The organism is Thermosulfurimonas sp. F29 (genome assembly GCF_019688735.1).
GTDB lineage: Bacteria > Desulfobacterota > Thermodesulfobacteria > Thermodesulfobacteriales > Thermodesulfobacteriaceae > Thermosulfurimonas_A.
The window spans coordinates 225,753-341,095 of record NZ_JAIFYA010000002.1 but is presented as its reverse complement, the minus strand read 5'-3'; the positions used below and the strand labels follow the sequence as shown (position 1 = coordinate 341,095).

Genomic DNA, 115,343 nt, shown 5'->3' with positions numbered 1-115,343 from the left:
ATACCGACACCAAGGCCGAGATCGAGGCCGTGCGGCGCATCTGTGAGGAAAACGGGGTGCGGGTGGCCTTCTCCGAACACTGGCTCAAGGGCGGAGAGGGGGCCCTCGAGCTTGCCGACGCCGTGGCGGAGGCCTGCGAGGAAAAGAGCGACTTTCGCTTCCTCTACGAGCTTGACGAGCCGGTCAAGGACCGGATCGAGAAGATCGCCCGGGAGGTCTACGGGGCCGACGGCGTGGTGTACCTCCCGGCGGCGGAGGACAAGATCCGTATGATCGAGGCCGATCCGGAGCTGCGCCGGATGCCCATCTGCATGGTGAAGACGCACCTTTCCCTTTCCGACGATCCCAACAAGAAAGGGGTGCCCAGGGGCTGGAACCTCCGGGTGCGGGATGTGCTCATCTATCGCGGATCGGGCTTCATCGTCCCGGTGGCCGGAGACATAAGCCTCATGCCCGGAACGGGATCCGATCCGGCCTACCGCCGCATCGATGTGGATGTGGAGACCGGCAAGGTCAAGGGGCTTTTCTAACCGAGGCGAGGGGAGATTTCCCCCGGGGGCGGGGCGTTTTGCCTCGTCCCCGGGAATCGATCCGAAAAAAGGGATGTTTAATTTTTGCCAGGATGATAACGGGTTATGCCAAACATGCCGAGCTTGCTTTTATGGCCTCTTTTTTGCATAGGGGGCCATCCCAATAAAAACGCGGGAGGTATGTGATGTCAGCCAGGATTATCAGCGGCAAGGAGATTTCCCAGCAGATTCGCGAGGAACTGAGAAAGGAGGTCCAGGAGCTCAAGGAAAAACACGGCGTCACTCCGGGGCTGGTGACCATCCTGGTGGGGGAGAATCCGGCCTCGGTTTCCTATGTGACGGCCAAGCAGCGCACGGCCAAGGATCTGGGGTTTTATTCCGTGCAGGAGAACCTTCCCGAGAATGTGAGCGAGGAAGAACTCCTCGGGATGATCGAAAAGTATAATAAAGATGAAAAGATCCATGGAATTCTGGTGCAGTTGCCTCTTCCCAAACACATAAACGAGCGAAAGATCATTTACGCCATTGATCCCCGGAAGGATGTGGACGGATTTCATCCGGTAAATGTGGGCAAGATGGTGATCGGGGAGCCCTGTTTTCTGCCCTGTACGCCGCACGGGATCCTGGTGATGCTTGAGCGGGCCGGGGTTCAGGTGGACGGGGCGGATGTGGTGGTGGTGGGGCGCAGCAACATCGTGGGCAAACCCGTGGCCAATCTCCTTATGCAGAAACGGAAACCCGTGGGGAACGCCACGGTTACCGTGTGTCACACCGGCACCCGGGACATGGCCGCCCATACCCGCCGGGCGGATATTCTCATCGTAGCCGCGGGGCGTCCCAAGGTCATCACCGCGGACATGGTCAAGGAGGGGGCGGTGGTGATAGATGTGGGGGTCAACCGCATCGGGACCACCCCGGAGGGCAAGGCCATCCTCTGTGGTGATGTGGACTTTGAGGCGGTTAAGGAAAAGGCCTCGGCCATCACTCCCGTGCCCGGGGGCGTGGGGCCCATGACCATCACCATGCTCATGAAAAACACCGTGGAGGCGGCCAAGCTCTGGGCCGGTCTTCCCTGTGAGGTGGGCTAGACACTTCTTAAAATCCGTTTAAACTTAGAACGAATCTATCCTCAAGGAGGCTTTGGATGGACACCAGGGCGAGGTTCAAGGACAAGGCCGCCCCTAAGGTGGCCAGCAAGACCGCGCAGGTCATTTACGAGAGACTGGGCGAGGAGGTGTTTACCACCCCGGCCCGGGTGGAGCGTCGGGGCACCACTCCCTGTCTCTTCGGAAAGGGCGGTACCTGCTGCCGGGTGTGCAACATGGGTCCCTGCCAGGTGGTGGAGGGAGTGGAGGAGCTGCGAGGGGTCTGCGGGGCCAGTGCGGCCACGGTGGTGGCGCGGAACTTCGGGCGCATGGTGGCCGGGGGAGGTTCCGCCCACTCCGACCACGGTCGTCAGGTGGCCATTGACTTTTACGAAACCGTGCACGGAGAGACCCCCTTTGAGGTGAAGGACAAGCGCAAGCTCCGCGTGGTGGCCCAGGCCTTTGGTCTTGATCCGAACAAGGAAGAAGAGGAATTGCTCAAGGATATGGCCGAAGCGGCCCTTCGCGTCTTTAATCAGCAGGAGGGGGAGATTCCCCTTCTGAGACGGGCCCCGGAAAAGCGCCAGCAGCTCTGGCGGGAGCTCGGGGTGTGGCCCAGGGGAGTGGATCGGGAGGTGGTGGAGCTTCTTCACCGCACCACCATCGGGGTGGATCAGGACCACCGCAGCATCTTCATGGCCTGCGCCCGGACGGCGCTTGCCGACGGGTGGGGTGGGTCCATGGTGGCCACCGAGCTTCAGGACCTTCTCTTCGGAAACCCCGGCCCCATAAAGGCCCGGGTTAACATCGGGTTGAGCGTTATCCGGGAGGACATGGTTAATGTGGCTGTGCACGGCCACGAGCCGGTGCTGGCCGAGGCCCTGGCCATGGCCGCGAGCGACCCCGAGATCGTGGAGGAGGCGAAGAAGGTCGGAGCCAAGGGGGTGAATCTGGCCGGGATCTGCTGCACCGGAAACGAGATCCTGATGCGCCGGGGGATCCCGGTGGCCGGAAGCTTCCTGCAGCAGGAGGCGGCCATCGCCACCGGGGCGCTGGAGGCCGTGGTGGTGGATGTACAGTGCATCATGCAGAATGTGGTGGAGATCGCCAGGCACTTTCACACCGCGGTGATCACCACCAACCCCCGGGCCCGGATGGAGGGAGACATCCACATAGAATTCGACGCCCGCAAGGCCCTGGACTGTGCCAAAGAGATTTTGCGTACGGCTATTGCCCGGTTCCCAAAACGGGACAAATCCAAGGTGAACATCCCGGACCATTCCGTGGATGTAATCGTAGGGTTCAGCCACGAGACCATCCTCTACATGCTGGGCGGGCGTTTCCGGGCTTCGTACAAGCCCCTTAACGAGAACATCATCAACGGAAAGATTCTGGGGGTGGCGGCGATAGTGGGGTGTGACAACTTCAGGGTGGACGAGGAGACGCACATCGAGCTGGCCAAGGAACTCATCGCCAACAATGTCCTGGTGGTGACCACCGGTTGCGCGGCCACCAACATGGGGCGGGCCGGTCTTCTGCGCCCGGAGGCCGCGGAGCTGGCCGGGGACAGCCTGCGGGAGGTGCTCGAGGCCGTGGGGTGTCCGCCGGTGCTTCACATGGGTTCCTGCGTGGACAACAGTCGAATTCTGCTGGCCCTCACGGAGATGGCCAACACCGGAGGGCTCGGGGAGGACATCTCCGACCTTCCGGCCGTGGGTTGTGCCCCGCAGTGGATGAGCGAGAAGGCCATCACCATCGGGCAGTACTTCGTGGCCAGCGGGGCCACCGTGGTCTTCGGGCCCACCTTCCCCACGCTGAAGAGCCAGGTGGCCACGGACTTCCTCTTCCACGAGATGGAGAGGATCTTCGGGGCCGGATGGCGGGTGGCCAAGACGGCTTCGGAGTTTGCGGCGGTGATGATCGACCACATCAAGGCCAAGCGCAAGGCCCTCGGGATCGACAAGCCCAAGCCGCGGGTCCTCTTCGACATGGCCATGCGCCGGGCGCTGGAGAGCCCGAAGGTCACCAGTCCCTTCCACGGGCTGGGTTGTTTCGGTCCCGCGCACCTAAGGGTCTTGCCGGAGGAGGAAGGGCAAAAAGCTTAAAGGAGGGCTTAAAGGATGGCCGGAAAATCGGGAAAGGTGCTCGTGGTGGGAGGAGGTATCGCCGGGATCCAGACGGCCCTGGATCTCGCGGAGCTTGGCTATTATGTCTACCTGGTGGAGAAGAAGGCCACCATCGGGGGCGTAATGGCCAAGCTCGACAAGACCTTTCCCACCAACGATTGCAGCATCTGAATACTGGCGCCGAAGATGGTGGAGGCCGGTCGGTCTCCCAACATTGAGATCCTGACGCTGGCGGAGGTGGAGGCCCTCTCCGGGAAACCTGGGCACTTCAAGGCCCGGGTGCGGGTGCGTCCCCGGTACATCGATCCGGACCGGTGTACGGCCTGTGGACAGTGCATGCAGTACTGTCCCCGGGAGGCGGTGGACGAATACAACGAGAGGCTGGACTTCACCCGGGCGGCCCGGATCGACTTTCCTCAGGCCGTGCCCACGGCCTACTACATCGACGAGGAGCGGTGTCTCCGCCTCAACCACGAGACCTGTCAGATCTGCACCAATGTGTGCGGGCCCAAGGCCATCGACTTCGATCAGAGACCTGAGGTGCGGGAGCTCGAGGTGGGGGCGGTGGTATTGTGCCCGGGATTCGGGGAGGTGCCGGAGGAGGCCCTCACCAAGTACGGCTACGGGAAGTATCCCGATGTAATGACCAGTCTCGAGGTGGAACGCCTCATGTGCGTTTCCGGACCCACGGAGGGGGAGATCCTGCGCCCCTCGGACCTCTCTCATCCCCGTAAGATCGCCTTTCTTCAGTGCGTGGGCTCCAGGGATGTTTCCTGCGGGAGGCCCTTCTGCTCCTCGGTTTGCTGCATGTACGCTATGAAAGAGGCCTCCATGCTCAAGGAACACGCCCCGGAGGCGGAGATCACCCTCTTTTTCATGGATGTGCGCACCCAGGGCAAGGGTTTTGACGCGGCCTTTGAGCGAGCGGTGGAGAAGTACGGCCTGCGCACCGTTTACGCCCGGGTGCCCAAGGTGGAGAGCGTGGACGGCCGTCTGGGGATCACCTATGTGACCGAAGACGGCGAGGTCCATAGGGAGCTCTTCGACATGGTGGTGCTTTCCGTGGGACTTTCGGCCCCGCCCGGGGCAGAGGAATTGGCCCGGAAGTTCGGGATCGAGCTCAATCCTTTCGGCTTCGCCAGAACCTCGGTGGCTGATCCCCTAACGGTCAAGCCCGGCATATATGTGGCCGGGGCCTTTCAGGGGCCGAAGGACATCCCCGAGAGCGTGATGCAGGCGAGCGGGGCCGCGGCCCGGGTGTCCGAGTTGCTCTCCGAGGTGCGCGGAAGGGACGCGGTGGAGAAGAGCTTTCCGCCGGAGGACGAAGAGCTTCTTTCGATGCCGGTGAGAATTGGCGTTTTCGTCTGTCACTGCGGGGTGAACATCGCCGGGGTGGTGGATGTGGAGGCGGTGAAGGAGTACGCGGCGAAGCTCCCGGGGGTGGTGTACGCCGACACCACGGTCTACTCCTGCGCCCAGGATTCCCTGGAAAGACTCAAGGAGATCATTCGGGAGCACAAACTCAACCGGCTGGTGATTGCGGCCTGCAGCCCCCGTACCCACGAACCCCTCTTCCAGGAGACCCTGCGGGAGGCGGGGCTCAACCTGGCCCTGGTGGAGATGGCCAACATTCGGGACCAGTGTTCCTGGGTGCACGCCGACGATCCCGAGGCGGCCACGGCCAAGGCCAAGGATCAGGTGCGGATGGCGGTGGCCAAGGCGAGGAGGCTCAAGCCCCTGGAGCTCCAGAAGGTAAAGGTGACCCCCTCGGCCCTGGTGATCGGAGGAGGGGCGGCGGGAATGACCGCGGCGCTTTCCATCGCGGAGCAGGGCTTTGAGGTCTATCTGGTGGAAAAGGAGGCCGAGCTGGGAGGCAACCTTCGGCGGGTGCGTTTCCTGGCCGAGGGAGAGGATCCGCGGAAGATCCTGAAAGACCTGATCAAAAAGGTGGAAAGGCACCCCCGGATCCGGGTCTTCACCCGGGCCACGGTGGAGAACATCTCGGGTTATGTAGGCAATTTCACCTCCACCATCCGGGCCGAGGAGGGATCCGAGGTGGTGAACCACGGCGTGGTGGTGGTGGCCACCGGAGCCCGGGAGCATCGTCCGTCGGGATATCTTTACGGGGAAAGCTCGAAGGTGCTCACCCAGCTCGAGTTTGAGGAAAAACTGGCCCGGGGGAAACGCTCCCTTGGAAAGGTCAAGCGGGTGGTGATGATCCAGTGTGCCGGCTCCCGGGGGGAGGAGCTCTCTCACTGCAGCAAGATCTGCTGTCAGCAGGCGGTGAAAAACGCCCTGCGCCTGAAGGAGCTTCAGCCTGAGGCGGAGGTCTTTATTCTTTACCGGGACATGCGGACTTACGGGTTTTACGAGGAGCTCTACCGGGAGGCCCGCAATCGCGGGGTAATCTTCCTGCGCTACAGTCCGGATCGGCGACCCGAGGTGGTGAAGAAGGGGAGAGGAGTGGTGGTTCGGGCCTACGACAGGCTTCTGGGTGAAGAGGTGGAGATTCCCGCGGACCTGGTGGTGCTTTCGGTGGGGATTGAGGCCGAGAAGGACAATCCCGTGGCCCAGATCCTCAAGACCCCGCTTAACCCGGAGGGGTTCATCCTGGAGGCCCATGTGAAGCTCAAGCCCGTGGAGGTGGCGGTGGACGGGGTATATGTGTGCGGTCTGGCTCACGGCCCGAAACCCCTTTCCGAGACCCTGGCTCAGGCCAGGGCCGCGGCGGCCAAGGCGGCGGTGCCTCTGGCCAAGGGGTTCGTGGAGGTTCCGCCCATCGTTTCGCGGGTGGAGGAGAAGAAGTGCATCGGTTGCGGGATCTGCGCCTCCCTGTGTCCCTACAGCGCCATAGAGATGGTCAAAGTGGAAAAACGCCGGAAGGCCCGGGTGATCGCGGCGGCCTGCAAGGGCTGCGGGATCTGCGGATCGCACTGTCCGGTCTTCGCCATCACCCTGGGCGGATTCACCGACGAGGCCATTCTGGAGCAGATCCGGGCCTTCGGGCAGGAGGAGGCGGAGGAAAAGTCCGCGGCTGAGGCCGAAAAAGAAGCCGCTTAAGGAGGGCGGTTATGGGATTTGAGCCGAGGATACTCAGTTTTCTCTGCAACTGGTGTTGTTATGCGGCGGCGGATTCCGCCGGAGTGGCCCGGTTCAGTTATCCGCCCAACAACCGGGTCATCCGCATCATGTGCACCGGCCGTATGGATCCCCGTTTCGTGGTAGAGGCCTTCTATGTAGGGTCCGACGGGGTCTTCGTGGGCGGGTGACACCTCGGGGAATGCCATTACCAGTCTGGTAATTACGAAGCCCTGATTATGGCCGAAACGGTAAGGAGGATCCTCGAGGCGGTGGGGATCCTTCCCGATAGGTTTTATATCGACTGGGCCTCGGCGGCGGAGGGGCCCAGGTTCGTGAGGTTGCTTACGGACTTTACGGAGAAAGTTCGGGGGCTCGGCCCTCTAGGGGAGCGGGAGGGGCTTTCCAGGGACAGGCTGCGTTTCCGTCTTGAAGCGGCGCGCAAACTCTGTCAGAATATGCAATTCCGGGCCCAGTACGGCAATCTGGCCAAGGAGATCAAGAAATTAGGGGACTACAGTGCCGAGAACATAGCGGCCCTAGTGGAGAAGAAGCTCGTGCCCCAGATCAGGAAGAGGATATTTGAGGCCGAGGTAAAGGAACTTCTGGCCCAGGGACCGAAGAGTCTCGATGCTCTTGCGGAGGCCACCGGGGCCTCTGAGGAGGAGTTGACCGGAATACTCAAGGCCTTGGAGAAGGGGAAAAAATGATGAGAATGGAGCTTGCGAGAGACTGGCTTCCGGAGGTGGAGGGGCTGCCGGAGACCTATGCCCAGTGTTTCCGGTGCGGGGCCTGTTCGGGAATCTGTCCGGTAAAGAAGATACGGAGAGACTTTGATCCCCGAGTGATCGTGCATGCCACCGTTCTGGGGTTGCGGGAAAAGCTCTTCGGCACGCCGATCCTCTGGCACTGTTCGCAGTGCGAAAGCTGCGTGCCGGTGTGTCCCATGGAGGTGAAACCCGCGGAGGTCATCAGGGCCCTGCGGGGATACGCCTTACGGACGGGGCTTGCCGACGAGGAGACGCTCTTTGAGGCCGGGCGGCTGGCCCGGGTACAGCCCGGAAAGTGCGTGGCGTGTCTCACCTGCGTGCGGGTCTGTCCCTTCGGGGCGCCGAGCATCCGGGAGGAGGGGTACGCGGTGATTGATCCGGCCAAGTGCCACGCCTGCGGGATCTGCGTGCGGGAGTGCCCGGCCCGGGCCATCGAGCTTAAGCCCGCGGCAGAATTCGAGACCATGAAGGTGGGGGTGGGGATCTCATGACCGTAACCATAGGGGTGCTTTGCTGCCACTACACCAACCAGGCCGGTGAGGAGGACTTTCAGGGCCTTCCGGGCACGGTGATCGTGCGGCGTTATCCCTGCTCCGGTCACATCGAGGTGGCGGACATCCTCCGCACCTTCGAGGAGGGGGCGGAGGCGGTGCTGGTGGCCGGCTGCGAAAAGGACAGGTGCCATAATCTCTCGGGAAGTCTCCGGGCCGAGAAGAAGGCGCTTTCGGCCCGGAAGATCATCGAGGAGATCGGTCTTGAACCGGAGCGGGTGCGCTTTGCCTTTCTCCCGCGCCTGGATACTGGGCCCTTCATGGAGGAGGTTAAGAGAACCTTCGAAACAGCTTTAAATATGAAGTCTAAGTCTTGAGGAGAAAGACAAAATGATAATTGCAGAGAGAAGACCGATTCCTAAAGTCCTCAAGGCCATAGAGCCTTACGAAAAGGTCCTGGTTCTGGGATGTCGGGGGTGTGTGGCGGTGTGTTCGGCGGGGGGCGACCGTGAGGTGGAGACCATGGCCGCGGCCCTGCGCCTGGCGCGCAAACTTGCGGGAAGGCCCCTTGAGACCGGGGAGGCCACCCTTATTCGCCAGTGCGATCCGGAGTACCTGGCTCCTCTTAAGGAGATGGCCGGGGACTACGAGGCGGTGGTGTCCATGGCCTGCGGGGTGGGGGTGAACCTCATTGCGGACCTCTTTCCCGAGATCCGGGTTTACCCTGGGGTGGACACCAGCTTTTACGGGGCCAATCCGGCCCTGGGGGAATGGCAGGAAAAGTGCCGGGGTTGCGGGGACTGCATCCTGGATGTGACCGGCGGGCTCTGTCCCATCGCGCGGTGTGCGAAGAATCTCCTTAACGGACCCTGCGGGGGGTCCCAGGGAGGGCGTTGCGAGATTCGTCCGGAGGTGCCCTGCGTGTGGCACCAGATTTACGAGCGACTTTCCGCCCGGGGGGAGCTGGATCGGCTCATGGAGTTTTTCCCGGCCAAGGACTGGCGTCCGGCCGGACACGGTGGCCCCCGGGAAAGAATAAGGGAAGACCTTAAGGTGGGATAAATCAAAGAGGAGGGAGACGGTGGAGCCTAGAAGTCATCTCGCTAGGGTCCTTTCCGAGGGACACTTTGCGGTGACCGCGGAGATCGGGCCTCCCAAGAGCGCCGACGCCGAGGTGGTGCGGCGCAAGGCCCGGTTGCTCAAGGGGTATGTGGATGCGGCCAACATTACCGACTGTCAGACCGCCATCGTCCGCATGTCCTCCATAGCCTCGGCGGTGCTGGTTATGGCCGAGGGGGTGGAGCCGGTGGTTCAGATGACCTGTCGGGATCGAAACCGGATCGGCATCCAGGCCGACCTCCTGGGAGCGGCGGCTCTGGGGGTGAGGAACCTCCTGTGCATCACCGGCGACCACCAGAAGTTCGGCAACCATCCCGAGGCCAAGGGGGTGTTCGACCTGGATTCCATCCAGCTGGTGGCCATGGTCCGGAGGATGCGGGACGAGGGGAAGTTTCTGTGCGGGGAGGAGCTGACCGGAGCCAGGCCGGAGTTCTTCCTGGGAGCGGTGGAAAATCCCTTCGCCGATCCCTTTGAGTTCCGGGTCCGGCGTCTGGAAAAGAAGGTCCGGGCCGGGGCGGAGTTCATTCAGACCCAGATCATCTACAATGTGGAGCGGTTTCGTAAGTTCATGGAGATGGCCCGGGATCTCGGGCTCACGGAAAAGGTGTACATCCTGGCCGGAATAACCCCGCCCAAGTCCTTCGGAATGGCCCGCTACATGAAGTACTTCGTGCCCGGTCTTGATGTTCCGGACGAAATTCTCCGCCGCATGAAGGAGGCCAGGGACAAGCGCGAGGAGGGTATCAACATCGCGGTGGAGATCATTCAGCAGGTGCGGGAGATCCCGGGGGTGGCCGGGGTGCACATCATGGCCATCGAGTGGGAGGAGGCCGTGCCCGAGATCGTGAAGCGGGCCGGGCTTCATCCCCGTCCGCTCGAGGCCGAGGTGCGTCCGCCCTTCGTGGTGGAGGTGGAGCGGCCAGTGGAGAGGGTGGAGGTGGCGGCTCCGCCGGCCGAGGAGGTGCCGGAGGAGGCCCCGCCCAGGGTGGAGATTCCCGTGGAGGCCCTCAAGGAGGTCTTTTCCACGGTGCGCTCGAGCATGGAGGCCCTGCGCGAGGGCTTCAATATGCTCCACGACAGTCTGGCGCGTCTCGAGCGGGCCCTTCTCGGGGGTGAGGTGGTGCCCCCGGCGGAGATCCCGGAGGCGCCGCGGGTTGAGGTCCGGGTGGAAGAGAAGCCTCCGGTGGAGGAAAAGAAGCCGGTAGCGGAAGAGAAGCCTCCGGTGGCGGAAAAACCCCCGGTGGAGGAGAAGCCTCCGGTTGAGGAAGCCAAACCTCCGGTGGAAGAGGCCAGGCCCGAAGTCAAAGAAGAGAAACCCGAACCCGAAGAAAAGGTCGAAGCTCGGGTGGAAGAGAAGCCCGAGGAAAAACCGGAGGAGGTCCAACCGGAAGAGAAGCCTGCGCCGGCGGTCCCGGCCGAGGGGGTGGAGATCGGGGCCTTTTCCGGAGAGTATCGTCCCCTTTCCGAGCGGGCGGCGGGGCTCCCGGAGGACCTTTACAAGGAGCCCGGTACGGCTTTTATCCGCGAGGTGGAGGTCGGAAAGGGGGAGAAGGCCTTCAAAGTGGGCGGTACGAATGTTCTGCCCTTCCATCTTTTTGAGGGCGAGATGCGGCACGAGCCGCGGATTGCCATGGAGGTTCTGGATGTAAAGCCCGAGAACTGGCCGGAAAGCCTCACCAGGTACTTTGCGGATGTCCTGGACGATCCCGCGGCCTGGGCCCGAAAGTGCGTGGAGACCTACGGAGCCGAGGCCGTGTGCGTATACCTCATGGGGACGGATCCCAACTATCTCAATCTGGACGCCGGGCACGCCCGGGAGGTGGTGGAGAAGGTCGCCGGGGCGGTGGATGTGCCCATCATCGTCTGGGGATCCGGACACGCGGAAAAGGATGTGGAGGTGCTGCGGGAGGTGGCCGAAGTCCTGGGGGATAGGGGGGCGGTGATCGGGCCGGTGGAGGAGGCCAATCACCGGACCATCGGGGCTACGGCCATGGGATACGGGTTGCCGGTGATCGCCTCCAGTCCCATCGATGTGAATCTCGCCAAGCAGCTGAACATCCTGCTCGAGAATGTGGGGGTGGCCCTGGACAAGATTCTCATGGATCCCTCCATCGGGGCCCTGGGATACGGTCTGGAGTACACCTACTCGGTGATGGAGAGGATAAGGCTCGCCGCCCTTTACGCGCAGGACGAAAAGCTCCAGGTCCCCTTCGTCTGCAATGTGGGTCGCGAGGTGTGGAAGACCAAGGAGGTGGGCCTTCCCTCGGACGACCTGCTCGGGGACCAGGAGGTGCGCGGAGTCCTAATGGAGGCCATCACCTCGGTGGCCCTGGCCCTGGCCGGAGGAGATCTTTTCATCATGCGGCATCCCAAAGCCATTGAGCTAACAAAAACGATAATAAAGGGACTTATGCAACAAAATTAAAGGAGGGGTTTAGGCCATGTCCAAGATCATCGCCACCAAGGCCATTCGCGGGGCCCACAAGATCGTGGAGCGGGCCCAGGAGAAATACGAGGAGGCGGTGAAGAAGTTCGGAAAGGACCAGGAGGTGTCCTTTCCGAACACCGCCTATTACCTTCCCATAATCTACGCCATGCTGGGGTATCCGGTGAAGAAGCTGGGGGATTGCGGGGAGGTGCTGGAGGAGGCGCGTCGGCTTCTTCCGCCCGTCCCGGACGAGAAGCTCTGGACCCCTTATCTGGGGCCGGCCCTGGACGCCGGCATGGCCACCTTTTTCGCCGAGGAGGTCATCGAGGCCATCCGGTACCTCGAGGAGCCGAACTTTTACACCAAGACCGAGGAGCCGGTGAACGGGAACATCTGGCTGGGGGCGGCGGACGATGTGATCTTCCGGAAGCGCGGGGTGGAGTTCGTGGACGGCACGGCCCCGGGGTTTGCGGCCATCCTGGGAGCCCCGCCGGACAGGGAAACGGCGGTGAGGATTGCCCAGGAGCTTCAGGAAAAGAACCTCTATGTGTTCATGCACCATCACACCGACGGGCGCTACATGCCCGAAATGCTGAAGGAGGCCGGAGTGCAGCTTGGCTGGCCCACCCGTCTCATCCCCTTCGGTCCGGATTACACCTCGGTGGTCTTCGCCATCGGGTTCGCCTGCCGGGTGGCCATGGCCTTCGGGGGAATCAAGCCCGGTGACTACATGGGTAACCTCCTTTACAACAAGGATCGGACCTTCGCCTTCGCCATCACCTTCGGCCCCATTTCGGATGAGTGGTACGCCAACGGTGCCGGGGCCATCAACTGGGGCTTCCCGGTGATCTCCGACTGGGACGAGCCGGAGATAAAGCCCTACGGCATCTGCACTTACGAACATGTGGTCTCCAGGGTGCCGCACGAGGAGATCGTGGATCGGGCCATCGAGGTGCGGGGGCTCAAGGTCACCACGGTAAAGCTGGACATTCCGGTGGCCTACGCCCCGGCCTTCGAGGGAGAGCGGGTGCGCAAGGACGATCTCTATCTGGAGTGCGGTGGTGGACGGACCCCGGCGGTGGAGCTGCTGCTCTCGAAGCCCCTCGAGGAGGTGGAGGACGGGAGAATCGAGGTCATCGGTCCGGAGATAAACGAGGTGGAAAAGCTCGGTCTCCAGGGTCCGCCCTATCGGTTGCCCTTCGCGGTGGTGGTGGAGGTGGCCGGTGCCAACATGCAGGAGGACTTCGAGGCCATTCTGGAGCGCCAGTTCCACCACCTCATCAACTACGCCCAGGGCATCATGCATGTGGGGCAGCGGAACATCATGTGGCTCCGGATCAGCAAGGCCGCGGTGGAGAAGGGCTTCCTCTTCAGGCACATCGGTGAGATCCTCTACGCCAAGATGCGTCAGGAGTTCGGGGCCATCGTGGACAAGTGTCAGGTGACCATCTACACCGAGGAGGACAAGGTCAAAAAGATCCTCGAGCTGGCCAAGGAGGTGTACGCCAAGCGGGATGCCCGGATCGCCGGAATGACCGACGAGAGCGTGGATGTCTACTATTCCTGCACCCTGTGTCAGAGTTTCGCCCCGAGCCATGTGTGCGTGATCACCCCGGAGCGGATCGGGATGTGCGGAGCTTACAACTGGCTGGACGGTAAGGCCTGCTACGAGCTCAATCCCGCGGGCCCCAATCAGCCCATCGAGAAGGGGGAGCTTCTCGACGAACGCCTGGGACAGTTCTCCGGCATCAACGAGTTCGTCAAGAAGGCCAGCCGGGGCAAGGTGGAGCGGGTGAGTCTCTACAGCATCCTGGTGGACCCCATGACGGCCTGCGGATGTTTCGAGTGTATCGCCGCGGTGTTGCCTTCGGTTAGCGGGATCATGATCGTTAACCGCGATTATCTGGGGATGACTCCCACGGGCATGAAGTTTTCCACCATGGCCGGCATGGTGGGAGGAGGGCAGGTTACTCCCGGTTTCATGGGGGTGTCTAAGCATTACATTACCTCCCGGAAGTTCCTCCTGGCCGAAGGCGGTCTCAAGCGGGTGGTGTGGATGCCCAAGATGCTCAAGGAGGAGCTCAGGGACAAGCTCAAGGCCCGGGCCGAGGAACTGGGCATCCCGGATCTCATCGACAAGATCGCCGACGAGACGGTGGCCACCACCGAGCAGGAAGTCAAGGAGTGGATTGAAAAGGTCAAGCATCCGGTGCTTGAGATGGAACCTCTGATGTAAGGGAGGAGGGGAGATGGGACTCACCGGCATCCAAATAATGCAGAAGTTACCCAAGACCAACTGCGGGGACTGCGGTTTTCCCACCTGTCTGGCCTTTGCCATGAAGGTGGCGGCGGGTCAGGCGGAGATCGACAAGTGTCCGCATGTGGACCCGGCGGTGAAGGAGGAGATCGCCGAGGCCTCCGCTCCGCCCATTCGCACGGTGGTTCTGGGAAGCGGGGAGCATCAGGTTAAGCTCGGCGGGGAGACCGTTCTCTTCCGGCACGAGAAGCGTTTTGAGAACCCCACGGCCATCGGGGTGCGTATCGCCACGGACATGAGCGCCGAGGAGGTCGAGCGGCGTCTTGAGGCCTTTCGCAGGTTCAGGTGGGAACGGGTAGGGGTGGAGCTCAAGGCCGACATGGTGGCGGTGGAGGACACTGGGGCTGGTAAAGAGGCCTTCTGTGGTCTGGTCAGGAAGGTGCGGGAGGAGGTACCCGAGGCGGTCCTGGTTCTCATGAGCGGGGATCGGGAGGCGCTTTCGGCGGCCTGTGATATCTGCGGGGAACACAGGCCGCTTCTTTACGCCGCCACCCTCGACAACTTCAAGGAGATGGGAGAACTGGCCAAGGAGAAGAAGGCGGCGCTGGCGGTAAAGGGTGACAGTCTCGGGGAGACGGCCCGCATCTCCGAGGAACTCGTCAAGATGGGGCTTAAGGACCTGGTGCTGGATACCGGGGCCCGGAGCGTGCGGGAGCTTTACGAGGACCAGGTCATTGTCCGCCGGGCGGCCATCAAGAAGCGCTTCAAGCCCTTCGGGTTTCCCACCATAACCTTCCCCTACCGGTATGCGGAGAACTTCATGGCCGAGGCCATTCTGGCTGCGGTGCTCATCCCCAAGTACGCCGGGGCCATGATCCTTTCCGACTTCCGGGGCGATGTACTCTTTCCGCTCTTCGTGGAGAGGATGAACATCTTTACCGATCCGCAGAAGCCCCTGGTGGTGGAGGAGGGGATCTATCCCATCAACGGACCGGACGAGAACTCTCCGGTGCTGGTGACCTGCAACTTCGCCCTCACCTACTTCATCGTTTCCGGAGAGGTGGAGGGCAGCCGGGTCCCCTCCTGGCTTCTAATCAAGGACACCGAGGGGCTTTCGGTGCTCACGGCCTGGGCCGCGGGTAAGTTCGGGGCGGACACCATTGCCGAGTTCGTCAAGAAGTGCGGTATAGCGGACAAGGTCAAGCACCGGAAGCTGGTGATACCCGGCTATCTCGCTTCTATCAAGGGTGAGCTTGAGGACGAGCTTCCTGACTGGGAGATCATCATCGGGCCGCGGGAGGCCAGCGGACTTCCGGCCTTCCTGAAAGAGTGGAAGGCGGCCTAGGGGCAAATAAAATATTTTGAGGAGGGAGGTTATGAGTCAGCAGGTGGTCTGTATTGCCGAAAGCATCAATATTATGTCCAAGCGGATCGGACCGGCGATGAAGGAGAGGAATCCCGAGCCCATTCAGCAGATGGCCCGGGAGGAGGCCGAAAGGGGGGCGGATTACCTCGATCTTAACATCGGGCCGGCCAAGAAGGATGGTCCGGAGCTTGCCACCTGGATCGTCAGGGTGGTGGAGGAGGTCACCGATGTGCCCGTATCTCTGGATACCACCAATCCCGAGGCCATGGCCGCGGGGCTCAAGGCCTCGAAGAATCCCTCCCGCTGTCTCATGAACTCCATTTCGGCGCAGCCCGAGCGGATGGAGAAACTCATCCCGGTGGCGGCGGAACTGGGTTGCGATGTGGTGGCGCTCCTGTGGGGGCCGGAGGGGATGCCGCGGGACGCCAACGAACGGGCGGCGCTCGCGGTGGATCTCATCATGAAGCTGAACGAGGCCGGAATTCCCAACGAGAAGATCTGGGTGGATCCCATCGCCACTCCCATCACCCTGGGGGCGGATCAGATTCTGGCCGGGCTTGAGTTTCTCTCCATGCTTCAGGACATCGCCCCCGGCGCCAAGAGCACCGTGGGGCTTTCCAATGTCTCCAACGGCGTGGCTCCTCATCTTCGGCCCTACCTGGATCGGGTCTATCTCATGATGCTCATGAAGTACAACATCCATTCCGCAATTCTCAATGTCTACGATCAAGAGCTGGTGGAGATCGCCAAGGGAAAGCACCCCGACTGGGTCAAGCTGGTGCACGACATGATGGACGGTGACGAGCCGGATCCTAAGAGTCTCTCCCCGAAGGAGCTGGAGATCTACAAGACCGCCAGGGTGCTTCTCGGAAAGACCATCTTCTCGGAGTCCTGGCTGGAGCTCTAGGTCTTCATCCCTTTCGGGATCGGAAGCGGGGTTTTTTTGGAATTCGGGGGCAACGGGGGACCATTATGAAGATCTGGCTGGACGAAAAGGAGATAGAGGTTCGGGCCGGGGAGACCCTTCTTGAGGTGGCCAGAAGGGCCAACATCGAAATTCCCACCCTGTGTTACCTTCCCGGGGCCTCGGAGCCGCCTTCCCCTTGCGGGCTGTGTCTCGTGGAGGTGGAGGGCCGGGGTCTGGTGCGGGCCTGCGTCACCAAGGTGGAAGATGGTCTCAGGGTAAACACCGTTTCAGAGGCCGTAAAAGAGGCCCGTCGCAAAAAACTCGAGGCCCTGGTAGCCAACCATTACGGGGACTGCAAGGCCCCCTGCAGTCAGCCCTGTCCGGGAGGGCTCAACATCCAGGGCTACATCGCCTTTATCGCCCGGGGAGAATACGCCTCGGCCTTAAGCCTCATCAAGGAAAAGCTTCCCCTTCCGGCCACGGTGGGAAGGGTTTGTCCCCGCTTCTGTGAACCCCGTTGCCGCCGGGCTCTGGTGGACGCCCCGGTGGCCATAAACGACCTCAAGCGTTTCGTGGCGGACTGGGGCCTTGAGCACGGTGAGATCAGACCGGAGACGGCTCCTCCCACGGGCAAACGCGTGGCGGTGGTGGGAGCCGGGCCGGCCGGCCTCTCCGCGGCCTACTACCTGAGGCTCCGTGGACATGAAGTGACCATTTTCGAAGCTCGGGAAGAGCCGGGAGGAATGCCCCGCTGGGCCATTCCTGAATTCAAGCTTCCCAAGGAGGTGGTAAGACGCGAAATTGAAGGCTTGCTTTCCCTGGGGATTGAGCTTCGTACCGGGACGGCCTGGGGACGGGATTTCACCCTCAAGGATCTCTTTGACCGGGGGTACGACGCGATCTTTCTGGCCGTAGGGGCCTTCCGGGATCGGGGACACGGGGTGCCCGGGGAGGAGGAGGCCCTTTCGGGGCTGGAATTGCTGGAGGAGCTTGCCGCGGGAAGGGATCTTCCCGTAAGAGAGGGGCAGAGGGTTCTGGTTATGGGGGGCGGGTACACCGCGGTGGATACGGCGCGGGCGCTGGTGCGTCTCGGGGCCCGGGTGACCCTGGTCTATCCCCGCTCGCGGGTGGAGATGCCCGCCCCGCAGAGGGAGGTGAGGGCCGCCGAGGCCGAGGGGGTGGAGCTCTTCCTGATGGCCCTTCCGCTGGGGATCGAAAAGACGGAAAGCGGTTATCGGGTGCGGATAGCCCGCACGGTCCTTTCCGAACCGGATCCCAAAACCAAGGCCCGCAAGGTGGTACCTCTTGAGGGAAGCGAAAGGGATTACGAGTTTGACCTGGTGGTGCGGGCCTGGGGGGAGGAACCGGACACCTCCTTCAGGAACTTCGGGGAGCTGGAGGCTCAACTGGCCACCACCCCCACGGGTCAACTGAAGGTCCAGAGCGGAAGCCAGGCCACCAGTCTTTCCGGGGTGTTTGCCGGAGGGGATTTCGTCACCGGTCCCAAGACGGTGATTCAGGCGGTGGCCTCGGGGCGCCGCGCGGCCGAGGCCATTCACGCCTACCTGACGGGCCTGAAGAAACCCCGGGCCCTTCCCACGGTGAAGTTCGACTTCAATCGCGGGCGTCGGCCCGAGGAGATGGATCTCGAGTTCTACGGACAGTTTCCCCCGGCCGAAAGGGTCAGTCCTCCGGAAAGGGATCCCGGGGAAAGGGTAGGGGACTTTTCCGAGGTGGTGGGGACCCTAGCGGAGGAGGAGGCCCGGAGGGAGGCCGAGAGGTGTCTCAAGTGCGGCTGTCTGGGGTTTCACAAGTGCACCTTCCGGGAGATTCTTATAGCCGAGGATGTGCCAGCCCGGGGGCGCAAACGGGCCAAGTACCGGCTGGAGACGGATCATCCCTTCATAGAGGTGGACTCCAACAAGTGCGTGGGGTGTTTCCGCTGCGTGAGAAGCTGCAATCACGAGGGCCTGGAGCTCAAGATTTACGCTCAGGGCACGGAGGAAGAGGAGATCCACTTCAGTTTTACGGAAAACTGCGTTTCCTGCGGGGCCTGCGTGGACGCCTGTCCCACCGGGGCCCTTACCAGAAAGGATTCCACGGTGCCTTTCGGACGGGGAGAGGCCCGGGAAATTCGCACGGTTTGCGTTTATTGCGGGACGGGTTGCAACCTGCTGGCCCGGGTCAAGAACGGAAGCATCCTTGAGGTCACCGGGGCTCCGGTGCCTCCCAATTACGGGGAATTATGCGTGAAGGGACGCTTCGGATACACCTTCTATCGTCATCCGGACCGCCTTCGCAAACCCCTCATGCGCACCGACCGGGGGCAACCCTTTCGGGAGGTCTCCTGGGAGGAGGCCCTCGATTTCGTGGCCGAACGCCTCAGGGAGATCCGGGACAAGGACGGACCGGAAGCCATAGGGGTCCTGTGTTCGGCGCGGACCACCAACGAGGAGACCTATGTGGCTCAGAAGTTCGCCCGGGCGGTGCTGGGGACCCACAATGTAGACAATCCGGCCCGCGTCTGACACGCTCCCTCGGTCGCGGGTCTCGCGGCCACCTTCGGATCCGGAGCGGCCACGGGAAGCTTCGACGAGATCCTGAGGGCCGAGGTTCTCGTGCTCTGGGGAGCCAACCCCACCGAGGCCCATCCCATCGTGGGCTACAAAATCAGGCGGGCCCTGGAGAGGGGGCTCAAACTGGTGGTGGTGGATCCCCGGAAGACGGAGCTCGCCGCGCTGGCCGATCTGTGGCTTCCGCTTCGGCCCGGCACCAATGTGGCGCTGGCCAACGGCATCGCGCATGTCATCCTGAGAGAAGGCCTTTACGACGAGGAATTCATACGGAAGCGCACCGAGAACTTCGAGGCCTACGCCCGCTACATCCTTACGGAGTGGCCCCTGGAGAAGGTGGAAAGACTGACGGGTATCCGGCGGGAATACATAGAACAGGTGGCCCGCCTTTACGCCCGGGCCGAAAGGGCTTTAATTCTGTGGGGACTGGGGGTGGCGGAGCACCGCAGCGGAAGTTACGGGGTGATGTCGCTGGCCAATCTGGCCCTTCTGTGCGGGCATGTGGGGCGTCCGGGCACCGGGGCCATGCCCCTGCGGGGACAGAACAATGTGCAGGGGGCCTGCGACATGGGGGCCCTTCCCTATGTGCTTCCGGGGTATCAGAAGCCGGAGGACCCCCTGGTGCGCAAAAAGTTCGAGGAGATCTGGGGGCGTCCTCTTCCGGAAAAACCCGGTCTTACGGAGCCCCGGATGTATCAGGAGGCCCTGGCCGGGCGTTTCAAGGCCCTCTATGTAGTGGGTTACGACATTGCGATGACGCACGGCAACCTCACCATGGTGCACCGGGCCCTGAGGAACCTGGAGCTTCTGGTGGTGCACGACATCTTCTTCCCCAGGACCGGGGAATTCGCCCATGTGGTGTTTCCGGTGGCCTGTCTTTTTGAAAAGGACGGCACCACGGACAACGGAGAACGCCGGGTTCAGCGGATAAGGAAGCTGGTGGATCCGCCGGCGGGGGTGCCTCCGGATTGGTGGATCATCGCCGAGATTTCCCGGCGTCTGGGGTACGAGATGCCCTATCGTTCGTCCCGGGACATCTTCGAGGAGATGCGCCGGGTGATACCTGCCTTTGCGGGCATAACCTACGAAAGACTCGAGGAAAAGGGCCTGTGCTGGCCCGTTCCCGACGAAGACCATCCCGGCACCGAGCTCATGTTCACGGAAAGGTTTGCCACGGCCTCCGGGAAGGCCAGTTTTGCCCTTCCCAGGTACTGGCCCTCGGAGGAGGAACCCGGAGGGGATTACCCCTTTCTTCTCATCACCGGAAGACGCCTTTACCATTACAATTGCGGTTCCATGACCAGGAGGATAGAGGGTCTCATGGAGCTGGTTCCCGAGGAGCTGGTGGAGATGCATCCCAAGGACGCCCGCCGTCTGAAGCTACGGGAGAGGGATCTCGTTCGCATCGTGAGCCGCCGGGCGGCCATCTCCGCAAGGGTGCACATCTCCTCCCGGGTCAATCCGGGAATCCTCTTCATGGATTTCCACTTCGAGGAACCCCTTACCAATCTGGTTACCAGCCCCGGGCTCGATGTTAAGGTGCACACCCCGGAATACAAGGTAGCGGCGGTGAGGGTGGAAAAGGTCTAGAGTCCTTCGGCCACCAGGGAGGCCTTTCGCAGGGAGGAGAGGAGTTCCCCGGTGGCCAGTTTTTCGGCCGGTCCTCTGATTTCGAGGATCCGGTAGATCCATCCCGGAATTCGGTAGGCGTACCTGCTTTCGAGGCCCCCGTAAAGGTGGGACAGGTAATCGGCCACCGCCACCCAAGCGGCCAGTTTTCTTTCCTCCGGCGGAAGATCCCAGAATTGCTCTCGGGATACAGGATGGTGATAGGCGGTAGCCGCGTAGATCTCCGAGGGCAGATCCCAGAATTTGACCAGAAGCCCACCGAGGAGGTGATGGCCGAATCCGTACCTGATTTCCTCCTCCTTTAAAGGCGGCAAATCCTCCGTGCAGGCACTGGAGGAGCAAAAACCTTCTTCTCCGAAGAGGGGAAGGAAGAATTTTCCCACATCGTGAAGGATGCCGGCGGTGATGTAAAGTCCTGGGTCGTATCCTTTACGGAGGGCTATATAGCCTAGTATTCCGGAGACTTCCACGGAATGTTTCCAGATGTCTCTTATCTCCCGGGCACTCAGCGGAGAATACTTGTCCAAGGTTTTACGAAAGAAATAATGCAGGAGGATCATGCGGAGCTGATTGTATCCCAGAAGAACGATGGCCCGATGGACCGAAGTGATCTTCTGGGAGGCGGTGGTTCGATAGTAGGCCGAGTTGGCTATCCGGAGAACTTCCGCGGTGAGAAGGGGGTCCAGAGAGATGATCCTGGCGATTTCCTTGAAGTTGGCGTCGGGACTGGCCAGGAGCCGATGAAGTTTGGAGGAGAGTATTTCCGGCGGGGGTATGTTTTTGAGAAAAGCGGTGACCTCTTTTTCTACTTTTTCAGAGGAGAACCCCGGGATCCACTCATACCGGGTCAGGTCATAAACGACGAAATTTTCAACTTCCTGATCCTGCTGATGCCGGTGATCCCGGAGATCCTTACCGAGATCCCGGGGAAACTCCGCAGGGGGGCTCTTTTCGAGGGTTCCCGAAGTGGATATTCCCGGGCCGGAGTGAAATTCTGAGGCCGATCTTTTCCGGAAAAGATAGTAGACATAGATTCCCACAGTCAGGATAAACAGAAGGATGAGTTTTAGCATATTCCAACTTTAAACTTAAGAAACCCAAAATTCAATCTTTTTTAAGAAGAGGATTAAGCTCACCCCCCGTTATGTCCGATAATGGATATTATGTAAAATACGGGATCGGGCCGCAAAAGGGACTTCGGGCCTGCTAGCCCTTTACCTTCTTTATCAGGTTTTCCAGTTCCTCTACCAGGTTGCGAAGCTCTACCGAGAGATTTTTCAGTCTCTCCATGGTTTGCTCGTTCTTTAACGCTCCCTGATAAATTTCTCCGATCTCCCGGGTGATCACCTTCGTCATTTCCTCCATCACGGTCCGGGTATGTTCAAAAGTCTGCGATACGGTCTGCATTTCTTGAAAGATCTGTTGGAAAAATTGGTATACCTCGGCCGCCTTTTCTTTACCGGATCGGGCTTCTTCTAGGGTCTCCTTCATGATGTTTACGCTCTCTTCCACCCCTCCGGAGATCTCGGAGATCAGCTTCTCGATCTCGCCGGTGGCCTCCTCGGTCTGACGGGAGAGCTCTTTGACCTCATTGGCCACCACGGCAAAACCCTTCCCGGCCTCTCCGGCCCGGGCGGCCTCAATAGTGGCGTTTAACGCCAGAAGATGGGTATGATTGGCAATATCCCGAATAGTCTGGCTTATCCTTCCTATTTCTCCGGAAAGTTCGTGCAGACGGGAAATACTACGCCATACATGCTCAACCCTTTCCGAGGTGCGTTCCGCAAGCCCCTGAACCTGATTGAGAAGGGCCTCCCCGGAAGAGACCAGTTCATGCACCTGTTTAACGGCTTCTTCCGCCCGGACCGTCTCCTCCTTAACGCTCGCCAATTTAGCCGAGCTACCCTTGGCTCTTTCCACGAGGACCTTTTGATGTTCGGCCTCCGCCCCAATGCTCTCCGTCTCCGAAACCACCGTGCCCGTTATTTCTCCCATCCGGGCCGCCTTCTCCGCAAGATTTACTAAATCTCCCGAAAGTCTCTCCACCATACGGTTGAGGTCCCTGGTCATCTCCCCGATCTCATCCCGTCCTCTGACCTTAAAACGATAGCTGAGATCGCCCTCGGAAATTCGGGCAATCCCCCGAACCAGGTTCTCTAAAGGACGGCCTATACTGAAGTGATAAAATAGCCAGGCCAGAATCAGTACCAGGATAGCCGTAAATAATATTACATAGAAACGCCGGTGTGTAAGTTCCGAAAGATTACTCAGTGCCTCATTGGAATAAAAAAGCACAAAGTAACTTTCCGCCCGTCCCTCCCGCCATCCCGGATGACATCTCAGACAGTACCGGGTGGTCTTTACCGGAACCACCGAAATGATACCGTTTTCTTTTATGTGAATGGTTTGCCGAAGAAGAGTCCGGTAATTTTTCCCTCTGGAATCTTCCCTGGAAGAATAAAGCACCCGCCCCTGACCGTCGGTGAGAGAGAATTCCAGGACCCCTTTTTCCCGGGCAATGACCTTTAGAAGCCGGGAAAAGTTGGCCATGTTCCCTTTTCGCAGGGAATCCACGGCTCCCTGAACCGCTATCCGGGAGAGATTCTGGATATTGGTAAGGAGGGTGCCCTCGAGGAGCCTTCGTACTCTTTTCTCGGTATAATAGGTAATACCGGTAAAGATAAAACATATGAGAAAAACCAGCAGTAAAATCTTATGGCTCAACTTGAAAGCCATCTTAACCTCCGATAAAGGCCTCGGGTTTTATCTTCCGGGGATCGGTATAAATTCCTTCCTCCCTGGACCAGGGCCAGGCCGGATGAGCACATCCCACACAGGGCGTATTGGCATCCACGCACCAGGAGGTGTTACGATTCCAGCGCCTTAAGGGACAATCGGCATGGGTTACCGGTCCCCGGCATCCCATTCTGAAGAGACACTTTCTCTTGTCCCGGGCATAATCCATGACATATTGGTCCTGGTTGAACCACTGAAAACGCTGACAGTTCTGATGAATGACCTCCTCGTAGTACATCACCGGCCTTCCATCCTTGTCCAGTTTCGGCAACCGTCCGTAAGCCACGAAATAGGCCACCGTGCCGGTAAAACGCACCCCGTTCATGGGACAGCCCGGGATTCTTACCACCGGCTTTTCAATACCCGTTCTTCCGAGATACTCCGGAACGCTTACAGCCCCGGTCTCGGGATTTTTAGCGGGAATTCCTCCGTAAGAGGCACAGGTCCCGCAGGCTACAACCGCCAGGGCCGGTTCAACCACCTCTTTCAGGAAATCCGCCAGATAATCCTCCCCCAGGGTGCACGCGCCCTTCATTTTCATCGGAATGGTTCCCTCAAAGCAGAGGATGTAGCCCCCGGCCCTTCTCATGTCCCGAATAATTCTCAGCACCTCTTCACCCTGAGCCACGGAAAGAACCGGATGAAACTTGAGATCCACCAGAGCCGTAAGCAACGGCACCAGCCCCGGAGAATCGCAGTAAACCAGAGATACAGAATCCCCGGAACAGGCCTGCCCCGTAAGCCATATCACGGGTGGTTCCTTCCGGGCGATTTTCATAAAGGCCCGGGCAAGGTCCTCCGTGAGAGACTCCGTGCCACAGAGGGCTACGGATAGTTTCCCGCAAAACTTGAGGAACTCTCGGCGATTAAGGTAAAGATCCATCAGCCCCCCTCCTCAGTGGATGCTGCAGGCCAGACAGGGATCGTAACTTCTGACCACCCTTCCCACCTCTATCAGCCCCTCCCCGAATCGCACCGGACACCCCTCCAGGGCCTTTTCCACCGGCCCGGGTTTCCCCTCCGCGTCCCTGGGAGAAAAATTCCAGGTGCTCGGCACCACGCACTGATAACGGGTTATGCGGCCCCTTTCGGCCTCAACATAATGGAGGAGCTCCCCCCGGGCGGCGTTGGATAAGCCCAGGCCCGAACCGCTTACCGCGGCCTCGGGATTTACGGTCACTATGGTTGGCTGAGTAAAGTCAAGGGCCGAAAGAGCTTCCTGACAGAATTCCAGAAGTATCACCGATTCCACCGCCCGGGAAAGATGACGCCCCATGGTGGAAAAGATGGCCTCCCTGGCTTGCTTCAGAGTTTTGAGACGCTTGAGGAGTAAGGCCCTTCCTTTTTGGGAAAACCAGACCCGGGAAAGTGGCCCGGTTTCCATGGGATGGCCATCGTAGCGCGGAGCCTTGATCCAGGAATAGGCCCCGGCCTTCCCGTAGGCCGGCCTGGTCTCCCCCTCCCGGAAACTACGGAGACCGCCCTCGTAATAGGAATGCGCTACATGCTCCACGATCTTTTCCACCTCAAACGGCCTTTCCTCGAAGTTTATGAGTACCCCGGGCCGGGATAGGGGCTCTCCAAGGGAGGCAAATCCTCCATAGGAAATGAGGTTGAAGTACCCCCGACCGATCCTGAAATATTCACGGTAGATCCCGGCCAGTCTTTCCACATCCGGAAGATAGGTCGTCACCGCAAACCGATAAAGCTCGTCAACGATCTCCGAAACCTTGGCCGCCTTTTCCGGGGTGAGTTCCACCGTGACTCCCCCGGGAAAGATGGCATGAGTAAAGGGCACCTTCCCCCCGAAGACCGCCAGAGCCTGCGCGCCCCGCCCCACTACCTCCAGGGCCTCAAAATAATGGGCTACAAAAGGCAGGGCCTGAGAGGGCTCGGAGAGATAATCCCCCGGAACCTTCTTCACGAAAAGCCAGGGCTTGCGGATCCTGACCCACTCCCTTAAGTGCTTTAGAGCCGGATCTCTTCCCCGATAGGAAAGCACGACGGCAAAGTCCACATAATCCGGGAGCGCGAGGTGATAAAAGTGGAGGATGTGGTCGGTGGCCATGTGGAGGGCCAGGATTATGTCCTGCAGTAGGCGTCCGTTGGGCGGTGGTTCAATCCCGTAGAGTTGGGCCAGGGCCCGGGCCGAGGCTACCCCGTGAACCTCGTGACAAACTCCGCAGATACGCTGGGTAATACGCTGAGCGTCAAGCGGTCTTCGCCCCACTAACAGATTCTCAAAACCTCGATACATCTCCCCGCGGCAGCGCGCCGAGACCACTACCCCATCCCGCACCTCGGTTTCCACACTGAGGTGCCCTTCTATCCGTGTAAGCGGTGAAAGGGTCTTTTTCATCGCGTACGATCCGATCTTCCGGATTATTTTTTTTACTTGTAGCAAAGACTTTAAAAGAAAGTCAATACCTCTATAATTATCCTTTATTCTTGTAAAACTTTTACGGGCATGAAAAAATATCCGGCGGATTCCGCCATGTGGGGCGACAGAAGCAGGATATACTTATGATCCGGGACCGGCGTATGATGGCTCTCCGGAAAATTTACGGCCCGCTGGCTCTGGGAGTATTCCTGACTGCGGCTATCGGGTTGGCTCTGGGCTGTCCCTTCCTGAAGACCTGGTTTTATCTCTTCGCCTGGTGGAACTACATCTTTTTCGTGGACTGGCTCAACCTTAGGCTAAAAGGTTCTTCCCGGCTCACCTCCGGGCCCCGGGAGTTCCTGGAACTTTCCTTTATTTCGGTGTTCGTGTGGCTGGTTTTTGAATGGTTCAATCTCTTTCTTAAGAACTGGGCCTATGTCAATGTGCCCGCCTCACTCTGGGTGCGCTGGCTCGGATATACTCTGGCCTTTGCCACCGTCCTTCCGGGCATCTTTGAAACCTACGATTTACTCGATTACCTCTGGAAAGCTCCTTTTAAAGTCCGTCCCGTTCCGGATCCCCCCCGATGGTTTCCCCTCCTCACCGTTTTAGGATTACTATGTGCCCTGTTGCCCGTGGCCTATCCCCGCTACTTTTTCCCTCTGGTCTGGGCCTGGGGCTTTTTGCTCCTTGAGCCCATCAATTACCTGCTTCGACCTGAGGATTCTCTTCTGGAAGATCTCCGGCGGGGTTCCTTTCGGCGCCCCGCCCTTCTTCTTTTATCAGGACTTATATGCGGATTTTTCTGGGAGTCCTGGAACTACTGGGCCGGTACCAAGTGGATATACACGCTGCCCTGGGAGTGGCTCATGCGTTTCAAGCTTTTTGAGATGCCCGTGGCCGGATATCTCGGGTTTCCTCCCTTCGCCTGGGAATGCTGGTCAATGTGGTATTTCATTTCGCTAAGGCGCTCTCGTTGGCTATATTTGATGATTTCTCTTTTCTGTATTTATGTCTTTCATAAAATCGATTACAATACGATTGTTTGTTTCCGATAAATTTAAAAATCCGGTTTAACAATTTTTATTCGTAATTTTTAGTGGAGATTAGAATTATAAAAAGTTGGAAATTGCTATTTCCATATTGACAGGTTTTTGGTTCTCTGGTATTGCTGTTCTAGGAATTTATGGTATTGACATGGGTAAAAAGGTAAGATATACTTTTAGAAAATCCCTAAGGAGGTCCTAAGATGAAAGGGTTGAAAGAATTGGTGCTTTTGGTGTTAGGGTTGGTCGGGTTTATGGTATTGGGACCGTTTGCTATTATTCCTGCGCTGGCTGGTTTGGCGTTTATTGCCAGGATGGGAACCGCCTATCATTCTGTCTCTGATGCTGAGAAAGGGATGGATGTAGCTGCTGTTACTTCTTAAAGATTTTACCTCAAAAGTTGTAACCCTTGAGAAAAGGGGGGCGGGAGCCCCCCTTTAAAATGTTCTAAATATACCCAAAATTTTTATTAAGGAGGGGTGTAATGCTAAGGGAGGGGTGGATTTTTTTTAGAAATTTTATCAAACAGAATAAGTTTTGTCTTATTGGTACTATAATTTTGCTTATAACAGTTCCGCCTCTTACAATATTTTCTTTTATAGATAGTACTTACCATGTTTCCTCTCCTGTATGGCAAGAAATATTCTATCTGGGAATTTTCCCTTTGATGGTTTTTGGTTTAGCTCTGTTTTGTGTGGGTATTTTTATTTCTCGCCAAGGTTTTTTCTCTCCAGCTGTTATTGGAGAATTGATTAAAAAAGCTGATAAGGCTAAGGTATTGAAAGAAACCGCTTTAGTAACTTCTGTAGTTCTAACTCTTGTTCTTATTTGTATGGGAGCTATTGTATATAGTGCTTACCATTATACAGAATCAGTTAATTTTTGTGGTAGGCTATGTCATAGAGTGATGAAGCCGGAGTATACCGCCTACCAACATTCCCCCCATTCTCATGTGAAATGTGTTGAATGTCATATTGGTCCCGGAGCAAGTTGGTTTGTGAAATCAAAATTATCCGGTATGAGAGAAGTAGTGGAATATTTAAGTAATAAGTATCCGCGTCCTATTCCTACTCCTCTTCATAACCTTCGTCCTGCCAGGGAGACCTGTGAGGAATGTCATCGTCCGGAGTTCTTTATAGGTTATAAATTAGTTATTAAGGAAAAAAGAGCCCCTGATGAAAAAAATAGCAAACTTTACACCATTCTTTTAATGAAAACCGGAACCGGCGGTATGCGGGCGAACAGGGCTCAGGGGATCCATTGGCATGTTTCTCCTGAGGTACAGATATTTTACAAATATACTGACGAGAAAAGGGAGAATATTGTAGAGGTAGTAAAGATTGAAAACGGAAAGAAGACTATATTTAAGAAAAGTGAGGAAGCAGACTCTGAGGGTAAACCTGAGGAGAAAGAAGTACATATTCGCAAAATGGATTGTCTGGATTGTCATAATCGTCCTACTCATATCTTCCACTCTCCTGAAGAGGCTATAGATCTAGAATTTGTTCAGGGGAAAATGCCTGAAGATATACCTTTTATCAAAAAAGTATCTCTGGAAGCCATAACCAAGAAATACGCTTCAAGGGAAGAGGCTCGGCAAAAAATAAGTGAATATATCCTGTCGTTCTATAAGAAAAATTATCCGGAGCTGGTTAAGAAAGATTCACAAAAAATACAGGAAGCTATAAAGGCATCTATTGAAGCGTATATGCTTAATGTATTTCCTGAAATGAGAATATCCTGGAATACATATCCTAATTTTCTCAGTCATAAGGGATGCTGGAGATGTCATAATGATGAGTTTGAAAGTAAGGATGGAGAAACAATTACTCAAGACTGCACATTGTGCCATAATTTGCTGGCCGAAGATGAACAAAATCCTGAGGTCTTAGATACTATAGTGGGAGAGGAATAAGTGGATCAGAATTAATAATAACAATCAATTCTAGTTATTCCGGGAGGTCCGGTTCCATTCCGGGCCTCCCGTGTTCTCCTGCACGAGATTTTAGGACTTCCCTCCTCTAGGGGTCTGAAATTTGTCTCTTCTTGTAAAAGATAGGTCAAAAATTTTTTAACATCTTCATATCCACTTTATAGTCCCGTAATTAGAAAAAATCAGATTTGACTATCCCTATTTCGCTCTGATATAAGAAAATCTAAACTCCAAATTTGCTGATAAGGAGGTTTTTTATGCTTACAGCTCAGTCGGAAGTTAGAAATTCTAAGATTATAGCTCTGTTTGTAATTTCCTTAATTTTATTAGGAATAGGTTTAGTTACAGGAATAAGAAGTTTTATGGTAGGACATTTGGAAGCTTATGGAGTTACACGAGAGATTCCCTGGGGTATTTTGATTTCTACTTATGTATTTTGGGTAGTAACATCTACCGGACTATGTCTTACCTCCTCTATAGGACATGTGTTTGGATATAAACCCATGGAACCGGTAGCGAGTCGGAGTATTTTTCTTGCTATATGTACCATATTGGCCGGCTTTTTTGCCATAGGGCTGGAACTTGAAAATCCATGGCGACTGCCCATCTGGAATGCTCTTTCCCCCAATCTTCGGTCAAACATCTGGTGGATGGGGACCCTTTACGGAGCTTATCTGTTTTTTATGCTTATTGAGTTCGGTCTTATAAGGTTGGGAAGGCATAAGGAAGCGGCTCTGGCCGGTCTTATGGGGGTTATTTCCGGAGTAGCCGCACACAGTAACCTGGGAGCCGTCTTCGGCCTTATTCATGCCCATGAATTCTGGTACGGACCTTATATGCCTATCTATTTTATCGCTTCGGCCATGATGAGTGGAGCTGCAGCAATTATTTTCTTCACCTGGCTGGCTTATAGGCTCTCCGAACGCCCCATGGAAGATTCCGTACGGGAGGCCCTTCGGGTAACCGGGAAGGTCTATGCTCTTCTTACCGCGGTGGTAATCTTCTTTACGATCTGGAAAATCATTGCCAGCCTGGCTGGAAAACCACACGGCAAATGGGAAACTATTATGGCTATGCTGAAGGGACCTTTTGCCTTTAATTTCTGGGTCTTTGAGGTCTTCCTGGGGCTGGTATTACCCTTCTTGGTGGTAGTGGGAGTCCGGGCTCGGGATATTAATGCCATGGCTTATGTATCCGGATTAGCCCTGCTGGCTATCTTTGTTATGCGTTACGACCTGGTCATCGGGGGACAGATAGTCCCTCACTATGCGGGAATGCATATTTACGGGCTGCCGGAATATTATCATTATGTTCCATCTCTTTCTGAGTGGTTGATAGTAATAGGATCGCTGGGACTATTTGGCTCGCTTTTCCTCTGGGGAGAGATGACTTTTGACGGGCATCGGCCTGAGGAGCATTAAAAATTCGTTAAAAGAGGGGGTGTGTGTCATGTTTAAAAACTTTGCCAAATGGATTAAGAGGCTACCAAATGAAGGGGTGGAGCATATTTCTACGGAGGAAAGAAGGCTTTTTCTCAAGATGGGATTGGTAATCACCGGAGTTTATGCCGGAGGGAAATTACTTTCCGTAGTATCCAAAGTCCAGGAGGTATATGCGGACATTCCCGAATATGTAGGGCATTATCCCTATAAGCCGCATTACAGCATGGTCTTGCGCACTGATCGGTGTATTGATTGTGAACGCTGTATGGAGGCGTGTCGAAAAACAAATAATGTACCTCCTTATGGCTGGAGAACCCGTATTCTTGAGCAACATCTTCCCACTGATAATAAGGGGGGTTGGGAACGACGATTTATGCCCATTCTGTGTAACCACTGCAACGAACCACCCTGTGTAAGAGTGTGCCCCACCAAGGCCACCTTTAAGGATCCTGAAACGGGCATTGTTCGGGTAAATCCCCGAAAATGTATCGGCTGTAAGACCTGTGCCGCGGCCTGCCCCTATGATATGCGCTACTTCAATGAGGAAAAACGAGCCATCGATAAATGCGACTTTTGCTGGGAATCCCGTCTTTCCAAGGGTAAATTCCCTACCGCCTGCGCCAAAGCCTGTCCGGCGGGGGTTCGAATCTTCGGAGATCTCTCTGATCCCGAAAGTCGGGTGTTTCAGTTGGTTCACGATCCTCATAGAGCCATATGGGTGTTGAGACCGGAAATAGGAGCCAGACCCAATGTATTTTATACCATCAATTAATACACTTAAGGAGGGATTATCATGAAAAGGATCCTTATTCTGTTAATTATTTTTCTAGCAGTAGGGTTGACCTTTCATATCTGGCCCACTTTCAGTCAATCACAGAATGATCAGGAAGAGGCCGAGTATCCCACCGAGCCCATTATTTTTACTAAACCGCTTAAAGCCGTGATTTTTGACCATAAGGTTCATGTAGAAAAAGCCGGTCTTTCCTGTGAGGATTGTCATGAAGATTTATTTGAAATGGAAGCGGGAAGTACTCAAAAGAATGAGGATTTTAATATGCAGGCTCTTTATAACGGAAAATACTGTGGAGCCTGTCATGATGGAGAGACAGCCTTTGCTTCCAATACCCGCTGCGCTACCTGTCACATAGGAGTTATGGGATATAAGCGACTGGTAAAACATTCGGAGACTGAATCATCTGGTAAGGAATAAGGCTATTTAAAACCTCTTGTCTTAGTATAGAACTGATATTATCTTCCCCCTCGTAAAGAGGGGGTTTTTATCTTTGGGGCCGGAGATCGAAAAGGGAGATCGAGTCACCTTTAAATATCAGGTTTTCTCCGAGGCGTCCCTGGTGGACGCCTCGGAAAGACCGGTCACCATCGTCGTTGGAGAGGGCCGTTTTCCGCCCTCCGTGGAGACAGCCCTTATCGGAAAGAGAGAGGGCGAAAGGGTCTCCGTGTGGGTACCACCGGAGGAGCACTACGGACGCTACGATCCTAAAAAGGTGCGCCTGATACCCGTGGAAAAGCTCCCCCGGGAGGCCCGCCCCGGGGAGACCGTCTTCGTCCAGGACGAGCTGGGAGTCCTGCATCCCGCCCGGCTCGCCCGAAAGGACCCCCGCGTAGCCGTGGTGGACCTGAATCATCCCCTGGCCGGGAAATATTTGCGTTTTGACCTCGAAATCGTTAAGGTGGAAAAGCCCGTCCCCGAGGAAATCGAAGGCGAACCATCTCAGGAAAGGAGGGCTGAAACATGAAGTACATCGTGCTGGTGGGTGACGGAATGGGGGACTTTCCCCTTAAAGAGCTCTCGGAAAGAACTCCTCTTGAGGTGGCCACCACCCCTGGGCTTGATTTCCTGGCCGAACACGGAGAACTGGGGCTGGTTCAGACCATACCGCAGGGTATGCACCCCGGAAGCGATGTGGCCAATATGAGTCTTCTGGGCTATCCTCCCGAGGAAAAGTACACCGGTCGGGGACCCATCGAAGCCGCAAGTCTGGGGATTCCCATGCGTCCCGAGGATGTGGCCTTTCGGTGCAACCTGGTAACCCTCAAGAAGGTGGGACAGCACCTCGTCATGGAGGACTACAGCGCCGGGCACATCTCCACCGAAGAGGCCCGAACCATAATCGAGGATCTCAACCGGGAACTGGGTACGGACAAGTTTGAGCTCTTCTGCGGAAAGAGTTACCGTCACATTCTTCTGTGGCGGGGAGGTCCGGAGGGACTGCGCACCGTCCCCCCCCACGATCTCCTGGGCAAGAACATCTACCACGCGTGGCAGGCCTATCGGGAAGAACCCATCCTCAAGGATTTTTTGATCCGGGCCATCCGGATACTTGAAAAGCATCCGGTCAATCGTCGGCGCCAGGAACAGGGACTGCCCCCGGCCAACGCCCTGTGGCCCTGGGGACAGGGACGCATGCCTCAGCTGGAACCTTTCTCTGAAAAGTGGGGACTTTCCGGGGCGGTGGTGGCGGCGGTGGATCTCATAAAGGGTCTGGGGCGTCTTGCCGGACTGGACATCATCGAGGTGGAGGGAGCCACCGGTTATCTCGACACCAACTACGAGGGCAAGGCGCTCGCCGCCATAGAAGCCCTCAAGGAACGGGACTTCGTGTTCGTCCATGTGGAGGCCCCGGACGAGGCCTCCCATCAGGGCTCGGTGGATCTCAAGATCAAGGCCATTCAGGACTTCGACCGGTATGTGGTGCGGACCGTGATCGAAGAAGCCGCCGCCAACTTCGGAGAATATCGGATCCTCGCCGTTACCGACCACCTCACCCCCATCCCTCTCCGCACCCACTCCTCCAAACCCGTACCCTTCGTGATCTTCGACTCCAGAGACGAATCCGTGAGACGCTCGGAGGGTTTTTCCGAATCCACGGCCCGATCCACCGGGATCTTCATCCCCAACGGGGAGACCCTGATGAGCCGCTTCCTGGAGAGGGAGCCGCGACTGCCGCAGGAATAATTCGCATGGCCCGCAGGACGGACTTTCTCGTCATCGGTTCGGGAATAGCCGGTCTCTCGCTGGCCCTGAAACTGTCCTCCCTGGGTGAGGTATTGATAGTCACCAAGAAGAGGGCTCCGGAGGGGGCCACGGCCCTGGCCCAGGGAGGCATAGCCTGCGTGATCTCGGAAGACGATTCCTTCGAGCTGCACATAGAGGACACCCTCCGGGCCGGCGATGGACTCTGCCGCAGGGAGACCGTGGAACTGGTGGTGCGCCAGGCCCCGGAACGCATCCGGGAACTCGTGGAGCTGGGCGTGGAGTTCTCGAGGGACCCCGGAGATCCCCGGCGCTTCGAACTGGGGCTTGAGGGAGGACACAGTCGCCGACGCATCCTCCATGTGGAGGATCACACCGGACGGGAGATAGAAAAGGTCCTTCTGGAGAGGGTACGGGAAAATCCGAACATCGAGATCCTGGAAGGGCACCTCGCGGTGGACCTCATCACCACGGGAAAGATAGGCCGGGCCTCCGGGAAAAACCGCATCCTGGGTGCCTATGTGATGGAGTGGTCAACCCGGCGCATAGAGACCTTCCTGGCCCGGATGGTGGTGCTCGCCACCGGGGGGGCGGGAAAGGTCTACCTTTACACCAGCAATCCGGATACCGCCACCGGGGACGGCGTGGCGCTTGCGGTGCGGGCCGGAGCCCGGGCGGCCAACCTGGAGTTCGTGCAGTTTCATCCCACCTGCCTGTACCATCCCAGGGCCAAGAACTTCCTCATCTCCGAGGCCCTCCGGGGTGAAGGGGCGCGCCTTCTCGACCCGGAGGGACGACCCTTCATGCACAAATACGATCCCCGGGGAGAACTTGCCCCCCGCGACATCGTGGCCCGGGCCATAGACATGGAACTGAAACGCTCCGGCGCCGACCATGTGTGGCTGGACATCACGCACCGCCCCGCAGACTTCGTCCGCGAACGCTTTCCTTACATTTACGAAACCTGTCTGCGTTTCGGGATCGACATCACCCGGGAGCCCATCCCCGTGGTCCCCGCCGCCCACTACCTTTGTGGGGGCGTGCGCACGGATCTTTACGGGGAAACGGACATCCCCGGGCTCTTTGCGGTGGGAGAGTGTGCCTGCACCGGCCTTCACGGGGCCAATCGCCTGGCCTCCAATTCCCTGCTCGAAGCCCTGGTGTTCGCCCATCAGGCTGCCCTGCGTATCCGGGAGAGGTGGCCCGAATGGCGCGGGTGGTCTTTCCCCGAGGTGCCCGACTGGGATCCCGGTGGAGCGGTGGACATGGAGGAGAAGGTGCTCATTTCTCACAACTGGGATGCCATAAGGCGTCTCATGTGGAACTATGTGGGAATAGTGAGAAGCCTCGACCGCCTGGAGCTGGCCCGAAGGCGCCTTGAGTTTATCGCCCGGGAGGTGGAGGACCACTACTGGCGTTATCTCCTCACCCCGGAATTCGTGGAGCTTCGCAATCTATGCCAGGTGGCCCGCCTCATCGTGGCCTCCGCCCTTTCCCGCCGGGAATCCCGGGGAGCACACTACCTCCGTGAGTTCCCGGAAAAGGATCCGTCTTTTCAGAGGGAAACCGTGGTTTCCCGGGAGGCTCTCCGCCTTTAGCAAAGTTATTATATACTTTTTCGGGGAAAAGGAGGGAAGGCGTTTATGTCCACAGGGGAGGATGTGGCCACAAGACTGGCCCGTATCCGGGAAAGGGTGGCTGAGGCGGCGCTCAGGGTGGGACGCCGTCCCGAGGAGGTGCGCATCCTGGGGGCCGCCAAGGGGCAGAGTCCGGAAAAGATCCGGGAAGCCGCGGCCGCCGGCCTCACCCTCGTCGGAGAAAACTATGTTCAGGAAGCGGAAAGAAAGAAGAGGGAACTTACAGACCTTCCCTTGAGCTGGCACCTCATAGGTCCCCTCCAGAAGAACAAGGCCCGAAAGGCCCTGGGGCTTTTTGACCTCATCGAGACCGTGGATCGCCCCGAGATAGCCCGCCGGCTCTCCAACCTGGCCCGGGAGGCCGGACGGGTCCTTCCGGTCCTCATCCAGGTCAACATAGGACGGGAAAAAAACAAGGCCGGAGTCCTCCCGGAAGACCTGGAGGACCTGATCCGTTTTGTGGTGGAGCTTCCCAACCTGCACCTGAAAGGCCTCATGGCCCTCCCCCCCTACCGCGAGGACCCGGAAGAAGTGCGTCCTTATTTTCGAAAACTTCGGGAGTTACGCGATATAATTAAGGAAAAACTTGGTCTCAGTGACTTAACCGAACTTTCCATGGGAATGAGTCACGATTTTGAGGTGGCGGTGGAGGAGGGGGCCACCATCGTGCGGATCGGAACGGCTCTTTTCGGTCCGCGAACCTCCCGAAAAGGTGTCTAGATCCCCTCTTGTGGAAGGCGCGGCGGGGTTCTGGGCGGGGCTTCTGCTGGCCCTGTGGCACTCCCCGGCATGGATCCTCATCGTCGGAGTCTTCTTCGGAGCCGTCCTGCGGCGAGCGGTTATGGCTCTGGCCCTTTCCGCCGGTTTCTTTTACGGAACACTTTACCTCGGCTTCCTTCCCTCCCCTCCTCCGCAACGAGTGCTCCTTCTCGAAGGCAGGATAGAGGTCGTGCGTCCTCTGGAAAAGGGGGAAGCCCTCGTGGTAAAAAGTTCCTACGGGCGTGGGGAAATCTTCGTCGGTAATCTCCTTCCGGAATGCCTCCCAGGGGCGCACCTTCGGGCCCGGGTGCGAGTTCGGCACGGGGGCTATCTCAATCCCTTCTCCCCCGGACCGGAAGTCGGTCTCCTTTCCCGGGGCCTTTCCTTTCGCGCCTATGCGAAAACGCGGGAAGTCCTTTGCTACGGCGAAGGGTCGGACCTCCTCTCAAGGGCGCGGGAGCGTCTTCTCTTCTTCGCCCGGGGGCTATCCCCTCCGGCCGGAGGCCTCCTGGCCGCCCTCGTTCTGGGGGAAAAGGGTCTTCTTCCTTCCCCGATGCGGGACGAAGTGCGTCGCCGGGGAATTTATCACTTCCTTGCGGTCTCCGGTTTTCACCTGGGACTCCTCTTCGCCGGGCTCTACGGAATAGTCCGTCGCCTGTGGCCCAGATTCTTTGCCCGACCGGATCTTCCGGCCCAGATCCCGGCCCTGCTTGCCGGACTCCTCGGGGCCGTCCTTTACGCGGCCCTCTCCGGCTTCCCGACTTCAGCGGTACGGGCCCTCACCATGCTCTCCCTCTACACCCTGGCCCGCCTTCTCTTCCGCCGGACCACCGGATCCGACCTTCTGGCCGGAACGGTCCTCGTCCTCCTCATCGCTTTCCCCGGAAACGCTCTGGATCTCTCCTTCCGGCTCTCGGTGTTTGCGGTGGGCGGGGTGCTCCTGGCCTACCGGCTGAGCGACCCCTTTCTGGCCTCCTTAAGGCCCCTTATGCGTTACCCCCTCAGGGCCCTGGCCGTCTCCCTGGGAGCCTGGCTCCTCACCCTCCCCTTTCTCCTTTACACCTTCGGCGAGGTCCCCCTCCTGGGCCCGCTCTACACCCTCCTGTTTTCTCCCCTGTGGTGTTTTATCCTCATTCCCGGGGAGATCACGGTGGCCCTCCTGGCACCGTTTTTCCGGGAGGCGGCCTCCGGGCTGGCCGAAATCCTGGGACGCATCTTCGAGCTCTCCCTAACCCTGCCCCTTCCCTCCCCTACTCTGCGCCCTCCCTTTCCCGTGGGCCTCTTCGTGCTTTTTCTGATCCTTTTCGGAACGGGAATCCTCTGGACGGTGAAGGGAAAGCGCGGGAAGGCGATCCCGGCCTTTCTCTTCGCTTTTCTGATGGTGATTCTCGGAATCCGGGTGCGAGAATCCCTCTTCTATCTCCTGGTCCTCGACCTGGGTAAAGCCAATGCCGTCCTGGTTCACCTTCCGGGGAATCGGAACCTCCTTTTCGACGCCGGGGCCCGTTTCGGGGACTTCGACGCGGGAAGGTGGGTGACTGCTCCGGTGCCCAGGAAACTGGGAATAAAGGAGATCGATCTGGTGGTGCTATCCCATCCGGACCTGGATCACACCGGAGGGCTTCCCGCTCTGGCCGAGGAGTTTTATCTCCGGCACGTGCTTTCGGGAATTTTTCGGCGGGCCTCCTGGGAAAAAGTGGGGTGGATGGGAGATCTCGAGGAGCTTTCCTCCCCGCAGGCCCTGCGGATAAGGGGAGCGGAAGTGTTTCTCCTTCCGGGCCGGCCCTTTCCCGAAAACGAAAACCGGGAGAGCCTCGTGGCTTATCTGGAGTACCGGGGACTCACCATCTTTTTCCCCGGCGACATCGACCGCGTCAGACTCAGGCGCCTGTCCGGAGAAGGAGGCCTCCTTCCCGCCGAGATCTTCGTCCTTCCCCATCACGGAGCCCGTAACGGACTGTGGCCCCCGGCCTGGACGAAGATTCACCCCGCGGTGGCCCTGGCTCAGGCCCGGGGGATCCGTCATCCCCATCCGGTGGTGCGGAAATGGCTCGCCGCACGGGGGGTTCCTCTCTATGTGACCGGTGAAAGGGGAGCCCTCTTCGTCTTCCTTAAGGACGGGGGTTTCCTGATCTGTTCGGAGGAGGGATTACGCGGAGGCCTTCCTAAAGCCCTTCTCTGGCCTTATATTCCCTATGTGACCGGAAGGGGCTGCGATGAATACACGCTTCATTCCCTACGAAACCTTTGAGCACGGCGCGGACATAGGGGTGCGCGGAAGGGGACGCACCCCGGAGGAGGCCTTCGCCAACGGAGCCCGGGCCCTCTTCTCGCTGATGGTGGAAAGCTTCGAGGATGTCCGTACGGAGCACTCCGTGCCTGTAGAGGTCTCGGCCGAGACGCCCGAGGAACTTTTCGTGATGTGGCTCAACCGGCTCATCACCGTGAGTGATCTGGAGGGGATGGTCTTCCGGGATTTCGAGGTGCACATCTCCGGAGAGAGCCTCACCGCAAGGGCCCTGGGGGAACCCCTGGATCCGGAGCGCCACCGGCTGGGGGTAGAGGTTAAGGGGGCCACCTTTACGCTGGCCCGGGTGGAGAAGGAAGGGGATCTATGGATAGCCCAGTGCGTGGTGGATGTATGAAACCGGCGGTGGAAGTCTTCGATTTAGCCCTTCCCCGTCCCTCCCTCTCCGACCAGCGTTCGGACGAGAGGCGTCTGCGGGAGGCCTTACGGGATCGGCTGGGAGCCTCCCCCGCAATCCCCCTTTCCCTTCTGCGGGAACTTCCCGAACGGCTCCGGGCCTGGGACTTTTCCGTAAGGGTACTGGTGGGCCGGCGGGAAGAGGCCCCGGAGGTGCTTGAGGTGCGTCCTCCCGGGGACGAAAGTCCGATTCTCGGGCTGGGTATCGACCTGGGAAGCACCGGGGTGGCCCTTTATCTCGTGGATTTCGCGGCGCGAAAGGTCCTGAAGAGGACCTCCTTCCGGAATCCCCAGATTCCCTACGGTGAGGACATCCTCACGCGTCTTCACCGCGCCGCCCGTCCGGAGGGACTGGAGGAGTTGCGCCGGGTAACCCTGGAGGGACTGCGGAGAGAAATCGTCCGTTTCGTGGGGGAAGAAAACCTCTCGCGTCTTTACTATTACGCCTTTTGCGGAAACACCACCATGACCCACTTTTTCCTGGGCCTTCCCACCCGCTGGCTTTACCGGGAACCCTACATTCCCGCGGCAAACTGGGTGGACACCCTCAAGCTCAGGGAGGCGGAGCTTCCCGGTCATCCCGAGGGTCTCCTCTTCGTCTTCCCCTCCGGGGGGAGTTACTTCGGAGGAGACCTCATCGCCGGGCTCCTCTATGTGGGTCTTCACCGGGGCGAGGGTCTGAGTCTTTTCGTGGATGTGGGAACCAATGCGGAGATAGTGCTGGGGAACAGGGAATTTCTCCTGGCCTGTGCCGGGGCCGCCGGGCCGGCCCTGGAGGGAGGGGTGCTTTCCTGCGGTATGCAGGCCCGGGAGGGGGCCATTGAGGGGGTGCGTATCCGCAACGGACGGGTGGAGCTTCGCACCATCGGCGGAGGGCCTCCGGCGGGTATCTGCGGTTCCGGCACCATCGAGCTTCTGGCCGAACTCTTCCTGGCCGGCCTGGTGAATCCTCAGGGGATCTTTCAGCCGGACAGACTCCCGGATAGGTTCCGGGAAATCCGGGGAGAAAAGGCCTTCGTGCTCGCCGGGGAGGAGGAAACCGCTCACGGCCGCCCCGTATATGTGACCCAGGGAGAAATTAAAAATCTTATCCGTTCTAAAGGAGCAATGTATACTATGCTTAGAGTTATTTGCGAAAGCATAGGCGTAACCTTCGATGATATAGAGAATTTTTATGTAGCCGGAAGTTTCGGCACTCACATCGATCCGGAGGCGGCCATTACCATAGGGATGCTGCCGGATCTGCCCCGGGAGAAGTTTCGGGCGGTGGGGAACGCCGCCGGGGAGGGAACGGTGCGGTTTCTCCTTCAGGGTGACTTTGAGGAGGTGCGAGAGATTCTCTCCCGGCTCACCTATCTGGAGATGAATGTGGAGAATCGTTTCATGCAGCTCCTGACCGGGGCCCTCTTTCTGCCCCACACGGATCTGTCCCTCTTTCCCAGCGTGCGGGAGAAGTTGAGGTCGAGCCATGCCTAAGATAGCCCTGGTGGGACGCCCCAATGTGGGTAAGTCCACCCTTTTCAACACCCTTATCGGGGAACGAAAGGCCGTGGTGGAGCGGAGTCCGGGGGTCACGCGGGACCGTGTTTACGGAGAGGCGGAGATTCAGGGCCGGCGAATCACCTTCATCGACACCGGAGGGATCGAGCTCGAGAGCGAGGATCGTCTTCAGCGGGAGACCCTGCGCCAGGCCGAGGCGGCCCTTTCCGAAGCCGATCTGATCCTCTTCGTGGTGGACGCCAAGGAGGGGCTCACCCCTCTGGACGAGGAGGTGGCTGATCTGCTACGGGAACGGGGAAAACCGGTCCTCCTGGTGGTGAACAAGGTGGACGGCCGGCAGGATCTCCTCAACCTCTCCGAGTTTTATGCCCTGGGCATGGAACCCCTGATACCGATCTCGGCCCGACACCGCCGGGGTATCGAAGACCTGGAGGGCCTGATCCTGGAATTTCTCCCCGAGGAGGCGGAGGAGACCCCGCCGGAGGGGGAACTTCCTCCCGTAAGGGTGGCCATTCTGGGGCGTCCCAATGTGGGGAAGAGTTCCCTTCTCAACCGTCTGGTGGGATACGAGCGCATGATCGTATCCGACATCCCCGGCACCACCCGGGACAGCATCGACACCCTGCTCGAGCTTCCGGACGGTCGGCGTTATCTGCTGATAGACACCGCAGGGATCCGGCGCCGTCCGCGCATCAGGGCCCGGGTGGAAAAGTTCAGCGTGGACAAGGCCTTCGAGGCCCTGGATCGTGCCGAGGTGGCTCTTCTCGTCCTCACCGCCGAGGAGGGAATAACCGATCAGGATCAGAAGATCCTCTCCCAGATCGAGAAACGCCACAAGGCCTGCATAATTCTCGTGAACAAGTGGGATCTCCTGGACGGAAAACGCGAGCAGGGCAACATTTTGCTGGAAAGAATAAGATACGGAGCCCGTTTCGTCCCTTGGGCCCCTATCCTCACCATATCGGCCAGGACCGGACGACGGGTGAAGGAGGTCCTCCCCCTCATCGACGAGGTGTACGCGGAATACTCCCGTCGGGTACCCACCGCCAGGGTGAACCGGGTGCTGGAGGAGATCAAAAAAGAAAAGACCCTTTACACCCCCTCGGGAAAGAGATTAAAATTTTACTATGCCACTCAGGCGGAAATCCGGCCACCCACGGTGGTGGTCTTTACCAATTATCCGGACGAGATTCCCAAGAGCGTGGAGCGTTTCGTAAAAAATCGTCTGCGTACCCACCTGGGATTTGAAAAATCCCCCCTCAGGGTGATCTTTCGGGCCCGTCGTTAAGGTTATGTCCCGTACGGTTTACGGAGAGACCCGGGGGTTAGCTCCCAGCGAAAGGAGGGCCCTAGAGCGACTTTACCGCCGTCGCGTGCCCCCGGACTATCTCATCACCCACGAGCTCTCCAGGGAACTGGCCCATCTATCGCGCACCCTGAACCGGCAGGTGGGGATTCTCGTCAACCGGCGCGGGGAGATTGAATATGTGATTCTGGGAAGTTATCATCAGATCGTCATTCCGGAGATCGCGCGGGCCAGGAAGGGCCCGGGTCGTCTCCTGGGGCTCCGGTGTATCCACACGCACCTCTCCCACGAGGGGCTGGACCGGGACGACCTCCTGGATCTGGCCTTTCTGCGGCTGGACACCATGACCGCCCTTGAGGTCAGGGACGACGGACTCCCGGGTCGTCTCCACACCGCCTACCTCCTCCCCCGGAGGGACGAGAACGGCTATTACGGCTACCTGGACCCTCTCTATCCCTGGGAGCTTCGGGGGGATTATCGCGAGCTGGTGGAATCGCTCGAGGAGGAGCTCGAACGCTCACGCCCCCTTAAGGAGGTGAGCGACCGGGAGGATCGGGCCCTTCTGGTGGCGGTTCATCCGGGGCCCCGGGTTCTGATGGAGGAACGCATGGCCGAGCTGCGGGAACTCGCCCGTACGGCGGGGGTGGCGGTGGTGGGCGAGGTGCTGCAGAGGCGCCCGGCACCGGATCCCCGTTATGTGGTGGGCAAGGGAAAACTTTCGGAGATCATCATCCAGGCCATGCAGACCTCGGCCAATCTCCTCATCTTCGACGGAGAGCTCAGTCCCTCGCAGGTACGGGCCCTCACCGAAATTACCGACCTGCGGGTCATCGACCGTACCCAGCTCATTCTGGACATCTTCGCTCAGCGGGCCCGCAGCCGGGAGGGCAAAATTCAGGTGGAAATGGCCCAGTTGCGGTACATGCTTCCCCGTCTTCGCGCCAAAGACGACGCCTTTTCCCGGCTTACCGGAGGGATAGGGGGCCGCGGTCCCGGAGAGACCAAACTGGAGGTGGATCGTCGTCGCATTCGGGAACGCATCGCCAGGCTGGAAAAGGAGCTGCGCGAGATCTCCCGTCAGCGCAGCCTCCGGCGCAAGCGCCGCAGGCGCCAGGGACTTCCCGTGGTGGCCATCATCGGTTACACCAACGCCGGAAAGACCACCCTCCTCAACACCCTCTCCCGGGAGGACTTTCTGGCGGAGGACAGGCTTTTTGCCACCCTGGATCCGGCCACCCGCCGGGTCCGTCTTCCCGACGGAAGGGTGACCCTTTTTACCGATACCGTGGGTTTCATCCGGGATCTCCCCGGGGAATTAAAAAAGGCCTTTCAGGCCACCCTGGAGGAACTTTACGAGGCCGATCTCCTTCTCCACCTGGTGGATGTGAGTCATCCCCACTTTGAGGAGCACATCGAAGCCGTGGAGGAATTGCTCGAGGAAATGGAGCTCACTTTTACGGATCGTCTTCTGGTGTTCAACAAGATCGACCTGGTGCCGCCGGAGGAGGTCCGGGCCCTTCAAAATCGTTACCAAGCGGAAGCAATTTCGGCTATAAATCCCGAAACCCTTCCTCCCCTCCTCTCACGGATTGCGACTTTCCTTGACAAAAAGCAGGCGACATGATACCCAAAAATCGGCCAAATTATATCTGAAGGAGGGGAGAGATGAGCAAGATCTATGTGGCCGGTCATAAGAGCCCGGATACGGATTCCATCTGTTCGGCTATAGGGTATGCCTATCTGCGGAATCAGCTGGTCAAGAGCGGCAGCCCCTACTGCGCCACTCACAAGGAAGAGGCCGTGGCGGTGCGGCAGGGAGATCTCAATCCCGAAACCGAGTTCGTGCTCAAGCACTTCGGGGTGGAGGTGCCCGAGCTCATGACCGATGGGGCGGGCAAGAAGGTGGTGCTGGTGGACCACAGCGAACGGGGTCAGACCCTGGACAACATTGACCAGGCCGAAATCATCGCCATCATCGACCATCACAAGATCGGAGACATCACCACCCCGAACCCCATCACCTTCATCAACATGCCCACCGGTTGCACGGCTTCCATCCTGAAGTCCCTCTTCGACTTTTTCAAGGTGGAGATTCCCAGGGAGATCGCCGGGATTCTGCTTGCGGCCATCCTTTCGGACACCGTGGCCTTCAAGTCCGTAACCACCACCGACTTTGACAAGAAGGCCGCCGAAGAGCTGGCCAAGATCGCCGGGGTGGACGACATCATGGCTTTCGCCATGGAGATGTTCAAGGCCAAGAGCGATGTCTCCGGCAAGTCCCCGCGGGATCTCCTTTACCGCGACTTCAAGGACTACACCATGGCCGGAAACAAGGTGGGTGCCGGTCAGATCGAGGTGGTGAGCCTGGATCTTCTGGCCGAGGTCAAGGACGCCATCTACGAGGAGATGCAGAAGGTCAAGGCCGAGGGAGGTTATCACACCATCGTGCTCATGCTCACCGACATCATGAAGGAGGGTACCGAACTCCTGGTGGTTACCGACGATCCTGGGGTGATCGAAAAGGCCTTCGGAAAGAAGCTCGAGGGCAAGAGCGTGTGGCTTGACGGGGTGATGAGCCGTAAGAAGCAGGTGGTGCCGCCGCTGGAGAAGGCCTTCGGCGCTTAAAATACGGAAACTTCGAAAGGATGAAGGGCGGGCGCGGGCCCGCCCTTTTTGATTCGTTTAGTTTCCGCGTAACCTCGCGGCGATCTCCCGGGCCACCTTCTCCCCGGAAAGGAGCATGCCGCCGAAGATGGGGCCCATCCGGAAGGAACCGAAGGTGGCATTGGCAGCCATTCCGGCCACGAAAAGACCCGGATAGACCTCCCGGGTGTTCTCAAGGGTGGTGGTTTCGGCCACCTCGGCCCAGAGCGAGCGCTCTCCCTCGATCTTTCCGCTGGGGGTCATGAGCTTGACCCCCATCTTGCGCTGAAGCACATGAAGAACCGAGAGTTCGTGCCCCGTGGACTCGATCACATACTTGGAGCGCACGGCCAGGGGATCCACATGGAGCCCGCCCATCTCCACCGCGGTCCAGTTTATCACCAGCCCGGCCACCCTATCCTCCCGAACCATGACATCCTCCACGCTGATGAGGTTGAAGATCAGAGCTCCGGCCTTGCGGGCCGCGTATCCCAGGGCGCAAACCGCTTCCACGGAATCCGCGGTGTAGTAGTTCTCCCGCCAGTGGGTCACCGTGACTCCGACCTCCTGAAGAATCCGGGCACCCTCCTCCTGGATCACCACCTCGTTGAACATCATCCCTCCGCCCCACATTCCGCCGCCGATGGAAAGCTTCCTCTCGAAGATCGCCACTTTAAAACCCTCTCGCGCCAGCTTGTAGGCGGCGGTAAGCCCCGCCGGCCCTGCCCCCACGATGGCCACATCCAGATCCAGGGCGGACTTCAACTTCTCGGTAAATCTCTCCACGATGGCCTGCGTGATTTTCACCTCGTCAAGCGCCATCTCTGCCTCCTCTCCCGTATTTTTCCGTTTCACTATAAACATATTTCACGAGTCTCACAATAAGAAGTGAAAATTTTCAAATTCTTATCAAAAATTTTTGTCACCCGATTGCGAGAACCGCGGACCTACTTCGAAAAGGTTTCGATCAGCCTGAGGTGGATGTCCACGGCCGGGGCGGAATGGGTGAGTCGGCCCACGGAGATGATGTCCACCCCGGTTTCGGCGAATTCCCGGACATTGTCCAGGGAAATCCCCCCGGAGGCCTCGAGGAGGACCTCCGGTTTCACGGATCGGGCCAGTTTGACCGCCTCGCGGAGTTCCTGCGGAGAGAAGTTATCCAGCAGGATCACCTCCGCACCGGCGGAAAGGGCCTCCCGCAGTTCCTCTAGGGTGCGCACCTCCACCTCCACCCGAAACACATGGGGCGCGGCCCTGCGGACCGTCTCCACCGCCGCCCGTACCCCTCCGCAGGCGTCAATGTGGTTGTCCTTGATGAGAATCCCCTCGGAAAGGCCGAATCTGTGGTTGTGCCCCCCTCCCACCCGCACGGCGTACTTTTCCAGATAACGCAACCCCGGGGTGGTCTTTCGGGTGTCCACGATGCGCACCGGGAGTCCGGCTACGGCTTCCACGAAACGACGGGTCAGGGTGGCGATGCCGGAAAGGTGCTGAAGAAAGTTTAGGGCCACCCTTTCTCCCTTCAGGATGGAGCGCACCGACCCGGAAACCTCGAGAAGCACTCCTCCTGCCGGAACCTCCTCCCCCTCCCCCGCCCTTCTTTTGAGCGCAAGCTCCGGATCCACCGTACGAAAGACCTCCTCCGCCACCGGAAGACCGCAGACCACCAGCTTCTCTTTGGCCCGGATTACGGCCCTTCCGTAAAGTTCTTCCGGGATAAGGGCTTCGGTAGTGAGGTCCCCGAAGGAAAGATCCTCCTCAAGAGCTCTCCGGACGGCCTCTCCGATCCTGAAGGTATCAAGAGGCATACTTTATAATTCTACCTCAACGCACCATCGTCAATCTCGTGCCCGGTTTCCGTTAACCGGAAACCGGGCGGCCTTGCTGGATAAATCCCGAAAAGGGGCGTAAAATATCTCTCGTAATGAAAAAACTCCCCATAGGCATCCAGAGCTTTACGGTCATCCGCTCCGAAAACTACTACTATGTGGACAAGACCCCTTTCGTTAAAAAACTCGTGGACGAGGGAAAGTTCTACTTCCTGGCCCGGCCGAGGCGTTTCGGGAAATCGCTCTTTCTCGACACCCTCCGCCAGGCCTTCCTGGGACGCCGGGACCTTTTCGAGGGGCTCTACCTCGAACACAACTGGGACTGGTCCGTCCGTTACCCCGTCGTCCACATCTCCTTCGGGGCCGGGGTCATAAAGTCCACAGAGGAATTGCTCGAAACCATAGATTCCATTCTTCGCCGACACGCCCGGGAGGAAAACCTGTCCCTTTCCGAAAAACTCTACAACAAACGCTTCGAGGAGCTCATCGTCGAACTATATCGAAAGTACGATCGTCCGGTGGTGGTCCTCATAGACGAATACGACAAACCCATCCTCGATAACCTCGAAAACCGGGAGCTCGCCGTCGAAATCCGTGAACACCTCAAAAACCTCTACTCCGTCCTCAAGGAGGCCGACCCCTACCTCAAACTGGTCTTCATCACCGGGGTCTCCAAGTTCTCCAAGGTCTCCCTGTTTTCCGGTCTCAACAACCTGGAGGACCTCACCCTTCATCCCGACTACGCCACCATCTGCGGCTACACGGAGGAGGAATTGCAGACCGTCTTCGCCGACCGTCTCAAGGACTTCGACCTTGACGAAATCCGCCGCTGGTACAACGGCTACAACTTCCTGGGGGAGCCCGTTTACAACCCCTTCGACATCCTGCTCTGCCTCAAGTCCGGCCTCTTTCGCCCCTACTGGTTCGAGACCGGCACCCCCTCCTTCCTCATAAAGCTCCTCTACGAAAAACGCTTCTTCCTCCCCGATCTCGAACACCTCGAGGCCGGAGAGTCCCTCATCGCCTCCTTCGATGTGGACTACATCGAACCCGAACCCCTCCTCTTCCAGACCGGTTACCTCACCATCAACGAAGTCCGCCGCAGAGGACCCCGCACCACTTACCTCCTCTCCTACCCCAACCTGGAGGTCCGCATCAGCTTCAACGATCACCTCCTCAACTGGTACACCAGAGTCCCGGCGGAAAAGGAGCGCAACCTGGATCGGGTCTATCTGGCCCTGGAGAAAAACGACCTCGAAGGCCTTAAGCGGGCCTTCCGCTCCTTTTTCGCTTCCATCCCGCACGACTGGTACCGCAAATCCGAAGTCCAGAACTACGAGGGCTACTACGCCTCCATCTTTTACGCCTACTTCTGCGCCCTGGGCCTTGAGGTGCGGGTGGAGGAGGCCTCAAGCCACGGACGGCTGGACATGGCCGTGGTCTTTGACGACCGGGCCTACCTCTTCGAGTTCAAGGTGGTGGAGCTTGAGCCGGAGGGCCGGGCCCTTGAAACCCTTAAAGCCCGTAACTATCACGAAAAATACCTCGGGCGCTTCTGTGAGGTCTATATCGTGGGCGTGGAGTTCAGCCGCACCGACCGCAACATCGTCGGTTTCCAGTGGGAACGGATTAAGTGAAGGCGGAAGGGGCCCGGCCCCGGAGCGACCGGGCCCCCGGGAAATTTACCGCCGGTAAATCAAAAGACCCGCAAGAGCCACCCCGAGCAGAAGCAGGAAGGCCAGAGCGGCCCAGGGGTGCTCCACCCCCAGGACGAGCGGCGTGAGCGCCACGCGCGTGGCCAGTCGCAGGCTCTCGTGCGCCGCGATCACCGCGGCCACCGGCGGTGAATACCGGTAGTAGAGGGCCACGAACCAGCGGCCGAGGGGATTGGTCAAAAGATACCGGTCGCGGAACTTCCTCAGCGCCACCACATGCGGCTCGAGATACGAACCGTAGGCCGCGGTGGCGATGAAACATCCGCCGCCTCCTCCACCGCCTCCTCCGGCGGCCACCGCTCCCGCCGCCGCAGCCGGCTCAAGGAACACGATCGGGTCTTCGATCACGCCCTCCGTGGCGTTAGCGTCAAACGGGCCGTTGTCCTCGATCACGAGCTCAAGAAGCGTGCGGTCCGCGGTGAGGTTGCCGCTCAGGTTGTAGAAGGTGCCGTTCGCGTACTTGTAGGGCACGATGTCCTCCGGCAGCGGCGGATCGAATCGCCACCGGAGCACCACCGGCTCGGTACTGGTAACGGACACCCGCACCTGGAGCATCCTGGGATAATCGTCCGATATCCTCATGTTCGGAAGCTTGGCAGTCAGGTCGTTCTCCACCTCCGAAGCCACATCTTCGGCGGTGGCGTTCTCCACCGTTCCGCCCTCGGCCTCCACTCCGCAGTCACCCTCCTCATCCTCGTCGATATTCAGCTCGTGCTCGGCCCTGACCTGAACCGTACAGGTCTTGTCCGCATCTACCGTGATGGTGCACTGGGTATTATTTTCACAATTCTCACAATCACCGCCCCAGCCCAGGAAGGTGGAGTCCTCCGGCTGCACTTCAATTGTGATCTCTGCTCCCTCCTCAAAGGTGGCGGTACAGGCCGAGTGCTCGAGCTCGCAGGTCATGTTCCCGGAAATCTCGGCGAATCCCGTACCGTGCTTCTCGATCCGCACCGTATGGGTCACCACCGCCCCGGTCCCGGAAAGGGCCACCAAAACCGTGCCCTCGTCCGGGTCGTTGGAGGTGATCTCCAAGGTAGCATTTTTGGAGCCGGCACTTTCAGGGGAAAAGGCCACGGTTATCGTACAGTTTCCGCCCGGGTTAAGAGTGGTGCCGTTGCAGTGGTCCACCGAGATGGAAAACTCCGAGGCGTCCGTTCCGGTGATGGAAACCTCGGTGATGTTGAGGTCCGCCCCGCCCGCATTCCGCACCACGAAGTCCTTCTCCGCGCTGTTGCCCCACCCGCACTGTGCCGAAGTCGTAAGAGCCGGGCGAGACGGAGATGTCGGGACGAAGGGCCACGAAGGTGGCGTTGCAGGTCCTGTCCGCATCCATGGTGATGGTACATTCGGTATTCTTTCCGCATCCGGCGCAGTCCCCGCCCCAGCCGGCTAAAAGGTAGCCATTTGCAGGGACAGCAGTAAGCACAACATTATCTTCTTCTGGGAAAGGTATTTCACAATTCTTATTTACACATTTGGGCATTTGTGATGATAAATTATTGCTATATGTCAAAACTGACCCATTTCCAGATATAGATATACTCACCAGGGGAGAATATAATATACCAGCTATAAATGTTCCGTTTAAGTAAGCATCAATGTTAACTTGGATTATACCTACTACTTTTGCACCATTATAATGTTCCGTTAAATAATAATCATCAACAAATTGTGAATTTCTAATCTCATTGTACGGCCAATTCTTAGTCTCATTTTCTGAAATAAAATTGAAATTAACACCATCATAGGCCGCATTAAGATAATCTAAGAAATCTTGTTCCATTTGATTTTTTATCTCGGAAGAGTAAGAATCTAAAGAAATCGTTTTGACTGTAGCATTAGAGTAATCAATTATATAACCATTCTCCTCAAGCCAGGAAAAGAAACCAAATAATGAAGGAGAAGTACCATTATTTAATAATCATTAGCTAAATCTGCGATATCTTCTGTGCTTAATTCTAAACATTCTTCTTCGACACATCTACTTACTTTAGGAAAAAATTGAATTCCATAAGAACCATAAATCTTAAAAAAACAATAACTTAAATACATAATTTTGTGCATCACTTTTATTTACTATTATTGGCGAATCACTCTTTACAATAGTAGTTTAAAAAATATATAAGAAAAAAATCTCCTCATCCTTCCCCTCCTTTCCGTATTTTCAGGCCACCCCGGCCTCCGAAGTAGAAGCCGGTAAGGGTGGCCAGGATTCCCTCAAGGAGGCCCACCGCGTTCTGCAAAATGTGACGGGAAAGTTCGTCCGAACGCTGAAGAAGGCGGAAAAGGACCCAGCCGAAAATCAGAATTAGCCCTATGGCCATGATGGAACGCCGATACCCGGAAACCCCGGTGTGCTCGTCCCTTCCCTTCTGTTCACCGAGACGCAAACGCTCAAGAGCGTAAGTGTGGTCAAGCACCATGAGGATCGAAAGAACCACTCCAATAAAAACGAGAATCAAATAATCCCCGATTCCTGAGGGAATCCCCTTTACCAAAAAGAAAACCACCAGAGCCGTGCACAGTCCAAGGATTAGAAGGGCAAGGGAGCAGAATGAAAGCCCGGACATCTTCACCCTACTAACCTCCCCGCTTTCCTGCTCCCTTTTCCGGGAAAAATTTTCTCTCATCCACACACCACCCCCACCCCGGGCAGGATTTCGTTCAGCACTACAAATCGGTGATAGGCCGCGGCCGCGTGAAACAGGCGCCAGTGGCTGCGGTTGAAGTTTCGCCGCCAGCGGTAGCGGAGGCCCGTCTCCTCGTCAAACTCCACCTCCACCGCCTGCCGGAACCAGGCTCCCCGGCGGTAAACCGGCTCCTCCCCCGGCTCCGGATCGAAAAATCGCCCTTCCCGAAGAGCCTTCCGCCACCGGCGGCACCTCTCCTCGAGATCCCCGGAAGCCTCAAAAAGCTCCCCGAAAAGGCTTTCTATCTCCTCGAGGGGACGCCCCACCCATCGTCTCCACCCCGGATATTTCTCAAGCCAGACCGAAAGCACCCGGTAACACTCCCGGGCCGCGGAAAGGCACCGTTCCACATTGTCTATTTCGTGCCGGTCCCCCCGGAAGTCCCGGTAAGACCAGCGCCGATAGGGTTCGTCCGGAATGGTAAGCGCCTCGGCATGCCCGGTCTTAGGCGCAAGGTCGTGAAATTCCTCCTTCAAAAACTCCCAGAATCCCCTGCCCTCCCCCTCCACCTCCAGGTCGTCCACCTCGTTTTCCGGCCGGGTCAAACCGATGAACCCCTGGTGCGACCAGGTGTCGGCCAGCACATGAAGGGCTATTCCGAGAAGATGAAGCCCGTAAGACCTTCCCCCGGCCTCAAGTATCCTCCCCAGGACCCGGTCCATGGGAGAACCGTCCCCGAGCCTTGCGGGCCTAACCTCAAGCCGCCGGTAAAAAGGATCTTCACTCTTTCCGGAGCTCTCGTCTCCTCCTGGCATGAAGTGAAAGGGAATCCACACCCGGTAGCCGGCCTCGCGGGTGGGGGACTCAAAGGCCCCTCGCAAACTGTGGTAGTTGTGCGCGGTCACCACCGGTTGAAAGAAACCCCCGTTCTCGAACCGCAGGGAATCCCCCTCCACGGCGTCGTCCGTGAATTGCGAGGCGTAAGCCACCACCCCGGCCTCCCCCGGGCCGAACCCCACACTGCGGGCCAGGATGTAAAGGACATAAAAGTGAAAATCCTTCTGCATTGAAATTCCTTTAGCAAAAAATTCGGAAGTGTATCAAGTCGGCCGGATGTCGTCCCGGGGCCGGATTTGTCATCCTTCGGGTTGACGACCCTGTAGTCCTTTTGTAGTCTTTGTGTAGACCGGGGCAAATTTCAAGGAAAAGCGAAAACGAGTCCCCGAGTTTAGAGAGGTAAAATCCGGACCCTCGAACGCGTCTCTTCGAGAACCATCAGGGCTCCTTTTCTTAAATGATCTTCAAATTTTTGTAGAAGATCCAGAATTTTGGGAGCTAATACTTCAGGTTTTACATTTAAAGTTCTGATCTGAACGACACTGGGAGCTTTTGCATGGGTGGCGGCAAGAATGGCTCCAAAATCCAGGTCGTGAGTAACAACTACATATTCTCTTTCCCTAGCCCACGAAAAAATTTCACGATCGGTGGCAGTAAGAGATCCCACTTCACTCCAGTGGATAGCCTCGATTCCATATTCTCGGAGCTTCATGCGGCTTTGTCCAGGGGAACTTCGATTTCTTCGCTTCTCCAGGCCGCATAGGCTAAGGCCTGCTTTATGTCTTCCCTTTCTAAATAAGGATAAAGGTCAAGAATTTCGTCCTCGGTAAGACCGGAGGCAATAAGTCCCACTATGGTCCCTACCGTAATCCTCAGGCCTCGAATGCAGGGTTTGCCCCCCATTACCTCGGGATCCAAAGTTATCCGATCAAATCGCATGTATCCCTCCCCTCACGATTTATGTGAAGATCTTATAAGATACTGCCCTCATTTGCAATCTTTTAAGACCTATCAGAATTAGATTTCATTAGATTTCGGTTGACGATCTTGTAGTCCTTTTGTAGTCTTTGTGTAGACCGAGGCGGGAAAGGTGAGGGAAAGGTTCGCCTTAAGTCGCGGGGCGGGGGCCATAGCGGCGCTTGCGGCCTATGACCTGTGGCTGCTGGCCTTCCCCCTTCAGGGATACTTCCTCCTTAAGGCCGGGGGAAAGGGAAACTTCGCCTGGTTCGTGGTTCCCCACACCGCGGGGCTTTTCCTGACCGGGGTGTTCGGCCATCGGATGGGTTTTCCCGTGCTTTCGCGGTGGGCCGGTCTTCTGGTCTCCCTTCTTACCGCGATCTATCCCTTTGCGCCCGCAGGGGCCGAAGACGCGCTGATGATCCCGGTGGGAGCGGCCTCGGCCCTTCTCATAGTGAGGATCGCCTGCCTCCTTTCCGACTCCCGGGACCCTCCCCTGGCCTCGGCCCTGGGCCTGGCCCTGGGAAATGTGCTCCTCGGAATGACCCTGCTTTTCGATCCCCCGAAGGAAATTCTCTTCCCCCTTCTGGGCTTTCTGCTCCTCATCCAGATGGTAGCTCCCTTTCCCGAACAACGACCCGAACCCCTCGCGGACCTCAAACGCTATCTCCCCTTCATCTTCGCCTTCTACCTCCTGATCGGCACCTTCTATGTGTGCCTCATGCCGGCCTATCTGGAGTATCGCTACCTCAGCGGGGTGGAGCTAGTCTTTTACATCGGGGCGGTGCTGGCCTCGGCCACCCTCTTCCGCCGCAAGCCGGACTACTCCCTGGCCGTGGGCGTGGGGATGGGGGTCTTCGCCGTGGCCTTCCTGCACGAGTTCAACCGGCTGACCAGCAATCTCGCCATGTATGCGGTTCAGGCCGCGGCCGGTTTCATGGATGTCTTCTGTTTCGGGCTTTTCATAAGGGGACGGGATGTGGTGCGCAGGTTCGGCCTGGGGGCCGGGGCCATGCTCCTCGGGCCCACGGTGGGTCTCCCGGTGCTTTACTCCGAAAGGTGGCCCATGCTTATGTGCGTGGGGGGAAACCTGGTGCTGGGGCTGGGGCTGATTCTCTTCTACCTGGTGCAGACGACGGTTCGAAGGCGCGAGGTCGTTTCGCCGCGGGAAAAAACCGCCCCGGCTTCCCCGGTGGACGAAACCCGCCTGGCCGAGGCCTGTCGGGCTCTCGGCACCCCGCGGGAGCTATTCTCCTACCGCGAATGGGAGACCCTGAAACTGGCCCTGGCCGGAAAACCCATTCGGGAAATAGCCTCCGCCCTGGGGCTCTCCGAGTCCTCGGTAAAGACCTACCTCCAGAGGGTGTATCGCAAACTGGGAGTCTCCTCCAAGAGCGAGCTCATCCGGAAACTGGGCAGCCTTGCTGGATAAATCCCGAAAAAGGGCGTAAAATATCCCCCGGAATGAAAAAACTCCCCATAGGCATCCAGAGCTTTACGGTCATCCGCTCTGAAAACTACTACTATGTGGACAAGACCCCCTTCGTTAAAAAAGTCGTGGACGAGGGAAAGTTCTACTTTCTCGCCCGGCCGAGGCGTTTCGGGAAATCGCTCTTTCTCGACACCCTCCGCCAGGCCTTCCTGGGACGCCGGGACCTTTTCGAGGGGCTCTACCTCGAACATAACTGGGACTGGTCCGTCCGTTACCCCGTCGTCCACATCTCCTTCGGGGCCGGGGTCATAAAGTCCACGGAGGAATTGCTCGAAACCATAGATTCCATTCTTCGCCGACATGCCCGGGAGGAAAACCTGTCCCTTTCCGAAAAACTCTACAACAAACGCTTCGAGGAGCTCATCGTCGAACTATATCGAAAGTACGATCTCCCGGTAGTGGTCCTCATAGACGAATACGACAAACCCATTCTCGACAACCTCGAAAACCGGGAGCTCGCCGTCGAAATCCGTGAACACCTCAAAAACCTTTATTCCGTCCTCAAGGAGGCCGACCCCTACCTCAAGCTGGTCTTCATCACCGGGGTCTCCAAGTTCTCCAAGGTCTCCCTGTTTTCCGGTCTCAACAACCTGGAGGACCTCACCCTTCATCCCGACTACGCCACCATCTGCGGCTATACGGAGGAGGAATTGCAGACCGTCTTCGCCGACCGTCTCAAGGACTTCGACCTTGACGAAATCCGCCGCTGGTACAACGGCTATAACTTCCTGGGGGAGCCCGTTTACAACCCCTTCGACATCCTGCTGTGTCTCAAGTCCGGCCTCTTTCGCCCCTACTGGTTCGAGACCGGCACCCCCTCCTTCCTCATAAAGTTGCTTGTGGAAAACCGCTACTTCATCCCCGACCTGGAACACCTACAGGCCGGAGACGAAATCCTCGAAAGCTTTGATGTGGACTCCATCGCTCCGGAAACACTACTCTTCCAGACCGGATACCTCACTCTCGAGTCCGTGGAAAGAGCTGTCGGAATGACCATGGTCTCCGCGTCCCGGATCTCCCCCACCAGGATCACATCCGGATCCTGGCGCAGGATGGAACGCAGCCCCGCGGCAAAGGTGAGCCCCACCTTGGGATTGACCTGAACCTGGCCGATTCCGGCTACCTGATATTCCACCGGATCCTCTATGGTGATGATGTTCCTGTGGGGATAAAGCTCACGCACGAGAAGGAGCATGGCGTAAAGGGTGGTGGACTTCCCCGCACCGGTGGGCCCGGTGGCCAGCACCATCCCGTAGGGCTTGCGGGCGAGGGCCTCCACCCTCCGGTAATCCGCCTCGGAGAGCCCCAGCTCCCCCAGGGTAAGGAGGCGGTTGGTCTGCTCGAGAAGACGCAGCACCACCCGCTCGCCAAAAATGGTGGGCAGCACCGAAACCCGAATGTCGAGCTCCCGCTCCCCGATCCTGATGCGCATGCGACCGTCCTGTGGAACCAGCTTTTCGGCCACATTCAGGCTGGCCATGACCTTGATGCGGGCCACCACCTGGGGATAAAGGGACATGGGGAAGCGCCGGTATTCGTGAAGAACCCCGTCCAGACGCATGCGCACCAGGGCCTCCCGTTCCCCGGGATCGAAGTGTATGTCCGAGGCCCCCACCCGGGAGGCCCGGATGAGAACGCGGTTTATGAGATTTACCACCGGGGCCTCGGAATAGTGGTGGAGGAGGTCCGGAGCCGTTCCGCCCTCCTGTTCCTCCCCGGACGAAAGGCTCACCTCCGCCTCCTCGGAGAGAAGGCGTCCGAGCCTTTCCGCAAATTCCTCCGGCGTCAGACGCCGGAGCCGCAGGGGACGCTGCAGGAGAAAGCGCACCTCCTCCAGGGCCTCGTCCGGGGTCTCCTCCGTGAAGTAGACGCAGGGATCGCCGTTTTCCCAGTCTATGATGAGGCGCCTCTTCTGGAAGTAAGCGCCGTCGAGACGCAGTCTTTCCGCCACCCCGAGCTCCGGTTCAGTCTTTGAGGGCGGCCACCCCAGGAAGCTCCTTGCCCTCGAGGAACTCCAGGAAGGCTCCGCCGCCGGTGGAAAGGTAGGAGAAGGCGTGCGCCACCCCGGCGCGCCTTATGGCCGCAAGCGTATCTCCGCCTCCGGCCAGCGTAAGCCCGTTTTCCGCGGCCATGGCCCGGGCCACCGCCACCGTGCCGTAAGCGAAGGCCGATTTTTCAAAAAGCCCCAGGGGGCCGTTCCAGATTATAGTCCCGGCCCCGGAAAGGGCCTCGGCAAAGAGCGCCACCGTCTCCTCCCCGATGTCGTAAGCGGCTCTGTCCGCCGGCACGGAATCCACCGGAACCTCCTCCCCCTCCTCCGCCTCCTCGCTTTCGGCCACCACCAGATCCACGGGAAGGTAGACCTTGACCCCTCTCTCCCGGGCGGAAAGAAGTATCTCCCGGGCCGTTTCCAGCTCGGATTCCTCTACCAGGGAGCGTCCCAGGGAAAGGCCCTCGGCCGCAAGGAAGGTGTTGGCCATGGCCCCGCCGATAAGCAGCTTGTCCACCCGGGGAAGAAGGTTCCGGAGAACTTCGATTTTTCCGGAAATCTTGGCCCCACCCACCACGGCCACGAAGGGCCGCTCCGGCGCCTCAAGGGCCCGGGAAAGGTACTCCACCTCGCGCTTGAGCTGAAACCCCGCGGCCTTTCCCCCTACCCTCTCCGGCACCCCCACCACCGAGGCGTGCGCCCGGTGGCTCACCGAGAAGGCGTCGTTTACATAAAGATCGGCCAGACGGGCCAGGGCCTCGGCAAAGGATGGGTCGTTTTTTGTCTCGCCCTCGTGGAAGCGGAGGTTTTCGAGGAGAAGAACCTCCCCCTCCCCGAGCTCCTTTACGGCCCGCTCGGCCACCTCGCCCACGCAGTCCTCGGCGAACCGCACCGGGCGGCCCAGAAGCTCGGAGAGACGGTCGGCCACGGGGCGCAGGGATAGCTCCGCCACCCGCTTTCCCTTGGGCCGGCCCAGGTGCGAACAGAGAATGACCCTGGCCCCGCGCTCAAGAAGGTGTCTCACCGTGGATAGACTCGCCCGGATGCGCGTGTCGTCCGCCACCCGCCCCCCGGAAAGAGGGACATTGTAGTCCACCCGCACCAGAACCCTCTTCCCGGTCACCTCCAGCTCGTTAACACTTCGCATACCCCACCTCCTAGAGTAAACCGTAATTCCTTAAAATGGCGGCCAGTTCCCCATCCGTGCGGGCCCTCTCCCGAAGCACATTGAGAACCTTTTCCACCTCCGCCCGGAAACTTCTTTCCGCCTCCCGGGCCGCCAGTCTGGCCGCCGTGCGTCGATCCCAGATGATTAAACCCACTACCGCCGCCACCAGCACGAATATCCCCGCCACCATCCAGCCCATGTACTTCGTCAGATCGTCTAACCGACTACTTAAAAGATCGAACTTGGCGTTCGTCTCCGCACGAAGGTCCTCGAACTTACCGTTCATCTCGCCACGCAGATCGTCGAACTTGCCGTTCATCTCGGCACGCAGGTCCTGAAACCTCCCGTTCATCTCCGCACGAAAATCCTCCAGCCTTTTTTCCAGGGATTCGTATCGGGCTTCCAGAATATCCTGGCGCTTCTCCAGATTGGCCAGTCTTCGATCCATCTCCAGCAATTTCGCGTAAATCTGACGATTGGAGACGGAGTCGGGAGAAGCGGCCCGGAGCGGACAAAGTCCTCCCGCTAACAGCAGCACCCCTACTACTAAGAGAAACCGAAAAATCCCGACCATCTCTATCCTCCCCGTCCAACCCTCCTAGAGCATCTTCTCCGCAATGTGGACGGTGAGGTCCCCCAGCATGTGCACATAGGAACCGAACTCGTTGTCGTACCAGCCGTAGATCACCGCCTGGGTGATGGGGACCTCCACCTGGGCGCAGGAAAGTCCCTTCACCTCCTCAGGGGTTATGCCCTTGCAGGCCTTGGTAAGGTCCACCCGGGCCAACGCCGTGCGGGTGTGCGTCTCGGCCCCCTCAATGATGGCCGCCGCCACCGGATAGCCGATGATGTCCGTGGAGACATTCTGCTCCATGGTGAAGAGGAGATAGGGCTTGTAGGGACCCTCCGCAGCCCGGCGATAGATGTCGTTTATGACCTCCCGGGTGATGCGATTCTCCAGGCTCTCGTCCTGAAGGTTCACCACCAGCACGATCAGACTTCCGGTGGTGGTGGGAATGCGCACGCTTTCGGCCATGAAACCGATCCGCCTCATCTCGGGAATTACCAGGGCCAAGGCCTCGGCCGCTCCGGTGGTGGTGAGGATGATGTTGTTGAATATGCTCCGGGTCTTGCGGAGGTCCTTGGCTCCGGCCTTGGGGGGTTTGTCCAGCACCGACTGGGAATTGGTCACCGCGTGCACCGTGACCATGGAGGCCGAAAGGATCCGGTCGGCCCCGAAGTGATCGAGAAGCGGCTTCACCATGTAGGAAAGACAGGTGGTGGTGCAGGAGGCCGCGGAAATGACCCGGTGCTTCTCCGGACGATAGTCCTCGGTGTTGATGCCGTAAACCACGGTGACGGAATCCTCGGGAAACCCCTTTTCCTTGTCCTTGAGTTTAAAGGGCGCGGAGAGAATGACCTTCTCCGCCCCGGCGGCGAGATGCCCCCGCAGGGCTCCCTTGGGATGGTCCGGCTCGGCCTGAGGATCCCGGAATACCCCGGTGGTGTCCACCACCAGGCGGACCCCCTCCTCCTTCCACCGGATGTCCTTGGGATTGCGGTGCTCGCGGAGGATCTTCACCGGGACCCCGTTAATGGTCATGGTACCTTCCTTTTCGTTGAGGTTTTCGATGACCCGTCCGCCCCGGTAGCCGTTAAGGTAGGTGGAGAGCCTTCCGTAGGTGCTGTCCTTCTCTATGTAAGCGGCGAGATCCTCCAGCGAACGACCCACCTCGCGCCCGGTGTTCACCACGATCTCGGAAAAGTACTTCCGGGCCACATGATGCCAGAGAGTCAACTTCCCAATCCTTCCCAAACCGTTGATTCCCAGTTTCATCCTTCCCTCCTTTCCCCGTCCGGTTTAAAGTTTCCGCCCCGGTTAGGGCGGAGTTAAGCCCACCACTTCCCTTACGGAATGTTTACCCAGATATACATTTCCCCTCAACCCGTCTATACTGATCCACTCTCCGAGGCGCACCACCCGGCCGTTGAAACGCACGAGCTTCTCCTTTTCCTCGATGGCTAGGTTCTCGCAGCCCACCACGCAGGTCTTACCCAGGCGGGAGGCTACGATGGCCGCGTGCGAGGTCTGCCCTCCCCGGGCGGTAAGGAGCCCGTCGGCCTGGCTGATCTCCTTGATGTCGTCGGGCACGGTGTCGTAGCGCACCAGGATGAGCGGAGCCTCGGGATCCTCCCGGCGAAAACGCTGGATGTCCTCCAGATCAAACACCAGCCGCCCGGAAAGGGCCCCTCCGGAGACCCCGATCCCCTTGCCCAGGAAGTAACGCTCCAGTTCCTCCATGCGTTCGAAAACGCGCACCCGCGGTCTTTCCTCCTGAGTGACCATGTCCCGCACCTGAAGGATGTAGAGATCCTCACGCCTGGGTCCTTCAAAGGTGAATTCCATCTCCTGGTGAGACCACTTCTTCTCGTAAACCAGATATTGAGCGATCTCAAAAAGGGCCCGGTAGATCTCGGGAAAGGCCTCCTCGAGGGAGGGACCCTCGCGATTTTCGCGCTTTCGCTGCTCCACGGAGATGGGATAGGTGTTCACCAGACCCGAAACGATGTCCTCCCCCTGGTTCCCCGGGGTGTAATCCCCCCACAGGGCCAGGCGCGAGAGTTTTCCGTAGGGTGGAGCGGTAAACACTACACCCGTTCCGGAGTGAAGCCCCAGATTGCCGAAGGTCATGGCCTGCACGATCACCGCCGTCCCCCAGGCCTCGGAGATCCCCATGATCTCCCGGTAAACCCGGGCCTTCCTGGCCTGCCAGGAGGAGAAGATGAGTTCTATGGAGCGGGCCAGCTGTTCCCAGGGATCGTCCGGGATGGAGAGGCCGTAATTTTCCACCATTTTGCGGTAAAGCAGGGCCAGCTCCCGCATCTCCTCTCCAGAAAATTCCCGTTTTTTCTTGACCCCGTGAAGCCGCTTGTGAGCCCTCATGAGCTGATTGAAGAGCTCCCGCTCCAGTCCGTGGGCCATGGCCCAGCTCTGAATAAAACGCCGGTAGGTGTCCCAGGCAAACCAGAGATTACCGGTCCGCTCGGCAAGCCCTTCAATAATTTCGGGATTGGATCCCAGGTTGAGTATGGTGGACATCATGCCGGGCATGGAAATGGCCGCCCCGCTGCGCACGGAGAGAAGAAGGGGATTTTCCGCCGACCCGAAGCGCCTCCCGGTGCGCCTTTCCAGCTCCCGTACCCTTTCCTCGATGCGTTCGAGGAGATCCCCGTAAGCCTCCCGATACCGGGACACCACGGGATAACAGCGAAACACCTCGGTGGTGATCACGAAACCCGGAGGCACCGGAAGTTTTTCCTCGGTGAGAAGGAGCAGGTTGTAGGCCTTATTGCCCAGGTGTATGAGATCCCGGGCCAGGGGATTGGGATCGTTCAGGTCGCAGAGGGCCCGATCGGGGTCGTAGCTCATGAGGAGATCCAGGTCCCGGGGGTCCAGCCGCTCCCTCTGCTTGAGAAGGGTCTGGTACAGGCGGGAAACGAAATTGTCCAGCGGCTGGAGCACGAAGGAGGAGGCCACCAGATCCCGGGTGAAGGTCTCGGTAACACGGTGAATGAATTCCCCCTCGGAGAGCCCGGAGGTTCCCCGACGGTAACGGGGAAGAAGACGTCGACGCCCCATCTGCCGGAGAATGATTCCCAGGTTCTCCACATGGGGACTTATGTAGTAGGCCTTGATGATGTGCCGAACCCCCTCGAGAAGTCCCCGGAATATGTCCAGGTACTGGGTATAGGTAAAACGCCGCTTTTCCAGGGAGTTTTCCAGGAGGTGGAGGTAGATGTCGAACTTCTTGGAACTGATGCCCTCGATGGAAAGCCCCTTCCGAAAGAGTTTCAGGAGTTTTAGGATGCGGAAAAAGGTGGCCCGGGTGATGAAGGGGGGATCGAAAGACTCCACCAGTTCCTCGAACCAGTTCCGAGCCAGGGCCTCCAGACGAAAGCTCAACCCCAGGGCGTCAAACTTCTTCTCGTGATAGCGACCGTACATGGAAGGGATGTCTGCGGCGATGTGCCGCTTGAGGTATATGTCTTCCCGGGGAGTAAATTTTTTCGGAGAGAGGATTATTTCATCTTTAAGATATTCCAGATAATCAAGGAGGGCCGAAAGGCGCTTCTCGAGCTTTTTCTCCTTGAGCTTCTCCAGCAGTTCCTCCATTCCCTCAAAGCCCCAGTAGTGAACTTCCTCCAGATAGGCCCGGAGATCCTCGGGAGCAAGGCTATATTTCTGGTGTTCGAGGAGATACATCTCGTAAAGGAGATACACCCTTCGTCTTTCCGGTTCCTGCACCGGGGCTTTCTCAAGAACTCTCCGAATCTCTTCAGGAGGATGGCGGAGGAGTTCCTCCGGATGCTTGATCCCCAGCTCTTGAAAGAGATAGTAAACAGCCCGATGGGCCTCTTCTACCAGCGGTCCTTTGGAAGACAGACTCTCCCAGAGTTCCACGGGCAAAAAAGCACGGAGAGGCTTTTTGTCCAGAGTGAACCAGAAACGAAATATGGCGGCAATGAAATCCAGAATCAGGTTGGAACTTTCCACATGGCTCTGTTTTCTTAAAAAATGGATGAGGGGATCCCTGCGGTTGTATATTTCGTCAAGCTCCGTGGAAACATCCCGCAGGCGCCCCTCGGCCCCTATCTCGTGATAGTAAACCGGAAGAAGACGGCAGAACTGTTTAACCAGGTTGTAAACCGGGGCTATGTCGGCATTGAGCAACCGGGTAACATCCTTTTGAAAGAGGTCCGTGTCCCTGATGCAGGTTCCGGCCAGTTTCAGGTTGATGATGAGCGCGGAAAGCAGGGTTACGCACCACTTGGGATTGCGCTCAAAGATCTCCAGCCACACCCGGATGTTGAGAAGGTGAGCCGGATTGCACAGCACATGCCATTCCTGGTCCACGCCCCTGATCTCGGGATACTGGAATCCGAAACGGATCACCTCCTCCACGAACACCTCGGCCAGATGAGGATCCTCCCGCTCCAGGATCTCGAACCCCAGATTCTTGATGCACTGAAGAGCCGTCCAGGGGAAAAGACGAACCTTTTTCTTGAGGATCTCGAAGGTTCGCACCACAAGTTGATCCAGATTCTCCCGGCTCTCAGCTCGAATTAGAGAAACCAGAGCCCTATTTATTTCCCGCAGAACCTCCTCATGAATAAGGGAAAGAACGGGATTTTCAACTATTTTAAAGAAAAATAGGAGCTTAATATCTTCTTGTCCACTTTTATTTAAAATAGTATCCAACTTTTCCGGAATGTTTCTGAAAATCTTTATGAGATCCAGATGATCCGGAAAATCCAGGAGATCTTCCAGGGAGGGGGATTCCTTTTTTTCCAGCTCTCGAAGATAACGCCGCAGGGTTTTGTGGGATACCGGGCGCACTATCTCTCCATAATCGCGGATCTCGGGAAAGAAGCGGGCAGGATCCGGTCCCCGAAGCCAGGTTTTATAGGTGAAGATGAGGGATCGTTTCACCAGCTCGACTAGCGAATCCGGCGCCGGAAGGGGACTCTTTTCACGGTATTTCTCCGCAAGGCGTTTGTAGGAATAATAACTTTCCAGAAAAACCTGCCAGCGATCCTCAGGAAGACCGCAAAGGGCCTCGAATACTCCCTCGAGAACCGGAAGGAACCGGGGCCAGGTCTCCTCCTGTAAGACCTCAAAGGTTCTCTCCAGGACGGAAAAAAGCCCTTCGCCGGCTTGGGCCCAGAATTCTTTTTTTCTTTCCGCAAACCCCCAGAAGAAAATGTCCGTGATCACCCAGAGGGCCTGGGGCCCCTTTTCGTGGGAAAGAATGACCTGCAGATTTTTGAGGGCGAAGGAACGCAGATCGGTAAGAACCAGTCGCAGATTTCTATAGGGGTGATGAGCCTCTTTGAGGAGCTCCTCGGCCTGTTTCTCCAGCCCCCGATAGCCCGCTACCGCCTCCGCAAGAACGAGATGCCTCTCGTCCGGCCGAATCTCCCCAACCGCGGTTTCGGCCAGATTGGCCAAAAGCGCCTTTGAGGTGAAGGCGATCATCAGCTCTCTTTGGAATGCATGTATCGAATTAGATCCAGTACCCGGTTGGAATAACCCCACTCGTTGTCGTACCAGGCCAGCACTTTAACCAGGGTGCCCTCGATGACCTTGGTGCAAAGGCCGTCCACGATGGCCGAGTGGGGATCGCCGAGAAGATCCTGAGAAACCAGGGGTTCCTCGATGTAGCGGAGATAACGGTTTTGAGAGTCCCGAAAGGCCTGATTGACCTCCGGTACCGTGGTCTCCTTCTCCACCTCCACGGTGAGATCAATGAGGGACACATCCGGAGTGGGCACGCGCACGGCCATACCGTCTATTTTCCCCTGAAGCTCCGGGATCACCCGCCCCACCGCCACCGCAGCCCCGGTCTTGGTGGGGATCATGTTCAGGGCTGCGGCCCGGGCCCGGCGCAGGTCCTTGTGGGGAAGGTCCAGCAGACGCTGGTCGTTGGTGTAGGCGTGAACGGTGGTCATGAAGCCCCGCTTGACCCCGAAACGATCCAGAAGCACCTTGAGCACCGGTGCCAGACAATTGGTGGTGCAGGAGGCGTTGGACACCACCCGGTGTTTCGCCGGGTCGTATTCGTATTCGTTTACCCCCATAACCACCGTCACATCCTCGTTCTTGGCCGGAGCGGTTATGACCACCCGACGGGCTCCGGCCTCGAGGTGCCCCCGGGCCAGGTTGGCGTCGGTAAAACGCCCGGTGGCCTCAATCACATAATCCACTCCCACCTCCCGCCATGGTATGGCCGAGGGTTCCCGTTCCTGAAAGACCCTTATCTCGCGTTCCCCTACATGGATAGCATTCTCGTTTACTTTGATCTCGTGCGGGAAAATCCCGAATACTGAATCATACTTGAGAAGATGTGCCAGGGTGGTGGCATCGGTAAGGTCATTGATGGCTACGATGTCTATCTCATTAAATTCCGGATATTTGTAAACCGCCCGCAGAATGGCCCTGCCGATCCGTCCGAAACCATTGATACCGACCCTTATTCCCATGATAAAAGCCTCCTTTCCTATCCATTCTTTTTTACTGTTTTTATGGTAAGTTCTCTCTTCGCCTAGTCAAGGAAAGCCCCATAAGAAGGGCCTCCTCGTCCGTAAAAGGATAATATCCGCGGCGTCGCCCCTCCAACCGGAACCCCAGACTCTCGTAAAGCCTCCGGGCGGGAAGATTCCCCTCCCTGACCTCAAGGGTGGCCCGCCGTGCCCCCCGGATTCGGCCCAGACGAAGTCCCGTCTCGAGAAGAGCACGCCCGAACCCCCTTCCCCGAAATTCCGGATCCACAGCCAGGTTGGCCACCTGCAGTTCTCCCGCTATAAGCCAGAAACAGCCGTAGCCCCTTACTCTTCCCTCTATCTCGAGAACCAGAAACATACTTCCGGGTTTCTCCAGTTCCTTAAGGAAATGTTCATCATTCCAGGGATGATCAAAGGACATCCTTTCTATCCGGAGGATCTCCGGAAGATCCTCCGCCCGGGCCCATCTTATGCGAAAGGTCATCAACCCTCAAGGAAGACCGATGAGCGTACTATGGCTTTCCTTCCGGCCTCGGTTACCAGAGCGGCAAGATCGCCTGGAGGAAGTTCGCGATGCTGCAGAGCCTTTATGAGCATGGGCAGGTTCACACCGGACACCACTTCCACCCTACCCTCCTCGAGAAAAGCCAGTCCGAAATTGGAAGGGGTCCCTCCGAATAGATCGGTGAGAATAAGCACCCCTTGGCCTTGATCGGCCTGTCGCAAGGCCTCCTCAATCCTGTCCCTGATTCCCTCCGGGGCCTCGGTGGGATCAATATCCAGGGGGAAAACCCCCTCTTCTTCCTCGAGAATGAATGTGGCAACCTTGACCAGTTCGCGGGCGAGATTTCCGTGGGCGATCACCAGAATGCCCGTCATGAACTCTCCCTGTCAAGATCTCGATGGGTTACCATTACCCGGCGTCCCGCCTGTTTCAACCGTTCCGCCAGGACCTCCACCACCGCCACCGAACGATGCCTTCCCCCGGTGCATCCCAGAGCCACCACCACATAAGCCCGTCCTTCTTTTTCATAATACGGAAAGACAAAATTTAAAAGCCCCGCGAGGTCGTTCATGAATTTCCGCCCTTGGGGATTTTTCAGTACATAGGCCTTAATCCTTTCGTCCTTTCCGGAAAAGTCCTTGAGTTCCGGAACGAAATAGGGATTGGGTAAAAACCGAAGATCAAACACGAAGTGCGCCTCGGCGGGGATACCGTACTTGAAACCGAAGGAGATGAGGTGGAAAGTGGGAAAGGCCAGGGATTTCCTTTCTCCGTATCTTCTTATAATTTCCTCGCGCAGTTGATAGAGATTGTAGCGGGAGGTGTCCAGCACCACCGTAGCCCATTCCTTGAGAGGGGCGAGCAGTTCCCTTTCCCGCTCCAGGGCCTCGCGCAGGGGGATATCCCTAGCCAAGGGATGGGGACGACGGGTCTGGCTGTAGCGATAAAGAAGCACCTCCGGGGCCGCGGTCAGAAAGAGCACCTCGAAGTAGCATCCCATCTCCCTAAGTCTTTCGAAAAGTCGGGTATAGCCCTCGGGGGCAATTCCCGAACGGATGTCCATCACCACCGCAATGCGCCGCACTCCGGCCTCTTTCTGGATCCCGAGGAGAGGAGGCAAAAGATCCGGGGGAAGGTTGTCCACGCAAAAATAACCAAGATCCTCAAAAGCCTTCAGCGCCGTGCTCTTTCCGGAACCGGAAAGACCGGAAATAATAACCAGTTCCGGTGAGCGGTTAAAACTCTCGGTCAAAACGACGCACCACCTTCAGGATTTCCTGGAAACTGCGGGCGGAGAGCAATCCTTCTCGAAAGTCCTTTTCCCGTAAAAGCCGCGCCAGATGGGAGAGACACCTCAAATAAAGGGCGCTTTCCTCTTCCGGGGCGAGTACGGTAAAAATGATTTTCACCGGCTTTCCGTCAGGGCTGTCAAACTCAAGCCCCTTAAGCGACCGTGCCAGGCTCACATAAAGCCTGGGAAGTAGCGGAACTCGGGCATGGGGAAGGGCCACCCCCTCCCCCAGAGCCGTAGAGCCCAACCTCTCCCTTTCGCACAGAGCCTCCTCAATGCGTCGGGCCTTAAGACCACTTTCTTCCGCCAGAATCCTGCTCACCGTGCGAAAAAAGGCCCACTTATCCTCCGCAGAGAGGTCGAGGATGATAACTCTTTCCGAAAGCAGATTGGATAGGCGCATTATTTTATTCCGGAATCACGAGAAAGACCTTCTCTCCTTTTCGATATAGGGCACAGAGCCGATCTCCCTCCTCGGGGTTGAGAAAGAAAAACACCGTCCGATCTTCCCGGGAAAACTGTTCCACCGCTTCGTCCACAGACATGGGTTTCAGAGATACCCTCTCCACCTGGATCTCCGTGGGAATAGTCTCCTCCGAAGAGGCTGCCGGAGGAGTCTCACGACGCCCCTTTTTGTTTATCCCCTTGCGTTTATCTCGGAGGCGCTTGATTTGTTTTTCTAGCACATCCGAGACCAGATCAATGGCCTCGTACATGTCCTGAGTTTCCTCGCGAGCGGTAATATCAAGCCCGTCTCCCCGCAGGATAACCTCGGCCTCGTTGCGAAACTTCTCCGCTTTGAGAATCACATGGGCCTCCACCGGCCCCTCGAAGTACTTTTCCAGCCTTCCGATCTTGCGCCGCACATACTCCTTGAGTCCCTCCGAGGAGTCCAGGTGCCTGAAGGTAATGTTGATCTGCATAAGCCAACCTCCTTAAACCGGTTTTTTCCGGGCCCGGGCCGGGGGAATGCCCAAGAGTTCGCGATACTTGGCCACGGTCCGACGGGCTATTTTAACCTTATATTTATCAACCAGCATCCGGGCCAGCTCCTGATCGCTGTAAGGTCGCCGGGGATCCTCCGAGGCCACCAGCTCTTTAAGATATTCCCGCACCGCCTCGGAGGAGACGGTGCCGTCTCCCCTTTTTAGTCCGGAGGGAAAGAAAAACTTCAGTTCAAAGAGTCCGTGAGGGGTCTCGGCATACTTGTGGTGCGTGACGCGACTCACCGTGGACTCGTGCACCCCCACTTTTTCCGCCACCTCCCTAAGGGTAAGGGGTTTGAGATGAGCCGGTCCCTTTTCCAGAAAGTCCCTCTGGAGTTCCGCCAGGGCCTCGGCTACCCGAAGCAGCGTGCGCCCGCGCTGATCCAGGCTCTTCAACAACCATTCCGCGGAACGGAGCTTTTCCCGGATGAACATCTTGGCCTTGCGCGGCACCGTGGGATCGGCAAGAAGCCTCCGGTAGCGGGCGCTTATACGCAACCGGGGGAATCCCTCCTCGTAAAGTCGGACCCGCCAGCGATCCCCCTCCCGAAAAAAGACCACATCTGGAACGACATAAAGGGTGGCCCCTCCGGAAAAAGCCCTCCCGGGAAAGGGCTCCAGCCCCCGGATCAGGGAAAGGGCCCTTTCCACCTCCTCGGCCGGTGCTCCCAGCCGTCGGGCCAGGAAGTCCACCCCCCGGGGAATTTCCCGGAAGTAATCCCTTACTATCCTCACCGCCAGCCCGTCCCGCACCCCGAGATAGGACAGTTGAGCCAGCAGACACTCCTCTACCGAAAGGGATCCCACCCCCACGGGATCGAAGAACTTGATGCGCTCCCGCACCCTCTCCACCACCTCAAGGGGCACCCCCAAATCCCCGGACGCTTCCTCGGGATCCACCACCAGATAGCCCCGTTCGTCCAGATTCCGGATCAGGTACTCGGCTACTCCGCGCTCCGTCTCCGAAAAACCGGCCAGCGAGACCTGCCAGAGAAGATGATCGTAAAGGCCCTCCTCCTTTCGAACCCGGGCCTCCCAGTCCACGGATTCTCTTTCCTCAAAAACCATGGAGGGATAGGGCGAAAACTCTTCTTCGAAGAGGTCCTCCCAGGATCCCTCCTCCATCCGCAGCCCCCCCTCGGAAGACCAGTCCTCAAGAGGAATCTCGCCGCCGGGAAAATCCGCCTCCAGAACCGGATTCTTTTCCAGTTCTTCCCGCAAATACTGCTCCAATTCCAGCCTATTGAGCTGAAGGAGCTTTAAAGCCAACCGCAACTGCGGCGTGATGATGAGTTCCGGACGCTGTTCGAGACCTATCTTCAGTTCCAGGGCCATATCAGATCCGGAAACCCTCCCCGAGATAGAGTCTACGGACCCTCTCGTCGGCCACTATAGTGGCCGGAGGGCCGGAGGCGATGATCTCTCCCCCGGCCACTATGTAAGCCCGGTCGCACACCTCGAGCGTTTCCCGCACATTGTGATCGGAAATAAGGATCCCGAGCCCTCGCCTGCGCAACTCCCGGAGGAGATCCTTAAGCTCCCCCACCGCTATGGGATCTATGCCGGCAAAGGGTTCGTCGAGTAAAAGGAATTTCGGCTCCGTGGCCACGGCTCGCATTATCTCCACCCGCCGGCGTTCCCCTCCGGAAAGGGAATAGGCCTTCTGAGTCCGGAGTTCCTTCAAACCGAAAAGACCGAGTAATCGCTCCAGTCGTTCCTCCAGGTCTTCCGCGTTCCGCCCCATCTCCTCAAGCACCAGCCGAACATTCTCCTCCACGGAAAGCTTGCGGAACACCGAGGCCTCCTGAGGGAGATAAATAATACCTGCTCTGGCCCTCCGGTAGACCGGGAACCCTTCTATGGCGACCTCACCCAGAAAAATGCGCCCCCCATCCGGCCGAAGGAAACCGGCCAGCATGTAAAAAGTGGTGGTCTTGCCCGCCCCGTTAGGCCCGAGGAGTCCGACAATCTCTCCGCCTCGCACCTCCAGGCTCACATTCCTTACCGCCTGTCTATTTCCGAAACGCTTACTCAGGCTCTCCGCCCGCAGGACTTCATTATTCCGTGTAGACATAGGCTTCCACCGGCTTGCCTTCCCCGGAAAGTACCTCGCTGCGGTTTTCCTTGAAATATATAATCACCACCGCTCCCCGGACCTCGTCCCGGCCGTGCCAGACCCGGGGATGGTCTTCTAAAACCAGCCGATCCTGATCCTTAAAGTAAACGGCCTTTCCGGAAAGGGATCGCCAGCCGTCCTTCTCGATACGCACATTGCCCAGGGCGATGAGTTTCTGAACCTCACGGCGTCCCTTCACCACCCGGTAATACACATAGAGACGATCCGCCCACAGACGAAGGTCTCCCTTGCGGGCCTCCACCTTTCCGGTAAAAACCGCTATCTTCTCGTCCTCGAGAACCTCCATTTTCTCCGAACGGATGTCAATGGGTGCCGCCAGAGTCTGGATCGCCACAAGCAGAAGAAGCAGGGCTAACAGGAATCGCCTACCCATGAAATTCCACCCTGGTGCTCTCCTTAATCCGAAGCTTGCCGGAGACTAAATCGTATTCAAATCCCTTTCCCCGGATGACCAGGCCCCCGTTCCTGAGGACGAGGGGACGGTTTCCGGAAAGGAGCTTCTTTTCCGGCCAGTAATAGAGTCGGTCCGTGTAAAGGGTGCCACGGTCAGGGGTGCGAAGCACCACCTTTCCCTGAAAGAAAAACAGCCGCCGGGCAAACCGATATACTCCCCTGAGAGCCGTGAGTTCAAGGCCGGTTCTTTCCAGGGAGCGGACGAAGGGTCTCTTCATCTCCAGACGATCCCGGAAGCGAAGGGCCTCCTCGGCCCGAAGCCACCAGCGCGGCCTTCCCGCGCGCCAGAAGACATACTCCAGATCCTTAAAGGAATTCTCGGGCTTTTCCGGTTTCTTTTTTGGTCCGGAAGGTCCGGAAGAGGGGGGACTTTTCTTTGTCGGCACCACGGCCTTCGGAGCAGGGCTACACCCTCCGGCCAGGAATACCAGGAGGGTTATCAGGATCCAAATTCTTGCCATAGGGCCTCCCACTTTCCCTGCGCTTTAAGAATGAGGTCACACACCTCCCGCACCGCTCCCCGACCTCCGGGTCGCCGGGTCACATAATGAGCATAGTCTTTCACCGGGGGCCAGGCCTCGGGCACCGTGACGGCCAGCCCCACCCTTTTGAGCACCGGGATATCCACCCAGTCGTCGCCCATGTAAGCCACCTCCTCGTCCCGAAGAGCCTTCTCGGAAAGAAGCTCCTGGTAGAGCCGATACTTCTCAAGCTCTCCCTGAATGACGATGTCTATGCCCAGCTCTTTAGCCCGAAAGGTTACGGGTGGGGAGGATCGACTGGAAAGAAGTCCCACCTCGATACCGGCCTTCTGGAGAAGCTTTATGCCCATCCCGTCCTGCACGAAAAAGCTTTTAATTTCACGCCCCTCCGCATCCACCACTATGTATCCCTCCGTAAGGATACCGTCCACATCCAGCAAAAGGAGGCGCACCTTTTGGGCTCTTTTTAAAACCGCCTCAGGAAATTCCATACCTGTCCAGCACCTCCCGTAGATCTCTCAATACCTCGAGAATTTTCGGAACCTCGGCCAGCGGCAGACTGTTGGGACCGTCACACAGGGCCCGGTCGGGGTCCGGATGCACCTCCATGAAGACCCCGTCCACTCCGCAGGCCACCGCCGCCCGGGCCAGGGGAAAGGCGAACCGGCGATCCCCGCCCGAGGCCCCCTCCCCTCCCCCGGGCAGCTGCACGCTATGCGTGGCGTCGAAGATCACCGGGACCCCCAGGGAACGCATTATGACCAGCGAACGCATGTCCACCACCAGGTTCCGGTATCCGAAGGTGGTCCCCCTTTCGGTGAGCAGAACCCCTTCGGCCCCTCCGGCCCTGGCCTTTTCCACGGCGTAGCGCATGTCCCAAGGGGCCATGAACTGTCCCTTTTTGATGTTGATGGGCTTTCCGGTGCGGGCCGCGGCCAGAATCAGGTCCGTCTGGCGGCACAAAAAGGCCGGAATTTGAATAAGATCCACCACCTCGGCCACCGGTTCGGCCTGACGGGGCTCGTGAATGTCGGTGGTAACCGGAACTCCCACCCGGGTCCGCACCTCCGCCAGCCACTCGAGACCCTTTTCCAGCCCGGGACCCCGAAATGAGGAAAGAGAGGTCCGATTGGCCTTATCGAAGGAGCTCTTGAAGACATAGGTAAAGCCGGCCTTTTCCGCCGCCTCGCGCATAAAGACGGCCACCTCCAGAGCCAGCTCCAGGCTCTCAAGTACACAAGGGCCCGCTATCAGAAGAAGCCTTTTGTGCGTAGGCCACCACGACCTAAGAGAGTCCATGATTAATCTTAATTTTAGACGCTACATCCCGGACTCACAAGAGATGGAAGTCTCGAAGTAAGGAAGTAGTGAAGATCGGCAGTTAAAAAAATTAAATTAAAATGGAAAACCATCTAATTCTCGAGGAGGAAACCGATGGAAGAGTTGCTACTTCCGGTGAAAGAACTGGCCCGATTTTTAAGACACGAAAGCCCGGTGATTCGGAAATGGGCCTGGGAGAGACTGAAGGACATCCATCCCCGGGAAACCGAAATCGCCCTTGCCGCCCTTAAGGAGGAAAGGGATTACCTGGTCCTTGAACATGGCCTTCATTTTTTTCGCGAGGCCGGGGAGCTTTCCTCCGAAGTAAAAGAAAAACTTAAAGAGTTTCTTTTAACGCGTCTTGAAATCGAAGAAAACAAGAAATTGATGGTTTCCGTGTTTGCGGTGCTTTCCCGGGTGACCTCCCTTAAAACCGTCGTTGAGGAACGCCCCCATCTTCTGGAAAAAGTCATGGAAGACGAAATGGCCGGTCTTCAAATGTGGGAAAGGGTCATCTTTACCCTTCCTCCGGAGGAGATGGCTCCCTTTATGGATCTTCTGGACGATCCGGAAAGTCGAAAGGCCTGGGAGGCCTTTTATGCGGGCTATCGGGTGTGGACCACCGCCGAGCCCGCCCCCGTAAAGGAAATTTATCCCCGGCTGAGGGAACATCTCCCGAAGTTTCTCGACGGACTCCCGGCGGTGCTTTCGGAAGATGAATACTTCTTAAAGATACTCCCGGAGGAGGTAAGGGACCGGTGGGAAAATCTATCCCGGAAATCCGAGCGAGAGAAACTTCGGGCCTTCGTGGAGGAGGAATTTCGCAAACTAAGGGAGGAGGTGATCGACCTTCGAGGGGAGATCGCCCTGCGGCGCCATCTGGAAAGACCCGAAAGCCTGGGCCCGGTCTTCAGGAGTCTTGAGGTCCTTCTTGAGGTTTCACGAGGAGATGCTTCGGAACCGGTGGTTCGAACTCTGGGCCGCCTCTTTTTGACCCTCCTGTGGGGAAAACCCCTCCTGGGGCTTTCGGAGAATCCCTCCCGGGAAACCCTCTACGAACTTTACTTTGATGAGGACCGCCCCTTATTTCCCGAGGATTCCACCCTGCGGGAAAAGATCCTGGACCTCGTCGAGAAGGACCCCTCCGTGGTGGAGGAGGTCCGGGAAAGGCTTCGAAAGGTCTTCCGTAAGGACTCCTACGGGGCCGAAAGAGGGGCGGATCTGGCCCGAAAGTGCGGAGAGACCTTTCTTGAGGAACTGCTGGAACTCTATCGTATTTCCGTAAAAGAAGACTTCGAAGAAGACGAATACATAAAAGAGGCCCTGAGGGACTTTCTTCCTCTCGAAAAAGTCAGGGATGAGTTGAGAAAACTGGCCCGCGACCACCGCCGTTTAGATCCCTTTTACCTCCTTGCTCATTACCCGGACCGGACCACCGCCGGGGATCTGGCCCGGGACTTCGAGCTGTGGCTGGAAGAGGATCACGACGCTCTCTCCTGGCTCACCCTTTGTTTCCCTCACCCGGAACTGTGGGAAAGGGTGAAGGCCCTGGTGCATCCCGAGACCCCGGCCTGGCCCGAGGCCTTCGTCGTCCTGGCCCGGCTTTTTGAGTCGGATTTTCCCGGGCTCGAACGCCTGGAAAAGATGGTCCGGGAAAAAGAGCTGCGGCTGTGGAAAGTGCTTTATAGAGAGGAAAAACTCGACCCTTCGGGAGAAGAACTAACCCTCGCTCTCAGGTGCCTGGACTGCCGCTATCTTTTTCCCTTCTCTCCGCGGGTAATAATAATCAACGCGGAAGACCACGAGGTGGACCTTCCCGAGAGGGTGCGGTGCCCCCGCTGCGGGGCGGAGGATCTTTTCGAGATACCGGAGAGGGAAAAAATTCGGGCCGGGGCACGGCTTCTGCTCCTTAAGAAAGACGGAGAAGAGGACGAATGGGAAAAGGAGATAATTTACACCAGAGGTTTTCGGCTTCTTATTGCGGGCTCGGAAAGGACCTTCCGGAGTTATCGGGAGGTCCTGGCCTTCTATAGGATTAGGCTGGAACGGGATCCCGGAAATCCGGAGATCCTCAGCGGATACCTTCACCTTCTCCTCCGGGGACGGAGGCTCGAGGAAGCGGAGGAGGTCCTGGAACGCCTTGGGCGGGCCAGTCCGGAGTCGGTGGATCACTTTTACCTGAGGGCAATCTATCACCGCCTCAGGGAGGAGCCGGAGAAGGCCCTCGAATTTTACAGAAAGGCCCTTGAGGCCGTGGCCCTGGGCAAACCCCTCTATCGTTTCCATCCGCCGGATCGTAAGGCCATCCTCAGGGACATCTTCGGCGAGGCCCGGGCCTACGCCCGGAAGAAGGGGCTTCCCTTTCACTTTGAGGAAATCCAGAAAAGACCCATCCGAAAGGTGGGCCGGAACGATCCCTGTCCCTGCGGAAGCGGCAAGAAGTACAAGAAGTGCTGTATGAGGAAGGAGGAGGCCGCCTCGGAAAAGAAGACCGCCCAGAGCGCGGCTGAAAAACGGGCCTTCAACCTCTACGAGGGATTCGTGGCCAGAAAGTACAAGCGAGAGCTCCGGGCTTTTCTGGAAAAGTGGATGGGACGCTTCGAGGAGGTGCTGGGTGAGAGAGGGGAAGGGGTTGACGGGGCAACCGCCCTGGGGGAGATCTTCCTCTTTACCGCCTCCACGCCGGAGGGAAGGCCCCTTTCGGAGGAATTCCTGCGCACCAAGGGCCGCAACCTCTCCCGGGAAGAACGAGAGATACTGGCCTCCCTTTCCCGGAGTTATCCAAGTCTATTTGAGGTCCTGGAGGTGGACGAGGAGAGGGGAGAGCTCGCCTTCAGGGATCTCTTTACCGGAGAAACCTTCCGGGTAAGGGATTACTCCTTGGCGAAAAACCTGGGGCCCACGGAGAGGGTCTGGACCATGCTCTTTCGGGTCCGGGGCTACTTCCGTCCGTGCCGGATCGGTTTTCCCGTAAACCTGTTTAAGGCCCCGAAGGTGCTTTCCCGAATGAGACAGATTCTGGGGGATCCGACGCCGGAGGAATACCCCGATCGGGCTCGCCGGAAGGCCGCGGAGTTGCTCCTTGAAGTGCTCCGGATCCTTACGGAACCCGTGGAGTTTCGCCTGATCACGCCGGAGGGGGACGAGGTGGTGGTGGCCCGGGCTCATTATCGGCTCCTCGTCCCGGAGGTGGAGGAGCGTTTCCCCACCGGATCCTTCCACAGAATCGAGGAACACCGGTATGCCCTTCTCGAAAAGACTCCGGAGAGCGCCTTCAGCATCGCGGGGTTTCCCTCCTCAAAGGAGGCGGCTTGCGGGACCCTGGTGGTCCAGAGCCGGGTTTCGGGTGGATACACTGAAGTGGGGACCGTGGAATTTCGTCCGGAAAGGGAGCGGGTGGTGCTTGAGGCCATGAGTCGAGCGCGTCTCGAGCGGCTGCGTCGGGCCTTCGAGGAAGTGGCCGGGGACGGAGTGAAGTTTCTGGTGGAGGAAATAGTGGACTGGAGGAAGGCCGCCGGAGAAGGCCCCGAAACCGAAAGGGAGGAAATTCCGGACCACGAAGCCGCGGACCTGCGCTGGCTGGAATACCTGGTCTGGCTCGACACCCCCGAGCCGGAATGGGGCGGGAAGACCCCCAGGGAAGCCTTCCGGGATCCGGCCCTGCGCCCTAGGGTTGAGGAAAAGCTCCGGTACTTCGAGCTTCTGGAAAAAGGCTTCCGGCGTAAGGGACGCGCCGCCGTGGACATCCGGAAACTCCGCTCCATGCTGGAAGCGGGCCTTACGGATTAGACTTTCGGTAAACGAAAAATTTGGTAATACAGAGTATAGAGTAAAACTTTTTAAAGGAGTAAGACATGATCGTTACGGTAAGTTCAAAGGGACAGGTGGTGATCCCGGCGGAAATAAGGAGGAAGTTTGGACTTAGGAAAGGAAAGCGACTGGCGGTATTCGTTGAGGACGAAAAAATCGTCCTTAAACCGGTGGAAGATTTGCTCAGGCGTGGGCGTGGGCTCCTTCCCAAAAAAGGAATGGCCCTGAAGGTCCTGCTGGAAGAGCGAAGGAAGGAGGAACGAAGTGAAGAAGTATGTCTTTGATAGTTATGCGCTGATAGCCTTTTTCGAAAACGAGTCGGCTGCTGAAAAGGTGGAAGGCTTCCTCAAAGAGGTTCTCGAAGGAAAGGCGCAGGGCTTTATGACCGTGGTAAACTGGGGAGAGGTGTATTACGCTACCTCGCGAGCTTACGATGAAGAGGCTGCCAAACGCGTCATCCAAGAAATAGAAAATTACCCTCTGGAAATAATTGAGGCCGACCGAAAACTCACCCTCGAGGCCGCAAAGCTCAAGGCCCGGTATCCCATAGCGTATGCGGACTGTTTTGCCCTGGCGCTGGCCAGGCTCAAAAAGGCCGAACTCATCACCGGGGCCCCGGAGTTTAAGAAGGCCGCTAAAGAGAAGGTGAAGATCCGGTGGCTCTAAAAGAAACCGGCCTTAAAAAGGTTCTTCTCATTTTCTCTCATCGGCTGACCCCGGATCAGGAACGGGAGCTTACGGAGCGATGGGAAGCGGGAAAGTTCGTGTATCTACCTCCAGAACTTCAGGAACTCTGGGCCGGAGTGCCTCCGGAGGTTGAAAGCCTTGAGCCGTATCTCGAGCCCCTTTTTCGCTGGATGGCCGGGTCCGCGGCCCCGGGAGACCTGGCTTTCATCCAGGGAGAATTCGGAGCGGTCTATCTCACCGTAAACCGGGCGTTCGAGCTCGGGCTGATCCCGATCTACGCCACCTCGCGCCGGGAGGTTCGGGAGAATTGCCTCCCCGATGGCTCGGTGATCCAGGAAAGGATTTTCAAACATGTGCGCTTCAGGATCTACGGACGATGATCTGGCTTCCTTTTAGTACCTTCCATGTCTATTTAGAGGCCGAAGAACCGGAGGCCTTGCCGGTGAGGCTCTTCTCCACCTTCAGGGGGGCCTTCGGCCGGGCCTTAAAAAGGCTTTCCTGCGTGGCGCGGCGGGTAAAGACCTGTCTGGAATGCCCCCTCTCCCAGGAGTGTGCCTACGGATATCTCTTCGAGACCCCGAGGCCCCCTCACGCCGCCCGCCTTCGGAAGTATCCCTTCGTGGGGCATCCCTTCGCCTTCGCACCCCCTTTCCCTTACGAAGGAAGGAATCCCCTCCGGGTAAGGATGACCCTGGTGGGAGGGGCCCTGCGGTTCTTCCCGCATGTGGTTCTGGCGCTTGAGGCCCTGGCCAGAAACGGACTCGGAGGAAGGAGGGTGCGCCTTCGGCTCGTCTCGGTGGAAGAAGAAGGCACGGGGAGGGAGCTTTACCGCGAGGGAACGATCAGGAATCCGGAGCCGATTCCGCCGCCGAAAAGGGAAGATCTCTCAATCCCCGAAAACCTCACGGTAAAGTTCTTCACCCCGGCGGCCCTGCGCTTTTCCCGAAAGATCATAGGCCCGGAAGCCCTTGAGTTTCACATACTCGTCCGCAACCTACTGCGGCGGATCTCCATGCTCTCCTACTTTCACGCCGGGACTCCGCTTGATCTGGATTTCAAGGGGCTCATAGCCCGGGCCGAAAGAATAAAAACCGTAGATCGGAGGCTTTTTTGGGTGCGTTTCACGAGGCGCTCGGCCCGCACCGGAGAGGTCTATCCCCTGGAGGGGTTCGTGGGAGAGGCAGGGTTTTCCGGGGACTTTGAACCCTTTGCCGAGATCCTTAGGCTGGGAACCTATGTCCAGGTGGGGCGGAACACCAGCTTCGGTTTTGGATTATACGGCCTTGCGGGCGATCTCGAGCAGGCGGTCGGCCCGAAGGGCCTCGGGGGTGAAGTAACGGGCGGAAAGGAGCTCGGCGAGTCTCCGGGCCATCTCGAGTCTCACCATCCCGGCCTCGGTGTCCACCACCACGAATTCGGTCTGCGGAAAGTTCCTCGAAAGCCTGGTAGCCAGGATCTCGATCTCCTCTCGCGGGGGTCTTCCGGTGAGACTGACATTGCCTCGCCCGTCGGTGATTAAAATAACGGTGGTGAGAAGGCGGGAGTCCTTTCTCTGTATATCCTCAAGCCACCGGTAAAGTTCGCTGAGGGCGGCGGAAAGCGGGGTTGATCCTCCCACTCCAAGTTCCGAAAGGACCCTTGCGGCCCGATCCACGGAATTGGTGGGCGGGAGGACCATTCTGGCGCGCTCCCCGCGAAACACCATGAGCGCCACCCGGTCCCGCCTCTGATAGGCCGAAAGAAGAAGGCTCATGATGGCTCCCTTGGTTTCCCTCATCCGGGCCTCGGCGGCCATGGAACCCGAACCGTCCACACAGAAGACCACGAGACGAGAGCTCCTCACCAGCTTGAGCTTGGCCCGGAGATCCTCCTTCCTGATGACGAACCTTCCGAAACCACCCCCGCGAATCCTCTGCTTTAAGGCCGCCGAAAGAAAGGTGGGGACAAGGGCTATCTCCCCCTCTCCCTTATAGGGAACGGCCCTCACGAAATAGCCCCTTCCGGTAAGAGAAAATCCCTTAGATCTTTTACCGAAAATCTTGACCCGTTGCGGCCGTTCACGATGGTCGCTAAACTCCCTCACCCGGAAGACCTCTCCCACGGAAAAGACTTTGTCCTCGCCCTCCTCGGGCCTTACCTCCTCGGGTTCGGCAAGTTTCTTATCGGTACGACCGTTCTCTTCTCCACCCGGCCCCTCCGTCGGCGTTTCGTGAGAACGACCTTGAGGGGCCTCTTTTTCCCCCGGGGAGTAATCATCCCGAGGAGGTCTGGTGTCTTCCTTGTTTTCCTCCCCGGGCTTACTTTCGGGCTGAGGTTTAGGTCTGCCACGGGATCTCTCCCGTCTGCGGTGGGCGAGAACCAGTTCGGCCACGGACTCCACATCCTCGGGGATGGCCTCGGAGCGGCCCGCCAGAGCCGCATGCGCCCGGACGGCCTCCAGAAGAAAGATCTCCGCCCGGTGACCGGCTGCGGCGGACTCCAGGACCAGCCGGGCTATGAGAGTACGAAGGTAGCCGGAAATCCTGACCCCGGGGAGGAGACTCCTGGCCTTTAAGATTTCCTCACGGAGCTTCCTCTCCTCCTCCGCAAAGGTCTTCTCAAAATCCTCGGGATCCATCTCCCAGAAGAGGCGTCTCCTCAGGATCTCCACCCGCAGACCCGGATCCCTTTCGGCGGATACCTCCACATAGAGACCGAAACGGTCAAGGAGTTGCGGAGAGAGGGGACCCTCCTCGGGATTCATTGAACCGATCAGAAGGAATCGCCCGGACTCCGAGGCGGAAAGTAAGAGGGAAACGATGGATGGAGGCAAAAGATTTATCTCGTCCACATAGAGCACGCCGCCCTCGGCCTGAGAGAGAAGGCCCGGCACGAAGACCCTTCGACCGTGCTTTAAGGCCTCCTCCAGGCAAAGATGACCGATCAATCGTTCCTCCGTGGCCGAAAGGGGAAGATTCACGAAAGGCCCCTCGATAAGACGGGCCAGGGCCCTGGCAGCGGTGGACTTTCCCGTGCCCTTTTCTCCGGAAAGGAGCACTCCCGAAAGCCGCGGGTTTATCGCACAGAGCATGAGGGCAAGCTTCATTTCTTTCTGCCCCACTATGGCCGAAAGGGGATAGAGCCTTCCGGTCATTTCCACATCTCTCCGATTTCCCGGCGGAGGTCCTTCATCCTCGCCTGCCATTCAGCCACCTCATCGGCGGAATACATGTCCACGGCCCCGCCCTGAAAATCGCCTCCGGTCTCTCCTATCGCGTCCTCGAGGCGTCCCTCGAGCTCAAGGTAAGCGTCTCTCAATTTTTCCAGCAATCCGGCCTCCGGCTTCCAGAGACCCCTTTTCTCCGCCTCAAGTAGCCTTCGGGCTATCTCCTCCAGGGCGTAAGGGTTGTGCCTCATGAGGAACTCTCGATTCTCTCTGTCCACCACAAATTTACGGGTAATCTCGTCGAAGATCCAGTCGTCCACCTCACCGGTGGTGGCCTGCCAGCCGAAGAGGCGCCCGATGCGCTTGGAGATCTCCGCCGCTCCCTTGTAGCCATGCTGTTTCATGCCCTCTATCCAGCGCGGATTCAGGAGTTTGGCCCTGGCCACCCGCCGGATCTCGTCGGCAAGGTCACGAACCTCAACCGCCGCCCTCTCCCTGGTATCACCGTAGTAGGCCCTTATCCTTTTCCCGGAGAGTTCCCTTGCGGCCACCGTAAGTCCGCCGTGGGTACCGAAGTAGCAGCAGCAACCGAAAAGATCGTATTCATCGGTGAGGGAATTGTTGAAGGTGGCCTCCACCGTGCGGAGACCTTCGGCAAATTCCCGATGGGCCTTCTCTCCGAAGACGCCTTTTCCGTAAGCGTAGCCGTTCCAGTACAGAAAGACCTCGGCGAGATCCTTCTCGGTTTTCCAGGCTGAGGCGTAAACCGCAAGGTTCACCCCGGACTGATAGGTGCCCGGAGGAGAAGCGAAGAGCCGGAAGGTGGCCCTGCGGAAGGCGTCCTTTCTGCCTCCCAGCTTTTCGAGCCGTTCCAGGGTGTGTCTGCGCACGAAGTTCATCTCCGGGGGTTCCTCAAGCTCCGCCACCAGACACACCGCCTCGTCCACCAGCTCCAGACATCGGGGGAAGTTGTCTCTGGTGATTCCGGAAACCCTGATCGTGACATCTATGCGGGGGCGACCGAGTTCGTGGAGCGGAATGACCTCAAGCCCCTTTATCCGGCCGTTGGGGAGCCAGACCGGTCTCACCCCCAGCAGGTAGAGTATCTGGCTCATGACCTCCCCTTCGCTCCACATGATGTCCGTGCACATCCAGTAAAAAGCCACATTTTCGGGAAGCCTCCCCTCGTCTTTCCGAAACTTTTCGAGTAAGGCCTCGGCCAGCCTGACGCCCACGGCGTAGGCCGCTTTCGTGGGAACCCTTTCGGGATCAAGGGAGTAAAAGTTCCTCCCAGTGGGAAGAATGTCGTCCCGGCCACGGGTTATGAGTCCGGAGGGCCCGGGAGGGATGTACCCCCCGGAGATCCCGTAAAGTAGGGCCCCCATCTCGTCCGAGGCCTCGATGCGGCTTTTGAGATCCTTTATCCGGGAGACCAACTCTTCCAGGTGTCCCGCGGGGATCCTCTCGGAAGCCTCCTTTCCGCAGAGACGGACGAGAACTTCACCGGCCTTTTTTCCATCGAGAACGCCGCGGACGAATTCGCCGGAAAGTTTCTCCACCCGCTCGAGGAGCCGACCTCTGGAAGGGTCCTGCAGGAGATCCTCCAGCCGAAAACCCAGAGCCCGGGCCATCACCCGCCGGAGATCCGAAGGCTCCCCGGAATCGTGGCGCAGAACGGCTCGTATGAATTCGGCCAGTCTTTCGCCCCGGGGAATCTCTCCGAAGATGTGCATACCCCGGGGCACCTGGGTACTTCGCAGGCGGGTCAGGGCCTCGTGAATGCGACGGACGAACTCCTCCGGTCCGATCTCCTCCGGGGAATTCACCTCCCGGTCGAGACCGGTTTTCCGAACAAGATCAACCAGACGGTGAAGTATCTCGTGGGCCCGGGCCGGGCTTCCCGCAGCCGCCCTCTCGTATTCCTCAAGGAGTCGATCCAGCTCAAGATAACCCTCATAAAGCCCTCCGGCCTCAAGGACCGTCTGCAGGTGATCCACCAGAACGGCATAACTTCGCCGTTTGGCGATGGTGCCCTCCGGGGGATTGTCGGAATTATAAATGTAAAGATGAGGGCGCTCGTGAATGGAGAGATCAGGAAAACAGGACGCGGAGAGCCCTACCCCCTTTCCCGGAAGAAATTCCAGGTTGCCGTGGGTGCCCACATGGATGATCACATCCGCTCCGAAGACCCTCTCGAGCCAGCGGTAGGTGGCCACATACTGGTGGGGAGGAGGAACCTCGGGATCGTGAAGGATCTTGCATACCTTCCCGTCACAGCGCGGACCGGCACAGCCCCGCTTGGGTTGAACGCAGACCACCGCGTTTCCGAAACGAAGCCCGGTGACCACGATCTTTCCCTCATGCACCATGGCCGCGGGGACACCGTTCTTCTCCTCCCCCGGGGGCTCCCCCCAGGCCTCCCTCATCCTCAGGCGAACTTCCTCCGGAAATTCCTCCCACCAGGAGAGGTACTCCTCAAGCGGAACCATGGCCAGGGCACCCCCCTTTTTCACGATTTCCTCCACCGTGGTCCACCGGAATTCCGAAATAGCCTTCCTTTTGAGGATCAGGTCAATCAGTTCCTTTCCGTTTTCGGGCTCTCCCTCGATGCGATAGCCCTTAAGCCTAAGCCGTTTCAGGATCCGGGCCACACTCTCAAGGGTATCCAGATGGGCCCCGGCCCCCACCGTGGCCTCCACGGAGGCACAGGGATTATTGTGCAACACCAGGACCACCCGGCGTTCCGCAGGAGGCTTGCAACGGAGTTCGATCCAGGCCTTAACCCTCCTCACCAGCCTCCGAACCCTCTCCCTCACCGGGACCCGCCGTTCCAGAACGGCCCCGGTCAGGGGATCCTCTTCCCTTTTCATGGCGCCGATGAAAAGAGGCTCTATGACTCCCTCGAATTCCGGAAGGGCCACCGACCAGGCGACCTCCGCCGAAAGTCCCCGGGGATCCTCTTCCCACTCGCTCACCGTGCGATAGTAAGCCACCACCGGCTGAAATACCGGAACTCCGAGCCGGCGAAGGACCTCCACCCCGGAAGTGGAAACCGAAGGATCCGAAAGGTCCTTCTCGCGGGTACTTCCCAGGAAGAAAAGGACGAGTTTGATCAGGGCCTCTATTCGGGGAAGCCCGTCGGCCAGAAGAAACTTTCTTATCGCCTCCCCGGGGCCCTCGCTTCCGAGACTCTCGTCCTTCACGCTATAGCTGAACACCGGTATCACCCCGAGCCCCTGAGCCTCAAATTCCTCTATCAAAGCCCTCTCCACCTCCATTTCCCCGTTTACCCAGTTGTGACGGGAATAAAGGATCCCCACCAGGGGGGTTCCCGGAGAGGGGCGGTACCACGCGAGGTATTCCCCGGTGTCGGTAAAGACTTTAGGGGCCCGAGGGTGATATATACCGGCCAGGGGAAGGGGCTCGGGGTCCCGATGGGAAACATCGAGGCCCCCCAGAGCGGAAGCGAGATAGAGAAGAAGATTCACGAAGTTTTCCTCTCCTCCGTAGAGGACATAACGCAGGGCCTTCTGAACCACCTCCGGGGAGACATTAGAAAGGGTCAAATACGCGGGATCGTATCCCAGGGATACCAGGGGACGGGTGTTTCCCAGTTCGGTCAGGCGAGGGAGTATTTCCTCCCAGAAAGAATCACCGGAGCGGTAAAGGAGGATGATGTCGGCCCGGGCGAGCTCGACAAGGGCCTCCTCCCTCTTTTCGGGATGGGCCTCCAGGGTGCGGGAAGAAAAAATCCTGACCTCAAGGCCCAGATCACGGACTCTGGCGGCGGCTCGGGTCAGAACGGGAACATAACTGGCCCACAAAATGGCCCCGATTTTCACGGTCTTCACCTCCGAGGGAAATTTTTCGGAAAAGCACCGGTGAGGGACACTAGGGGATAGCCGCGAAAGTGTAGAATCTCCAGGGGAATCTCGTAAAGTTCCTCTAAAAGTTCCTTGGCTCCGGGGTGTGTCCGGGGGTTCATTTCCGCAAGTACCCGCCCCTTCTTGAGAAGAACGACTCGATCGGCAAAACCGAAGGCCAGATTCGGGTCGTGAAGGGTGGCCAGCACCGTAAGTCCTTTCTCTCTGACCAGCCTGTGGACACTGGAAAGTACCCGGAGCTGATGTTTGAGATCCAGGTTGGCGATGGGTTCGTCAAGGAGCAATATCGGAGCCTCCTGAAGGAGGGCCCTTGCGAACAGCACCAGCTGGCGCTCTCCGCCGGAAAGATTCGTAAGGTAACGGTGAAGGAGGGGCTCAAGCCCCAGCTCCCGAAGCACTTTCCTGGCCTTGATTTCGTCCCTTTTTCCGGGATGCGATAGAAATCCCAAGTGAGGGGTGCGTCCCAGCAGGACGAAGTCCAGGACGGTATAGGGAAAGACCGGTTGATAGGACTGAGGAACATAGGCCAGGAGCCGGGCCCTCTCTTTAGAGGCAAGGCGTCTCAAAGGATGTCCGCAGACGACGATCTCGCCCTCGATCGGAGAACATAGTCCGAGAATACACCTCAACAGGGTGGTCTTTCCGGCTCCGTTGGGGCCGAGAAGGATCACGAATTCCCCCCGGCGGAGCTTCAGGTTTACCGCATTGAGAATCCGGGCGAAGGAGAGGTCACGGACCTCAAGCATGCTCCCAGCCCCCGGTCCGTTGCTGCCTGAGGAGATAAATGAAAAAGGGGATACCGGTGAGAGAGGTAATGATCCCCACGGGGAGATCAAAGGAGGTGAGGGTGCGGGCCAGGGTGTCGGAGATCACCAGGAGACCCGCTCCGGTGCACATGGAAAGGGGGATCAGCCGCCGATGATCCGGTCCTACCGAGAGCCGAACCAGGTGAGGGACCATCAATCCCACCCAGCCCACGATACCGGCTGCGGCCACACCGGCCCCCACCGTCAGGGCCGCAAGGCCCATAACGACGGCTCGCTCCCTCTCCACCGAGACCCCCAGACTCCTGGCCTCGTCCTCGGAAAGGGAAAGGAGATTCAGCCGGAATCTCAATAGATGCAACCCCACAAGTCCCAGGATCACGGGAAGGAAGGTCTGCCTGACGACCTCCCAGGTGCTCAGAGCGAAGCTTCCCATCATCCAGGTCACGATTTCGGCCATGCGGTGCGGATCCACCACGAATTTTATGAGGGAGACCAGGGCCATGAGTCCTGCGGAGACGATAATCCCGGAGAGGATGAGACTTATACGGGAGACCTCTCCGGATAATCGGGCCACTCCGTAGGTCAGGAAGGCGGCCAGGTAAGCGAAAAGAAAGGCCGGAAGCGACACCGGCACCCGCGGCAACCAGGCCACGGCCACCGCACACCCCAGCGCTCCCCCGGCGGAAAGCCCCAGGAGATAGGGATCCACCAGCGGATTACGAAAGACGGCCTGAAGAGCCGCTCCGGAGGAGGCCAGAGCCGCCCCTACCAGGGCCGCGAGCAGGACCCTGGGGGTTCGGATCTCCCAGAAAATATTTAAAATTCCGGGACTTATTCCGGGAGCTCCCCCCCGGAGTTTTGCCCAGAGGACCTTGAGAGCCAAACCGGGTTTAAAACCCGCCGGTCCCAAGGAAATAGAAAGATAAATCGCCAGAATACTTGCGATTACCATAAGGGCCTCCCTTCGCCAGAGGCCTCTCGAGGGGGAGAGAGGGTTAGAGGGCATCCCGGTTGAACCTCTCCACCAGGGTCCTGAAGGAAATTCCGCGAAACCTTTCGGGATAGATCTTCATGGCCACCCACAGGGTTATCAGAGCCACCCTGGGCGACCAGGTGGACCAGGCAGGGGCCTTGAAAACGGCTCCGCGTTTTACGGCCGCGACCTCGGCCAGTCTCCGGTCCCGGAGGATGTCCTTCACTCCGTAGGGGGCATTTCCCCAGATGAAGATGACCTGCGGGTTCCAGAGGACAATCCTTTCGGGAGAGACCCTGGGATAGGGATGATCGATGGCTCCGGCACAGTTTTTCCCGCCGGAAAGGCGCAGAATGTCCGCCACCACCCCTCTTCCGCCGGCCACCTGGCAGTGACATCGGTCCCCCCACAGCCAGAGGACCCGTTTCTTTTCGTTTTCCTTAAGGCCCCGGAGGCGCTCCCTGACCAGGGAGAAGATCCCCTCCATGGCTCTGTTCACCCGCCGGAGGCGTTCCTCCTTGCCGAAAAGTTCGGCCAGAAGTCTCATGGTAGAGCGCAAGTCCTTAAGACTCTCCGGAGAGATGGCGATAATCGCGGTGTGATTCCTCTCCCCCAGAAACTCTTCAAGGACCTTAACGGTTTCCGGGCGATACGCCCAGGTAACGATCAGATCAGGAGAAAGAAGGGCCAGGGCCTCCGGATTTACCTGAGTGGCCGTCCCCACCGAAGGAATTTTCCTCAACCTTTCCGCGCCGACCTCCCTGAGGAGATCACTGTATCGTTTGGCCCACAAACTAATCCCCACCGTTTGATCCCAGAGATCGAGATAAGGGATGAGCTCGTAGCCGATGAGGAAAACCGCCCTCTTTACCGGTACCCGAACCTCTACCCTGCGACCGGAGGCCTCTTTGACCACCAGGATGTGCGGAACGGCCAGAGCCCTCCCCCAGCCCAGCACAATAAGCGCGAAAATGAGTGCATACCTCACCCTCATGATCGGATGGCCCTCTCCAGGATTCGCCCCTGGATACCCTGAAGAATGTGGACCAGCTCCCCCCGGATTTCTTCGGATAGAGGGACTCTTTCGCCCCGGAGGGAAGCCCCGGTGAATTCCGGCCTCACCCCGAACCTTCCTAGCACCGGGAGTCCCCTCCTTTTGACCTCCTCCCCCAGAATGACCTCGGCCTCGGGGGTGAGCCGGTTCAAAACCACACCCAGAAAGTGTGCTCCGGAACCGATGGCGAGGTCCCTTATTCTTTCCGCAAGCACTACGGACTCCAGGGATGGTTCCACCACCGCAAGCACTCCGTCTACCGCGGTCTCGAGCCCGCGTCCGAAGTGTTCCACCCCGGCCTCGGTATCCACCAGCACGATCTCTCCGGGAGGAGTCTCAAGCCGCCTCAAAAACTCCCTGGCCACCACCCCCATCGGACAGGCACATCCCTCCCGGGCACGAGCGACCTTCCCCACCACCACAAGCAGGCAGCTCCCCCACCGCCGCAGGAAGTCCCCCGGGATATCCCCGGGAAAAATCCTCTCCCTTTCAAAAAGATTCACCTCTTCTCTTCCTTCATTCCGGATCTTCCGCCTCAGTTTTTCCCGGACGGAATCCTTGCCTCCCAGAAGATCCATCAGGGTGCGGGGAGGGCTCTCGAAACCGAGCAGACGATAAAGCCCGGGGTTGGACTCGTCCGCATCCACTACCAGCACACCCCGGTTCTGTTCGGCCAGGAATGCGGCCAATAAGGCGGTAAGAGTACTCTTACCGCTACCCCCCTTGCCACAGATTACGATTTTCATCGTTCCCGTCCCTTCACGAAATTCGAAAAGGCGTCAGTATTCAAACTTCAACTCCCCAAACCAGGTCCTTCCCGGGGCCCGGTAGTAATCGTAGTAATCCTCGTCAAAGACATTGTTGACGGAAAAAGAGAGGGTCGCCCTGCGCCAGATAAGACTCACCTTGACATCGGCCACGAAGTACTCCTCCGAAGTCCCGTAAACTCCTTCAGCCCTGTCGGAGTTGTCGTCGTAACGGAAGACCTTGCCAACATAGTGTCCGAATACGGAGAACTTGAGCCCGGGTAGATTTCCGGGGAGGGGGGGTTCGGCCGAGAGCTCGAAATTCCAGATCCAGGGCGGAACATCCACAAAGCGTTTACCCTCGGATTCGGGTCTGGCCGGATTGTCCGTGATCCTGGTATCGTTGCGGGTGTAGTTAACCACGGCGGAAAGCCAGGAAAGGGGTTTGAGTTCGAGCTCGCCCTCGAAACCCAGGATCTCTCCCTTACCGGAGTTGGTCCAGATGTATTCCCGGGTATCGGAATGGTAGGCCCGGTATATGAAGTCTTTCATCCAGGTGCGGAAGAGGGAGGCACTAAGACGCAGGCGCTTTCCGAACCACCACCTCTCTCCCCCCACCTCCACGCTCCAGGAGGTCTCGGGATCAAGATCGGGATTGGAGCGGTAGGTGCGTCCGTACCAGCTCCAGGTGCGGTAGAGCTCATAAAGGTTGGGGGGACGGAAGGCCTTGCCTACCGAAAGTCTCAGGCTGGTGGAACTGTCCGGACGCCAGACCAGGGCCGCCTTGGGGGAAAAGGCTCCGTCGTCCCGATCGTCGTACTCCTCCACGGCTCCCACCTCTCCGGCCTTACCGTCGTAGGTCCACCAGTGGTCGTAGCGCAGCCCCAGGTAAAGGGAAAGATCCTTCCTTAAGGTCCAGATGTCCTGCACGAAGAGGCCGAGCGCGCGGCTCTTCCCCCGGGAAAGATAGAGTTTTTCCCCCTCGGAATCCTCATCCCGATAGAAAGCCAGCTCGTGAGTTTCCACATTCGACCAGTCCCTGCGCAGGGTAAGCCCCGCGGTAAGAAGGTGCTTTTCTCCCAGGGGGAGATTGCCCTTCACATCCAGGTAATAGGTCTCGCTGTCGCTGTCATTTTTTTCTCCGGAGGCGGTGTGGTAATCCCCATCCCGGTAGGGTCTCGTATAGTATCCGTCCCTTCTCAGGAAGCCGAAGTTGAGCTCGGTTTCGAGTTCCCCGAAGACATCCCGATAGTTGAAGGAGACGATGCTCGTCTCATAGTCTCCGAGACCGGCATAGGAGATGAAGTCGTAAGGAGAAACCGAGGCCGCAAGTCCTCCGGGGATCTTTACCGTGCCGGAGAAGGAGGGATTTCCGGCGGTATCGGTAAGATAGGTGTGGGGATGCCCGTAATCATACCGCTGGACCCCGTGCTGGAACCCGAGTCTTATTTCTCCCTCGTTCCTAACATCAAGCCCGATGTTCAAGTGATAATTCCAGCGCTCGCCCCGATTATCTCCCTTGTCTCCCACCACCCAGCGCAGCCTCTCTCCGGTGGGGTCGGTGGTGGGATATCCTCCGGTCAGGGTTCCGGTTCCGGTTTCAGGCGATTTCAATACCGGGACCGTGGGATATCCCTCCGTGCGGTCCTCCTCGTAGCCGGCGAGAAAGGCCAGGCGCCCCACCCGGTCTCCCAGGCTTACGCGCCAGCGGCGGGTAACATCCTCTCCCACACCGCCCGTGACCGAAAAGGTAAACCTTTCCGGAAGACGGGTGATGATGTTTATCACCCCTCCCATGGCGTTTCCACCCCAGAGGGAGGAAAAGGGGCCCCGCACCACCTCCACCCTCTTCACCTCGTCCACCGAAAGGGTGGCCCAACAGACGCTGTTTGAATATCCGTCGTTGAGAGGAATTCCGTCCAGAAGAACCAGGGTTCGTCCCTGGCGGGGCATCCCCCTTAGCTCCACGGAAGCCACCGTGTCCATTATTCCCTTGCGGCGGTGGACGAAGACCCCGGCCTCGTGCCTGAGCGCCTCGTCCAGGGTCTGGAGATTCTTCTTTTCCATGTCTTCCCGGGTGATCACGCTCACCGCCGCGGGGGCTTCACCGATTACCTGAGGGATCCTGGAGGCTGTGACCACTATCTCTGACCCCCGGTTCTCGGCCGCCAGTCCCGTCCCGGCAACCAGAATAACCGTAAGCACCAGGACCATTTTCCACCAGGCACCCATCTTTCCTCCTTGTGTTATTTTCATAAAATTTGTAACACAGATAACCGCTTCCCCCGGGACTGTCAAGCCGGAACCGGAACTCTAGGGACTCCGATTAGTAGCACTTTTTATAAAATCTTGACACTAACCCCTTCTCCGATATATTGTGCCATCAATTTTTAAAAAATATTACGGAGGTGATTATGGGACGGGTCGTGTTCCTCCTGCTTCTCGCCCTGGGACTGTTCCCTTTCAAGGCCGGGGCCGGCGAAGTCTCCGGTTCCACGAGGGAGATCGTAATCACCGCCACCAAGACTCCACACCCCCTGGAAGAGGTTCCGGTAGAAACCTACATAATCACTCAGAAGGATATAGAAAGTTCAAGTTCTCAGACCGTAAGCGATCTTCTGCGTTATGTACCCGGTATCTTCGTGAGGGATGAGGATGCTCCCGGAATATCCGCCTGGCGAGCCCTGATCCGGGGTCTCGGTTTCAACGAGGGTTACGGATTAATCCTTTTAGACGGTGAACGCGTACGGGGTGAAGGAATGGGAGATTCCGGGATAGGACTGAACCAGATACCCCCGCAGATGATCGAACGAATAGAGATAGTGGAGGGACCGGCCTCGGTGCTTTACGGAAGCGATGCCCTGGCCGGAGTGGTCAACATTATCACCAAAGAGATCCCCGAGCGCACCATCTACGGTTTCGAGGGGGGCTACGGAAGTTATGACACCAATCTTCAATATCTCTACTGGGGAACCCGGGAAGACCCCTGGGGACTTCTTCTTCAGGTGGCCCGGGAGGAATCCGAAATGGGAGCCTACGGGGTAAAGAACAACCGCAACGAGGATTACGAACGCCAGAGCTTCATGGCCAAATGGACCTACAAGCTGGGGGAGGGGCTCCTGGCCGGTCTCAAAATGAGCGTACAGCAGGACGAAAGACACACGGACTATCGCACCCAGGACACCTTCGTGGTCCGGAAGGCCTGGAAATACCGTATCTCCCCCTATCTCAAATTCACCCTCTCCAATGACTCCGAACTCTTCGTGCGAGCCTACTATTATGACTGGAAGTTTACCGCTCACTCCCGCGGTACTGATCCCTATCCCTACGCCCTTTATCGCGGGGATATGTATTATCGGGTGGTTGAAAGTCGCTATACCAAACCCGTGGGAGAACTTCACCTCCTTACGGTGGGAGCGGAGTACCGGAATGAAGAGCTGGACTACACCTTTTCCCATCGTAAGATGGATATCTACAGCATTTACCTTCAGGACGAACTGGAACTGTTTTGGAAAAAACCCTTTAACCTGGTCTTAGGCTCCCGTCTAGATCACCATTCTGTATACGGTACCGAAATCTGTCCTAAAGTAAGCCTTCTTTTCAAAGTGACACCGGACCTGCGGCTTCGAGCTTCTATAGGAAGAGGTTTCAAAGCTCCCACCATCAGGCAGGCTTTCTATACCGAACCCTATCCCCATGGCCATTACTTTTATGTTTCCAATCCGGATCTCGACGCGGAAACTTCCTGGGGTTGCTCCTTGGGACTGGAAAAGATCTGGAGAGCTCGCCTGCGCCTCGGGCTTTCGCTGTTTCGCAACGATGTGAAGCACATGATCATCCGCTATTACACCTATCGAGATATAAACGGGGACGGAATGGCGGAAAAAATACGCACATTTAAAAACGCCCGGAAGGCTTATACTCAGGGCGCGGAGGTCTATGTGCGGGCGAGTTTCTTTGAGGATTTTCTCCGTCTTAATCTAGCCTATACCTATACCGATACCGAAGACAAAGATACCGGAAAGGAGCTCCCCTTCGTTCCTCATCATGTTCTTGCGGCTCATGTGATTCTCACTCATCAGGGCCTGGGGCTTACCTTTGATCTGGGCTTTCAGTTCGCAAGTGAACTCTACACCAATACCGACAATACCGAACGAAATCCCAGTTACTCGGTGGTAGATATCAAGATTCTGAAACATGTTGGACGAGTGGTCCTATCCCTGGAGGGCAACAATATCTTCAATTCAGACTACGGAGAGCCTGATCGAACCTGGTGGGGAGCCACCTGGCTTCTGCGTGCCAGAATGGATTTTTAAAATTTTAAAATTCGAAAATCTTTGCAGGAGGAGGTGATATTATGAAAAAACTGGTGATTCTCGGTAGTCTGTGCCTGGGATTTTTTATCCTGGCGAACCCGGCCAGAGGCCACGACCTATGGCTCTACACCCCTCATTTTTACTTTTCTCCCGGCGAAACCGTAAATCTTAAAATTTGTTTTGGACACAATTTTCCCCATGACGATCTCATAATTCCTCCGGAGAGCCTGAGTCCTTTCGTGGTTCTGAGCCCATCCGGAAAAAAGTTCACGGTCCACGATCTCGAACCACACCCCCTCAGCAAAAAACCGCGTTCTCGGAAGGGCTTTGTGTTAGCCCGTTTCACTCCTCCCGAGGAGGGGGTTTATGTAGTGGGGACTGCCCGGGTACGCAGGGGTACTCCGGAACAGGTTCCTTCCGGAAAGTACGCCAAGGCCATAATCGTGGTGGGACAAAACCTTAAAGGATCCTTCACAGAACCCTTGGGGTACAGACTGGAAATTATCCCCCTGAAAAATCCCGCCCTGATAAAACCCGGAGAGGAACTTCCGGTACGGATTATGTTTGACGGAAAACCCCTTTCCACCTTTGTCTATGCCACTTATGCCGGCTACTGGTCCGAAAAAGAACCTTTTCCGGTGATTACCCGTAGCGATGCCAGAGGCATAGCCCGCATCAAAATTGCCCGTCCCGGAGTGTGGATGGTGGTATGCAATCACCGGGTTGATTTCTCGGCCTCCCTTACCTTTGAGGTACGGGATTAACGGTTCGTAAAAATGTAGGTAGATTTAGCCTGAAATTCCCCCTGGGGGAACAGGGTGCCAAATGTGAACTGGCTATTCGAAAAGGGCGGATTGGTGATGGGACCGCTTGCGGCGGTCTCGGTCCTGGGGGTGGCCGTATTTCTGGAACGGCTCTTTTATCTTCTTCTGGCCCCCCGGGGCGCTCGCGAGCTTGCCGAAAGGGTAGCGGAAAGAATACTCACCGATGGACTCGAGGCCGCGAGGGCCGAGGCCGCTAGGGCCTCGGGGCCGGTGGCCCGCATGCTTCACGAGGGTCTCTCCCTAGGGGAGACCGATCCGGAGGTCACGGAAAAACTCCTCTCCTTCGCCGCCGAGAGGGAACTCGAGAGTCTCTCCCGCGGGTTCGGATTTCTGGCCCTCATGGCCAATGTGGCCCCCCTCCTGGGACTCCTGGGTACGGTGCTCGGAATGATTCGGGCCTTCCAAACCGTGGAAGCCCTGGGCGCCCGGGTGACTCCCTCGGATCTGGCCGGGGGGATCTGGGAGGCCATGCTCACCACAGCGGTGGGACTCACCGTGGCCATCCCCCTCATGGTGGGACTTTCCCTGCTGGAAGGACGCCTGGCCAGAATCCGGGCCGAACTGGAAGAAGCCGGAGCCGTGGTTCTCAAGGCCCTTCACGAAAGAACGCGACATGCTTAAGCTCGGATACAGATCCCGTCCCCGGGTAGTCGTGCCCCTGGCCGCCCTTATCGATGTGGTCTTCCTCCTCCTGATCTACTTTCTCCTCACCTCGAGCTTCGTCTCCCGCACGGGTCTAAAACTCGAACTTCCCGAGGCCGGGACCTCCGCTCCGGTTACCGGGCCCATAGTGGTGGAGGTGGATCGAAGGGGAGGAATCTTCTTCGAGGGCCGGCCTCTTTCCACGGAAGGTCTGGAGCATCTCCTGAACCGGAAAATCGCTAGCGGTAAGACACGCTCGGTTCTCATTAGGGCCGATCGCCGCGCCCCCCTCCAGGCGGTGGTCTCGGTCATGGAGGTGGCCCGCAGAGCCGGAGCCAGAGGAGTGGCCCTGGCCGTAAGATCCCGGCCCAAACCATGAGAGAAACTCCTCCCGGTCTCTCTTTTTTTCTGGCTCTCACACTCTCTATTCTCCTCCACCTGGCTATTCTTTACGGTCTTCCCCGGACCGAAAGACGAGCCCCGCAAAGGTCCGGCACCTCCCTTGAAATCTTCCTTGTTCCCGGGAAAGGAAACGCTCACCCCTCCCCTTCCCTCCCGTCCTCAGGGTCCCGCCATCGCTCATCGAAACCGAAGTCCCGGAAATCGCTCCATCGCCTGCGCTCCCCTTCGCCGCCGAAAAGAATCCGCCTACGCCGAAAACCCCCGATTTCTCCTCCAACTTCCCTTAAGCCGAAACCCCTTCTTCCCGAAACGGGTCCCCCCTCGGGGGGCACGCCATCCCCCGAAAACAGATCCCGATCCCGCACCTCAGAAAACCTCGCCAGGAACCGCTCCGGGTCGGGGTCTTCTCCCCGAAAACCCGCCTCCGCAAAGTCTTCCGAAAGGGTTTCCCCCCGGGAGGGCCCTTCACCCCCGACACACCGCACATCTCAAACCGGCCCGGCCTCTCCGGAGAGAAGTGCCCGTCCGGGTTCCTCCCTCGATGAGCAGGCGGAGACCTCTTATGTGAGCCTGCTTCTGGCCCGCATCGCCTCACACCGCTATTACCCGCGACTGGCCCGGATCCGGGGATATGAGGGACGGGTTATTCTGGCCGTAACCATCGGGGCCTCCGGGGAACTGGTGGACCTGAGGATACTAAAGGGATCGGGTCATCGGGTGCTGGATCGCGCGGCCCTCCGGATGGTGCACCGGGCCGCCCCCTTTCCTGCACCGCCCCCCACTCTGGGGCCCTTCCCCAGAAAGTTCACCATCCCCATCCGGTTCGAACTGAACCCGTAGTGATCAGAAGGCGCTGGAAAATACCGTATGGATAAGGGAGCCCGGATAGATTCCGATAAGAAGCACCCCCAGGGCGGAAAGCCCCAGAGCCGCCCAGAGATAGGGTGAGGAAGCAGTGCGAATCTCCCCCGCCGGTTCCTTCATGTACATGAGCATGACGATCCTAAGATAGGGATAGGCGGCTATGGTGCTCGCCAGCACCGCCAGCACCGCCAGCACCGGATATCCGGCGTGCACCGCCGCCCGGAACACATAAAATTTTCCGATAAATCCGGCGGTGGGCGGAATTCCGGCCAGAGAAAACATGAAAAGCAACATGAAAAAGGCCGGAAGCGGGGACAGCTTGGCCAGACCCTGATAATCGAAAATGTTCTCCCCTATCCCCGCCTCCCGCTGAAGCAGGGTCACCATACCGAAGGCCCCGATGTTCATAAAGGCGTAGATAAACAGGTAAAGAAGGACCGCGGAAAGCCCCTCACGGGTGCCGGCCACCAGCCCCAGAAGAATGTAACCCGCGTGGGCCACGGAGGAGTAAGCGAGCATGCGTTTGATATTGGTTTGAACCACCGCGAGCATCGCACCCACGAACATCGTGAGCACCGCAAAAGGCACGAGGAACTTCACCCAGAGCTCGTGCGCGGGAGCAAAGGCGAGAAGGAAGATCCTTCCAAAGGCCGCAAAACCGGCCGCCTTGGCCGCCACGGACATGAAGGCCGTGATAGGCGTGGGAGCCCCCTCGTAGGCATCGGGAGCCCACATGTGAAAGGGCACCATGGCCACCTTGAAACCGAGAGCGATCAGGAAAAAGAGAATGCCGGAAAGGAGCGCCGTACGGGAAGATATCCCGGATAGAGCTTTTTGAATTTCAAAAAGATTGAGACTTCCGGAAAGACCGTAAATAAGGGCCAACCCCATAACCAGAAAGGCCGAGGCTAGCGACCCCAGAAGGAAATACTTGAGCGCCCCCTCCAGACTCCGGGGATCACGAAATCCCATGGCCACCAGCACATAGATGGAAAGACTCATCAGCTCGAGTCCCAGATAAATGACCAGAAGATCCGTTCCCGAGGCCATGAACATCATTCCGCACACCGCAAAGTAAAGGAGCCCGTAATATTCCCCGAAATGAAACCCTTCTCTTTCCGCGTAAACCGGAGAAATCAGAATAGAAAGGAAAAGACTCAGGAGAAATACGGTCTTCAGGAAGAACCCGTAGTGGTCGGCCACATAACTGGAGGCAAAGGCCCCTCCGAGGCTCTCCCGGCACAGCCACCAGGCCAGCACCGTCCCCACCAGGGCCAGCCAGAAGAAAAAGGCCTTGGCCCGAACCGCCCGATCGAAAAGAACCATAAACGAAGCCACCACGATGAGAAATATCTCGGGCGATACAGCCTTGAGATTAACCAGCGAAAACGGCATGGAGCCCCTCCTTTATGAGCTGGCTTAAAGAGAGTACCGGACCGGCTGAATGCACATGGGTAAGCAGACCGTTCACCGAAACATGCATGAAGGAAAGAAACGGCTTGGGATAGATCCCGATCCAGAGGACCAGAATGAGCATGGGGAGGAGAGCCACCGTCTCGCGCAACTTCATGTCCGGAAGTCCGGCTATGGTCGGGTTTATCTTCTGGCAGAAGACCCGCTGATAGAGCCAGAGCATGTAGCAGGCGCCCAGGATCACCCCGGTGGCGGCAAAAGCCGCCGCCCACTTCTTGGCCTGGAAGGTGCCCAGCAGGATGAGAAACTCGCCTATGAACCCGTTGGTCCCAGGAAGACCGATGGAGGCCATGGTGAAGACCAGGAAGAAGGCCGCATAAACCGGCATGACCGTGGCCAGGCCTCCATAATGGGAGATCTCCCGGCTGTGCGTACGGTCGTAAACGATCCCCACGCACATAAAGAGCGCCCCGGTGACCACCCCGTGGTTGACCATCTGGAGGATGGCCCCTTCCATCCCGTTGGCGGTGAGAGAAAAGATCCCCAGGGTGACGAACCCCATGTGACTTACGGAGCTATAGGCGATGAGCCGTTTGAGATCACTCTGAGCCAGACAGGCCAGCGCCCCGTAGATGATGGCCACGATGGAAAGAACCAGCATGGGTACCGCCAGGGCCAGGGTGGCCTTGGGGAAAAAGGACAGGGAGAAGCGCAGGAATCCGTACGCCCCCATCTTGATGAGAATTCCGGCCAGGATCACCGAACCGGCCGTGGGGGCCTCGGTGTGGGCGTCGGGAAGCCAGGTGTGCACCGGCCACATGGGCACCTTGACCGCAAAGGCCGCCATAAAGGCCAGAAAGAGAAGGATCTGTAAGCCGTAGGGAAGGCCCATCCGCATGAGAGAGGGGATCTCAAAGGTCCCGGCCTTAAAGTAAATCACGATAATACCGATGAGCATCAAAACCGAGCCCACCAGCGTATAGAGGAAGAACTTAATGGTGGCGTAGAGCCTCCGCGGACCTCCCCAGATACCAATGATGAGATACATGGGAATGAGCATGGCCTCCCAGAAGATGTAGAAGAGGAAGAGATCCAGCGCACAGAAGACCCCGATCATGGCCGCCGAGGTGAGAAGAAGCGCGATGTAAAACTCCTTGACCTTCTCCGTGATGGATTCCCACGAGATAAGAATACAGAGGATGGTGATAAGGGCGGAAAGGAGGATGAAGAGAAGACTTATACCGTCCACCCCCAGGAAGTACTGCACCCCCAGGGCCTTTATCCACGGATGCTTTTCCACGAACTGGAAACCCGAAAAACCCCTGTCGAAGGAGAACCACAGAGGGAGACTAACCGCAAAGTCCGCCAGTGCCACCACCAGGGCCAGGGCCTTGATAAGCCCCTCCGCCCTGCGGGGCACCACGAAGAGCAGGGCCGCACCCGCCACCGGAAGCCAGATGATCAGTGAAAGCAAGGGAAATTCCGCCATCTTAAGATCCATCATAGGCTAACCCCGCCTAAAAGTAATAGTGTAGCAACACGAATAGGGCCAGAGCACCGCAGGCCATGATCAGGGCATAGTACTGTACCACCCCCGACTGGAAACGCCTGAGCCCGCTACCACCGAGCCGTACCGCCTCCGGAACCCCGTTCACGGTCCCCTCGATGACGAAGGTATCCACGATAAGCCCCACAAAGGTCCGGGAAACCCAGAGGGTGGGTTTTACGATGGTGTAGAGATAGATCTCATCCCAGTACCACTTCCGATAGAGATAACGGTAGAAAAGCGGCAACTTCTGAGGTACCAGCTGCTGAAGCGAGGGACGGCGGATGTAAACCAGCCAGGCCAGGGCAATCCCCAAAAGGCCGGCCAGGGTGGATACGCCCATGAGAGCGAACTCCAGGGCCTTTTCCGAATGCTCAAACCCGGCGGGCACCCGAAATTCCGGATGTCCGAGCACCGGAGCCATAAAATGCGCGAAGTGATTGCTTCCTCCCAGGACCTCGGGAATACCCACCCAGCCCGCGGCCACGGCTCCGATGGCAATGAGCATCAGCGGAACGGTCATAACCTTGGGAGACTCGTGGGGCTCCTTTCCGTGGAGCACTTCGCGCCCGCGGAACTCTCCGTGAAAGGCCATGAAGACCACCCGGAAGGAGTAAAAGGCCGTAAGGGCCGCCACAAAGGTGCCCACCGCCCACACCCACCGCCCCCAGGGATACACGGAAAAGAAGGCCGAGGCCAGAATCTCGTCCTTACTGAAGAATCCGGCCAGGCCCGGTACTCCGGAGATGGAAAGCGAGGCGATGAGAAAGGTCCAGTAGGTGGCGGGCATGTACCTCCGAAGCCCTCCCATGTAACGCATGTCGTTGGGATCCGGAGCGTGGTGCATGGCGTGAATCACGCTTCCGGCCCCCAGAAAGAGCAGCGCCTTAAAGTAAGCGTGGGTGAAGAGGTGAAACATACCCGCGGCAAAGGCCCCCACCCCGCAGGCCATGAACATGTAGCCCAGCTGGGAGAGGGTGGAATAGGCGATTACCCGTTTTATGTCGAACTGCGTGGGGGCGATGGTGGCGGCCATGAAACAGGTTATGGTTCCCGCAAGCGCCACCACGGCCATGGCCACCGGCGAGAGCTCAAAAATGGCGTGACACCGTGCCACCATGAAGACCCCGGCGGTCACCATGGTGGCAGCGTGAATCAGGGCCGAAACCGGAGTGGGACCCTCCATGGCATCCGGCAACCACACATGCAGCGGAAACTGAGCGCTCTTGCCCAGAGCCCCGCAGAAAAGGAGAAGGGCTATCAGGGTGGGGACGGCTACCTCGTGCCCCAGGAGGTTCAGGTGCCGTCCGGCAATGTCGTGCACCCGGGTAAAAACATCCTGATAGTAGAGACTCCCGAAGAACACGAAGACCAGGAACACCCCCAGGGCAAATCCGAAATCCCCGAAACGGTTCACGATAAAGGCCTTTTTGGCCGCATCCGCCGCGCTCTTCTTCTCGTACCAGAAACCGATGAGAAGATAGGAACAGAGCCCCACCGCCTCCCAGCCGAAGTAGAGTTGCAGGAAGTTGTTGGCCGAAACCAGCATGAGCATGGAGAAGGTGAAAAGAGAGATGTAGGAAAAGAACCGATAATAGCCGGGATCGTCGGCCATGTAGCCGATGGAGTACACATGAATGAGGAAGGAAAGGGAACAGACCATGGCCAGCATCATGGCCGAAAGGGGATCGATCTGAAACCCCACCCCCACCTTAATTCCGGAGGCGGCCAGCCAGGTAAAGAGATCGAAATTGGCCCAGGTGCCGTGGATGACCTCCCACAGCACCTTCAGGGAAAGGAGAAAGGACCCGAAGACCGCCGCACAGGGAAGCCAGTGGGCCTTGTCCCGAATGTAACGCCTGCCGAAAATAAGGGTGATCACCGAAGCCAGAAGCGGAAGACCGGGAATCCAGACTACATAATGGAGTGCGTCGCTTGCGTATTTTGCGGTCTCGGCATGCATGGCCCTACCCCTTGAGCATCTTTACTTCGTCCATGTGCACCTCACGGAACCTCTTGTAAAGGAGCACCACCAGGGAAAGCCCTATGGCCGCCTCCGCCGCGGCCACGGCAATCACGAAAAATACTACGATATGCCCGGCCACATCCTGCATGGCCGTGCCGAAAGCGGCAAGGGCCACATTGGCCGCATTGAGCATGATCTCTATGGAAAGGAGCATGATGATCACATTCCGGCGCGCCACAAAACCGAAAAGCCCCACCCCAAAAAGCGCCAGAGCCAGGTAAAGATACCACTGAAGGGGAATCATCTCTCCACCTCCCTGAGACGCCTTACCAGCACCACGGCTCCCAGGACCGCCACCAGAAGCAGCACTCCGGCCACCTCAAAGGCCAGAATGTATTCCCTGAAAAGGTGTTCTCCCAGAATACGCACATGCCCCCGAGAAAGAAGCGCCGCCGGGGTAAGAATTCCCTTAGAGGAAGCCACCCTGAACCCGGAAAGCGCCGCTCCGGAGAGAACCAGAAGGAAAAACACCACCAGGAAGGCCCACGGCGAAGTCCCCACAAAACGGGGAAATCGTACCTCCTCCCGAAGGTTGATCATGTAAACCACGAAGAGAAAGAGCACCAGCACCGCTCCCGCATAGACCAGGACCTGAATGGCCGCCAGAAACTCGGCCTGAAGGGTGAGAAAAAGCACGGCCTGGTGTAAAAACATAACCAGGGCCCAGAGCACCGCCTTTACCGCATTCCTGGAGGTAACCACCAGAAGGGAAGTTCCCAGAATGGCCAGCACCAGATAGGCAAAAAGTGCCTTCTCCATACCCTACACCCCCTCCGCCTTCCTCTTAGGAGCCGGAAGCATCTTCTCCGGTATCCCGCGCGGTTTCCAGTAAGGATTGAAGTAGGGTCGCTTCTGGGTCACCAGGAATTCGTCCCAGTTCCTGAGAAGCCTCTCTTTATCGAAATAAAGATCCTCGCGGCTGTACCCCGCGTACTCGTAAAACTCGGTGAGCACGATGGCGTTTACCGGGCAGACCTCCTGGCAATAGCCGCAGAACACGCAACGCAACACCTCCACATCGTAACGCTTGACCACCATGCGCCGGGTCTCCGGATCCCTTTCGGTCTCGATGTAAATGCATTTCGAGGGACAGACCTTGGCACAGCGAAGACAGCCGATGCAACGCTCCCGACCCGTCTCCGGATCCCGCACCAGGGCGTGACGCCCGCGAAATCCCGGGGCCACCGGCTTTTTCTCCTCGGGGTACTGCACCGTGACCGGCCGGGAGAACATCTTGCGCAGGGTGAGAAGCAATCCCCTGGCGATCTCGGTGAGAAATATGGTTCGAACCGGATTCATCTCCCCTCCTTACACCCAGAGCTTGATCAGCCCGGTAACCAGAATATTGAGAAGCGAAAGGGGAATCAAAACCTTCCAGCCCAGCCCCATGAGCTGATCGTAGCGGTAACGGGGAAGGGTGGCCCGCACCCAGATGTAGAAAAAGAGAAGGGCGTAAAGTTTCACCAGGAACCAGAAAAAGGGTATACCCGGCACCTCGAAGGGACCGGCCCAGCCCCCGAGGAAACAGGTCACCGCCACGGCGCTCATCACCACCATCCCGAAGTACTCCGCCAGATAGAAAAGACCGAACCGAATTCCACTGTATTCCACGAAGTATCCCGCCACGAGCTCCGTTTCCGCCTCCGGAAGATCGAAGGGCACCCGGTTGGTCTCCGCAATGGCCGAAACCATGAAGACGAAGAAACCCACGATCTGGGGAATGGCGTAAATCTTGAATGGACTGGCCACCTGGGCCCGAACGATGTCGGAAAGGTTCATGGATCCGGCCATCAGCATGACCCCTACCAGGGAAAGGGCCATGGCCACCTCGTAGCTGACCACCTGGGCTGAGGCCCGCAGCCCTCCCAGAAAGGCGTAGCGGGAGTTGGAGGCCCAGCCTGAAAGGATGACCCCGTAGGAGGAAAGTGAGCTCAGGGCCAGAATCACCAGGAGCCCCACATTCACATTGGCCAGAACGAACTTCTGCCAGACCGGAATCACCGCCAGACTGGTGGCCCCTGCCACCAGAGAAATAAAGGGGGCCAGGTAAAAGAGGCTTTTTGTGGCCCCCTGGGGTACGATGTCCTCCTTGGTGAGAAGCTTCAAGACATCGGCGATGGGCTGAAGAAGTCCCCGGGGACCCACCCGGTTGGGACCGAGACGCTGCTGCATGCGCCCGATGACCTTTCTCTCCGCATAGGTGGTGTAGGCCACATGGAGGAGCGCCACCACGAGAAGTATCAGCGCCTCGACCACCAGGATCAGACCCGGAAGTATAGCCTTAAGGATCTCCCCCATCCCCTACCTCCCCTATCGATCGCATTCCCCGAGCACCACATCCAGGGTTCCGATCACCGCGATAATGTCCGCCACCATGTGCCCCTTTACCAGTTCGGGAATGGCCGAAATGTGTACGAAAGAAGGCGCCCGCACCCGCACCCGCCAGGGTCTCCCCGACCCGTCGCTCACGATGTAGTAGCCGAGCTCCCCCTTGGGGGCCTCTATGGAAACATACACCTCCCCCTCCGGCACCACCGGCACCTCGGCCCCCTTGACCAGAAACCCTTTCTTGGGATGAGGAGCCGCCTGCGGAACCTTCTTCTTCTCGGGCATCAGAAGATCCGGTGCGCCCTCGGCCACCACCGGCTCCCCATCGGTCTCCGGAAGTTTGTCCAGACACTGCCGAATGATCCGGTTGGCCTGACGCAACTCCTCCATGCGCACCCGGTACCGATCGTAGGTGTCGCCCACCTTCCCCACCGGAACCTCGAATTCCACCTCGTCGTAGGCATCGTAAGGACGGAACTTGCGCACATCGTAGGGCACCCCGGACCCCCGAAGGGAGGGACCGGTAAGCCCCAGATTCAGGGCCTTTTCCGGAGGCACCACCGCAATGCCCCTGGTGCGCTTGAGCCAGATCCGGTTCACATCAATCAGGGTCTCGTAATCGGTGATGCGACCGGGGAATTCCTCGGTAAAGCGATAGAGCTCGTCCACGATCTCCGAGGTAAAGTCCAGGCGCACGCCCCCGATACGGGTGTAACTAACCGTGAGCCTGGCCCCGCAGATCTTCTCGTAGATGTCCAGCAACCACTCACGGTCGCGGAAACAGTAAAGGAAGACCGTCATGGCCCCGATGTCCAGCGCGTGAGTGGCCAGCCACAAAAGGTGACTGGAAATACGGGCCATTTCACAGACGATGGTGCGAAGCAACCTGGCCCGACGGGGAACGGAAAGCCCCAGAAGCTTTTCCACCGCCAGACAGTATCCCGTGTTGTTGGCCGCGGAGGAGATGTAGTCCAGCCGATCGGTGAGAACCAGGGCCTGACTGTAGGTGAGATTTTCGGAAAGTTTCTCAAGTCCCCGGTGGAGATAACCGATCCGCGGATCACAGCGGACGATGTTCTCTCCGTCAAGCTCGAGGTAGAGCCGGAGCACCCCGTGGGTGGAGGGATGCTGGGGCCCCATGTTCACCACAAAGGGCTCCTCCCACTCCGGATGGCCGATCTGACGACTGCGAATCTCCACCGTGGGTGCCATGCTATCCCCCCCTCACCCGCCGATCTCCCCACTCGTAGCGGGAAAGCTCACGGGCCTTCCTCCGAAGCTCCTCATATCCGGGCCACTCCTCCTCGGGCTCAAGCGGATAGTCCTTCCTGAGGGGATGCCCGGACCAGTCCTCCGGCATGAGAAGGCGCCGGAGGTCCGGATGCCCCTCAAACCGAATCCCGAACATGTCGTAACACTCCCGCTCGAACCAGTTGGCCACCCGCCAGATGCCCGTAACCGAGGGAACCCGGGGATCGTTTTCCGGAACGGCCACCTTCACCCGCAGAAGCTCCCTACGGGAAAGGGAATAGAGGTTGTAGACCACCTCAAAACGCTCCGGTCTCTTCCCCTTTCCCTTCCAGCCCAGGTAATCCACCCCGCACAGATCCGCCAGATGCTTGAAGTCGAGCTCGTCGTGGAGGTAACGCATCACCTCCACCACCCTCTCCCGCTCCACATAAACGCTGGTCTGATCTACCGAGACCTCTTCACCGTACACCGCGGAACCGAAGCGCTCTTTTAACTTTTCCACCACGCTCATGGCCTATCTCCAGAATCCCCAGCGTCCGGCCTCGCGCCGGATCTTTTCCTGCAACTTCATAAGCCCGTACATCAGGGCCTCGGGGCGCGGCGGACAGCCGGGGATGTAGACATCCACCGGGAGAAACTCGTCACAGCCCTGCACCGTGGAATAGGTGCGGAACACGCCTCCCGAACAGGCGCAGCTGCCCATCGCGATCACATACCGGGGCTCGGGCATCTGATCGTAGACCCGGCGCACCACCGGAGCCATCTTCTTCGTCACCGTCCCGGCCACGATCAGCACATCGGCCTGCCGGGGTGAGGCCCGGAAGATGATCCCGAAACGATCGAGATCGTGATGACTGGCGCCGGTGGCCATCATTTCGATGGCACAGCAGGCCAGCCCGAAGGTCATGGGCCATAGTGATCCCGTGCGGGCCCAGTTAATGAGCTTGTCAAGAGGGGTAATAAAGGCCGGTGTGCCGGGAATGTGGCGTACATCCGGAGCTACCTCTACGGTGTGTTTTTCTACTCCCATTGAAAAGCCCCCCTGATCCAGGCGTAGACATAGGCCACCAGCAAGAGCACAATGAAGACGACCATTTCCACATAAGCCAGGGCCCCCAGTTTCCCGAAGGAAACCGCCCAGGGATAGAGAAACACCGCCTCCACATCGAAGACCACGAAAAGTATGGCTATAGCGTAAAACTTGACCGAAAAGGGGTGCCTGGGCTCGCCGGAGGGCGGGAGACCGCACTCGTACCGGGTCCTCTTTTCCGGATAGGGTCGGTGCAGACCGAGGATCTGGTTGACGATGATCATGGAAAGCCCTATCACGCAGACCAGAGCCGCCAGGATCAGAATCGGTAGATATTTAACCGCCAGAACCGTCTCCCCCACCCTAACCCTCCTTGCCCGAAGCCGCCTTCTTGGCCGCCGGTTTCTTGGCCGGCTTCTTGGCCGGCGGCTTGACCTCCTTCACCGCAAGGGCCTGATTGGGACAGGCCGCCACACAGTGCGGTTTCTCTCCCGCGGCCACCCTCTCCTTGCAGAGATCACACTTGTTGACCTTTCCGGTGGCGGGATTGAACTGGGGAAACCCCCAGGGGCAGGCGTAAACGCAATTGACGCACCCCACACAGATCTCCCGCACCAGAAGCACCACCCCGTCCTCCCGCCGGATGGCCCCGGTGGGACAGGCCGCCTCACACTGCGGCTTCTTACACTGCATACAGGAAAAGTAGGCGAACTTGTCCCCGACCTTGACCACCCAGCAGTTGGCCACCCCCTCGTGAGCCTCGGCACAGGCGGAAACGCAGGAAAGACAACCATCACATTTTTCGGAATCGTGGGCTACCGTGTACGGCATGGCTCTATATAAGACAAAAAGTCATTTTAAAGTCAACCTTGACCTTCCTCGGTGGCCTAAACTTGCGGGGAATTTTTCCCCTTTTTGCGGGGATTTTCTCCCCGGATCTAAAGATCCTTTTCCCGGAGAAGAATTTCTATCTCTCCCCAGGGTGCATTCTGCACGAGAAGGCAGAATTCTCGAAAAGAAAGGTCGAGAAGAACCAGAAAGAGGGCCAGTTTTTCGGAACGATCCGCAAGTTCTCTGTACAATTCGCTGAGGATCAATCTTTTCCTGGCCATAAGCTCTTCTCTGAGCCAGACCGCCATCTTTTTGAAGAGAGGTTCCAGACGCCGGATTTCCACGGTGGGAGGGTTTTCTCTTTCTAGCACCCGGGCCATGGCCGCTATCAGGCCTCCGAGGTCGGCCTCGAGCTCCGGCTCCGGCGGAGCGGCAGGAGGGGCACAAAAAACATCCCACCCCAGGATTTCCCGCGAGAGAAGAACCTCCCCCAGGGCATCATTCCCTTCGAAGGTCCCAACAGGAGCTTCCTCGACCTTCTCCTCCGGAGGGCCTTCTTCCCGGGGCAGAAGCAATCGACTTTTAAGATAGAGAAGGTAGGAGGTAAACCAGAGGTACTCCGAGGCCTTTTCGAATCGAGCCGGAAGAAGTCGGTCCAGTTCCTCCAGATAAAGGTGGGTCAGGTGCCGTAGATCCAGATCCAGAACGCTCAGGGGGCGACTTTTTATCCTTTCCGAAAGTTCGTCGTATATGCGGGGGAGTTCTTCAGCCATCCCTTGACTTAAGTCAAATGCAATTCTATGGCTTTATGATAAGGGAAAAATCAAAATTTAAAAGGAGGGGGCTTATGAGAAAAAAGGTATTTTTACGATTTTTTGGGTTGATGTTATTCGTTTTACCGCTGGCCTGGCCCTCTCTGAGTCAGGCTCGACCCTCCAAATGTGAGGAATGTCATGCCAGGGTCACACCGGGAATCGTGAAGGACTTTCACCGTTCCAAGATGTCCAAGGCCCTTGCTTGCTATAGTTGCCACGGAAAATCCCACATGAGTGCAGACGATGTGGATAAGGCCAAACTCCCAACCATTGAGACCTGCAAGCGTTGCCATCCCAAGCAGGCCAAACAGTACATGTCCGGAAAACACTTTCTGGGCTGGATAGCCATGGAGGCCATGCCCACCACCCACATGCAGCCCGGTCCGGTGACCAAGGGCCGCAAGGGATGCGGGGGCTGTCACTCTCTCGGGGCCACCCGGGAGGCCAAAAAGAACCCTTATTATCCCAAGTACGCCATGGACTGTCAGAATTGCCATACCCGGCACGCCTTCTCCGTGAAGGAGGCCCGCGAGCCGGAGGCCTGCATGACCTGTCACATGGGCTTTGACCATCCGCAGTGGGAGATGTGGTCCACCTCCAAGCACGGAGCGGCCTACATCATCGACCGTCTTCTGGGGCGTCCCATCGAGGAACGTCGCGGCCCCCGGTGTCAGACCTGCCACATGCCCAACGGAGACCACCGGGTTATGACCGCCTGGGGCTTTCTGGGTTTGCGGGTTCCCGAGGATGACAAGGAGTGGTGGGGCTATCGGGTGACCATCCTTAAGGCCCTCCATGTGCTCACCCCGGACGGAAAGTTCACCAAGCGGCTGGAGGTGGTCAAGGCCGGAAAGGTGGCCCGGCTCAGCAAGGAGGAATGGCAGGCCGAGCGCGACCGGATGCGCAAGATCTGTATGCAGTGTCACAATGTAAACTTCGTGGATGAGCAGCTCCACCAGGCGGACATGATGCTCAAGGCCGCGGACAAACTCATGGCCCAGGCCATTGAAATCGTAGCCGATCTCGCCCGGGAAGGGATCATCAAACACAAGGACGGCAATCCCTACCCCGACCTCCTGCGCTTTTACGAAACGCCCTATCCCATCGAGCAGAAGCTCTACATGATGTTCATGGAATACCGGATGCGCACCTTCCAGGGGGCCTTCCACATGAATCCGGATTACTCCCACTGGTACGGCTGGGCGGAGATGAAAAAGACCCTGGCCGAGATCAAGGAAATGGCTCAGGAGATGCGCGAGCAGGCCGGGAAGTAATAATATCCGGGGGCGGGGTTACCCGCCCCCTTTGTCTTTTGGGGATAGCCCTTTCGTTTTTCCGGCCGGTGGTCTTCCCTTCCGAACGGAAAAGTACTTCTCCAGTCCCAGTTTCCGGATTCGATATCTTAGTTGCCGGAAAGAAAGACCCATCTCCCGGGCCGCGCGGGCTATAATAAAATCGTTCCTTCGAAGCGTCTCCAGGATCTCCTCCGGAGACGGTTCCCTTTCGGGAGGAAAAAAAGGCCCCTTCGCAGAGGGATCTTCTCCGGATTTTTCTTCACGATCTAAAAGCCGGGAAACCATTTCCTCGGGCACGGGGTTCCTCTCGCACACGATAAAAAGTCTCTCCAGCACATTTTCCAGCTCCCGTACATTCCCCGGCCATGGGTATTCTACAAGTCTCCGCAGGGCCTCGGGGGAAAGGACGAGTCTCCGGCCGTAATTTTGCTCTATACGGCGTAGAATAAACTTGATGAGGCCCGGAAGATCTTCCCGGCGCTCACGAAGCGGGGGAATGTAGATGGGAAAGACATTGAGGCGATAAAATAGATCCTCACGGAAGGTTCCCTCCCGAACGAGTTTTTCCAGATCCCGGTTGGTGGCCGCAATGATGCGCACATCCACCCGCCGGGTCCGGGTACTTCCCAGGCGTTCAAATTCCCGGTCCTGGATGAAACGCAGGAGTTTGCCCTGAAGCGGCAGGGGCAATTCCGCGATCTCGTCCAGGAATATCGTTCCACCGTCGGCTATTTCAAAGCGTCCGGGTTTGCTTGCCACCGCTCCGGTAAAGGCCCCCTTCTCGTAGCCAAAGAGCTCGGCCTCAAGGAGATTCTCCGGAAGGGCCGCGCAGTTTACCTTAACAAAGGGTTTCCCTCGTCGGGGACTGAGTTCATGGATAAGTCTGGCTGTAAGGGTCTTTCCGGTTCCGGACTCCCCGAGAAGCAGCACCGTAGCCCGGGTGGGAGCCACCTGTCTGACCAGACTTAGGACCTCCCTCATCCTCGGACTGCGGGAACCATACATAAATTCACTGAAACGGGCTTCCAGCTCATCCCTCAAATCCAGATTTTCCTCCCGGAGACGGATCTCTCTGGCTTCCACTTTCTTTTTGAGTTTTATGAATTGAGCGATGAGAAAGGCCATCACCTCCAGGAACTTTACATCCTCCTCCAGGGCCACCTGATACCCGAAAAGCCGGTCTACCCATAGAACACCCAGAATTTCGTTTTCGATCCGGATGGGCACCGCAATAAAGGAGATCACTTCCTTGGCGAGACTACGGGCCCCGGTGCGGTTCAAAAAGAGCGGCTCCCGGCTCACATCCGAGACCACACAGGGTTCCCCGGAGACAAAAACCCTCCCGGTCACACCCTCCCCGATCTCGTAAATTCCCTGGGCCTCCTCCTCCGGGCTCAGACCGTAGGAGGCCTTGATCTTGAGCCGTTCCGATGCCTCGTCCCAGAGCACAATAGAGGCCCTCTTCATGTCCAGTTTCTCCCCGAGTATCCGGAGGATCCGGCGCAGAGCCCTCTCAAGTTCCAGAGCCTGTCCTATAAGCTCGTGGGCGGCGTAAAGGACCTCCAGCTTCAGGGCTTCCAGTGTCTTCATTTTTACATTTCCGTAAAAGCAAAACTGACAAATATTAGACGATTATAGTCCGGATCAGTTTCTTCACCTCCTGTTTACTCAACGGTCGGCCCAGTCTGGAGGAGAGTTTGCGGATTTCTCTTACCAGAGTTTCGATTCTTTCTACGGGAAGATCTAGATTCCACTCCTCAAGCAGGGCCGCAAGCGCCGCCCGCCCGCTTTTGGCTCCGAGAGATAGTTCCCTCTTAAGCCCGAGGGTTTCCGGAGGGAAGGGTTCGTAGAGTTCCGGAGCCTTTTTAAGTCCTTCCACATGGAGGCCGCTTTCGCAGTAAAAAAGTTTCCGGCCCACCACGGGTCTGAATTCCGGAATAATCTCTCCGGCCTGCCAGGCCACATAATGGGAAAGTTTCGGGAGAAGCTCGATGCGGTAATGTTTTCGGCCTTTTCGGAAATAGAGATAGGCCATAACCTCTTCAAGGGAGGCGATGCCGGCCCTCTCGCCAAGCCCCAGAATACTTACATCCACCCAGGACGCTCCGGCGGCAAGGGCCGAGACGGCGTTGGCCGTGGCCAGGCCGAAGTCGTTGTGCCCGTGAAACCCCACCTCGGCTCCGGGGAAGGTCTTTTTGAGATCCCGTATTAGGTCCGCCACCTCCAGGGGATTGAGAAGGCCCAAGGTATCCGAGATCCTTATCCGTCTGGCCCCGGCCGTAATAGCCACTCTACAAATTTGAAAAATAAAGGTCCTGTCAGCCCGGGAGGCGTCCTCAAGCCCAAGGGTTACGCAGGGAGAGTAGCAGGCAGCCAGCGCCACCATCTCCTCCGTTCTTTTAAGGAGGGCCTCCGGGGTGAGCCGCAACCTGCGCTCAAGCTGTATCCCGGAGACCGGCACCCCCAGGTTAAACCCCACCTCCGGAAGCCTCGCGGCCCGCTCTATGTCTTCCTTCCGCAATCGCAACCAGATGCTGAATCGCGCCTTGGGGCACACCCTCCGGGCCGCAAGAATCAGAACCCGCAACTTCTCCTCTCCCACCACCCCGAGTTCGACCTCCTCCACCCCGATATCCGCAAGGCGCTTCACGATCTCCCTTCTTACCCCGAGAGGGAAATATACTCCCCACCGTTGAATTCCCTCTCTCAGGGTAGTGTCCAGGAGTCGCATCACCTGGAATTCAAAGCAAAAACCGTTCCACTCCGGCGAAAAAAACTTACAAAACCTCCAAACGAAACTCCCAAAGGCTCCAGGTGAGTTTTGTCAAAAGAGGCTCTTTGCCCGGAAAATCCCGTTATTCGAGGATTTCGGTCTGTGGCACCCTCCTTGCTTCCCTGAGGCCATAAAGATCGAGGCAAGGAGGGACCTATGGGAAGAGAAACCAGAAAGATAGGTATTTACGGAAAAGGAGGTATAGGGAAGTCCACCACCACTCAGAATCTGGCCGCGGCTCTGGCCTACTACTACGGCAAGAAGGTCATGATCCACGGCTGCGACCCCAAGGCCGATGCCACGCGTCTCATCCTGGGAGGAAAGCCACAGGAGACGGTGCTGGATCTCCTGCGCGAGGAGGGGGAGGAAAACCTCACCCTGGACAAGGTGGTAAAGACCGGCTTTGGAGGGATACGGTGTGTGGAATCCGGAGGGCCGGAGCCGGGAGTGGGATGTGCCGGGCGCGGAGTCATCACCGCTATAAATCTCATGGAAGAGCTCGGGGGATACCCCGAGGACCTGGACTTCCTCTTCTTTGATGTGCTCGGAGATGTGGTCTGCGGGGGGTTTGCCATGCCGGTTCGCGAGGGTAAGGCCCGGGAAATTTACATCGTGGCCTCCGGGGAGATGATGGCCATCTATGCGGCCAACAACATCTGCCGGGGAATGGTGAAGTACGCCCAGCGCACCGGAGTGCGCCTCGGAGGAATCATCTGCAACAGCCGGAAGGTGGACCGGGAAGAGGAGATCATGCAGGAGTTCTGCGAACGGCTCGGCACTAAGATGATCATGTTTATCCCCCGGGACAACATCGTGCAGAAGGCCGAATTCAACCGTAAGACCGTGGTGGAATACGACCCCGAACATCCTCAGGCCCAGGCTTACAGAGAGCTTGCCCATCGCATCATCGAAAACCGGGATCTGGTAATTCCCCGGCCTCTTTCCATGAACGAGCTCGAGGCCCTGGTTATGAAGTACGGTCTGGCCTAAGGGGACAAAAACTTTGCAGGAGGGACATCATGAAAATGATCAAAGCCGTAATAAGGCCGGAAAAGACGGAAGAGGTGGTGGAGGCCCTGGCCCGGGAGGGATTCCTCGCGCTCACCCGGGTGGATGTGGTGGGGCGCGGAAAGCAGGGGGGTCTTGCCGTGGGGGAGGTGGTTTATGACGAGCTTCCCAAAAGCCTCCTTCTCCTGGTGGTGCCGGACGAGGAGGTCAAACGGGTCTGCAGCATCGTGATAGAGGCCGCCCGTACCGGGCGCTTCGGAGACGGCAAGATATTTGTCTCCCCGGTGGAGGAGGCCTACACCATCCGCACCGGAAAGGCCGAACTCTAGGAGGTGAATCATGATCCTTAAGGAAATAATCGCCATCGTGAGACCCAACAAAATGCTTTCTACCAAAAGGGCCCTTGAGGAGATGGGGTTTTCCTCCTTTACGGCCTTTAAGGTCCTCGGCCGGGGGAAACAGGGAGGAAGGCTCAAGGAGCTCGCCTATCGGGTAAGCCCTGAGGTGGCCGAGAAGCTCGAGACCACCTCTTACGCCTTTATACCTAAAAGGCTCCTTTCGGTGGTGGTGCCGGAGGCCATGGTCCCCAGGGTGGTGGAGAGAATCATCCGGGTAAATCAGACCGGTGAGCACGGAGACGGCAAGATCTTCGTGCTCCCGGTGGAGGAGGTCCTGAGAGTGCGCACCGGTGAGACGGGCCTTTCCGCTCTTTTTTAAAGAACAGCGAAAGGAGGTTTCAAGATGATAAGACATCCCTGTTTTGATGAGGAGGCGCACCGGCTCGTGGGAAGGCTTCACCTTCCGGTGGCTCCGCGATGCAATGTCCGGTGCGCCTACTGCGACCGGCGCTACGCCTGCGTAAGCGAAAATCGTCCCGGGGCCTCCCGCAGGGTGATTTCCCCGGAAGAGGCCCCGGCCTATGTGGAAACGGTACTTACCCTTGAGCCCCGTATAGAAGTCGTAGGTGTGGCCGGTCCCGGGGATCCGCTGGCCAACGAGGAAACTTTCGAGGCCCTATCCCGCGTGCGGGAAAGCTTCCCGCAACTTAAATTCTGCGTCTCCACCAACGGACTTCTCCTTAAAGAAAAACTTGCAGATCTGGTTTATCTGGGAGTGCGATTTCTTACGGTCACGGTAAACGCCGCAACCCCGGAAACCGCCGAAAAAGTTTACCTCTGGGTGCGCTACCGGGGAAAAAGGCTCTCCGGCAGGGAAGCCTCGGAGTTTCTCCTTTCCCGGCAGTTGGAAGGCATTGCCGCGGCGGCGGAAGCGGGCTTAAGGGTCAAGGTCAACACCGTGCTTGTTCCGGGAATAAACGATGTGGAGGTGGCCGAAATCGCCCGGCGGGTATGGGAGGCTGGAGCTCATCTCATGAACATCATACCTCTCATTCCGCTTGCGCATTTCCGCCATCGGCGACCGCCCACGGAGACGGAACTTCGCTGGGCCCGCAGGCTGGCTTCGCGTTTCATGCCGCAATTCCTCTCTTGCCGACGCTGCCGGGCCGACGCCGCAGGGGTCCCCGGCGAAGGGGACCTTCCGCAGGCGGCCTTCTGCGCCGCCCTCTCATCCTAAACGAAGGAGGGAAGCCATGGGTTACTATCCGATGAAATGTAACGCCTGCATCCCCGAAAGGACCGAACACATTTACCTCGTTGATGAAGATAAGAAGGTGCTACCCAGGTGCAACGCCCCCACGGTGCCGGGCGATCTCACCGAGCGCGGGTGAGCTTTTGCCGGTGCCCGCGGGGTCGTGGGCGGACCGATTGTGGATGTGATTCAGATGGTACATGCTCCGGTGGGCTGTGCCTACTACACCTGGGGCACGCGCCGGCATCTGGGGGATCTTTACGGCTGGGCCGCCCCCGGGGTGTTAGAGAACGAGGCCCACCATCGCCGCCACTGCTACACCACGGCCATGACCGAACAGGACATTATCTTCGGCGGAGCGGAAAAATTAAAAAGGGCCCTTCTTGAGGCCTTTCGGCTCAATCCCGGAGCCCGAGGGGCCGTCATATACAACACCTGCTCCACCGCCCTTATCGGCGACGATATAGAGCAGGTGGCCCGTGAGGTCTCGGCCGAAGTCGGAAAACCCGTCTTTGCCTGCGCCTCCCCGGGCTTCTGCGGAGTCTCCCAGTCTAAAGGACACCACGAGTTTAATTTCCAATTCTACAAGTGGCTCATAGAGTACCGAAAGAAACACCCGGAAGTGGTACTCCCCGAGGAGGAGAGGACCTCCTACGATGTGAACCTGATCGGGGAATACAACATTGACTGGGACGAAGCCGTGGTGGTCCCCCTCTTCGAGAAGCTGGGCCTGAGGATACTCAATGTCTTTACCGGAAACGCAAGGCTTTCAGACCTCTTCCGCCTTCCGGACGCCAGGCTCAACATCGTGCACTGCCAGCGTTCAGCCACCTATATTGCCGAGCTCATCAAGCAGGGCTTTGAGGTGCCCTTTGTGCGGGTGAGTCTTTTTGGACTTTCGCAGACCGCTAAGGCCCTGTGGGATGTGGCTGCCTGGTTCGGGGAAGAAAAGATGAAACGGCGGGCTGAAGAGATCATTGAAGAGGAAACCGCGGCGGTGGAGGCGGCCCTTTCTTGGTATCGGGAAAGGCTTTCCGGAAAGCGGGTAGCCATCTATGTGGGGGCCCCGCGGGTGTGGCACTGGATCAAAGTCATGGAGGAACTGGGAATGGAGGTGGTGGCGGTCATGACCACCTTCGGCCACAGGGAGGACTACGCCAAGATAAACGAACGCGCAAAACCCGGTCTTCTCGTCATAGACAATCCCAACGAGTTCGAGATCGAAGAAATGATAGAGACCCGCAGGCCCGATCTTTTTCTCACCGGTCTCAAGGAGAAGTATCTCGTGCGCAAGTTCGGTGTGCCAACGCTTAACTCCCACTCTTACGAAAAGGGGCCCTACGCCGGTTTTCGGGGCTTCGTGAACTTTGCCCGGGATATTTACCAGGCCGTTTGCGCCCCGGTGTGGCGGCTTTCCCGCACCGAAATTTAAAGGAGAGGAGGTCCGATCATGATCAACCAGAAAATAAATCGGGTTTCAGAGATTCCGGTCGAGGGCATCACCTACAAAGAGCTTCACATAGAAAAGAGGCCACTTACGCCGGAATACATCCCCCCACCGCCGGAGCTGGTACCGGCGACCAACCGTTCGGTCTGCATTGATCCCAGCCGCACCTGCATGCCCCTCGGGGCCATGTGGGCCACACTGGGGGTGCACCGGGCCATTCCCTTCGTGCAGGGAGCCCAGGGGTGCACCACCTATGTGCGCTACACCTTCGCCCGTATCTTCCGGGAGCCGGCATCCATCGCCAGCGCCTCCTTTCACGAGGACGCGGCCGTCTTCGGCGGCCGTAAAAACCTCATTCGCGGGGTGCGGAACCTCGTCTGCCGCTACAGGCCGGAACTCATTGCCATCGTCACCACCTGTTCAAGCGAAGTCATAGGAGACGACATCCAGAGCTTTCTCGCCGAGGCCCTGGAGCTTATGGAGGAAGAATTCGGACCGGAAATACTCGACCTCACGAAGTTCGTGACGGTGAACACCCCGAGCTTTGCCGGATCACATGTGGAGGGCTACAACCGGGCCGCACGCGAGTTCCTCAAGGCCCTCTCGCGCAAGACCGGTCAACCTTCCGAAGACCTGTACTTCATCCCCGGATTCCTCATGCCCGGAGACCTGCGGGAGCTGAAACACCTCTTTGAGCTCATGGGGATCTCCTATCATATCCTCTTTGACATAAGTGACACCCTGGACTGCCCGCTGGTGGGCATGCCCGAGAGGATCCCCTATTATCCCCCGGGAGGCACACGGGTGGAGGAATTCGTTCGGGCAGGCGACGCCAGGGCCATCTTCGCGCTTTCGCCTGATGCCGGAGGAGCCGGGGCGAAATGGCTTTCCCGTCGCCACAAGGTACCGGCCCTTGTGCTTCCCATGCCCGTGGGGGTGGGCAACACCGACCGACTACTTAAAGCCATAAGTGAGGTCTCGGGACGGCCCATTCCGGAAGCCGTACGTTGGGAGAGGGGCATCCTCCTTGATGCTATGGCCGATACCCTGCACTATACCATGATGAAACGGGTAGCGCTGGCCGGAGATCCGGATTTCGTGGCCGCAGCCACACGCTTCGTCTGCGAACTCGGTATGATCCCCACCTACATTCTGGTGGGCACCAGGAGTGCCTCGGCCGAGGGGGAGGTTCTCTCCGTCTGCGAGGAATACAACCACAAACCGATTCTCATGAACGGAAGCGATCAGTTTGAATGGGAATACGCTTTAAAGCACGATCCCCCGGATCTCATTCTCGGACACTCCCGCTGCGTGAATATCTCGCGGGAGATAAGGGTGCCGCTTGTGCGGTTCGGTTTCCCGGTTTACGATCGGGTGGGCTATCAACGGCGGGCGATAGTGGGTTACCGGGGAGGAGAGTATTTCCTCTCCCTTATCGTGAATACTCTCCTTGACCACCACTATCCCGATGACCGCACCCACCAGTAAGGTTTGAGGTTAAAAAATGGATGTCTGCGGCGCTTACGGCTGTGTGCCTCTTCGGATTAAGCCCTGCGGGCTTGCAAGCGAGCCCGGGGGCATGACCCAGCGAAGCTGCGTTTATTTCGGGGCTCGATATGTGCTCGGGCCGATCCGGGAGGCGGTGCATCTGGTGCATGGCCCCGTGGGCTGCGGGTACTATGGCTCTATGGTCCGGGGCGAGGCCAAAGATCTTTACGGGACCGCGCTTTCGGCCAGGGAGGTGATCTTCGGAGGCCTTGAAAAATTGAGAAGGGCCATCCTTGAGGCCTTCTCCCTCCGCCCCTCCGCCCGCGGGGCCTTCCTGTATGCCACCTGCACGACGGGGCTTATCGGAGAGGATCTTACGGGCCTTGCCCGCGAGGTTGAGAGATACTCAGGTCGCAGGGTCGTCGTGGTGGACTGCCCGGGGTTTTCCGGAAAGAGCCAGGCCGGGGGCCACGCCGTGGCCTACCGGAGTCTGCTTAACCTGGTTCGATCCTCACCCAGGGCCGAACACCCCACGGTAAATCTTATCGGAGAGTACAATGTGGCCGGAGAGGCGCGGGAAATAAAGCGACTTCTTGAGAAACTCGGCATTAAGGTCCACACGGTCCTTACCGGAGATACCAGTTTTCCGGAGATAGAGCGTCTTTCCCGGGCTCATCTGAATCTCCTTTTCTGCGGTTCAACGGCCCGGGAGTTTGCCCTGGGCTTAAAGGAGCGCTTCGGCCTTCCTTACCTAAAGGTCTCCTTTTACGGGCTTTCGGCCGTGGGGGCTTCCCTCCGCAAGGTGGGAGAGGTCCTGGGCCTATCTTCAACAAAGGTGGAGGCGGTCATCCGGGAAGAAGAGGCGCGGGCCTTTCGGGAGATCAGGTCCTGGCTCAAACTCTTCTCCGGGAAAAGGGTGCTCGTGGTGCTCGGGGCCGGAAGACTCGGGCCCCTTGGGAGGATGCTAAGAGAACTTGGGTTTGAGGTCACAGGGGCGGCTTCGGTCTTCGGGAGTCCTGAAGATCACCGGGAGGCCGCCCCTTTTTCCGGTTTTCTTACCGACGATCCCGGAGACGACGAGTTTGAAAAGGCGCTTTTAGCGCTTAAGCCCGACCTCGTGATCACCAACGCCCGGGAGCAGTGGCGAGCGGTAAAACTCGGTTTTCCAACCCTCTCCTTCCCTCAGGAGCGCAGACGCGGCCCCTATACCGGTTATAAAGGCTTTATCAATTTCGTGAATAATCTGGTGCGCATTCTTTCGGCTCCGGTCTGGCGCCTTAGAGCTTTGTAATCCGAACCGCAAGAACTCTCTTCCGCAAAAGCCTTACCTCCCACAAAAAAACATCTCAGAGGGTCAGTTTCCGATCTCTTAAATTACGCTTCTGTTATATTTGTCAGATTCGTTATTAACAATAATGTCATAAAAATCATGGAATTGCTTTCTGTGGATCATTCCGGTATTTAACTGTTGCAAGTCTTTTCATTTTTGGCACAAATTTTGTATTCAAGATTGGTAAAAATTGAAGGAGGAGGTAAGGTATGAGTGGCAGGTTTTTTCCGGGTAAAAGAGTGGGGCCGATCTTATCGGCGGTGTTTTTGCTAGGATCGGGGGTAGCCATGGCCGGGGATCCCACGGGGGCCACGACCCTCAAGGCCAATCCCGGCCTGGCGGTGGACTATGTGTGGGTGCTGGTGTGCGGCTTTCTGGTGATGTTCATGCAGGCGGGTTTTGCCCTGGTGGAGGCCGGCTTCTGCCGGGCCAAAAATGCCACCAACCTCCTCACCAAGAATCTCATGGATTTTGTGGTGGGGTCCCTGGCCTTCTGGGCCGTGGGTTACGCCCTCATCACCGGAGCCGACTGGAGGGGGCTTATCGGGACCACGGGTTTTTTCCTGGCCGGCAAGGGTTACGATGTGGGAAATTATCTCTCCTTTTTCTGGCAGATGGTCTTCGCCGCCACCGCGGCCACCATCGTCTCCGGAGCGGTGGCCGAACGCATCAAATTTCAGGCCTATCTTCTCTATTCCGTG

The 115,343-nt window shown here is 58.0% G+C and carries 100 protein-coding genes and 4 pseudogenes (2 of these 104 cut by a window edge); 52 read left to right on the top strand and 52 right to left on the bottom strand.

Annotated features, from left to right (window positions below; genetic code table 11):
* The 14 genes and pseudogenes from K3767_RS06270 to fdhF all read left to right on the top strand — a co-directional run.
* Positions 1 to 530 carry the 3' portion of a formate--tetrahydrofolate ligase gene (locus K3767_RS06270; RefSeq protein WP_221172714.1) on the top strand. 1,234 nt of this gene lie to the left of the window's left edge, so 530 of the gene's 1,764 nt are visible here — the last part of the coding sequence; its start codon lies off the left edge, out of view; it ends in the stop codon at positions 528 to 530.
* 185 nt (positions 531 to 715) lie between these two features.
* On the top strand, positions 716 to 1,618 hold the full coding sequence (gene folD / locus K3767_RS06265) for a bifunctional methylenetetrahydrofolate dehydrogenase/methenyltetrahydrofolate cyclohydrolase FolD (RefSeq protein WP_221172713.1): 903 nt from the start codon (positions 716 to 718) through the stop codon (positions 1,616 to 1,618).
* Positions 1,619 to 1,674: 56 nt separating this feature from the next.
* Positions 1,675 to 3,720, top strand: a complete 2,046-nt coding sequence (gene cooS, locus K3767_RS06260; protein WP_221172712.1) for an anaerobic carbon-monoxide dehydrogenase catalytic subunit — start codon at positions 1,675 to 1,677, stop codon at positions 3,718 to 3,720.
* Between the two features lie 15 nt (positions 3,721 to 3,735).
* Positions 3,736 to 6,801: an FAD-dependent oxidoreductase gene (locus tag K3767_RS06250; RefSeq protein WP_370630442.1), complete on the top strand. Its 3,066-nt coding sequence runs from the start codon at positions 3,736 to 3,738 to the stop codon at positions 6,799 to 6,801.
* Between the two features lie 11 nt (positions 6,802 to 6,812).
* Positions 6,813 to 7,529 (top strand): hydrogenase iron-sulfur subunit, encoded by a 717-nt coding sequence (locus K3767_RS06245; protein WP_221172709.1) that lies wholly within the window; start codon positions 6,813 to 6,815, stop codon positions 7,527 to 7,529.
* Entirely contained in the window at positions 7,526 to 8,080 is a 555-nt protein-coding gene (locus K3767_RS06240) for a 4Fe-4S dicluster domain-containing protein (protein WP_221172708.1), read from the top strand. The genes K3767_RS06245 and K3767_RS06240 overlap by 4 nt, the downstream gene beginning before the upstream one ends.
* The gene (locus K3767_RS06235; RefSeq protein WP_221172707.1) at positions 8,077 to 8,457 is read left to right on the top strand and encodes a hydrogenase iron-sulfur subunit; all 381 of its coding nucleotides are present in this window, start codon (positions 8,077 to 8,079) and stop codon (positions 8,455 to 8,457) included. The genes K3767_RS06240 and K3767_RS06235 overlap by 4 nt, the downstream gene beginning before the upstream one ends.
* A 13-nt stretch (positions 8,458 to 8,470) precedes the next feature.
* Positions 8,471 to 9,142 carry a methylenetetrahydrofolate reductase C-terminal domain-containing protein gene (locus K3767_RS06230; protein WP_221172706.1) on the top strand — a complete coding sequence of 224 codons (672 nt, stop codon included), beginning with the start codon at positions 8,471 to 8,473 and terminating at the stop codon, positions 9,140 to 9,142.
* Positions 9,143 to 9,161: 19 nt separating this feature from the next.
* Positions 9,162 to 11,624 (top strand): acetyl-CoA decarbonylase/synthase complex subunit delta, encoded by a 2,463-nt coding sequence (locus K3767_RS12125; RefSeq protein ID WP_255592321.1) that lies wholly within the window; start codon positions 9,162 to 9,164, stop codon positions 11,622 to 11,624.
* A gap of 16 nt (positions 11,625 to 11,640) precedes the next feature.
* Entirely contained in the window at positions 11,641 to 13,863 is a 2,223-nt protein-coding gene (acsB, locus tag K3767_RS06215) for an acetyl-CoA decarbonylase/synthase complex subunit alpha/beta (RefSeq protein WP_221172705.1), read from the top strand.
* A 13-nt stretch (positions 13,864 to 13,876) separates the two neighbouring features.
* Positions 13,877 to 15,229, top strand: a complete 1,353-nt coding sequence (acsC, locus tag K3767_RS06210) for an acetyl-CoA decarbonylase/synthase complex subunit gamma (RefSeq protein ID WP_221172704.1) — start codon at positions 13,877 to 13,879, stop codon at positions 15,227 to 15,229.
* A gap of 31 nt (positions 15,230 to 15,260) precedes the next feature.
* Positions 15,261 to 16,157: a dihydropteroate synthase gene (locus K3767_RS06205; RefSeq protein ID WP_221172703.1), complete on the top strand. Its 897-nt coding sequence runs from the start codon at positions 15,261 to 15,263 to the stop codon at positions 16,155 to 16,157.
* 65 nt (positions 16,158 to 16,222) lie between these two features.
* A pseudogene (locus K3767_RS12120) lies at positions 16,223 to 17,680 on the top strand (FAD-dependent oxidoreductase); the annotation flags it as partial.
* Between the two features lie 117 nt (positions 17,681 to 17,797).
* Positions 17,798 to 20,320 carry a formate dehydrogenase subunit alpha gene (gene fdhF, locus K3767_RS12115; RefSeq protein ID WP_255592354.1) on the top strand — a complete coding sequence of 841 codons (2,523 nt, stop codon included), beginning with the start codon at positions 17,798 to 17,800 and terminating at the stop codon, positions 20,318 to 20,320.
* On the opposite strand, the gene K3767_RS06190 is transcribed toward fdhF, so the two are convergent.
* The 4 genes from K3767_RS06190 to K3767_RS06175 all read right to left on the bottom strand — a co-directional run bounded on the left by K3767_RS06190 (position 20,317) and on the right by K3767_RS06175 (position 25,514).
* The gene (locus K3767_RS06190; protein ID WP_221172700.1) at positions 20,317 to 21,432 is read right to left on the bottom strand and encodes an HDOD domain-containing protein; all 1,116 of its coding nucleotides are present in this window, start codon (positions 21,430 to 21,432) and stop codon (positions 20,317 to 20,319) included. The genes fdhF and K3767_RS06190 overlap by 4 nt on opposite strands.
* 133 nt (positions 21,433 to 21,565) lie before the next feature.
* A complete protein-coding gene (locus K3767_RS06185; protein WP_221172699.1) occupies positions 21,566 to 23,095 on the bottom strand; it encodes a methyl-accepting chemotaxis protein in 1,530 nt (509 codons plus the stop codon).
* Position 23,096: 1 nt separating this feature from the next.
* Positions 23,097 to 24,038 carry a hydrogenase small subunit gene (locus tag K3767_RS06180; protein ID WP_221172698.1) on the bottom strand — a complete coding sequence of 314 codons (942 nt, stop codon included), beginning with the start codon at positions 24,036 to 24,038 and terminating at the stop codon, positions 23,097 to 23,099.
* A gap of 12 nt (positions 24,039 to 24,050) precedes the next feature.
* A complete protein-coding gene (locus K3767_RS06175; RefSeq protein WP_221172697.1) occupies positions 24,051 to 25,514 on the bottom strand; it encodes a nickel-dependent hydrogenase large subunit in 1,464 nt (487 codons plus the stop codon).
* Between the two features lie 164 nt (positions 25,515 to 25,678).
* On the opposite strand from K3767_RS06175, the gene K3767_RS06170 reads away from it, so the two are divergent.
* The 16 genes from K3767_RS06170 to K3767_RS06095 all read left to right on the top strand — a co-directional run bounded on the left by K3767_RS06170 (position 25,679) and on the right by K3767_RS06095 (position 43,482).
* Complete coding sequence (locus K3767_RS06170; RefSeq protein ID WP_221172696.1) at positions 25,679 to 26,593, top strand: hypothetical protein; 915 nt, start codon at positions 25,679 to 25,681, stop codon at positions 26,591 to 26,593.
* A gap of 191 nt (positions 26,594 to 26,784) precedes the next feature.
* Complete coding sequence (locus K3767_RS06165) at positions 26,785 to 26,964, top strand: hypothetical protein (RefSeq protein ID WP_221172695.1); 180 nt, start codon at positions 26,785 to 26,787, stop codon at positions 26,962 to 26,964.
* Positions 26,965 to 27,065: 101 nt separating this feature from the next.
* Positions 27,066 to 28,496, top strand: coding sequence for a NapC/NirT family cytochrome c (locus tag K3767_RS06160; RefSeq protein ID WP_221172694.1), 1,431 nt, complete (start codon positions 27,066 to 27,068; stop codon positions 28,494 to 28,496).
* A gap of 275 nt (positions 28,497 to 28,771) precedes the next feature.
* Positions 28,772 to 29,935 (top strand): NrfD/PsrC family molybdoenzyme membrane anchor subunit, encoded by a 1,164-nt coding sequence (gene nrfD, locus K3767_RS06155; protein WP_221172693.1) that lies wholly within the window; start codon positions 28,772 to 28,774, stop codon positions 29,933 to 29,935.
* A gap of 28 nt (positions 29,936 to 29,963) precedes the next feature.
* Positions 29,964 to 30,728, top strand: a complete 765-nt coding sequence (locus K3767_RS06150) for a 4Fe-4S dicluster domain-containing protein (protein WP_221172692.1) — start codon at positions 29,964 to 29,966, stop codon at positions 30,726 to 30,728.
* Positions 30,729 to 30,749: 21 nt separating this feature from the next.
* Positions 30,750 to 31,166: a cytochrome c3 family protein gene (locus K3767_RS06145; RefSeq protein WP_221172691.1), complete on the top strand. Its 417-nt coding sequence runs from the start codon at positions 30,750 to 30,752 to the stop codon at positions 31,164 to 31,166.
* Positions 31,167 to 31,239: 73 nt separating this feature from the next.
* Positions 31,240 to 31,713, top strand: coding sequence for a peptidylprolyl isomerase (locus tag K3767_RS06140; RefSeq protein ID WP_221172690.1), 474 nt, complete (start codon positions 31,240 to 31,242; stop codon positions 31,711 to 31,713).
* Positions 31,710 to 32,933 carry a cofactor-independent phosphoglycerate mutase gene (locus K3767_RS06135; protein ID WP_221172689.1) on the top strand — a complete coding sequence of 408 codons (1,224 nt, stop codon included), beginning with the start codon at positions 31,710 to 31,712 and terminating at the stop codon, positions 32,931 to 32,933. The genes K3767_RS06140 and K3767_RS06135 overlap by 4 nt, the downstream gene beginning before the upstream one ends.
* A 5-nt stretch (positions 32,934 to 32,938) precedes the next feature.
* Positions 32,939 to 34,549: an L-aspartate oxidase gene (nadB, locus tag K3767_RS06130; RefSeq protein ID WP_221172688.1), complete on the top strand. Its 1,611-nt coding sequence runs from the start codon at positions 32,939 to 32,941 to the stop codon at positions 34,547 to 34,549.
* 45 nt (positions 34,550 to 34,594) lie between these two features.
* Positions 34,595 to 35,308: a YggS family pyridoxal phosphate-dependent enzyme gene (locus K3767_RS06125; RefSeq protein WP_221172687.1), complete on the top strand. Its 714-nt coding sequence runs from the start codon at positions 34,595 to 34,597 to the stop codon at positions 35,306 to 35,308.
* Positions 35,309 to 35,318: 10 nt separating this feature from the next.
* Entirely contained in the window at positions 35,319 to 37,598 is a 2,280-nt protein-coding gene (locus K3767_RS06120; protein WP_221172686.1) for a ComEC/Rec2 family competence protein, read from the top strand.
* On the top strand, positions 37,564 to 37,992 hold the full coding sequence (locus K3767_RS06115; RefSeq protein ID WP_221172685.1) for an archease: 429 nt from the start codon (positions 37,564 to 37,566) through the stop codon (positions 37,990 to 37,992). The genes K3767_RS06120 and K3767_RS06115 overlap by 35 nt, the downstream gene beginning before the upstream one ends.
* Positions 37,989 to 39,527, top strand: coding sequence for an ASKHA domain-containing protein (locus K3767_RS06110; RefSeq protein ID WP_221172684.1), 1,539 nt, complete (start codon positions 37,989 to 37,991; stop codon positions 39,525 to 39,527). Before K3767_RS06115 ends, K3767_RS06110 begins: the two co-directional genes overlap by 4 nt.
* Positions 39,520 to 40,839, top strand: coding sequence for a ribosome biogenesis GTPase Der (gene der, locus K3767_RS06105; protein ID WP_221172683.1), 1,320 nt, complete (start codon positions 39,520 to 39,522; stop codon positions 40,837 to 40,839). The genes K3767_RS06110 and der overlap by 8 nt, the downstream gene beginning before the upstream one ends.
* 4 nt (positions 40,840 to 40,843) lie before the next feature.
* A complete protein-coding gene (hflX, locus tag K3767_RS06100) occupies positions 40,844 to 42,481 on the top strand; it encodes a GTPase HflX (protein WP_221172682.1) in 1,638 nt (545 codons plus the stop codon).
* Between the two features lie 41 nt (positions 42,482 to 42,522).
* The gene (locus K3767_RS06095) at positions 42,523 to 43,482 is read left to right on the top strand and encodes a manganese-dependent inorganic pyrophosphatase (protein WP_221172681.1); all 960 of its coding nucleotides are present in this window, start codon (positions 42,523 to 42,525) and stop codon (positions 43,480 to 43,482) included.
* A gap of 57 nt (positions 43,483 to 43,539) precedes the next feature.
* On the opposite strand, the gene K3767_RS06090 is transcribed toward K3767_RS06095, so the two are convergent.
* Together K3767_RS06090 and nadC are read right to left on the bottom strand one after the other, a co-directional pair.
* On the bottom strand, positions 43,540 to 44,322 hold the full coding sequence (locus tag K3767_RS06090) for a sulfide-dependent adenosine diphosphate thiazole synthase (protein WP_221172680.1): 783 nt from the start codon (positions 44,320 to 44,322) through the stop codon (positions 43,540 to 43,542).
* 125 nt (positions 44,323 to 44,447) lie between these two features.
* On the bottom strand, positions 44,448 to 45,308 hold the full coding sequence (gene nadC, locus K3767_RS06085; protein ID WP_221172679.1) for a carboxylating nicotinate-nucleotide diphosphorylase: 861 nt from the start codon (positions 45,306 to 45,308) through the stop codon (positions 44,448 to 44,450).
* Between the two features lie 116 nt (positions 45,309 to 45,424).
* Between nadC and K3767_RS06080 the strand changes: the two genes are divergently transcribed.
* The gene (locus K3767_RS06080; RefSeq protein WP_221172678.1) at positions 45,425 to 46,966 is read left to right on the top strand and encodes an ATP-binding protein; all 1,542 of its coding nucleotides are present in this window, start codon (positions 45,425 to 45,427) and stop codon (positions 46,964 to 46,966) included.
* Between the two features lie 45 nt (positions 46,967 to 47,011).
* Here the strand turns inward: K3767_RS06080 and K3767_RS06075 are convergent, their stop codons facing one another.
* The 6 genes from K3767_RS06075 to K3767_RS06050 all read right to left on the bottom strand — a co-directional run bounded on the left by K3767_RS06075 (position 47,012) and on the right by K3767_RS06050 (position 51,453).
* Positions 47,012 to 48,259, bottom strand: a complete 1,248-nt coding sequence (locus K3767_RS06075) for a CFI-box-CTERM domain-containing protein (RefSeq protein WP_221172677.1) — start codon at positions 48,257 to 48,259, stop codon at positions 47,012 to 47,014.
* The gene (locus K3767_RS06070) at positions 48,147 to 48,830 is read right to left on the bottom strand and encodes a hypothetical protein (RefSeq protein ID WP_221172676.1); all 684 of its coding nucleotides are present in this window, start codon (positions 48,828 to 48,830) and stop codon (positions 48,147 to 48,149) included. The genes K3767_RS06075 and K3767_RS06070 overlap by 113 nt, the downstream gene beginning before the upstream one ends.
* Before the next feature lie 355 nt (positions 48,831 to 49,185).
* Complete coding sequence (locus K3767_RS06065) at positions 49,186 to 49,617, bottom strand: hypothetical protein (RefSeq protein ID WP_221172675.1); 432 nt, start codon at positions 49,615 to 49,617, stop codon at positions 49,186 to 49,188.
* A gap of 56 nt (positions 49,618 to 49,673) precedes the next feature.
* Positions 49,674 to 50,744, bottom strand: coding sequence for a DUF6765 family protein (locus tag K3767_RS06060; RefSeq protein ID WP_221172674.1), 1,071 nt, complete (start codon positions 50,742 to 50,744; stop codon positions 49,674 to 49,676).
* 161 nt (positions 50,745 to 50,905) lie between these two features.
* On the bottom strand, positions 50,906 to 51,226 hold the full coding sequence (locus K3767_RS06055) for a DUF5615 family PIN-like protein (protein ID WP_221172673.1): 321 nt from the start codon (positions 51,224 to 51,226) through the stop codon (positions 50,906 to 50,908).
* Positions 51,223 to 51,453: a DUF433 domain-containing protein gene (locus K3767_RS06050; protein WP_221172672.1), complete on the bottom strand. Its 231-nt coding sequence runs from the start codon at positions 51,451 to 51,453 to the stop codon at positions 51,223 to 51,225. The genes K3767_RS06055 and K3767_RS06050 overlap by 4 nt, the downstream gene beginning before the upstream one ends.
* 151 nt (positions 51,454 to 51,604) lie before the next feature.
* Here K3767_RS06050 and K3767_RS06045 point away from each other — a divergent pair, with 151 nt between their 5' ends.
* Complete coding sequence (locus K3767_RS06045) at positions 51,605 to 52,903, top strand: response regulator transcription factor (protein WP_221172671.1); 1,299 nt, start codon at positions 51,605 to 51,607, stop codon at positions 52,901 to 52,903.
* A 32-nt stretch (positions 52,904 to 52,935) separates the two neighbouring features.
* Positions 52,936 to 53,943, top strand: a pseudogene (locus K3767_RS06040) (AAA family ATPase); the annotation flags it as partial.
* 50 nt (positions 53,944 to 53,993) lie between these two features.
* On the opposite strand, the pseudogene K3767_RS12260 reads toward K3767_RS06040, so the two are convergent.
* The 17 genes and pseudogenes from K3767_RS12260 to kdsA all read right to left on the bottom strand — a co-directional run.
* Positions 53,994 to 54,578 (bottom strand): annotated as a pseudogene (locus tag K3767_RS12260) (GspE/PulE family protein); the annotation flags it as partial.
* Between the two features lie 349 nt (positions 54,579 to 54,927).
* On the bottom strand, positions 54,928 to 56,100 hold the full coding sequence (gene pgk, locus K3767_RS06035) for a phosphoglycerate kinase (protein WP_221172669.1): 1,173 nt from the start codon (positions 56,098 to 56,100) through the stop codon (positions 54,928 to 54,930).
* A gap of 10 nt (positions 56,101 to 56,110) precedes the next feature.
* Positions 56,111 to 56,695, bottom strand: coding sequence for a hypothetical protein (locus K3767_RS06030; protein WP_221172668.1), 585 nt, complete (start codon positions 56,693 to 56,695; stop codon positions 56,111 to 56,113).
* A gap of 24 nt (positions 56,696 to 56,719) precedes the next feature.
* Positions 56,720 to 57,958, bottom strand: a complete 1,239-nt coding sequence (locus tag K3767_RS06025; RefSeq protein ID WP_221172667.1) for a type I glyceraldehyde-3-phosphate dehydrogenase — start codon at positions 57,956 to 57,958, stop codon at positions 56,720 to 56,722.
* Between the two features lie 42 nt (positions 57,959 to 58,000).
* Complete coding sequence (locus tag K3767_RS06020; protein WP_221172666.1) at positions 58,001 to 62,158, bottom strand: PEP/pyruvate-binding domain-containing protein; 4,158 nt, start codon at positions 62,156 to 62,158, stop codon at positions 58,001 to 58,003.
* Positions 62,158 to 63,162 carry a type I glyceraldehyde-3-phosphate dehydrogenase gene (gene gap / locus K3767_RS06015; RefSeq protein WP_221172665.1) on the bottom strand — a complete coding sequence of 335 codons (1,005 nt, stop codon included), beginning with the start codon at positions 63,160 to 63,162 and terminating at the stop codon, positions 62,158 to 62,160. Before gap ends, K3767_RS06020 begins: the two co-directional genes overlap by 1 nt.
* Before the next feature lie 40 nt (positions 63,163 to 63,202).
* The gene (rimI, locus tag K3767_RS06010) at positions 63,203 to 63,667 is read right to left on the bottom strand and encodes a ribosomal protein S18-alanine N-acetyltransferase (protein ID WP_221172664.1); all 465 of its coding nucleotides are present in this window, start codon (positions 63,665 to 63,667) and stop codon (positions 63,203 to 63,205) included.
* Positions 63,667 to 64,062 carry a PTS sugar transporter subunit IIA gene (locus K3767_RS06005; RefSeq protein ID WP_221172663.1) on the bottom strand — a complete coding sequence of 132 codons (396 nt, stop codon included), beginning with the start codon at positions 64,060 to 64,062 and terminating at the stop codon, positions 63,667 to 63,669. Before K3767_RS06005 ends, rimI begins: the two co-directional genes overlap by 1 nt.
* Complete coding sequence (gene rapZ, locus K3767_RS06000; RefSeq protein WP_221172662.1) at positions 64,059 to 64,940, bottom strand: RNase adapter RapZ; 882 nt, start codon at positions 64,938 to 64,940, stop codon at positions 64,059 to 64,061. Before rapZ ends, K3767_RS06005 begins: the two co-directional genes overlap by 4 nt.
* Positions 64,924 to 65,382 (bottom strand): PTS sugar transporter subunit IIA, encoded by a 459-nt coding sequence (locus K3767_RS05995; protein ID WP_221172661.1) that lies wholly within the window; start codon positions 65,380 to 65,382, stop codon positions 64,924 to 64,926. The genes rapZ and K3767_RS05995 overlap by 17 nt, the downstream gene beginning before the upstream one ends.
* A gap of 4 nt (positions 65,383 to 65,386) precedes the next feature.
* Positions 65,387 to 65,902 carry a ribosome hibernation-promoting factor, HPF/YfiA family gene (gene hpf / locus K3767_RS05990; protein ID WP_221172660.1) on the bottom strand — a complete coding sequence of 172 codons (516 nt, stop codon included), beginning with the start codon at positions 65,900 to 65,902 and terminating at the stop codon, positions 65,387 to 65,389.
* 12 nt (positions 65,903 to 65,914) lie between these two features.
* A complete protein-coding gene (rpoN, locus tag K3767_RS05985) occupies positions 65,915 to 67,300 on the bottom strand; it encodes an RNA polymerase factor sigma-54 (RefSeq protein WP_221172659.1) in 1,386 nt (461 codons plus the stop codon).
* Between the two features lies 1 nt (position 67,301).
* Entirely contained in the window at positions 67,302 to 68,039 is a 738-nt protein-coding gene (lptB, locus tag K3767_RS05980) for an LPS export ABC transporter ATP-binding protein (protein ID WP_221172658.1), read from the bottom strand.
* Positions 68,023 to 68,475 (bottom strand): LptA/OstA family protein, encoded by a 453-nt coding sequence (locus K3767_RS05975; RefSeq protein ID WP_221172657.1) that lies wholly within the window; start codon positions 68,473 to 68,475, stop codon positions 68,023 to 68,025. Before K3767_RS05975 ends, lptB begins: the two co-directional genes overlap by 17 nt.
* Positions 68,468 to 69,016, bottom strand: a complete 549-nt coding sequence (lptC, locus tag K3767_RS05970; protein WP_221172656.1) for an LPS export ABC transporter periplasmic protein LptC — start codon at positions 69,014 to 69,016, stop codon at positions 68,468 to 68,470. Before lptC ends, K3767_RS05975 begins: the two co-directional genes overlap by 8 nt.
* Complete coding sequence (locus tag K3767_RS05965; RefSeq protein ID WP_255592318.1) at positions 68,995 to 69,489, bottom strand: HAD family hydrolase; 495 nt, start codon at positions 69,487 to 69,489, stop codon at positions 68,995 to 68,997. The genes lptC and K3767_RS05965 overlap by 22 nt, the downstream gene beginning before the upstream one ends.
* A 25-nt stretch (positions 69,490 to 69,514) precedes the next feature.
* Entirely contained in the window at positions 69,515 to 70,336 is an 822-nt protein-coding gene (gene kdsA, locus K3767_RS05960; protein ID WP_221172654.1) for a 3-deoxy-8-phosphooctulonate synthase, read from the bottom strand.
* A 135-nt stretch (positions 70,337 to 70,471) separates the two neighbouring features.
* On the opposite strand from kdsA, the gene K3767_RS12200 reads away from it, so the two are divergent.
* The 5 genes and pseudogenes from K3767_RS12200 to cas6 all read left to right on the top strand — a co-directional run.
* The gene (locus tag K3767_RS12200; protein WP_304941226.1) at positions 70,472 to 74,146 is read left to right on the top strand and encodes an SEC-C metal-binding domain-containing protein; all 3,675 of its coding nucleotides are present in this window, start codon (positions 70,472 to 70,474) and stop codon (positions 74,144 to 74,146) included.
* A 65-nt stretch (positions 74,147 to 74,211) separates the two neighbouring features.
* Complete coding sequence (locus K3767_RS05950; RefSeq protein WP_221172653.1) at positions 74,212 to 74,451, top strand: AbrB/MazE/SpoVT family DNA-binding domain-containing protein; 240 nt, start codon at positions 74,212 to 74,214, stop codon at positions 74,449 to 74,451.
* Complete coding sequence (locus K3767_RS05945) at positions 74,432 to 74,833, top strand: type II toxin-antitoxin system VapC family toxin (protein ID WP_221172652.1); 402 nt, start codon at positions 74,432 to 74,434, stop codon at positions 74,831 to 74,833. The genes K3767_RS05950 and K3767_RS05945 overlap by 20 nt, the downstream gene beginning before the upstream one ends.
* The gene (csx20, locus tag K3767_RS05940) at positions 74,824 to 75,234 is read left to right on the top strand and encodes a CRISPR-associated protein Csx20 (RefSeq protein ID WP_221172651.1); all 411 of its coding nucleotides are present in this window, start codon (positions 74,824 to 74,826) and stop codon (positions 75,232 to 75,234) included. Before K3767_RS05945 ends, csx20 begins: the two co-directional genes overlap by 10 nt.
* Positions 75,231 to 76,118 (top strand): annotated as a pseudogene (cas6, locus tag K3767_RS12100) (CRISPR system precrRNA processing endoribonuclease RAMP protein Cas6); the annotation flags it as partial. The gene csx20 and the pseudogene cas6, both read left to right, overlap by 4 nt.
* A gap of 9 nt (positions 76,119 to 76,127) precedes the next feature.
* Here the strand turns inward: cas6 and K3767_RS05935 are convergent.
* Genes K3767_RS05935 through K3767_RS05905 form a run of 7 tightly spaced genes read right to left on the bottom strand, consistent with a single transcriptional unit; the run spans position 76,128 to position 87,655 of the window.
* The gene (locus tag K3767_RS05935) at positions 76,128 to 78,038 is read right to left on the bottom strand and encodes a VWA domain-containing protein (protein ID WP_221172650.1); all 1,911 of its coding nucleotides are present in this window, start codon (positions 78,036 to 78,038) and stop codon (positions 76,128 to 76,130) included.
* Positions 77,984 to 81,841: a cobaltochelatase subunit CobN gene (cobN, locus tag K3767_RS05930; RefSeq protein ID WP_221172649.1), complete on the bottom strand. Its 3,858-nt coding sequence runs from the start codon at positions 81,839 to 81,841 to the stop codon at positions 77,984 to 77,986. Before cobN ends, K3767_RS05935 begins: the two co-directional genes overlap by 55 nt.
* 5 nt (positions 81,842 to 81,846) lie before the next feature.
* The gene (locus K3767_RS05925; RefSeq protein WP_221172648.1) at positions 81,847 to 82,629 is read right to left on the bottom strand and encodes an ABC transporter ATP-binding protein; all 783 of its coding nucleotides are present in this window, start codon (positions 82,627 to 82,629) and stop codon (positions 81,847 to 81,849) included.
* Entirely contained in the window at positions 82,622 to 83,602 is a 981-nt protein-coding gene (locus K3767_RS05920) for an iron ABC transporter permease (protein WP_221172647.1), read from the bottom strand. Before K3767_RS05920 ends, K3767_RS05925 begins: the two co-directional genes overlap by 8 nt.
* 43 nt (positions 83,603 to 83,645) lie before the next feature.
* On the bottom strand, positions 83,646 to 84,617 hold the full coding sequence (locus K3767_RS05915) for an ABC transporter substrate-binding protein (protein ID WP_221172646.1): 972 nt from the start codon (positions 84,615 to 84,617) through the stop codon (positions 83,646 to 83,648).
* A complete protein-coding gene (locus K3767_RS05910) occupies positions 84,614 to 85,423 on the bottom strand; it encodes a P-loop NTPase (RefSeq protein ID WP_221172645.1) in 810 nt (269 codons plus the stop codon). The genes K3767_RS05915 and K3767_RS05910 overlap by 4 nt, the downstream gene beginning before the upstream one ends.
* 33 nt (positions 85,424 to 85,456) lie before the next feature.
* Positions 85,457 to 87,655 carry a TonB-dependent receptor gene (locus K3767_RS05905; protein WP_221172644.1) on the bottom strand — a complete coding sequence of 733 codons (2,199 nt, stop codon included), beginning with the start codon at positions 87,653 to 87,655 and terminating at the stop codon, positions 85,457 to 85,459.
* A 182-nt stretch (positions 87,656 to 87,837) separates the two neighbouring features.
* On the opposite strand from K3767_RS05905, the gene K3767_RS05900 reads away from it, so the two are divergent.
* From K3767_RS05900 to K3767_RS05885, 4 genes are all read left to right on the top strand, one after another.
* Complete coding sequence (locus tag K3767_RS05900) at positions 87,838 to 89,739, top strand: TonB-dependent siderophore receptor (protein WP_221172643.1); 1,902 nt, start codon at positions 87,838 to 87,840, stop codon at positions 89,737 to 89,739.
* Between the two features lie 41 nt (positions 89,740 to 89,780).
* Positions 89,781 to 90,503 (top strand): DUF4198 domain-containing protein, encoded by a 723-nt coding sequence (locus tag K3767_RS05895; RefSeq protein ID WP_221172642.1) that lies wholly within the window; start codon positions 89,781 to 89,783, stop codon positions 90,501 to 90,503.
* A gap of 63 nt (positions 90,504 to 90,566) precedes the next feature.
* The gene (locus K3767_RS05890) at positions 90,567 to 91,184 is read left to right on the top strand and encodes a MotA/TolQ/ExbB proton channel family protein (protein WP_221172641.1); all 618 of its coding nucleotides are present in this window, start codon (positions 90,567 to 90,569) and stop codon (positions 91,182 to 91,184) included.
* Positions 91,177 to 91,584, top strand: a complete 408-nt coding sequence (locus K3767_RS05885) for a biopolymer transporter ExbD (protein WP_221172640.1) — start codon at positions 91,177 to 91,179, stop codon at positions 91,582 to 91,584. The genes K3767_RS05890 and K3767_RS05885 overlap by 8 nt, the downstream gene beginning before the upstream one ends.
* A gap of 157 nt (positions 91,585 to 91,741) precedes the next feature.
* Here the strand turns inward: K3767_RS05885 and K3767_RS05880 are convergent, their stop codons facing one another.
* Positions 91,742 to 92,092 (bottom strand): hypothetical protein, encoded by a 351-nt coding sequence (locus K3767_RS05880; protein ID WP_221172639.1) that lies wholly within the window; start codon positions 92,090 to 92,092, stop codon positions 91,742 to 91,744.
* Between the two features lie 79 nt (positions 92,093 to 92,171).
* Between K3767_RS05880 and K3767_RS05875 the strand changes: the two genes are divergently transcribed.
* Positions 92,172 to 92,447 carry an energy transducer TonB gene (locus tag K3767_RS05875; RefSeq protein WP_221172638.1) on the top strand — a complete coding sequence of 92 codons (276 nt, stop codon included), beginning with the start codon at positions 92,172 to 92,174 and terminating at the stop codon, positions 92,445 to 92,447.
* 3 nt (positions 92,448 to 92,450) lie between these two features.
* Here K3767_RS05875 and K3767_RS05870 read toward each other — a convergent pair whose 3' ends face one another.
* From K3767_RS05870 to K3767_RS05810, 13 genes are all read right to left on the bottom strand, one after another.
* Positions 92,451 to 93,866: an NADH-quinone oxidoreductase subunit N gene (locus K3767_RS05870; protein ID WP_221172637.1), complete on the bottom strand. Its 1,416-nt coding sequence runs from the start codon at positions 93,864 to 93,866 to the stop codon at positions 92,451 to 92,453.
* Positions 93,847 to 95,385 (bottom strand): NADH-quinone oxidoreductase subunit M, encoded by a 1,539-nt coding sequence (locus tag K3767_RS05865; RefSeq protein ID WP_370630448.1) that lies wholly within the window; start codon positions 95,383 to 95,385, stop codon positions 93,847 to 93,849. The genes K3767_RS05870 and K3767_RS05865 overlap by 20 nt, the downstream gene beginning before the upstream one ends.
* A 16-nt stretch (positions 95,386 to 95,401) precedes the next feature.
* The gene (nuoL, locus tag K3767_RS05860; protein WP_221172635.1) at positions 95,402 to 97,393 is read right to left on the bottom strand and encodes an NADH-quinone oxidoreductase subunit L; all 1,992 of its coding nucleotides are present in this window, start codon (positions 97,391 to 97,393) and stop codon (positions 95,402 to 95,404) included.
* Between the two features lie 4 nt (positions 97,394 to 97,397).
* Positions 97,398 to 97,697 carry an NADH-quinone oxidoreductase subunit NuoK gene (nuoK, locus tag K3767_RS05855; protein WP_370630447.1) on the bottom strand — a complete coding sequence of 100 codons (300 nt, stop codon included), beginning with the start codon at positions 97,695 to 97,697 and terminating at the stop codon, positions 97,398 to 97,400.
* Positions 97,697 to 98,215 (bottom strand): NADH-quinone oxidoreductase subunit J, encoded by a 519-nt coding sequence (locus K3767_RS05850; RefSeq protein WP_221172633.1) that lies wholly within the window; start codon positions 98,213 to 98,215, stop codon positions 97,697 to 97,699. The genes nuoK and K3767_RS05850 overlap by 1 nt, the downstream gene beginning before the upstream one ends.
* A 3-nt stretch (positions 98,216 to 98,218) precedes the next feature.
* Entirely contained in the window at positions 98,219 to 98,755 is a 537-nt protein-coding gene (gene nuoI, locus K3767_RS05845; RefSeq protein WP_221172632.1) for an NADH-quinone oxidoreductase subunit NuoI, read from the bottom strand.
* A 9-nt stretch (positions 98,756 to 98,764) separates the two neighbouring features.
* Entirely contained in the window at positions 98,765 to 99,754 is a 990-nt protein-coding gene (nuoH, locus tag K3767_RS05840) for an NADH-quinone oxidoreductase subunit NuoH (RefSeq protein WP_221172631.1), read from the bottom strand.
* A gap of 12 nt (positions 99,755 to 99,766) precedes the next feature.
* Positions 99,767 to 100,996, bottom strand: a complete 1,230-nt coding sequence (nuoD, locus tag K3767_RS05835; protein ID WP_221172630.1) for an NADH dehydrogenase (quinone) subunit D — start codon at positions 100,994 to 100,996, stop codon at positions 99,767 to 99,769.
* A gap of 1 nt (position 100,997) precedes the next feature.
* Complete coding sequence (locus K3767_RS05830) at positions 100,998 to 101,546, bottom strand: NADH-quinone oxidoreductase subunit C (RefSeq protein ID WP_221172629.1); 549 nt, start codon at positions 101,544 to 101,546, stop codon at positions 100,998 to 101,000.
* A gap of 3 nt (positions 101,547 to 101,549) precedes the next feature.
* Positions 101,550 to 102,065, bottom strand: a complete 516-nt coding sequence (locus tag K3767_RS05825) for an NADH-quinone oxidoreductase subunit B family protein (RefSeq protein WP_221172628.1) — start codon at positions 102,063 to 102,065, stop codon at positions 101,550 to 101,552.
* The gene (locus K3767_RS05820) at positions 102,056 to 102,427 is read right to left on the bottom strand and encodes an NADH-quinone oxidoreductase subunit A (protein WP_255592315.1); all 372 of its coding nucleotides are present in this window, start codon (positions 102,425 to 102,427) and stop codon (positions 102,056 to 102,058) included. Before K3767_RS05820 ends, K3767_RS05825 begins: the two co-directional genes overlap by 10 nt.
* 1 nt (position 102,428) lies before the next feature.
* Positions 102,429 to 102,896, bottom strand: a complete 468-nt coding sequence (locus K3767_RS05815; RefSeq protein WP_221172627.1) for a 4Fe-4S dicluster domain-containing protein — start codon at positions 102,894 to 102,896, stop codon at positions 102,429 to 102,431.
* A gap of 107 nt (positions 102,897 to 103,003) precedes the next feature.
* On the bottom strand, positions 103,004 to 103,669 hold the full coding sequence (locus K3767_RS05810) for a hypothetical protein (protein ID WP_221172626.1): 666 nt from the start codon (positions 103,667 to 103,669) through the stop codon (positions 103,004 to 103,006).
* Between the two features lie 74 nt (positions 103,670 to 103,743).
* Between K3767_RS05810 and K3767_RS05805 the strand changes: the two genes are divergently transcribed.
* Complete coding sequence (locus K3767_RS05805) at positions 103,744 to 104,985, top strand: multiheme c-type cytochrome (protein ID WP_221172625.1); 1,242 nt, start codon at positions 103,744 to 103,746, stop codon at positions 104,983 to 104,985.
* A gap of 18 nt (positions 104,986 to 105,003) precedes the next feature.
* Here K3767_RS05805 and K3767_RS05800 read toward each other — a convergent pair whose 3' ends face one another.
* Together K3767_RS05800 and K3767_RS05795 are read right to left on the bottom strand one after the other, a co-directional pair.
* Positions 105,004 to 106,596 (bottom strand): sigma 54-interacting transcriptional regulator, encoded by a 1,593-nt coding sequence (locus tag K3767_RS05800; protein WP_221172624.1) that lies wholly within the window; start codon positions 106,594 to 106,596, stop codon positions 105,004 to 105,006.
* 34 nt (positions 106,597 to 106,630) lie between these two features.
* Positions 106,631 to 107,737: a LeuA family protein gene (locus K3767_RS05795; RefSeq protein ID WP_255592352.1), complete on the bottom strand. Its 1,107-nt coding sequence runs from the start codon at positions 107,735 to 107,737 to the stop codon at positions 106,631 to 106,633.
* Positions 107,738 to 107,935: 198 nt separating this feature from the next.
* Here K3767_RS05795 and nifH point away from each other — a divergent pair, with 198 nt between their 5' ends.
* The 8 genes from nifH to K3767_RS05750 form a co-directional block, all read left to right on the top strand.
* Positions 107,936 to 108,769 carry a nitrogenase iron protein gene (gene nifH, locus K3767_RS05790; RefSeq protein WP_221172622.1) on the top strand — a complete coding sequence of 278 codons (834 nt, stop codon included), beginning with the start codon at positions 107,936 to 107,938 and terminating at the stop codon, positions 108,767 to 108,769.
* A 29-nt stretch (positions 108,770 to 108,798) separates the two neighbouring features.
* On the top strand, positions 108,799 to 109,116 hold the full coding sequence (locus K3767_RS05785; protein WP_221172621.1) for a P-II family nitrogen regulator: 318 nt from the start codon (positions 108,799 to 108,801) through the stop codon (positions 109,114 to 109,116).
* Positions 109,117 to 109,126: 10 nt separating this feature from the next.
* Entirely contained in the window at positions 109,127 to 109,504 is a 378-nt protein-coding gene (locus tag K3767_RS05780) for a P-II family nitrogen regulator (protein ID WP_221172620.1), read from the top strand.
* Between the two features lie 24 nt (positions 109,505 to 109,528).
* Positions 109,529 to 110,362, top strand: coding sequence for a radical SAM protein (locus tag K3767_RS05775; RefSeq protein ID WP_221172619.1), 834 nt, complete (start codon positions 109,529 to 109,531; stop codon positions 110,360 to 110,362).
* A gap of 16 nt (positions 110,363 to 110,378) precedes the next feature.
* On the top strand, positions 110,379 to 111,809 hold the full coding sequence (locus K3767_RS05765) for a nitrogenase component I subunit alpha (RefSeq protein WP_255592314.1): 1,431 nt from the start codon (positions 110,379 to 110,381) through the stop codon (positions 111,807 to 111,809).
* 18 nt (positions 111,810 to 111,827) lie between these two features.
* Positions 111,828 to 113,312: a nitrogenase component 1 gene (locus K3767_RS05760; protein WP_221172616.1), complete on the top strand. Its 1,485-nt coding sequence runs from the start codon at positions 111,828 to 111,830 to the stop codon at positions 113,310 to 113,312.
* Positions 113,313 to 113,328: 16 nt separating this feature from the next.
* On the top strand, positions 113,329 to 114,603 hold the full coding sequence (locus K3767_RS05755; RefSeq protein WP_221172615.1) for a nitrogenase component 1: 1,275 nt from the start codon (positions 113,329 to 113,331) through the stop codon (positions 114,601 to 114,603).
* 248 nt (positions 114,604 to 114,851) lie between these two features.
* Positions 114,852 to 115,343, top strand: the 5' end (the start) of a protein-coding gene (locus tag K3767_RS05750; protein ID WP_221172614.1) for an ammonium transporter. 888 nt of this gene lie beyond the right edge of the window; 492 of the gene's 1,380 nt are visible here — the first part of the coding sequence; the start codon lies at positions 114,852 to 114,854; its stop codon lies beyond the right edge, outside the window.

Bases quoted from the DNA above. Each gene is read 5' to 3' on its own strand.
- folD (WP_221172713.1), top strand. From the start codon at position 716: ATGTCAGCCAGGATTATCAGCGGCAAGGAGATTTCCCAGCAGATTCGC.
- cooS (WP_221172712.1), top strand. From the start codon at position 1,675: ATGGACACCAGGGCGAGGTTCAAGGACAAGGCCGCCCCTAAGGTGGCC.
- K3767_RS06240 (WP_221172708.1), top strand. From the start codon at position 7,526: ATGATGAGAATGGAGCTTGCGAGAGACTGGCTTCCGGAGGTGGAGGGG.
- K3767_RS06235 (WP_221172707.1), top strand. From the start codon at position 8,077: ATGACCGTAACCATAGGGGTGCTTTGCTGCCACTACACCAACCAGGCC.
- K3767_RS06230 (WP_221172706.1), top strand. From the start codon at position 8,471: ATGATAATTGCAGAGAGAAGACCGATTCCTAAAGTCCTCAAGGCCATA.
- acsB (WP_221172705.1), top strand. From the start codon at position 11,641: ATGTCCAAGATCATCGCCACCAAGGCCATTCGCGGGGCCCACAAGATC.
- acsC (WP_221172704.1), top strand. From the start codon at position 13,877: ATGGGACTCACCGGCATCCAAATAATGCAGAAGTTACCCAAGACCAAC.
- K3767_RS06205 (WP_221172703.1), top strand. From the start codon at position 15,261: ATGAGTCAGCAGGTGGTCTGTATTGCCGAAAGCATCAATATTATGTCC.
- K3767_RS06190 (WP_221172700.1), bottom strand. From the start codon at position 21,432: ATGCTAAAACTCATCCTTCTGTTTATCCTGACTGTGGGAATCTATGTC.
- K3767_RS06185 (WP_221172699.1), bottom strand. From the start codon at position 23,095: ATGGCTTTCAAGTTGAGCCATAAGATTTTACTGCTGGTTTTTCTCATA.
- K3767_RS06180 (WP_221172698.1), bottom strand. From the start codon at position 24,038: ATGGATCTTTACCTTAATCGCCGAGAGTTCCTCAAGTTTTGCGGGAAA.
- K3767_RS06175 (WP_221172697.1), bottom strand. From the start codon at position 25,514: ATGAAAAAGACCCTTTCACCGCTTACACGGATAGAAGGGCACCTCAGT.
- K3767_RS06170 (WP_221172696.1), top strand. From the start codon at position 25,679: ATGATCCGGGACCGGCGTATGATGGCTCTCCGGAAAATTTACGGCCCG.
- K3767_RS06165 (WP_221172695.1), top strand. From the start codon at position 26,785: ATGAAAGGGTTGAAAGAATTGGTGCTTTTGGTGTTAGGGTTGGTCGGG.
- K3767_RS06160 (WP_221172694.1), top strand. From the start codon at position 27,066: ATGCTAAGGGAGGGGTGGATTTTTTTTAGAAATTTTATCAAACAGAAT.
- nrfD (WP_221172693.1), top strand. From the start codon at position 28,772: ATGCTTACAGCTCAGTCGGAAGTTAGAAATTCTAAGATTATAGCTCTG.
- K3767_RS06150 (WP_221172692.1), top strand. From the start codon at position 29,964: ATGTTTAAAAACTTTGCCAAATGGATTAAGAGGCTACCAAATGAAGGG.
- K3767_RS06145 (WP_221172691.1), top strand. From the start codon at position 30,750: ATGAAAAGGATCCTTATTCTGTTAATTATTTTTCTAGCAGTAGGGTTG.
- K3767_RS06135 (WP_221172689.1), top strand. From the start codon at position 31,710: ATGAAGTACATCGTGCTGGTGGGTGACGGAATGGGGGACTTTCCCCTT.
- nadB (WP_221172688.1), top strand. From the start codon at position 32,939: ATGGCCCGCAGGACGGACTTTCTCGTCATCGGTTCGGGAATAGCCGGT.
- K3767_RS06125 (WP_221172687.1), top strand. From the start codon at position 34,595: ATGTCCACAGGGGAGGATGTGGCCACAAGACTGGCCCGTATCCGGGAA.
- K3767_RS06115 (WP_221172685.1), top strand. From the start codon at position 37,564: ATGAATACACGCTTCATTCCCTACGAAACCTTTGAGCACGGCGCGGAC.
- K3767_RS06110 (WP_221172684.1), top strand. From the start codon at position 37,989: ATGAAACCGGCGGTGGAAGTCTTCGATTTAGCCCTTCCCCGTCCCTCC.
- der (WP_221172683.1), top strand. From the start codon at position 39,520: ATGCCTAAGATAGCCCTGGTGGGACGCCCCAATGTGGGTAAGTCCACC.
- hflX (WP_221172682.1), top strand. From the start codon at position 40,844: ATGTCCCGTACGGTTTACGGAGAGACCCGGGGGTTAGCTCCCAGCGAA.
- K3767_RS06095 (WP_221172681.1), top strand. From the start codon at position 42,523: ATGAGCAAGATCTATGTGGCCGGTCATAAGAGCCCGGATACGGATTCC.
- K3767_RS06090 (WP_221172680.1), bottom strand. From the start codon at position 44,322: ATGGCGCTTGACGAGGTGAAAATCACGCAGGCCATCGTGGAGAGATTT.
- nadC (WP_221172679.1), bottom strand. From the start codon at position 45,308: ATGCCTCTTGATACCTTCAGGATCGGAGAGGCCGTCCGGAGAGCTCTT.
- K3767_RS06080 (WP_221172678.1), top strand. From the start codon at position 45,425: ATGAAAAAACTCCCCATAGGCATCCAGAGCTTTACGGTCATCCGCTCC.
- K3767_RS06070 (WP_221172676.1), bottom strand. From the start codon at position 48,830: ATGGAACAAGATTTCTTAGATTATCTTAATGCGGCCTATGATGGTGTT.
- K3767_RS06065 (WP_221172675.1), bottom strand. From the start codon at position 49,617: ATGTCCGGGCTTTCATTCTGCTCCCTTGCCCTTCTAATCCTTGGACTG.
- K3767_RS06060 (WP_221172674.1), bottom strand. From the start codon at position 50,744: ATGCAGAAGGATTTTCACTTTTATGTCCTTTACATCCTGGCCCGCAGT.
- K3767_RS06055 (WP_221172673.1), bottom strand. From the start codon at position 51,226: ATGAAGCTCCGAGAATATGGAATCGAGGCTATCCACTGGAGTGAAGTG.
- K3767_RS06050 (WP_221172672.1), bottom strand. From the start codon at position 51,453: ATGCGATTTGATCGGATAACTTTGGATCCCGAGGTAATGGGGGGCAAA.
- pgk (WP_221172669.1), bottom strand. From the start codon at position 56,100: ATGCGAAGTGTTAACGAGCTGGAGGTGACCGGGAAGAGGGTTCTGGTG.
- K3767_RS06030 (WP_221172668.1), bottom strand. From the start codon at position 56,695: ATGGTCGGGATTTTTCGGTTTCTCTTAGTAGTAGGGGTGCTGCTGTTA.
- K3767_RS06025 (WP_221172667.1), bottom strand. From the start codon at position 57,958: ATGAAACTGGGAATCAACGGTTTGGGAAGGATTGGGAAGTTGACTCTC.
- K3767_RS06020 (WP_221172666.1), bottom strand. From the start codon at position 62,158: ATGATCGCCTTCACCTCAAAGGCGCTTTTGGCCAATCTGGCCGAAACC.
- gap (WP_221172665.1), bottom strand. From the start codon at position 63,162: ATGGGAATAAGGGTCGGTATCAATGGTTTCGGACGGATCGGCAGGGCC.
- rimI (WP_221172664.1), bottom strand. From the start codon at position 63,667: ATGACCTTTCGCATAAGATGGGCCCGGGCGGAGGATCTTCCGGAGATC.
- K3767_RS06005 (WP_221172663.1), bottom strand. From the start codon at position 64,062: ATGACGGGCATTCTGGTGATCGCCCACGGAAATCTCGCCCGCGAACTG.
- K3767_RS05995 (WP_221172661.1), bottom strand. From the start codon at position 65,382: ATGCGCCTATCCAATCTGCTTTCGGAAAGAGTTATCATCCTCGACCTC.
- hpf (WP_221172660.1), bottom strand. From the start codon at position 65,902: ATGCAGATCAACATTACCTTCAGGCACCTGGACTCCTCGGAGGGACTC.
- rpoN (WP_221172659.1), bottom strand. From the start codon at position 67,300: ATGGCCCTGGAACTGAAGATAGGTCTCGAACAGCGTCCGGAACTCATC.
- lptB (WP_221172658.1), bottom strand. From the start codon at position 68,039: ATGTCTACACGGAATAATGAAGTCCTGCGGGCGGAGAGCCTGAGTAAG.
- K3767_RS05975 (WP_221172657.1), bottom strand. From the start codon at position 68,475: ATGGGTAGGCGATTCCTGTTAGCCCTGCTTCTTCTGCTTGTGGCGATC.
- lptC (WP_221172656.1), bottom strand. From the start codon at position 69,016: ATGGCAAGAATTTGGATCCTGATAACCCTCCTGGTATTCCTGGCCGGA.
- kdsA (WP_221172654.1), bottom strand. From the start codon at position 70,336: ATGGACTCTCTTAGGTCGTGGTGGCCTACGCACAAAAGGCTTCTTCTG.
- K3767_RS12200 (WP_304941226.1), top strand. From the start codon at position 70,472: ATGGAAGAGTTGCTACTTCCGGTGAAAGAACTGGCCCGATTTTTAAGA.
- K3767_RS05950 (WP_221172653.1), top strand. From the start codon at position 74,212: ATGATCGTTACGGTAAGTTCAAAGGGACAGGTGGTGATCCCGGCGGAA.
- K3767_RS05935 (WP_221172650.1), bottom strand. From the start codon at position 78,038: ATGGCAGGCGAGGATGAAGGACCTCCGCCGGGAAATCGGAGAGATGTG.
- K3767_RS05925 (WP_221172648.1), bottom strand. From the start codon at position 82,629: ATGCTTGAGGTCCGTGACCTCTCCTTCGCCCGGATTCTCAATGCGGTA.
- K3767_RS05920 (WP_221172647.1), bottom strand. From the start codon at position 83,602: ATGGTAATCGCAAGTATTCTGGCGATTTATCTTTCTATTTCCTTGGGA.
- K3767_RS05915 (WP_221172646.1), bottom strand. From the start codon at position 84,617: ATGAGGGTGAGGTATGCACTCATTTTCGCGCTTATTGTGCTGGGCTGG.
- K3767_RS05910 (WP_221172645.1), bottom strand. From the start codon at position 85,423: ATGAAAATCGTAATCTGTGGCAAGGGGGGTAGCGGTAAGAGTACTCTT.
- K3767_RS05905 (WP_221172644.1), bottom strand. From the start codon at position 87,655: ATGGGTGCCTGGTGGAAAATGGTCCTGGTGCTTACGGTTATTCTGGTT.
- K3767_RS05900 (WP_221172643.1), top strand. From the start codon at position 87,838: ATGGGACGGGTCGTGTTCCTCCTGCTTCTCGCCCTGGGACTGTTCCCT.
- K3767_RS05895 (WP_221172642.1), top strand. From the start codon at position 89,781: ATGAAAAAACTGGTGATTCTCGGTAGTCTGTGCCTGGGATTTTTTATC.
- K3767_RS05885 (WP_221172640.1), top strand. From the start codon at position 91,177: ATGCTTAAGCTCGGATACAGATCCCGTCCCCGGGTAGTCGTGCCCCTG.
- K3767_RS05870 (WP_221172637.1), bottom strand. From the start codon at position 93,866: ATGCCGTTTTCGCTGGTTAATCTCAAGGCTGTATCGCCCGAGATATTT.
- K3767_RS05865 (WP_370630448.1), bottom strand. From the start codon at position 95,385: ATGGATCTTAAGATGGCGGAATTTCCCTTGCTTTCACTGATCATCTGG.
- nuoL (WP_221172635.1), bottom strand. From the start codon at position 97,393: ATGCATGCCGAGACCGCAAAATACGCAAGCGACGCACTCCATTATGTA.
- K3767_RS05850 (WP_221172633.1), bottom strand. From the start codon at position 98,215: ATGGAGAAGGCACTTTTTGCCTATCTGGTGCTGGCCATTCTGGGAACT.
- nuoI (WP_221172632.1), bottom strand. From the start codon at position 98,755: ATGAATCCGGTTCGAACCATATTTCTCACCGAGATCGCCAGGGGATTG.
- nuoH (WP_221172631.1), bottom strand. From the start codon at position 99,754: ATGGGGGAGATCCTTAAGGCTATACTTCCGGGTCTGATCCTGGTGGTC.
- nuoD (WP_221172630.1), bottom strand. From the start codon at position 100,996: ATGGCACCCACGGTGGAGATTCGCAGTCGTCAGATCGGCCATCCGGAG.
- K3767_RS05830 (WP_221172629.1), bottom strand. From the start codon at position 101,546: ATGAGCGTGGTGGAAAAGTTAAAAGAGCGCTTCGGTTCCGCGGTGTAC.
- K3767_RS05825 (WP_221172628.1), bottom strand. From the start codon at position 102,065: ATGGGAGTAGAAAAACACACCGTAGAGGTAGCTCCGGATGTACGCCAC.
- K3767_RS05815 (WP_221172627.1), bottom strand. From the start codon at position 102,896: ATGCCGTACACGGTAGCCCACGATTCCGAAAAATGTGATGGTTGTCTT.
- K3767_RS05810 (WP_221172626.1), bottom strand. From the start codon at position 103,669: ATGGCTGAAGAACTCCCCCGCATATACGACGAACTTTCGGAAAGGATA.
- K3767_RS05805 (WP_221172625.1), top strand. From the start codon at position 103,744: ATGAGAAAAAAGGTATTTTTACGATTTTTTGGGTTGATGTTATTCGTT.
- K3767_RS05800 (WP_221172624.1), bottom strand. From the start codon at position 106,596: ATGAAGACACTGGAAGCCCTGAAGCTGGAGGTCCTTTACGCCGCCCAC.
- K3767_RS05795 (WP_255592352.1), bottom strand. From the start codon at position 107,737: ATGCGACTCCTGGACACTACCCTGAGAGAGGGAATTCAACGGTGGGGA.
- nifH (WP_221172622.1), top strand. From the start codon at position 107,936: ATGGGAAGAGAAACCAGAAAGATAGGTATTTACGGAAAAGGAGGTATA.
- K3767_RS05785 (WP_221172621.1), top strand. From the start codon at position 108,799: ATGAAAATGATCAAAGCCGTAATAAGGCCGGAAAAGACGGAAGAGGTG.
- K3767_RS05780 (WP_221172620.1), top strand. From the start codon at position 109,127: ATGATCCTTAAGGAAATAATCGCCATCGTGAGACCCAACAAAATGCTT.
- K3767_RS05775 (WP_221172619.1), top strand. From the start codon at position 109,529: ATGATAAGACATCCCTGTTTTGATGAGGAGGCGCACCGGCTCGTGGGA.
- K3767_RS05760 (WP_221172616.1), top strand. From the start codon at position 111,828: ATGATCAACCAGAAAATAAATCGGGTTTCAGAGATTCCGGTCGAGGGC.
- K3767_RS05755 (WP_221172615.1), top strand. From the start codon at position 113,329: ATGGATGTCTGCGGCGCTTACGGCTGTGTGCCTCTTCGGATTAAGCCC.